The 98,015-nt window shown below is 71.2% G+C and carries 87 protein-coding genes and 2 pseudogenes (1 of these 89 only partly in view); 38 read left to right on the forward strand and 51 right to left on the reverse strand.

The annotated features are described in order from the left end of the window. Positions 1-190, reverse strand: the 5' end (the start) of a protein-coding gene (gene sufB, locus ACZ5SK_RS00815) for a Fe-S cluster assembly protein SufB (protein WP_079663079.1). Its footprint begins 1,232 nt before the window's first position; 190 of the gene's 1,422 nt are visible here — the first part of the coding sequence; its start codon is at positions 188-190; the stop codon falls past the left edge of the window. Further along, positions 187-930 carry a helix-turn-helix transcriptional regulator gene (locus ACZ5SK_RS00820; protein ID WP_334583685.1) on the reverse strand — a complete coding sequence of 248 codons (744 nt, stop codon included), beginning with the start codon at positions 928-930 and terminating at the stop codon, positions 187-189. Before ACZ5SK_RS00820 ends, sufB begins: the two co-directional genes overlap by 4 nt. Positions 931-1,113: 183 nt before the next feature. Here ACZ5SK_RS00820 and ACZ5SK_RS00825 point away from each other — a divergent pair, with 183 nt between their 5' ends. The 4 genes from ACZ5SK_RS00825 to ACZ5SK_RS00840 all read left to right on the forward strand — a co-directional run bounded on the left by ACZ5SK_RS00825 (position 1,114) and on the right by ACZ5SK_RS00840 (position 4,759). Continuing rightward, positions 1,114-1,911, forward strand: a complete 798-nt coding sequence (locus tag ACZ5SK_RS00825; protein ID WP_334583686.1) for an AAC(3) family N-acetyltransferase — start codon at positions 1,114-1,116, stop codon at positions 1,909-1,911. A gap of 88 nt (positions 1,912-1,999) precedes the next feature. Further along, positions 2,000-2,923 carry an ABC transporter ATP-binding protein gene (locus ACZ5SK_RS00830; RefSeq protein ID WP_334583687.1) on the forward strand — a complete coding sequence of 308 codons (924 nt, stop codon included), beginning with the start codon at positions 2,000-2,002 and terminating at the stop codon, positions 2,921-2,923. A 50-nt stretch (positions 2,924-2,973) separates the two neighbouring features. After that, positions 2,974-3,690: an ABC transporter permease gene (locus tag ACZ5SK_RS00835; RefSeq protein ID WP_334583854.1), complete on the forward strand. Its 717-nt coding sequence runs from the start codon at positions 2,974-2,976 to the stop codon at positions 3,688-3,690. A 55-nt stretch (positions 3,691-3,745) separates the two neighbouring features. Then, positions 3,746-4,759: a COX15/CtaA family protein gene (locus ACZ5SK_RS00840; RefSeq protein ID WP_334583688.1), complete on the forward strand. Its 1,014-nt coding sequence runs from the start codon at positions 3,746-3,748 to the stop codon at positions 4,757-4,759. A gap of 29 nt (positions 4,760-4,788) precedes the next feature. On the opposite strand, the gene ACZ5SK_RS00845 is transcribed toward ACZ5SK_RS00840, so the two are convergent. The 3 genes from ACZ5SK_RS00845 to ACZ5SK_RS00855 form a co-directional block, all read right to left on the reverse strand. Continuing rightward, positions 4,789-5,895, reverse strand: coding sequence for an amidohydrolase family protein (locus ACZ5SK_RS00845; protein ID WP_334583689.1), 1,107 nt, complete (start codon positions 5,893-5,895; stop codon positions 4,789-4,791). Positions 5,896-5,975: 80 nt separating this feature from the next. After that, the gene (locus ACZ5SK_RS00850) at positions 5,976-6,308 is read right to left on the reverse strand and encodes a hypothetical protein (RefSeq protein ID WP_334583690.1); all 333 of its coding nucleotides are present in this window, start codon (positions 6,306-6,308) and stop codon (positions 5,976-5,978) included. Between the two features lie 54 nt (positions 6,309-6,362). Further along, positions 6,363-7,316 carry a heme o synthase gene (locus ACZ5SK_RS00855; protein WP_334583691.1) on the reverse strand — a complete coding sequence of 318 codons (954 nt, stop codon included), beginning with the start codon at positions 7,314-7,316 and terminating at the stop codon, positions 6,363-6,365. Between the two features lie 355 nt (positions 7,317-7,671). On the opposite strand from ACZ5SK_RS00855, the gene tkt reads away from it, so the two are divergent. From tkt to pgl, 5 genes are read left to right on the forward strand one after another with little or no spacing between them, the layout of a single operon-like run. Then, positions 7,672-9,759: a transketolase gene (gene tkt, locus ACZ5SK_RS00860; protein WP_334583692.1), complete on the forward strand. Its 2,088-nt coding sequence runs from the start codon at positions 7,672-7,674 to the stop codon at positions 9,757-9,759. A gap of 33 nt (positions 9,760-9,792) precedes the next feature. Beyond that, on the forward strand, positions 9,793-10,911 hold the full coding sequence (gene tal / locus ACZ5SK_RS00865) for a transaldolase (RefSeq protein WP_334583693.1): 1,119 nt from the start codon (positions 9,793-9,795) through the stop codon (positions 10,909-10,911). Positions 10,912-10,915: 4 nt separating this feature from the next. Next, positions 10,916-12,454 carry a glucose-6-phosphate dehydrogenase gene (zwf, locus tag ACZ5SK_RS00870; RefSeq protein ID WP_334583694.1) on the forward strand — a complete coding sequence of 513 codons (1,539 nt, stop codon included), beginning with the start codon at positions 10,916-10,918 and terminating at the stop codon, positions 12,452-12,454. After that, positions 12,451-13,641 (forward strand): glucose-6-phosphate dehydrogenase assembly protein OpcA, encoded by a 1,191-nt coding sequence (gene opcA, locus ACZ5SK_RS00875; protein WP_468415165.1) that lies wholly within the window; start codon positions 12,451-12,453, stop codon positions 13,639-13,641. The genes zwf and opcA overlap by 4 nt, the downstream gene beginning before the upstream one ends. Next, positions 13,638-14,420: a 6-phosphogluconolactonase gene (pgl, locus tag ACZ5SK_RS00880; protein ID WP_334583696.1), complete on the forward strand. Its 783-nt coding sequence runs from the start codon at positions 13,638-13,640 to the stop codon at positions 14,418-14,420. Before opcA ends, pgl begins: the two co-directional genes overlap by 4 nt. Positions 14,421-14,450: 30 nt before the next feature. Here the strand turns inward: pgl and ACZ5SK_RS00885 are convergent, their stop codons facing one another. From ACZ5SK_RS00885 to uvrC, 13 genes are all read right to left on the reverse strand, one after another. Next, positions 14,451-15,329, reverse strand: coding sequence for a hypothetical protein (locus tag ACZ5SK_RS00885; protein WP_334583697.1), 879 nt, complete (start codon positions 15,327-15,329; stop codon positions 14,451-14,453). Between the two features lie 119 nt (positions 15,330-15,448). Continuing rightward, complete coding sequence (gene pgi, locus ACZ5SK_RS00890; protein ID WP_468575034.1) at positions 15,449-17,101, reverse strand: glucose-6-phosphate isomerase; 1,653 nt, start codon at positions 17,099-17,101, stop codon at positions 15,449-15,451. A 238-nt stretch (positions 17,102-17,339) separates the two neighbouring features. After that, on the reverse strand, positions 17,340-18,608 hold the full coding sequence (locus tag ACZ5SK_RS00895) for an MFS transporter (RefSeq protein ID WP_443041394.1): 1,269 nt from the start codon (positions 18,606-18,608) through the stop codon (positions 17,340-17,342). Positions 18,609-18,765: 157 nt separating this feature from the next. Further along, a complete protein-coding gene (locus tag ACZ5SK_RS00900; RefSeq protein WP_078615979.1) occupies positions 18,766-19,101 on the reverse strand; it encodes an RNA polymerase-binding protein RbpA in 336 nt (111 codons plus the stop codon). A gap of 211 nt (positions 19,102-19,312) precedes the next feature. Then, positions 19,313-19,543: a preprotein translocase subunit SecG gene (gene secG, locus ACZ5SK_RS00905; RefSeq protein WP_099937594.1), complete on the reverse strand. Its 231-nt coding sequence runs from the start codon at positions 19,541-19,543 to the stop codon at positions 19,313-19,315. Between the two features lie 143 nt (positions 19,544-19,686). After that, entirely contained in the window at positions 19,687-20,463 is a 777-nt protein-coding gene (tpiA, locus tag ACZ5SK_RS00910) for a triose-phosphate isomerase (RefSeq protein ID WP_361700256.1), read from the reverse strand. A 6-nt stretch (positions 20,464-20,469) separates the two neighbouring features. Further along, on the reverse strand, positions 20,470-21,681 hold the full coding sequence (locus tag ACZ5SK_RS00915; protein ID WP_361700253.1) for a phosphoglycerate kinase: 1,212 nt from the start codon (positions 21,679-21,681) through the stop codon (positions 20,470-20,472). Positions 21,682-21,791: 110 nt separating this feature from the next. Further along, positions 21,792-22,802, reverse strand: a complete 1,011-nt coding sequence (gene gap, locus ACZ5SK_RS00920; protein WP_334583700.1) for a type I glyceraldehyde-3-phosphate dehydrogenase — start codon at positions 22,800-22,802, stop codon at positions 21,792-21,794. Between the two features lie 229 nt (positions 22,803-23,031). Then, entirely contained in the window at positions 23,032-25,986 is a 2,955-nt protein-coding gene (locus ACZ5SK_RS00925) for a M14 family metallopeptidase (protein ID WP_468575038.1), read from the reverse strand. Positions 25,987-26,152: 166 nt separating this feature from the next. Further along, complete coding sequence (gene whiA, locus ACZ5SK_RS00930; RefSeq protein WP_334583702.1) at positions 26,153-27,142, reverse strand: DNA-binding protein WhiA; 990 nt, start codon at positions 27,140-27,142, stop codon at positions 26,153-26,155. Next, a complete protein-coding gene (locus ACZ5SK_RS00935; RefSeq protein WP_079663057.1) occupies positions 27,133-28,200 on the reverse strand; it encodes a gluconeogenesis factor YvcK family protein in 1,068 nt (355 codons plus the stop codon). The genes whiA and ACZ5SK_RS00935 overlap by 10 nt, the downstream gene beginning before the upstream one ends. Then, positions 28,197-29,195, reverse strand: coding sequence for an RNase adapter RapZ (gene rapZ / locus ACZ5SK_RS00940; RefSeq protein ID WP_334583703.1), 999 nt, complete (start codon positions 29,193-29,195; stop codon positions 28,197-28,199). Before rapZ ends, ACZ5SK_RS00935 begins: the two co-directional genes overlap by 4 nt. Continuing rightward, positions 29,192-31,246 (reverse strand): excinuclease ABC subunit UvrC, encoded by a 2,055-nt coding sequence (uvrC, locus tag ACZ5SK_RS00945; RefSeq protein WP_334583704.1) that lies wholly within the window; start codon positions 31,244-31,246, stop codon positions 29,192-29,194. Before uvrC ends, rapZ begins: the two co-directional genes overlap by 4 nt. A gap of 310 nt (positions 31,247-31,556) precedes the next feature. Between uvrC and ACZ5SK_RS00950 the strand changes: the two genes are divergently transcribed. Together ACZ5SK_RS00950 and ACZ5SK_RS00955 are read left to right on the forward strand one after the other, a co-directional pair. Continuing rightward, positions 31,557-32,525, forward strand: coding sequence for a hypothetical protein (locus ACZ5SK_RS00950; RefSeq protein ID WP_334583705.1), 969 nt, complete (start codon positions 31,557-31,559; stop codon positions 32,523-32,525). Positions 32,526-32,906: 381 nt separating this feature from the next. Next, positions 32,907-33,818 (forward strand): carbohydrate kinase family protein, encoded by a 912-nt coding sequence (locus ACZ5SK_RS00955; protein ID WP_334583706.1) that lies wholly within the window; start codon positions 32,907-32,909, stop codon positions 33,816-33,818. 119 nt (positions 33,819-33,937) lie between these two features. Here ACZ5SK_RS00955 and uvrA read toward each other — a convergent pair whose 3' ends face one another. Next, positions 33,938-36,973: an excinuclease ABC subunit UvrA gene (gene uvrA, locus ACZ5SK_RS00960; protein ID WP_334583707.1), complete on the reverse strand. Its 3,036-nt coding sequence runs from the start codon at positions 36,971-36,973 to the stop codon at positions 33,938-33,940. 223 nt (positions 36,974-37,196) lie between these two features. On the opposite strand from uvrA, the gene ACZ5SK_RS00965 reads away from it, so the two are divergent. From ACZ5SK_RS00965 to ACZ5SK_RS00985, 5 genes are all read left to right on the forward strand, one after another. Further along, positions 37,197-37,883: a maleylpyruvate isomerase family mycothiol-dependent enzyme gene (locus ACZ5SK_RS00965; RefSeq protein ID WP_334583708.1), complete on the forward strand. Its 687-nt coding sequence runs from the start codon at positions 37,197-37,199 to the stop codon at positions 37,881-37,883. Positions 37,884-37,892: 9 nt separating this feature from the next. Further along, a complete protein-coding gene (locus ACZ5SK_RS00970; protein WP_334583709.1) occupies positions 37,893-38,549 on the forward strand; it encodes an MBL fold metallo-hydrolase in 657 nt (218 codons plus the stop codon). 296 nt (positions 38,550-38,845) lie between these two features. Continuing rightward, positions 38,846-39,730 (forward strand): ABC transporter substrate-binding protein, encoded by an 885-nt coding sequence (locus ACZ5SK_RS00975; RefSeq protein ID WP_334583710.1) that lies wholly within the window; start codon positions 38,846-38,848, stop codon positions 39,728-39,730. Next, on the forward strand, positions 39,727-40,650 hold the full coding sequence (locus ACZ5SK_RS00980) for an amino acid ABC transporter permease (protein ID WP_334583711.1): 924 nt from the start codon (positions 39,727-39,729) through the stop codon (positions 40,648-40,650). Before ACZ5SK_RS00975 ends, ACZ5SK_RS00980 begins: the two co-directional genes overlap by 4 nt. Beyond that, positions 40,647-41,444, forward strand: coding sequence for an amino acid ABC transporter ATP-binding protein (locus ACZ5SK_RS00985; protein WP_443041395.1), 798 nt, complete (start codon positions 40,647-40,649; stop codon positions 41,442-41,444). Before ACZ5SK_RS00980 ends, ACZ5SK_RS00985 begins: the two co-directional genes overlap by 4 nt. A 25-nt stretch (positions 41,445-41,469) precedes the next feature. On the opposite strand, the gene aroQ is transcribed toward ACZ5SK_RS00985, so the two are convergent. Next, positions 41,470-41,943, reverse strand: a complete 474-nt coding sequence (gene aroQ / locus ACZ5SK_RS00990; protein ID WP_334583712.1) for a type II 3-dehydroquinate dehydratase — start codon at positions 41,941-41,943, stop codon at positions 41,470-41,472. 97 nt (positions 41,944-42,040) lie between these two features. Between aroQ and ACZ5SK_RS00995 the strand changes: the two genes are divergently transcribed. Continuing rightward, positions 42,041-43,087, forward strand: a complete 1,047-nt coding sequence (locus tag ACZ5SK_RS00995; RefSeq protein WP_334583857.1) for a S66 family peptidase — start codon at positions 42,041-42,043, stop codon at positions 43,085-43,087. 95 nt (positions 43,088-43,182) lie between these two features. Further along, positions 43,183-44,454, forward strand: coding sequence for an MFS transporter (locus ACZ5SK_RS01000; RefSeq protein WP_334583858.1), 1,272 nt, complete (start codon positions 43,183-43,185; stop codon positions 44,452-44,454). On the opposite strand, the gene ACZ5SK_RS01005 is transcribed toward ACZ5SK_RS01000, so the two are convergent. The 7 genes from ACZ5SK_RS01005 to ACZ5SK_RS01035 all read right to left on the reverse strand — a co-directional run bounded on the left by ACZ5SK_RS01005 (position 44,444) and on the right by ACZ5SK_RS01035 (position 53,205). After that, a complete protein-coding gene (locus ACZ5SK_RS01005) occupies positions 44,444-45,544 on the reverse strand; it encodes a calcium:cation antiporter (protein ID WP_468575044.1) in 1,101 nt (366 codons plus the stop codon). The genes ACZ5SK_RS01000 and ACZ5SK_RS01005 overlap by 11 nt on opposite strands. A gap of 73 nt (positions 45,545-45,617) precedes the next feature. Beyond that, the gene (locus ACZ5SK_RS01010; RefSeq protein ID WP_334583714.1) at positions 45,618-45,932 is read right to left on the reverse strand and encodes a hypothetical protein; all 315 of its coding nucleotides are present in this window, start codon (positions 45,930-45,932) and stop codon (positions 45,618-45,620) included. A 126-nt stretch (positions 45,933-46,058) separates the two neighbouring features. Continuing rightward, complete coding sequence (locus ACZ5SK_RS01015) at positions 46,059-47,060, reverse strand: TerC/Alx family metal homeostasis membrane protein (protein ID WP_334583715.1); 1,002 nt, start codon at positions 47,058-47,060, stop codon at positions 46,059-46,061. A 223-nt stretch (positions 47,061-47,283) separates the two neighbouring features. Beyond that, positions 47,284-49,311 (reverse strand): TerD family protein, encoded by a 2,028-nt coding sequence (locus ACZ5SK_RS01020; protein ID WP_468415173.1) that lies wholly within the window; start codon positions 49,309-49,311, stop codon positions 47,284-47,286. 58 nt (positions 49,312-49,369) lie between these two features. Beyond that, positions 49,370-49,948 carry a TerD family protein gene (locus ACZ5SK_RS01025; RefSeq protein WP_079663041.1) on the reverse strand — a complete coding sequence of 193 codons (579 nt, stop codon included), beginning with the start codon at positions 49,946-49,948 and terminating at the stop codon, positions 49,370-49,372. A 161-nt stretch (positions 49,949-50,109) separates the two neighbouring features. Continuing rightward, positions 50,110-52,254 (reverse strand): excinuclease ABC subunit UvrB, encoded by a 2,145-nt coding sequence (uvrB, locus tag ACZ5SK_RS01030; RefSeq protein WP_334583717.1) that lies wholly within the window; start codon positions 52,252-52,254, stop codon positions 50,110-50,112. A gap of 84 nt (positions 52,255-52,338) precedes the next feature. Beyond that, positions 52,339-53,205 carry an MHYT domain-containing protein gene (locus tag ACZ5SK_RS01035; protein WP_361700238.1) on the reverse strand — a complete coding sequence of 289 codons (867 nt, stop codon included), beginning with the start codon at positions 53,203-53,205 and terminating at the stop codon, positions 52,339-52,341. 204 nt (positions 53,206-53,409) lie between these two features. Between ACZ5SK_RS01035 and ACZ5SK_RS01040 the strand changes: the two are divergent. The 3 genes and pseudogenes from ACZ5SK_RS01040 to ACZ5SK_RS01050 all read left to right on the forward strand — a co-directional run. Then, positions 53,410-53,902, forward strand: a pseudogene (locus ACZ5SK_RS01040) (glycerophosphodiester phosphodiesterase); the annotation flags it as partial. A gap of 92 nt (positions 53,903-53,994) precedes the next feature. Continuing rightward, positions 53,995-54,549 carry a methylated-DNA--[protein]-cysteine S-methyltransferase gene (locus ACZ5SK_RS01045; protein WP_334583719.1) on the forward strand — a complete coding sequence of 185 codons (555 nt, stop codon included), beginning with the start codon at positions 53,995-53,997 and terminating at the stop codon, positions 54,547-54,549. 165 nt (positions 54,550-54,714) lie between these two features. After that, positions 54,715-55,989, forward strand: coding sequence for an MFS transporter (locus tag ACZ5SK_RS01050; RefSeq protein WP_334583720.1), 1,275 nt, complete (start codon positions 54,715-54,717; stop codon positions 55,987-55,989). Between the two features lie 16 nt (positions 55,990-56,005). On the opposite strand, the gene ACZ5SK_RS01055 is transcribed toward ACZ5SK_RS01050, so the two are convergent. Next, positions 56,006-56,434, reverse strand: coding sequence for a VOC family protein (locus ACZ5SK_RS01055; protein ID WP_334583721.1), 429 nt, complete (start codon positions 56,432-56,434; stop codon positions 56,006-56,008). A gap of 104 nt (positions 56,435-56,538) precedes the next feature. Here ACZ5SK_RS01055 and ACZ5SK_RS01060 point away from each other — a divergent pair, with 104 nt between their 5' ends. Both ACZ5SK_RS01060 and ACZ5SK_RS01065 read left to right on the forward strand, forming a co-directional pair. After that, positions 56,539-57,447, forward strand: coding sequence for a pseudouridine-5'-phosphate glycosidase (locus ACZ5SK_RS01060; RefSeq protein WP_079663035.1), 909 nt, complete (start codon positions 56,539-56,541; stop codon positions 57,445-57,447). Then, positions 57,444-58,508 (forward strand): carbohydrate kinase family protein, encoded by a 1,065-nt coding sequence (locus ACZ5SK_RS01065; protein WP_334583722.1) that lies wholly within the window; start codon positions 57,444-57,446, stop codon positions 58,506-58,508. Before ACZ5SK_RS01060 ends, ACZ5SK_RS01065 begins: the two co-directional genes overlap by 4 nt. 640 nt (positions 58,509-59,148) lie before the next feature. Here the strand turns inward: ACZ5SK_RS01065 and ACZ5SK_RS01070 are convergent. Continuing rightward, positions 59,149-59,943 (reverse strand): methyltransferase, encoded by a 795-nt coding sequence (locus tag ACZ5SK_RS01070; protein ID WP_334583723.1) that lies wholly within the window; start codon positions 59,941-59,943, stop codon positions 59,149-59,151. A 256-nt stretch (positions 59,944-60,199) separates the two neighbouring features. Between ACZ5SK_RS01070 and ACZ5SK_RS01075 the strand changes: the two genes are divergently transcribed. Beyond that, positions 60,200-61,327 carry a magnesium and cobalt transport protein CorA gene (locus ACZ5SK_RS01075; protein WP_334583724.1) on the forward strand — a complete coding sequence of 376 codons (1,128 nt, stop codon included), beginning with the start codon at positions 60,200-60,202 and terminating at the stop codon, positions 61,325-61,327. 37 nt (positions 61,328-61,364) lie between these two features. Here ACZ5SK_RS01075 and ACZ5SK_RS01080 read toward each other — a convergent pair whose 3' ends face one another. From ACZ5SK_RS01080 to ACZ5SK_RS01090, 3 genes are all read right to left on the reverse strand, one after another. After that, entirely contained in the window at positions 61,365-61,799 is a 435-nt protein-coding gene (locus ACZ5SK_RS01080; protein ID WP_334583725.1) for a CBS domain-containing protein, read from the reverse strand. A 104-nt stretch (positions 61,800-61,903) separates the two neighbouring features. Further along, a complete protein-coding gene (locus ACZ5SK_RS01085; RefSeq protein ID WP_334583726.1) occupies positions 61,904-62,407 on the reverse strand; it encodes a PPOX class F420-dependent oxidoreductase in 504 nt (167 codons plus the stop codon). Positions 62,408-62,462: 55 nt separating this feature from the next. Continuing rightward, the gene (locus tag ACZ5SK_RS01090; RefSeq protein WP_361700227.1) at positions 62,463-63,104 is read right to left on the reverse strand and encodes a nucleoside/nucleotide kinase family protein; all 642 of its coding nucleotides are present in this window, start codon (positions 63,102-63,104) and stop codon (positions 62,463-62,465) included. Between the two features lie 145 nt (positions 63,105-63,249). Here ACZ5SK_RS01090 and ACZ5SK_RS01095 point away from each other — a divergent pair, with 145 nt between their 5' ends. The 3 genes from ACZ5SK_RS01095 (at position 63,250) to ACZ5SK_RS01105 (ending at position 66,270) form a co-directional block, all read left to right on the forward strand. Beyond that, positions 63,250-64,008: a DUF2293 domain-containing protein gene (locus ACZ5SK_RS01095; RefSeq protein WP_457493603.1), complete on the forward strand. Its 759-nt coding sequence runs from the start codon at positions 63,250-63,252 to the stop codon at positions 64,006-64,008. Between the two features lie 112 nt (positions 64,009-64,120). Beyond that, positions 64,121-64,600 (forward strand): anthrone oxygenase family protein, encoded by a 480-nt coding sequence (locus ACZ5SK_RS01100; protein WP_334583729.1) that lies wholly within the window; start codon positions 64,121-64,123, stop codon positions 64,598-64,600. A 182-nt stretch (positions 64,601-64,782) separates the two neighbouring features. Continuing rightward, positions 64,783-66,270, forward strand: coding sequence for a glutamate synthase subunit beta (locus ACZ5SK_RS01105; RefSeq protein WP_334583730.1), 1,488 nt, complete (start codon positions 64,783-64,785; stop codon positions 66,268-66,270). A gap of 39 nt (positions 66,271-66,309) precedes the next feature. On the opposite strand, the gene ACZ5SK_RS01110 is transcribed toward ACZ5SK_RS01105, so the two are convergent. Next, positions 66,310-66,855 carry a carboxymuconolactone decarboxylase family protein gene (locus ACZ5SK_RS01110; protein WP_334583731.1) on the reverse strand — a complete coding sequence of 182 codons (546 nt, stop codon included), beginning with the start codon at positions 66,853-66,855 and terminating at the stop codon, positions 66,310-66,312. A gap of 47 nt (positions 66,856-66,902) precedes the next feature. On the opposite strand from ACZ5SK_RS01110, the gene pdxR reads away from it, so the two are divergent. Then, entirely contained in the window at positions 66,903-68,351 is a 1,449-nt protein-coding gene (gene pdxR / locus ACZ5SK_RS01115) for a MocR-like pyridoxine biosynthesis transcription factor PdxR (protein WP_334581407.1), read from the forward strand. A gap of 264 nt (positions 68,352-68,615) precedes the next feature. Here the strand turns inward: pdxR and ACZ5SK_RS01120 are convergent, their stop codons facing one another. Both ACZ5SK_RS01120 and ACZ5SK_RS01125 read right to left on the reverse strand, forming a co-directional pair. Next, positions 68,616-68,891, reverse strand: a complete 276-nt coding sequence (locus ACZ5SK_RS01120; RefSeq protein WP_079663027.1) for a DUF397 domain-containing protein — start codon at positions 68,889-68,891, stop codon at positions 68,616-68,618. Next, a complete protein-coding gene (locus tag ACZ5SK_RS01125; protein WP_079663026.1) occupies positions 68,892-69,752 on the reverse strand; it encodes a helix-turn-helix domain-containing protein in 861 nt (286 codons plus the stop codon). A 239-nt stretch (positions 69,753-69,991) separates the two neighbouring features. Here ACZ5SK_RS01125 and ACZ5SK_RS01130 point away from each other — a divergent pair. From ACZ5SK_RS01130 to ACZ5SK_RS01140, 3 genes and pseudogenes are all read left to right on the forward strand, one after another. Further along, a pseudogene (locus ACZ5SK_RS01130) lies at positions 69,992-70,720 on the forward strand (ATP-binding protein); the annotation flags it as partial. Between the two features lie 380 nt (positions 70,721-71,100). Continuing rightward, complete coding sequence (locus tag ACZ5SK_RS01135; protein ID WP_334581019.1) at positions 71,101-71,553, forward strand: hypothetical protein; 453 nt, start codon at positions 71,101-71,103, stop codon at positions 71,551-71,553. A gap of 286 nt (positions 71,554-71,839) precedes the next feature. Beyond that, entirely contained in the window at positions 71,840-73,711 is a 1,872-nt protein-coding gene (locus tag ACZ5SK_RS01140) for an ABC transporter ATP-binding protein (RefSeq protein ID WP_334581406.1), read from the forward strand. A gap of 4 nt (positions 73,712-73,715) precedes the next feature. Here the strand turns inward: ACZ5SK_RS01140 and ACZ5SK_RS01145 are convergent, their stop codons facing one another. The 3 genes from ACZ5SK_RS01145 to ACZ5SK_RS01155 form a co-directional block, all read right to left on the reverse strand. Continuing rightward, positions 73,716-73,892: a hypothetical protein gene (locus ACZ5SK_RS01145; protein WP_319676352.1), complete on the reverse strand. Its 177-nt coding sequence runs from the start codon at positions 73,890-73,892 to the stop codon at positions 73,716-73,718. Positions 73,893-74,101: 209 nt separating this feature from the next. After that, positions 74,102-75,988, reverse strand: a complete 1,887-nt coding sequence (locus tag ACZ5SK_RS01150) for an FUSC family protein (protein ID WP_334581017.1) — start codon at positions 75,986-75,988, stop codon at positions 74,102-74,104. A 382-nt stretch (positions 75,989-76,370) separates the two neighbouring features. After that, a complete protein-coding gene (locus tag ACZ5SK_RS01155) occupies positions 76,371-76,748 on the reverse strand; it encodes a hypothetical protein (protein WP_468575049.1) in 378 nt (125 codons plus the stop codon). 221 nt (positions 76,749-76,969) lie between these two features. On the opposite strand from ACZ5SK_RS01155, the gene ACZ5SK_RS01160 reads away from it, so the two are divergent. Continuing rightward, positions 76,970-77,215 (forward strand): hypothetical protein, encoded by a 246-nt coding sequence (locus ACZ5SK_RS01160; RefSeq protein WP_457493604.1) that lies wholly within the window; start codon positions 76,970-76,972, stop codon positions 77,213-77,215. A gap of 414 nt (positions 77,216-77,629) precedes the next feature. Here the strand turns inward: ACZ5SK_RS01160 and ACZ5SK_RS01165 are convergent, their stop codons facing one another. Both ACZ5SK_RS01165 and ACZ5SK_RS01170 read right to left on the reverse strand, forming a co-directional pair. Further along, complete coding sequence (locus ACZ5SK_RS01165; RefSeq protein WP_361700474.1) at positions 77,630-78,343, reverse strand: aspartate/glutamate racemase family protein; 714 nt, start codon at positions 78,341-78,343, stop codon at positions 77,630-77,632. A 14-nt stretch (positions 78,344-78,357) separates the two neighbouring features. Then, positions 78,358-79,839 (reverse strand): NCS1 family nucleobase:cation symporter-1, encoded by a 1,482-nt coding sequence (locus ACZ5SK_RS01170; RefSeq protein ID WP_334581014.1) that lies wholly within the window; start codon positions 79,837-79,839, stop codon positions 78,358-78,360. Positions 79,840-79,991: 152 nt separating this feature from the next. Here ACZ5SK_RS01170 and ACZ5SK_RS01175 point away from each other — a divergent pair, with 152 nt between their 5' ends. Both ACZ5SK_RS01175 and ACZ5SK_RS01180 read left to right on the forward strand, forming a co-directional pair. Continuing rightward, positions 79,992-80,714 carry a GntR family transcriptional regulator gene (locus ACZ5SK_RS01175; RefSeq protein WP_334581012.1) on the forward strand — a complete coding sequence of 241 codons (723 nt, stop codon included), beginning with the start codon at positions 79,992-79,994 and terminating at the stop codon, positions 80,712-80,714. Positions 80,715-80,780: 66 nt separating this feature from the next. Beyond that, positions 80,781-82,238: a LamG domain-containing protein gene (locus tag ACZ5SK_RS01180; RefSeq protein WP_468575052.1), complete on the forward strand. Its 1,458-nt coding sequence runs from the start codon at positions 80,781-80,783 to the stop codon at positions 82,236-82,238. A gap of 11 nt (positions 82,239-82,249) precedes the next feature. Here the strand turns inward: ACZ5SK_RS01180 and pip are convergent, their stop codons facing one another. The 3 genes from pip to ACZ5SK_RS01195 all read right to left on the reverse strand — a co-directional run bounded on the left by pip (position 82,250) and on the right by ACZ5SK_RS01195 (position 84,817). Further along, positions 82,250-83,206, reverse strand: a complete 957-nt coding sequence (gene pip / locus ACZ5SK_RS01185; RefSeq protein ID WP_468415183.1) for a prolyl aminopeptidase — start codon at positions 83,204-83,206, stop codon at positions 82,250-82,252. Positions 83,207-83,233: 27 nt separating this feature from the next. After that, entirely contained in the window at positions 83,234-84,043 is an 810-nt protein-coding gene (locus ACZ5SK_RS01190; RefSeq protein ID WP_334581009.1) for a uracil-DNA glycosylase, read from the reverse strand. 90 nt (positions 84,044-84,133) lie between these two features. After that, positions 84,134-84,817 carry a class I SAM-dependent methyltransferase gene (locus ACZ5SK_RS01195; RefSeq protein WP_334581007.1) on the reverse strand — a complete coding sequence of 228 codons (684 nt, stop codon included), beginning with the start codon at positions 84,815-84,817 and terminating at the stop codon, positions 84,134-84,136. A 208-nt stretch (positions 84,818-85,025) separates the two neighbouring features. On the opposite strand from ACZ5SK_RS01195, the gene ACZ5SK_RS01200 reads away from it, so the two are divergent. Then, complete coding sequence (locus tag ACZ5SK_RS01200) at positions 85,026-85,292, forward strand: DUF6343 family protein (RefSeq protein ID WP_334581404.1); 267 nt, start codon at positions 85,026-85,028, stop codon at positions 85,290-85,292. A gap of 72 nt (positions 85,293-85,364) precedes the next feature. Here ACZ5SK_RS01200 and ACZ5SK_RS01205 read toward each other — a convergent pair whose 3' ends face one another. The 4 genes from ACZ5SK_RS01205 to rpsA form a co-directional block, all read right to left on the reverse strand. Continuing rightward, positions 85,365-85,745, reverse strand: coding sequence for a tetratricopeptide repeat protein (locus tag ACZ5SK_RS01205; protein WP_334581006.1), 381 nt, complete (start codon positions 85,743-85,745; stop codon positions 85,365-85,367). 50 nt (positions 85,746-85,795) lie between these two features. Continuing rightward, the gene (gene coaE / locus ACZ5SK_RS01210) at positions 85,796-86,416 is read right to left on the reverse strand and encodes a dephospho-CoA kinase (RefSeq protein WP_334581005.1); all 621 of its coding nucleotides are present in this window, start codon (positions 86,414-86,416) and stop codon (positions 85,796-85,798) included. Between the two features lie 65 nt (positions 86,417-86,481). Next, on the reverse strand, positions 86,482-87,420 hold the full coding sequence (locus ACZ5SK_RS01215; RefSeq protein ID WP_079663014.1) for a PAC2 family protein: 939 nt from the start codon (positions 87,418-87,420) through the stop codon (positions 86,482-86,484). Positions 87,421-87,614: 194 nt separating this feature from the next. Continuing rightward, positions 87,615-89,114 (reverse strand): 30S ribosomal protein S1, encoded by a 1,500-nt coding sequence (rpsA, locus tag ACZ5SK_RS01220; RefSeq protein ID WP_079663013.1) that lies wholly within the window; start codon positions 89,112-89,114, stop codon positions 87,615-87,617. Between the two features lie 319 nt (positions 89,115-89,433). Between rpsA and ACZ5SK_RS01225 the strand changes: the two genes are divergently transcribed. Then, complete coding sequence (locus ACZ5SK_RS01225) at positions 89,434-90,315, forward strand: class I SAM-dependent methyltransferase (RefSeq protein WP_334581004.1); 882 nt, start codon at positions 89,434-89,436, stop codon at positions 90,313-90,315. Between the two features lie 273 nt (positions 90,316-90,588). Beyond that, complete coding sequence (gene hrpB / locus ACZ5SK_RS01230; RefSeq protein WP_457493684.1) at positions 90,589-93,150, forward strand: ATP-dependent helicase HrpB; 2,562 nt, start codon at positions 90,589-90,591, stop codon at positions 93,148-93,150. Here hrpB and pgfA read toward each other — a convergent pair. The 3 genes from pgfA to ACZ5SK_RS01245 form a co-directional block, all read right to left on the reverse strand. Then, positions 93,140-94,132 (reverse strand): cell envelope lipid trafficking protein PgfA, encoded by a 993-nt coding sequence (gene pgfA / locus ACZ5SK_RS01235; RefSeq protein WP_334581003.1) that lies wholly within the window; start codon positions 94,130-94,132, stop codon positions 93,140-93,142. The two genes, hrpB and pgfA, sit on opposite strands and share 11 nt — an antisense overlap. Before the next feature lie 21 nt (positions 94,133-94,153). Continuing rightward, a complete protein-coding gene (locus ACZ5SK_RS01240; RefSeq protein WP_107472664.1) occupies positions 94,154-94,288 on the reverse strand; it encodes an SPW_0924 family protein in 135 nt (44 codons plus the stop codon). A 147-nt stretch (positions 94,289-94,435) separates the two neighbouring features. Beyond that, positions 94,436-96,172, reverse strand: a complete 1,737-nt coding sequence (locus ACZ5SK_RS01245; protein ID WP_334581002.1) for a lytic transglycosylase domain-containing protein — start codon at positions 96,170-96,172, stop codon at positions 94,436-94,438. A gap of 365 nt (positions 96,173-96,537) precedes the next feature. Here ACZ5SK_RS01245 and ACZ5SK_RS01250 point away from each other — a divergent pair, with 365 nt between their 5' ends. Then, a complete protein-coding gene (locus tag ACZ5SK_RS01250) occupies positions 96,538-97,419 on the forward strand; it encodes a DUF4184 family protein (protein WP_468575056.1) in 882 nt (293 codons plus the stop codon). Here ACZ5SK_RS01250 and ACZ5SK_RS01255 read toward each other — a convergent pair. Then, positions 97,385-97,867 (reverse strand): hypothetical protein, encoded by a 483-nt coding sequence (locus tag ACZ5SK_RS01255; RefSeq protein WP_334581000.1) that lies wholly within the window; start codon positions 97,865-97,867, stop codon positions 97,385-97,387. The genes ACZ5SK_RS01250 and ACZ5SK_RS01255 overlap by 35 nt on opposite strands. Between the last annotated feature and the right edge of the window lie 148 nt (positions 97,868-98,015).

A 98,015-nucleotide genomic window follows, 5' to 3' on the forward strand; every position in this document is an offset into this window, starting at 1 on the left:
GCTTCAGGCCCTTGAGGCGCAGCTTCGTCATCCACTCCGGCTCGGACTTCTTGTCGGAGATGTCCTTGACGACGTCCTCGTTGATGCCGCGCTTGGCAGAGGCGCCGGCCGTGTCGGAGTCGGCCCAGCCGTATTCGTACTTGCCCAGGCCCTCGAGTTCGGGGTGAGCAGTCTCCGTGGGGAGAGTCATGCGGGGTTCCTCCCGGCCGTGCTTGCAGATGCGTTGTGGGTGGCTGTGGAAACTTTGGGGATGAACGTCGTGCACACGCCGTCGCCGTGGGCGATGGTCGCCAGTCGCTGGACGTGCGTGCCGAGCAGCTGGGAGAAGATCTCGGTCTCCGCCTCGCAGAGCTGCGGGAACTTTTCCGCGACGTGGGCGACGGGGCAGTGGTGCTGGCACAGCTGCTCGCCGACCGGTGCGCTACGCGCCGTAGCAGCGTACCCGTCCGCACTCAGGGCCTTGGCCAGGGCTTCGGTCCGCTCCTCGGGGGCGGCGGCCTCGATGGCCTTGCGGTACGCGGCGGCCTGCTCGGCGATCCTGGCGCGGGCGAAGGCGACGACCGCCTCGTCCCCGCCGAATCGCTCCTGGATCCAGCGCAGGGCGTCCGCGGCGAGCTTGTCGTAGGACTGGTCGAAGGCGTCCCGGCCGCAGTCGGTGAGGACGAAGACCTTGGCGGGGCGTCCGCGGGTCCGCGCTCCGTACACCCGCTGCTCGCGGGCCTCAACGACGTCGTCGGCGACCAGCGCGTCGAGGTGGCGGCGCACGGCGGCGGGGGTGAGCCCCAGCCGTCCGGCCAGCTCGGTCACGGTCGACGGCCCGTGGTCCAGGATGGATCGCGCGACCCGGTTGCGTGTGGAACGCTCCCCGGTCGCGAGCTCCTCCTGGGGGGTCCCCGTGGGGGTCTCCCGAGCCTCGCCGACGTTTTTCACAACGCCATTGTTGCGTAATTCCTCAGAGGCAGGCAAGCCGTGCCCGGACGGCCGGGCGGTGCCCTGCGTCACTTAGGCATACCTAATCTGACCTGGGGAAACGATCTTTGATCGATCACGGCGAGGCGGCCGGCCGATTAAACCACTGGCTCCCCAGGGCCCCGTCGGGGACACTGCCGGACCATGCCCACACCCCCTCCCACCGGCCCACTTGTCACCCGGGACACCCTCACCGCGGGCCTTCGCGCGCTTGGTGTCGAACCCGGAGAAATCCTCCTCGTCCATTCCTCGCTCAGTTCCCTCGGCTGGGTCTGCGGAGGCGCCGTCACGGTCGTGCGCGCACTGCTGGACGCGCTCGGCCCGGACGGCACCGTGGTGGTCCCGACCCAGACCGGGGACCTGTCCGATCCGGCGGTGTGGCGCAATCCGCCGGTGCCCGAGGAGTGGTGGGAGACGATCCGGGCCACCATGCCCGCCTACGACCCCCTCGTCACCCCCAGCCTCGGCGTCGGAGTGATCCCGGAGACGGTCCGCACCTGGCCCGGCGCGCGACGCAGCGCGCACCCGCAGACGTCCTTCGCGGCCCTGGGAGCCCGGGCGGCGGAGGTCGTGGACGGACACGCGCCGGACTGCCGGCTCGGGGAGCACAGCCCGCTGGCCCGGCTGGAGAAACTGGGCGCGCGGGTGCTGCTCCTCGGCGCCGGATACGACACCTGCACCAGCTTCCACCTCGCCGAATACCGGATACCCGCCCCGCTCGTGGACGTCGGCCGGCCCGGCGCCGACGGCTGGGAGCGAGTGAGCGAGGTATCGATCGACTCCGACCGGTTCGACGAGCTCGGCCATGACTTCGAACGCGACCGTGCCGTCGTACGGGGCACGGTGGGCGCGGCCGACGTGCGGCTGTTTCCGGTCGCGGACGCCGTGGCGTACGCGCAGCGGTGGCTGCCGCTGCACCGGCCCCGCGAGGAGGAGTTCTGAACGCGCCCGCCCGGGCCGCCCGGCGTGCACGACCACTTCCCGTACCCGCCGGTCTGAGCTCCCGCCACCGAACCTAGACTCTTGAGCCATGCGAACTGAGCCTGTCGTCCGGGTCCAGGCCCTGGTGAAGCGGTACGGGACGAAGACGGCGGTGGACGGCCTCGACCTGAGCGCCCGGCCGGGCGTCACCGCCGTCCTCGGACCCAACGGCGCCGGCAAGACGACCACGATCGAGATCTGCGAGGGGTACCGCAAGCCGGACTCCGGCACGGTGCACATCCTCGGCCTCGACCCGGTGAGACAGGCCTCGGACCTGCGCCCCAGGATCGGCGTGATGCTCCAGTCGGGCGGGGTGTACTCCGGTGCCCGGGCCGACGAGATGCTCCGGCACGTGGCGAAGCTGCACGCGCATCCGCTGGACGTCGACGCCCTCGTCGAGCGTCTGGGCCTCGGCTCCTGCGGCCGGACGACCTACCGGCGCCTGTCCGGCGGCCAGCAGCAGCGGCTCGCGCTGGCGATGGCCGTCGTCGGCCGCCCGGAACTGGTGTTCCTGGACGAGCCGACGGCCGGCCTCGACCCGCAGGCCCGCCGCGCCACCTGGGACCTCGTACGGGACCTGCGCGCGGACGGCGTCTCGGTCATCCTCACCACGCACTACATGGACGAGGCCGAGCAGCTCGCCGACGACGTCGCGATCATCGACGCGGGCCGCGTCATCGCCCAGGGCTCCCCGGAGGAGCTGTGCCGCGGCGGCGCCGAGAACACCCTGCGCTTCACCGGCCGCCCCGGCCTCGACGTACAGTCCCTGCTCAAGGCCCTGCCCGCCGACAGCTCGGCCGCCGAGCTGACCCCGGGCTCCTACCGGGTCATGGGCAAGGTCGACCCGCAACTGCTGGCGACGGTCACGTCCTGGTGCGCACAGCACGGGGTGATGCCGGACCGCATCTCGGTGGAACGGCACACCCTCGAAGACGTCTTTCTGGAGCTGACCGGCAAGGAGTTGCGTTCGTGACCGTCACCGGCACCTATACGCCGAACCCCGGGGCCGCGCCCCTGCCCCGCATGATCGGGACCCAGGCGGCGCTGGAGACGAAGATGCTCCTGCGCAACGGCGAGCAACTGCTGCTCACCGTCGTGATCCCGACGCTTCTGCTCGTCCTGTTCAGCAGCGTGGACATCGTCGACACCGGCACGGGCGAGGCGGTGGACTTCCTCACCCCCGGCATCCTCGCGCTCGCCGTGATGTCGACGGCCTTCACCGGTCAGGCCATCGCGACCGGCTTCGAACGCCGCTACGGCGTCCTGAAGCGGCTCGCCTCCTCGCCGCTGCCCCGCTGGGGCCTGATGGCGGCGAAGACGCTGTCGGTCCTGGTCACCGAGGTCCTCCAGGTGATCCTCCTGACGGTGATCGCGTTCGCGCTGGGCTGGAACCCGCACGGGAACCCCGTGGCCGTCCTGCTGCTCCTGGTCCTCGGCACGGCCGCCTTCTCGGGTCTCGGTCTGCTGATGGCGGGCACCCTGAAGGCGGAGGCGACGCTGGCCGCGGCCAACCTGGTCTTTCTGCTGCTGTTGGTGGGCGGCGGGGTGATCGTCCCGCTCGACAGGTTCCCGCCCGCCGCCCAGGACGTGCTCGGTCTGCTGCCCATCTCGGCCCTCTCGGACGGCCTGCGGGACGTCCTCCAGCACGGCGCGGGCATGCCCTGGGCCGACCTGGGGATCCTCGCGGTCTGGGCGGTCGTCGCTCTCGCGGCGGCCGGCCGGTTCTTCCGCTGGGAGTAAGGACACACGGCGGCCGGGACCCCCTCGTGAAAGCGTGCACAAGCGGCCGCCTACGATGGGAGGCGTGCCAAACGTGACCCGTGCCGACGCCGTAGCCGCCGTGCGCAACCCCCTCGCCTTCATCGCCGACCGCTGGACCCCCACCCCCCGGACGGTGCAGCGGGCGGCTCTGTTCGCGCTCGTGATGTCGGTGGTCATTGTGGTCACCGGCGGCGCCGTACGCCTCACGGGCTCCGGCCTGGGCTGCCCGACCTGGCCCAAGTGCACCGCCGACTCGCTCACCGCGACCAGCGAGATGGGCTTCCACGGCGCCATCGAGTTCGGCAACCGCATGCTGACGTACGTGCTGTGCGCGGCCGTCGGCTGGGCGATCATCGCCGCGCGCTCGGAGAAGCCGTACCGCAGGAGTCTGACCCGGCTGGGCTGGGCGCAGTTCTGGCTCGTGATGGGCAACGCGATCCTCGGCGGCATCGTGGTGCTCGTCGGCCTCAACCCGTACACGGTCGCGGCGCACTTCCTGCTGGCCTCGGCGCTCACCGCCGTCGCCACGCTGATGTGGCAGCGCACCCGGGAGGGCGACGGGGCGCCCGAGCCGGTGGTCGGCACGTCCGTGCGGCAGCTGGTGTGGTTCCTGGTCGGCGCCTCGGCGCTGCTGATCGCCGTCGGCACGGTGGTCACCGGCTCCGGCCCGCACGCGGGCGACTCCAGCGAGGTCGAGCGGATGCCGCTGGACTGGGAGACGGTGAGCAAGCTGCACGCCGTGCTCGCGTGGATCGTCGTGACGCTGACGTTCGCCCTGTGGTTCGTCCTGAAGGCGGTCGACTCCCCCAAGGGTCCGCTGGACCGCGTCCGGGATCTGTTCCTGGTGCTCCTCGCCCAGGGCGTCATCGGCTACGTCCAGTACTTCACGGATCTCCCCGAGGCCCTCGTCGGGGTGCACATGTTCGGCTCCTGCCTGGTGTGGATCGCGGTACTGCGGGTGCTGCTGGCGCTGCGCGAACGCCCCGTCGACGGCGTGGACCTCCAGCTGCCCCGGCCCGCCGGCCGCGTCGAGGCGACCTCCCGCTGACGCGGGCGCCGGCACGCGGCCGGTACTCCTCAGCCCAGGCCGTACACCCTGCGCGCGTTGCCCGCCGCGATCAGTCCCGCCACCCGCTGCGCGTCCGTCAGCGACCACGCCCCCTCCGCGACCCAGGTGCCCAGCACCCGTGCCAGTGCCTCGCGGAACAGCCGCGCCCCGACCACGTGCAGCTCGGGCAGCCCCTGCGCGCCGCTGGAGAACAGGATCTTGCCGAAGGGGGCCAGTTCCAGGATCTCCGCGAGGATCGTCGCGGCGCGGGCGCCGGTCCGTACCAGGGCCGCGCCGGAGTCGGCGTACACATGCGGGAAGACGCCGGCGAGATGGGCGGCGTGGCGGTGGTAGGGGTAGCCGTGCAGCAGGACGAGGTCGGTGCCCAGGCCGGCCGTCGCGCGGACGAAGTCGGTGAGCAGCACGGGGTCGGTGCGGTCGATGCGCGCCCCGGGCGCCCCGAGGCCCGCGTGCAGTTGCAGGGGCAGTCCGGAGGCGACGGCGATCCACAGCAGATGCCGTAGCAGCACCGGGTCGCTCAGCTCGCCGCCGACCCGCCGGGCGGCCAGCCAGCGGCCCGCCGCGCCCCGCACCTCCCCCGGCCCGGGCGGTTCGGGTGCGAGGGCGAGGCCGTGCCGGACGCCCGCGACGGAGGTGAAGGCCACGGCGTTCGCGGCGGCCGCGTGGACCGCCTCGGCGAGGTTGGCGAGGAACGACTCGACGGTGCCCGAGGTGTCCGCGACCTGTTCGGCGAGGAGTTCCAGGCGCACGATCTCGCGGGCCTCGGCCGCACCCGCGCCGGCCAGCTCGCCCGGTCCTGTGAGGTCGCCGGGCAGGCCCGTGTCGACCAGGTAGGTGGTGATGCCGCTGCCGCGCAGCAGCCGGCGGCCCGATTCCAGTACGCCGAGTTCACGACGCCGGGCCAGATACCGGGCGGGCGGGGCGTGCGGTTCCAGGCCGAGCAGCGGGGGGCACCAACGGCGTACCGCGAACCCGGTCTGGGTGTCGAAGAGCGTCGTACCCGGGGCGGGCGGGCCCTCGGTACGCGCCAGCTGGGCCTCGAAGGTGCCGAGACCCAGCTCCGTTCTCAGGACGCCGTGGCAGTACTGGTCCACCAAGGACGGCGTTTCGATCATCCGGACTCCCCTGGACTGGACCTCGTGCTCCTGAGGTCCTAACGGGTGAACCGGGTGTCAGGTAGTGCCGAAGGAGTCCTTCAGCTGTTCTTCGGTCCGCCGACCTGGATCCCCGCCATGCGGCTCCACTCGTACGGTCCCGTCTTCACCTTGGCCGCGAACTCGCCGTCGAAGGTCTCGTGGAGTGTGAGGCCGGCCTTCTCGACGGCCTGGCGGGCGATCTCCACCGAGGGGGCCACGAGGTCGCCCCAGCCGCCGTCGTCGCCGACGAGGACGATGCGGGCGCCGCGCTCGCCGATGTACGCGACCTGCGCCTCGGCGCCGCCGTGCTCCTTGGAGAAAGCGTTGATCTGCTTGCTGAGGCGGGCGGTGCTGCGCTCGGCCTTCGCGTCAACCTGCTGCGTGTCTGCCATGGGCAGGATGCTACCGACGGGTAGATCGAACGGCGACGCCGCAGGGCGTGACGCTCACCTCAGGAAGGGGTCCACCGCGACCGCCACGAACAGCAGCGACACATAGGTGATGGACCAGTGGAACAGCCGCATCTCCTTCAGCTTCCCGCCCGTCGCCTCGGCCTTCGCGCGGGTCTGCAGCGCGTGCGCCTCCCACAGCCACCAGCCGCCGGCCACCAGCGCGACCGAGGTGTAGAACCAGCCGGTGTAGCCGAGCGGGGTCAGCAGCAGCGAGACGACGACCATCACCCAGCTGTAGAGGACGATCTGCCTGGCGACGACCTTGTTGGAGGCGACGACCGGCAGCATCGGCACGCCCACGCGCGCGTAGTCGTCCTTCACCTTCATGGACAGCGGCCAGTAGTGCGGCGGCGTCCAGAAGAACATGACGAGGAAGAGGATGACCGGCGCCCAGGACACGGAGTCGGTGACGGCCGACCAGCCGATCAGCACCGGCATGCAGCCCGCGATGCCGCCCCACACGATGTTCTGCGAGGTACGGCGCTTGAGGATCATCGTGTAGACGACGACGTAGAAGAGGAGGGCGCCGAGGGCGAGCCAGGCCGACAGCCAGTTGACGGTCAGGCCGAACAGGAGCGTCGAGACCACCGCGAGGGTGATGCCGAAGGCGAGACATTCACGCGGGCTGACCATCCCGGTGACCAGCGGGCGCTGCGAGGTGCGGTCCATCAGCGCGTCGATGTCGCGGTCGATGTACATGTTCAGCGCGTTGGCGCCGCCCGCGGAGAGGTAGCCGCCGAGGCAGGTCAGCAGCACCAGACCGAGGTCCGGGACGCCCTGCTGCGCCAGGAACATCACCGGGACGGTGGTGATCAGCAGCAGCTCGATGATCCGCGGCTTGGTCAGCGCCACGAACGCCTTGACCCGGGCCCCGAGCGGCCGCCGGTTCGGGCTCTGGCTCGTCCCGATAATCCCCAGTGGACGGGATTCAACGGCCGTCACGCACACCCCTGACAGAGACTCCCAGCGAGCCCGCCCGTGTGAATACGGGGTAAAGGCTCGCGCGTACCACGCCACTGTAGACGTTGCCCATACCCCGTTATTCGCGGGGGTGGGGTCGTGTTGGACGGCGGCGGCGGAAGAGCCGGGGACCACTCTGTTGAGCACTCGTACGAGCGGCTCCGTATTCACTTGCCGAACAGGAAACACACCGGTCGGGAGGCGGATCCCGAAGAGTCCCGGCAGTCTGGAATGACTCGAAAAAATGCACGTTCTGTCGGGGGTAGGCTCGACAACGGCCGGTGGGCGCCGCGTGCACCGGCATTCGACATGCGTGACATGTGGAGAGGAGCCCTGACCCAGGGTGAGCACCAAGCCGACCACCACAGACCTCGAGTGGACCGAGTTGGACCAGCGGGCCGTCGACACCGCCCGCGTCCTGGCCGCCGATGCCGTACAGAAGGTCGGCAACGGCCATCCCGGTACGGCCATGAGCCTCGCGCCTGCCGCGTACACCCTCTTCCAGAAGGTGATGCGGCACGACCCGGCGGACGCCGACTGGGTGGGCCGCGACCGGTTCGTGCTGTCCGCGGGCCACTCGTCCCTGACCCTCTACACCCAGCTGTACCTGGCCGGCTTCGGCCTGGAGCTGGACGACCTGAAGTCGTTCCGCACGTGGGGCTCGAAGACGCCGGGTCACCCGGAGTACGGCCACACCACGGGCGTGGAGACGACGACCGGCCCGCTGGGCCAGGGTGTCGCCAACGCCGTCGGCATGGCGATGGCCGCCCGCTACGAGCGCGGTCTGTTCGACCCGGACGCCCCGGTCGGCGAGTCGCCGTTCGACCACTTCGTCTACGCGATCGCCGGTGACGGCTGCCTCCAGGAGGGCATCTCCGCCGAGGCGTCCTCGCTGGCCGGCCACCAGAAGCTCGGCAACCTGATCCTGCTGTGGGACGACAACCACATCTCGATCGAGGGCGACACCGAGACGGCCGTGTCCGAGGACACCGCAAAGCGGTACGAGGCCTACGGCTGGCATGTGCAGCGCGTCGCCCCGAAGCCGGACGGCGACCTCGACCCGCACGCCCTCTACGACGCGATCGAGGCCGCGAAGCAGGTGACGGACAAGCCGTCCTTCATCGCGATGCGCTCGATCATCGCCTGGCCCGCGCCGAACGCGCAGAACACCGAGGCGGCGCACGGCTCGGCGCTCGGCGACGACGAGGTCGCGGCCACCAAGCGCGTCCTGGGCTTCGACCCGGAGCAGAGCTTCGAGGTCGCCGACGAGGTCATCGGCCACACCCGGGGCGCCCTGGAGCGCGGCCAGGCGGCCCGCGCGGTGTGGGAGAAGTCCTTCCAGCAGTGGCGGGACAACAACCCCGAGCGCGCCGCCGAGTTCGACCGTGTCGCCGCGGGCGAGCTGCCCACCGGCTGGGAGGAGAAGCTCCCGGTCTTCGAGCCCGGCAAGGGCGTCGCCACGCGTGCCGCCTCGGGCAAGGTGCTGCAGGCGCTCGGCGCGATCATCCCCGAGCTGTGGGGCGGTTCCGCCGACCTCGCCGGCTCCAACAACACGACGATCGACAAGACGTCGTCGTTCCTCCCGGCGGACAACCCGCTGCCGGAGGCGAACCCGTACGGCCGCACGATCCACTTCGGCATCCGCGAGCACTCCATGGCCGCGGAGATGAACGGCATCGCGCTGCACGGCAACACCCGTATCTACGGCGGCACGTTCCTCGTGTTCTCCGACTACATGCGCAACGCCGTACGCCTGTCCGCGCTCATGCACCTGCCGGTGACGTACGTGTGGACGCACGACTCCATCGGTCTCGGCGAGGACGGCCCCACCCACCAGCCGGTCGAGCACCTCGCGTCGCTGCGCGCCATCCCGGGCCTGAACGTCGTCCGCCCCGCCGACGCCAACGAGACCACGATCGCGTGGCGCGAGATCCTCAGGCGCTGGACGAAGGTCTTCGGCAAGGGCGCCCCGCACGGTCTGGCCCTCACCCGCCAGGGTGTGCCGACGTACGAGCCCAACGAGGACGCGGCCAAGGGCGGTTACGTCCTGTTCGAGGCCTCCACGGGGACGCCCGAGGTGATCCTCGTCGCGACCGGTTCCGAGGTGCACGTGGCCGTCGAGGCACGCGAGCAGCTGGAGGCCGACGGCGTGCCCACCCGCGTCGTGTCCATGCCGTGCGTGGAGTGGTTCGAGGAGCAGGACCAGGGGTACCGGGACAGCGTCCTGCCCCCGTCCGTCAAGGCCCGGGTCTCGGTCGAGGCGGGCATCGGTCTCACCTGGCACAAGTACGTCGGGGACGCCGGTCGCATCGTTTCCCTGGAGCACTTCGGTGCTTCCGCCGACGGCAAGGTCCTCTTCCAGGAGTACGGCTTCACTGCGCAGAACGTGGCCGCGCAGGCCCGGGAATCCCTCACCGCCGCCCAGCGCTGACGCTCACATACGACACGTAGGAGATGTAATTCCATGACAGACGCACTCAAGCGCCTCTCCGAGGAGGGCGTCGCGATCTGGCTGGACGACCTGTCGCGCAAGCGGATCACGTCCGGCAACCTCGCGGAACTGATCGACCAGCAGCACGTCGTGGGCGTCACCACCAACCCGTCGATCTTCCAGAAGGCGATCAGCAGCGGCGACGGTTACGAGCAGCAGCTCTCCGACCTCGCCGCCCGCAAGGTCACCGTCGAAGAGGCGATCCGCATGATCACGACGGCGGACGTCCGGGACGCCGCCGACATCCTGCGCCCGGTCTTCGACGCCACCGGCGGCCAGGACGGCCGGGTGTCCATCGAGGTCGACCCGCGCCTGGCGCACCACACCAGGCCGACGGTCGCCGAGGCCAAGCAGCTGGCCTGGCTGGTGGACCGGCCCAACACGCTGATCAAGATCCCGGCCACCAGGGCGGGCCTGCCGGCGATCACCGAGGTCATCGGCAACGGCATCAGCGTCAACGTCACGCTGATCTTCTCGCTGGAGCGCTACCGCGAGGTCATGGACGCCTACCTGGCGGGTCTGGAGAAGGCGCAGGCCAAGGGCCTGGACCTGTCCCTGATCCACTCCGTGGCGTCCTTCTTCGTGTCCCGCGTGGACACCGAGATCGACAAGCGGCTCGACGCGCTCGGCACCGACGAGGCCAAGGCCGCCCGCGGCAAGGCCGGCGTCGCCAACGCCCGCCTCGCCTACCAGGCGTACGAGGAGGTCTTCGCGGGCGAGCGCTGGAGCGCGCTGGAGAAGGCGGGCGCGAACAAGCAGCGTCCGCTGTGGGCCTCCACCGGCGTGAAGGACCCCGCGTACAAGGACACCCTGTACGTGGACGACCTGGTGGCGCCGAACACGGTCAACACCATGCCGGAGGCGACCCTGTTCGCCACCGAGGACCACGGGCAGATCACCGGCAACGCCGTCGCCGGCACCTATGAGCAGGCCCGCGCCGAGCTCGACGCCGTCGAGAAGCTCGGGATCTCCTACGCCGACGTGGTGCAGCTGCTGGAGGACGAGGGCGTCGAGAAGTTCGAGGCGTCCTGGAACGACCTGCTCAAGTCGACCGAGGCGGAGCTGGAACGCCTCGCCCCCTCGGAGGGCTGAAATCTTGTCGCCTCATTCCGGTTCCGGAGCGAATCCGCTCCGTGATCCCGCAGACCGACGGCTCCCGCGCATCGCGGGGCCGTCGGGCCTGGTCATCTTCGGCGTCACGGGCGATTTGTCCCGGAAGAAGCTCATGCCCGCCGTGTACGACCTCGCCAACCGGGGTCTGCTGCCGCCGGGCTTCTCCCTGGTCGGGTTCGCCCGCCGCGAGTGGGCGCACGAGGACTTCGCTCAGGAAGTCCACGACGCCGTCAAGGAGCACGCCCGCACGCCCTTCCGCGAGGAGGTCTGGCAGCAGCTCGTCCAGGGCATGCGCTTCGTGCAGGGCACCTTCGACGACGACGAGGCGTTCGAGCGGCTGCGCTCGACGATCGAAGAGCTCGACAAGGCACAGGGCACGGGCGGCAACTTCGCCTTCTACCTGTCCGTGCCGCCGCGGTCCTTCCCCGTGGTCATCCAGCAGCTGAAGAAGCACGGGCTGGCCGACCAGAAGGGCGGCTCCTGGCGGCGTGCGGTCATCGAGAAGCCCTTCGGCCACGACCTCGCCTCGGCCGTGGAGCTCAACCAGGTCGTCCACGAGGTCTTCGCCCCGGACCAGGTCTTCCGCATCGACCACTACCTGGGCAAGGAGACCGTCCAGAACATCCTGGCGCTGCGGTTCGCGAACACGATGTTCGAGCCGATCTGGAACCGGTCCTTCGTGGACCATGTGCAGATCACGATGGCCGAGGACATCGGCATCGGCGGCCGGGCCGGCTACTACGACGGCATCGGCGCCGCCCGTGACGTCATCCAGAACCACCTGCTCCAGCTGATGGCGCTGACCGCGATGGAGGAGCCCTCCTCCTTCGACGCGGACGCGCTGGCCGCCGAGAAGACCAAGGTGCTCGGCGCCGTACGGCTGCCGAAGGACCTGGGCCGCGACAGCGTGCGCGGCCAGTACGCGGCCGGCTGGCAGGGCGGCGAGAAGGCCGTCGGCTACCTCGAAGAGGACGGCATCGACCCCAAGTCGAAGACCGACACCTACGCCGCCATCAAGGTGGAGGTCGACAACCGCCGCTGGGCGGGCGTGCCGTTCTACCTGCGCACCGGCAAGCGCCTCGGCCGCCGGGTCACCGAGATCGCGGTGGTCTTCCAGCGGGCCCCGCACTCCCCGTTCGACTCCACGGCCACCGAGGAGCTCGGCGCGAACGCGATCGTCATCCGCGTCCAGCCCGACGAGGGCATCACCGTCCGCTTCGGCTCCAAGGTCCCCGGCACCTCCATGGAGATCCGGGACGTGTCGATGGACTTCGCCTACGGCGAGTCCTTCACGGAGTCCTCGCCCGAGGCGTACGAGCGGCTCATCCTCGACGTGCTGCTGGGCGACTCCAACCTCTTCCCCCGCACGGAAGAGGTGGAGCTGTCCTGGAAGATCCTCGACCCGATCGAGCAGTACTGGGACAGGAACGGCAGGCCCGCGCAGTACCCGTCGGGCACGTGGGGGCCCGTCGAGGCCGACGAGATGCTCGAGCGAGACGGACGGAGCTGGCGCCGGCCATGAAGATAGACCTCACGGACACCACGGCCAGCAAGATCAACAAGGCGCTGGTGCAGGGCCGCCGCGCCATCGGCACGCCCGCCGTCGGCATGGTGCTCACCCTCGTCGTCGTGACGGACGAGGAGAACGCCTACGACGCCCTGAAGGCCGCGAACGACGCGTCGCACGAGCACCCCTCGCGCACGCTCGTGGTCATCAAGCGTGTCTCGCGCTCCCCCCGGGGCCGCACCCAGTCCCGCCTCGACGCCGAGGTACGGGTGGGTGCGGACGCGGGCACCGGTGAGACGGTCGTTCTGCGGCTGTACGGCGAGGTCGCCGACCACGCCCAGTCGGTCGTCCTGCCGCTGCTGCTGCCGGACGCGCCGGTGGTGGTCTGGTGGTCGGTGGACGCCCCGCGCGATCCGGCGGGCGACCCGCTGGGCGCCCTGGGCCAGCGCCGGGTCACCGACAGCTACGCGGCGGAGAAGCCCGTGGGCGAACTGCGGGCCCGCGCCGAGAGCTACGAGCCGGGCGACACCGACCTGGCATGGGCCAGGATCACCCCGTGGCGCTCGATGCTGGCCGCCGCCCTCGACCAGGTCAGCGCCGAGATCGTGTCCGCCGAGGTGGCGGGCGAGGAGTCCAACCCGAGCGTCGAACTGCTCGCCATGTGGCTCGCCGACCGGCTCCATGTGCATGTCCGGCGCGCGATCTCCGCCGGTCCCGGGCTGACCCAGGTACGGATGGAGACGACCGGCGGCCCCATCACGCTGCACCGCTCGGACGGCGCGATGGCCACGCTGGCGCTGCCGGGGCAGCCGGACCGCGCGGTGGCGCTCAAGCGCCGCGAGACGTCCGAGCTGCTCGCGGAGGAGCTGCGCAGGCTCGACCCGGACGACACGTACGCGTCCGCGCTGCGGTTCGGCGTGGACCGGCTGGGCGGGATCCAGTCGGCGGCGGAGCGGGTCGAGGCGGCAGCCTCCCAGCCCGTGCCGTCCCTCCCGGTCCGTGCGGTGCCGGACACGGCGGCCGCGAGCCGGGCGTCCACACCGGCTCGGCCCTCCGCCGCCCCGGCTGGCGCCCCGGCGGGCCGGGGCGAAGGCAAGGGCGAGGTACAGGGCCAGAACCCGGGCCAGGGCCAGAGCCAGGGCGAGGGCGAGCGGCCCACTCCGGCGCAGATGCCCCCGGTCAGGAAAGCGGACTCGCCGTGAGCACCCCCCAGCTGGTCGTGCACCACGACAAGGAGCTGATGGCGCAGGCCGCCGCGGCCCGCCTCATCACGAAGATCGTGGACGCGCAGGCCTCCCGGGGCCACGCGTCCGTGGTCCTCACGGGCGGCCGCAACGGCAACGGCCTGCTCGCCGCGCTGGCCGCCGCGCCCGCCCGCGACGCCGTCGACTGGGCCCGGCTCGACCTGTGGTGGGGCGACGAACGCTTCCTCCCCGAGGGCGACCCGGAGCGCAACGTCACGCAGGCCCGTGAGGCCCTGCTGGACTCCGTCCCCGTGGACCCCGAGCGCGTGCACGCCATGCCCGCGTCCGGCGGTCCCTACGGCGCCGACGTCGAGGCGGCCGCGGACGCCTACGCCGAGGAGCTGGCCCGCGCGGCCGGCCCCGAGAACCACGGCGCCGTGCCCACCTTCGACGTCCTGATGCTGGGCGTCGGCCCGGACACCCATGTGGCCTCGCTCTTCCCGGAGCTGCCGGCCGTGCGGGAGACCGAGCGCACGGTGGTCGGGGTGCGCGGTGCGCCCAAGCCGCCACCGACCCGGGTCACCCTCACCCTCCCGGCGATCCGGGCGGCCCGTGAGGTGTGGCTGCTCGCGGCCGGCGAGGACAAGGCGCAGGCCGCGGCGATCGCCCTGTCCGGCGCGGGCGAGATCCAGGCCCCGGCGGCCGGCGCCCAGGGCCGCGCCCGCACCCTGTGGCTCCTGGACACCGCGGCGGCCTCCCGGCTCCCGAGGTCGCTGTACCCGCCGGCGTCTCCCTGACCCGGACAGCTCTCCATGGAACCCGTACGGTCAACGGCCGTACGGGTTCTGTCCGTTGTAGGGCTGGTAGGGGCCGCCGCCGTACGGGTTCTGCGGCGGCGGGGCGTACGGCGCCCCGTAAGGATGGCCGTAGGGGTGGCCGTACGGGTTTCCCTGCGGCGCGAACCGGGGCGGCGCCGCGGCCTGCGTCGGGGGCAGGGTGGCCGGGTGGGCGGAAAGGCGGATGCCGTAGCGCCGCTTGAGCCGACCGGTCTCCAGCAGCGCGATGCCCGTCACGGTCAGCGGCGCGCCCAGGATGAAGACGATGCCCATGGTGAGGCTCAGCCCGTGCAGATCGCCCGTGACGAGGTCGGGGACCGCCATCAGCCAGGTCGTCACCGTGGCGAGCAGCGGCGGCAGGGACCGGTGCACGGCGGCCGTGCCGAAGAAGTTCCCGGAGACCTGCACCGCTCCGTAGATCACCATGCCGGTCAGCCAGAGCGCCGTGAAGCCGAGCGGCACCAGCCAGAAGCCGCCGAGCGCCATCGTCCCCTGCCACAGGAACACCAACCCGACGACCGAGCCGATGAAGAACAGCAGCAGCTTGAGCGAGTTGACGAGCGGCACCCGCATCTGGCGGATCGTCCCGGTCCGCCGCCACACGAAGAGCATCACGCCGACCGTCAGCGGCGTGATGAGGAGCACGACGACGGACGCCGTCAGCATGTTCTCCAGCACTTCCTCGAAGGCGAACTTGCGCTGTACGAAGGTGTACACGCCGAAAGCGGCGACGGCTCCGGCGATGATGCGTGCCTTCTTGAGCCGGTCCACGGACGGATCGACCGACGGCGGGATCCACGCCGGGTGGTACAGCGCCTGCGCCACCTGTTTCGGCTGCAGGACCGACCGCATCGACAGCCTGTCGCTCATCCAGTTCCCGCGCGTGCCGGCCAACTTCCACTCCCCCGAGTCGTCGCTGCGTGATCCTCGCGGATCCTACGCGAAGCGGACCGGCTCCCGCCGCCCGCTTCCCGTCCCTTCCACCTCGCCTAACGGCCGCGCAGTTCCCGGTACTTGGCGACGAGCGCCGTCGTCGACCCGTCGAGACCCGGTACGTCCGCGCCTTCCGTCAACGCCGGCTCGACGCGCTTGGCGAGGACCTTGCCGAGCTCCACGCCCCACTGGTCGAAGGAGTCGATGTTCCACACCGCGCCCTGCACGAACACCTTGTGCTCGTACAGCGCGACGAGCTGACCGAGGACCGAGGGGGTCAGCTCACGGGCGAGGATCGTGGTCGTGGGGTGGTCGCCCTTGAACGTCTTGTGGGCCACCAGCTCCTCCGGGACGCCCTCCGCGCGCACCTCCGCGGGCGTCTTGCCGAAGGCCAGCGCCTGCGTCTGCGCGAAGAAGTTCGCCATCAGCAGATCGTGCTGGGCCTTGAGTCCGTCGCTCAGCTCGGCGACCGGCTCGGCGAAGCCGATGAAGTCGGCCGGGATGAGCTTCGTGCCCTGGTGGATCAACTGGTAGTAGGCGTGCTGCCCGTTGGTGCCCGGCGTGCCCCAGACGATCGGGCCGGTCTGCCAGTCCACCTCCTTGCCGTCACGCCCGACGTACTTGCCGTTGGACTCCATGTCCAACTGCTGGAGGTAGGCGGCGAACTTGGACAGGTAGTGGCTGTAGGGCAGTACCGCGTGCGACTGGGCGTCGTGGAAGTTGCCGTACCAGATGCCCAGCAGGCCCAGCAGCAACGGCACGTTGGACTCGGCGGGCGCGGTGCGGAAGTGCTCGTCGACGAGGTGGAAGCCGTCGAGCATCTCGCGGAAGCGGTCGGGCCCGATGGCGATCATCAGCGACAGGCCGATCGCCGAGTCGAAGGAGTAGCGGCCGCCGACCCAGTCCCAGAACTCGAACATGTTGGCCGTGTCGATGCCGAAGCCGGCGAGCTTCTCGGCGTTCGTCGACAGGGCGACGAAGTGCTTGGCGACGGCCGGCTCTCCCCCGCCGAGCGCGTCCAGCAGCCAGGTGCGGGCCGAGGTCGCGTTGGTGATCGTCTCGATGGTGGTGAACGTCTTGGACGCGATGATGAACAGCGTCTCGGCCGGATCCAGGTCGCGGGTGGCCTCGTGCAGGTCGGCGCCGTCCACGTTCGACACGAAGCGGACCGTGAGGTCGCGGTCGGTGTAGCTGCGCAGCACCTCGTAGGCCATGGCCGGGCCCAGGTCGGAGCCGCCGATGCCGATGTTGATCACGTTCTTGATGCGCCGGCCGGTGTGGCCCGTCCAGGCCCCGGAGCGGACGCGTCCGGCGAAGTCGGCCATCTTGTCCAGGACGGCGTGCACCGCCGGGACGACGTTCTCCCCGTCGACCTCGATCACCGCGTCGCGCGGGGCGCGCAGCGCGGTGTGCAGCACTGCGCGGTCCTCGGTGGTGTTGATCTTCTCGCCGCGGAACATGGCGTCCCTGAGGCCGAACACGTCGCCGGCGGCGGCCAGCTCACGCAACAGCCGCAGCGTCTCCTCGGTGACAAGGTGCTTGGAGTAGTCGATGTGCAGGTCCCCGACCTGCACCGTGTATCCGGCGCCGCGCTCGGGGTCGGCGGCGAACAGCTCCCGCAGCCGCACCTCGCCGAGTTCCTCGCGATGTTTGGCCAGAGCGGTCCACTCGGGCGTCTGGTTGAGCCTCGTACGGCCGTCTGCGTTCATGTCGGACTTCAGCCCTTCCTCAGAGCCTGTGTCATATCCCCGCTCGGGCGCGCGACGCCTGGCACGCACGCTCGCCGCGTTGCCGAAACGCCCACGTGACTCCGCCACGAGGGCGCTCCGGCGCCTTGCGATCGCACGCACCAGACGCCGCGCGCTGATCCGAGCGGGGATATGACACAGGCTCTCACCTGTCCGTGCTGCCTCGCACGGCTTGCCCCGCCGCTCCCAACCTAGTTGATCAGGAGGTGACGTGAGCGGACGTGCCACGGTCCTGCGGGGCAACAACAGGTACGTCCGCCTTGCCCGCCGGTATCAACGCGGCGACGGCGAGTGCGAAGAGCAGGGCCGCCAGCAGTGCGGGCGCGTTGAGGCCGAAGGCCCCGGCCGCCGCTCCGCCGAGCAGGGCGCCCACGGGGGCGCCGGAGGTGGAGGCCGTGCGGAAGGCGGAGGCGATGCGGCCCACCATGGGCGCCGGGCTGCGCTGCTGCATCAGCGTGACCTGGTTGACGTTCCACACCATGTTCATGAGGCCGAGCAGCAGCATGCCCGCGAGCAGGGCGCCGAGGTGCCGCACGGTTCCCATGACCAGCAGTGAGGCCGTCTGGACGGCTCCGCCGAGCAGCAGGGCGCGGGCCCTGCCGACGCGGCGCGCGAGGCGCTGGGCGAGGAGACCGCCGACGAGGCTGCCGAGCGCGTAGAAGGTCATCGCGGCGGCGAATCCGGTGTCGCCGGCGTGCAGCCAGCGCGTCACGTGCAGGACCAGGGTGGCGATCAGGGCGCCCATGCCGATGTTGCACAGCAGGGTGGCCAGGCAGATCGGCCGCAGGACGCGGTCGCCCCACAGATGGCGCAGGCCCTCGCCGATCTCCGCGCGCAGGGTGCTGCCGGCGGGGCGCGGCTCCCGCTCGGCCGGCCGTATCCGCAGGGAGGCCACCAGGGCGGCGGCCAGCAGATACGTGCCCGCGTCGGCGGCGAACGGCATACAGGCGCCCACGCCGAGCAGCAGCGGCACGAACGGGCCCGCCGGCAGGCCGCCCGCGAGCTGCTGGCCGGTCATCAGGCGGGCGTTGGCCGCGCCGAGGGCCTCGGCGTCCACCAGGGAGGGCAGCAGGGCCGTGGAGGCGTTGTCGAAAAGCGTCTGAAGGGTGGTCAGCAGGAAGGCGAGGGCGAGCAGCAGAGGGATGGAGGCGTGGCCGAGTCCCACGGCGAGGGCGAAGGCGGCGACGAGCAGGCCGCGCACGGTGTCCACGGCCCACATCGCGCGCCGCTGGTCCACCCGGTCGGCGACGGCCCCGCCGAGCAGCCCGAACAGCAGCCAGGGGAGGTAGGCGCAGGCGGTCACGGAGGCGATGACCAGCGGCTCGTCCGTGAGCTGCACGGCGAGCAGGGGCAGCGCGGTCGTCCGCAGCGCATCCCCGAAGCGCGAGATCACGGCGGCGCTCCACAGCCGCCCGAACCCCCCGCGCCACGCGGGCGCGCGACCGCCCACCACACCGACCGTCGCCACACGTCCCCCTCATGGTCCGCCGGTTCGCCGCACACACGAGAACCGCTACGAAAACCGTAGAGGGCACCACTGACAATCGGTGGGCACACGGACCTTGCCGGCCCGCGAAACAACTCCGGCCAGGCGCCCGTAGGCACCCGGCCGGTCTCGTCAACTTCTAGATCTCGCCCCGCAGTTTGGCGAGCGCCTCGGCGAGGATCGCTTCGCCGTCCGCGTCGCTGCGCCGCTCCCGCACATAGGCGAGATGCGTCTTGTAGGGCTCGGTACGGGGTGGGTCCGGGGGGTTGTCCCGGTCCTGTCCGGCGGGAAAGCCGCAGCGCGGGCAGTCCCAGGTCTCGGGAACCTGCGCGTCGCTGGCGAAGCTGGGCACCGTCTCGTGTCCGTTGGAGCACCAGAAGGAGATGCGCAGACGCGGCGCGGACTCGCCCCGCTCGGCCTCGCCCATCGGCCCCGCCCCGACCCGGCTTCCTCGGATCGCGTTGCCACTTGCCACGGTCGTAACTCCCTGCGTGATGGTGCCGCAAAGCGAGTCGGCGTTTCGCTTCGCTGCGAGCGCCTCAGTCTACGTAAGGCCCAACGCGCGTCCAGTGATTGGAGTTACAGCTCCCACACCTAGACGCAAGCCCCATGATAGGCCGCGCTCAGCTGCGCGTACCGAACATGGGGCCTTACGTACCGGAATGTGCGTACCTGAGAGAGGCTGATCAGCTCTTCATCACGATGCCGAGGACGATGATGCAGGCGAACCACAGGAAACCGATGACGACGGTGATGCGGTCGAGGTTGCGCTCGGCGACCGAGGAGCCGCCGACGGAAGACTGCATGCCGCCACCGAACATGTCGGAGAGGCCGCCGCCCTTCCCCTTGTGCATCAGCACCAGCAGCATCAGCAGCAGGCTGAAGACGATCAGGGCGATCGAGAACCCCAAAACCACGGCTGGACCAACTTCCTCGGATTCGGATAACGACTCGGATGAACAGCGGGGGCACAGCGTCATCCGCCATGCCCCCGCAAGAGTACGACGGATCGCCGCTACCGCATACTCACAGCTCGGATCACCGTCGGATCACCGTGGGATCACTGGTCGCGGAAGCGCACGATCTTGACGAACTCGTCGACGTCCAGCGAGGCGCCGCCGATCAGCGCGCCGTCGATGTCGGCCTTCGCCATGATCTCGGCGACGTTGCCGGACTTCACGGAACCGCCGTACTGGATGCGGACCCGGTCGGCCAGCTCCTGGGTGTAGAGCTCGGCGATCTTGGCGCGGATGGCGGCGCAGACCTCCTGCGCGTCCTCGGCGCCGCAGACCTTGCCGGTGCCGATGGCCCACACGGGCTCGTAGGCGATCACGACGGACTCGGCCTGCTCGGCCGGGAGGTCCTTCAGACCGCCCTCGACCTGGGCGAGGGTGTGCGAGACGTGGTTGCCCGCCTCGCGGACCTCCAGCTCCTCGCCCACGCACAGGATCGGGGTCAGGCCGTGCTTGTAGGCGGCCTTGACCTTGGCGTTCACGAGCTCGTCGGTCTCGTTGTGGTACTGACGGCGCTCGGAGTGACCGATGGCCACGAACGTGCACTTCAGCTTGGCGAGCATGGGTCCGGAGATCTCGCCGGTGTAGGCGCCGGAGTCGTGCGCCGAGATGTCCTGGGCGCCGTACTTGATCTTGAGTTTGTCGCCGTCCACCAGGGTCTGCACGGAGCGCAGGTCGGTGAAGGGCGGCAGGACGGCGACCTCGACGGCGTCGTAGTCCTTGTCGGCGAGGGCGAAGGCGAGCTTCTGGACGTGGGCGATGGCCTCGAGGTGGTTGAGGTTCATCTTCCAGTTGCCCGCCATCAGCGGCGTGCGAGTGGTCATGCGGGGTCAGTCCTCCAGTGCGGCGAGGCCGGGGAGCGTCTTGCCCTCGAGGTATTCGAGGGAGGCGCCGCCGCCGGTCGAGATGTGGCCGAATGCGTTCTCGTCGAAGCCCAGGAGGCGGACGGCCGCGGCGGAGTCGCCGCCGCCGACGACCGTGAACGCCGGGGAGTCGACGAGGGCCTGGGCGACCGCCTTGGTGCCCTCGGCGTAGTCGGGGTGCTCGAAGACGCCCATGGGCCCGTTCCAGAAGACGGTGGCGGCGTCGGCGAGCTTCGAGGCGTACAGCTTGCGGGTCTCGGGACCGATGTCCAGACCCTCCTGGTCGGCGGGGATCGCGTCCGCGGCGACGGTGGTGGGGTTCGCGGGGGCCTTCGTCTTCAGGTCCGGGAACTCGGGGGCGACGAGGACGTCGACCGGCAGGACCAGCTCGACGCCGGTCTTCTGCGCGCGCTCGATGTACTCCTGCACCGCGGGGACCTGGTCCTCCTGGAGGAGGGAGATGCCGACCTCGTGGCCCTGGGCCTTGAGGAACGTGTAGGCCATGCCGCCGCCGATGAGGATGCGGTCGGCCTTGCCGAGCAGCTGGTCGATGACGGCGAGCTTGTCGGAGACCTTGGCGCCGCCGAGCGCGACGACGTAGGGCCGCTTGACGTCCTCAGTGAGCTTCTTCAGGACGCCGACCTCGGTGGCGATCAGGAAGCCGGCGGCGTGCGGCAGCCGTGCCGGGAGGTCGTAGACGGACGCGTGCTTGCGGTGCACCGCGCCGAAGCCGTCGCCGACGTAGACGTCCGCCAGGGCGGCGAGCCGGTCGGCGAAGGCGCCGCGCTCGGTGTCGTCCTTGGCGGTCTCGCCGGCGTTGAACCGCAGGTTCTCGATGACGGCGACCCGGCCGTCGCCCAGGCCGGCGACCGTCGACTGCGCGGACTCGCCGACCGTGTCGGTCGCGAAGGCCACGGCGGAGCCCAGGAGCTCGCCCAGCCGGGCGGCGGCGGGAGCGAGGGAGAAGGCCGGGTCCGGCTCGCCCTTGGGCCGGCCCAGGTGCGAGGCGACGACGACCTTGGCGCCCGCCTCCGCGAGGGCCTTGACGGTGGGCAGCACGGCGCGGATGCGGCCGTCGTCGGTGATGGTCGTGCCGTCGAGCGGCACGTTGAGGTCGGCGCGGACGAAGACCCGCTTGCCTACGACGCCTTCGGCGAGAAGTTCGTCGATCGTCTTCATTACGGGGACTCCTGGCGTGAGAGGGCTGTCGGTACGTGACGCAGGGCTCGGGCGGCGCGTCCCTGCGCCGCCCGAGCCCTGCACTCACATCGAGGTGCCTGATCTGTCGATCAGAGCTGGCCGCCGACGAAGACCGTCAGGTCGACGAGGCGGTTGGAGTAGCCCCACTCGTTGTCGTACCAGCCGAGGATCTTCACCGAGTTGCCCTCCTGGACCATGGTCAGGGAGGAGTCGAAGGTGCAGGAGGCCGGGTCGCCGACGATGTCCGAGGAGACGATCGGGTCCTCGGTGTAGGACAGGTAGCCCTTGAGGTCGCCGTCCTCGGAGGCCTTCTTGAACGCGGCGTTGACCTCGTCCTTGGTGACCTCGCGCTGCAGCGTCACGACCAGGTCGGTGGCCGAGCCGGTGGGGACCGGGACGCGCATCGCGATGCCGTCGAGCTTGCCCTTGAGCTGCGGGAGGACCAGCGCGGTGGCCTTCGCGGCGCCCGTGGTGGTCGGGATGATGTTCTCGGCGGCGGCGCGGGCGCGGCGCAGGTCCGAGTGCGGGAAGTCCAGGATCCGCTGGTCGTTGGTGTACGCGTGGACCGTCGTCATCAGGCCCTTGACGATGCCGAAGTTCTCGTCGAGGACCTTGGCCATCGGCGCCACACAGTTGGTGGTGCAGGAGGCGTTGGAGATGACGTGGTGGTTGGCCGCGTCGTACTTGTCCTGGTTGACGCCCATCACGATGGTGATGTCCTCGTCCTTGGCCGGAGCCGAGATGAGGACCTTCTTGGCGCCGCCCGCGATGTGCTTCTCGGCGTCGGCCTTCTTGGTGAAGATGCCGGTCGACTCGATGACGATGTCGACGCCGAGCTCGCCCCACGGGATGTCGGCGGGGTTGCGCTCGGAGAGCACCTTGATGGTGTGGCCGTCGACCGTGATCGTGTCGGCGGTGTGCGACACCTCGGCCTTGAGGCGGCCCAGGATGGTGTCGTACTTCAGGAGGTGTGCGGTTGTCGCGGTGTCACCCAGGTCGTTGACAGCCACGATCTCGATGTCAGCACCCTGCTCCAGCAGCGCGCGGAAGTAGTTACGACCGATGCGGCCAAAGCCGTTGATGCCTACGCGGATCGTCACGAACCGATCTCCTCGTTGGTACGCCGGCCATGCGGTGCCGGCGAGCTGTATTTGGGATGTCCCCGACCACCCCCGACCCTACCTCTCCGAGGCCGCCGCGGTGACATCGAGTCCGCCCATACACGGCAGGGCGTCCCGTACCCGCCAGTAGGGGTACGGACCGCCCGGGCCGGAAGGCCCCATCACTCGATTCGGTTACGAACGATGATGCGGGGTTGACTTCGGCGTGTCAGCTCTCAAGTGAGTCGAGCGCCTTTCCGATGAGCGCCTTGCGGTCGGCCGCCGAGGTGACGTGTTCCAGGCCGAAGCCCAGCAGCACGGTGTCGTCGGTGGTGACCGCTCCGTACGTCTGGAACAGGGCGCCGGTGCGCGTCCAGTCCTTCAGGACGGCCGGGCTGCCCGCGGGCGGACCGGCGGCCCGCCAGGCGCCGAGCGAGGTCTCGAAGCCCTCCGCCTGGGTGACGGCGCCCCCCACGACCAGCGAGGCGTCGTCCGCGAGGACGCCGTGGCCGCCGGTGCCGGGGTCGGTGACGTAGGAGATCGACACCTCGACGTTCTTGCCCGCGTAGGCGCTCAGGTCGAAGTTCACCTGCTGCCAGCCGCTGGAGGCGCCGGTGAGGGCGTTCCAGGAACCGGTGGTGCCGGTCGCGGTGCAGGCGCCCGAGCCGAGGGTGAGGTAGTGCCGCAGCCACGGGTGCTCGGTGATGTAGAAGCCGGCGTCGCAGTCCGCGGGCACGGCGGCGGTGGTGGCGCCGCCCGCCTCGGGGAGCGTGGTCCAGTCGTCGGCGCCGACCGTGTGGATCTCGACGATCGCGTTGTCGTAGCCGGGCTCGGTGTCCCACAGGAGCTGGGTACGCAGGGTGGGCCTGCTCGCCGCACCGACACCGCTGAGGTCGATGGTGCGGGTGAGGCGCTTGTAGGCGTCGTCGGTGTGCACCGCGGCGGCCATGTACGAGCCCGTGTACGGCCCGTACGGGTTGACCGTCCCGGCGAACCGGCCCGCGCCCGCGCTCTTGAACTGCGGGTAGGAGGCGGCCGGCAGCTCGTCCGAGGTGACCCCGTAGGTGCCCGCCTTGTCGAGCGGGTTGCCGGGCGCGGCGCCGAGGGCCCCGCTGAGGCCGCCGAGCTTTCCGGAGCCGGTGAAGCCGGTGGCGCCGGGGGTCGAGGTACGGGAGTAGGCGCCCAGGTAGTACTGGCTGAAGTCGTTGGACGGGGTGCCGTCGCCGAGGTCGACGCTGCCGCCGGCCAGCTCGCCCGCCTCGATCAGCTTGCCGCCCTCGTTGAGGAAGGCGCGCAGTTCGAGCTGGGTCGGATTGCCGGGGACGCTCGCGCCCGTGTAGTGGACGACCGTGTCGAAGTGGCTCAGCACGCCGAGCGCGTCGGGCGCGCCCTGGGCGGCGACGTCCCAGACGACCGCCTTGCGGCCGTTGGCCTTCAGCGCGTCGACGTAGGTCTGCGCCTGTGTGGCGGCCGCGCCCTCCTCGGCGACGACGAGCGTGTCGGCCTGGGGGCGTGCGGCGATCGTGTACGTGAAGTGCGAGCTGGAGACCTTCTTGCCGGCCTTGGTCGCACCGGTGAACCACACCTCGACCTTGTCGCCCGGTCCCCCGCCTCGCACCTTGGCCCGGTACTCGTCGAAGAAGAGGTTGTCGTCCCCGCCGTAGGTCTCGCCGCCCTTCCAGGCCTTGAGCGCCCGCTCGTGCGTACGGCCGCCGTTGACGCGGTACTTGACCTCCTTGTCCCGGATCGCCTTGCGTACGACGACGGAGACCTCCTGGTCGGCGCCGCGCGAGTACGACGTGGTGAACGGCGCCGGGGTGAAGTCGGCGGCCGTCAGACCGACCGAGGACTTCGGCTGGTCGGGCTGGGCGACGGACTCGGCGACGGAGAGCGCGAACGGGACGTTCTTGGCGAACTCGCCCTGGATCAGCTTCTCGTCGTCCGGGAAGTTGAAGCCCGACTGGCAGTCGGAGGCGTTCCACTGGTCGTTCGGGTCGATGTTCGACGCGGTCTGGCAGGTCGACATCTCCGGGGTGAACATGGCGAGGCCGTTGACGTTCGACGCATGGCCGTCCGCCTCGCCGTTCGTCGTGTACAGCTCCGAGGAGACCTGCGGGTGGTAGCCCGGCACCGCGCTGTTGTCGGGGGTGCCGGCGAGCGCCTTGTAGGCGACATCGTCCGGGGTGTCGGTGGCGACCTGCCAGCCGACGCCGTAGAGGAGCAGTTCGGCGGCGGAGTGGTAGTTGATGCCGTACGTGAACCCGATCCGCTTCTCGAAGGCGTCGAGCGCCTTGGTCTCGGGCTCGGAGCCGGGGCTCGCGCCGCGGTAGGTCTCGCTGGTGGGGTTGGGGGACGAACCCTCGTCGTCGTAGCCCCACTTGTAGGCGAAGTTGCGGTTGAGGTCGACGCCGTCACCGGTGGAGATCACGCCGTCGCCGTTGACGTCCCGCAAGTTCTTCCGCCACAGCCGGGTGTCGGAGTCCTTGAAGGTGTAGTCGTAGCCGTCGGGGTTGGCCGAGATCACGAACCACAGTTCGCTGGAGTCGACGATCTTCCTGACACGTTTGTCGGTCTTGTAGTTGTCCAGGTAGTAGTGCATCAGCCGGCGGGTCATCTCCGGGGTGATCCACTCGCGCGCGTGCTGGTTGGACATGTACAGGACCGACGGCTTGGAGCCGTCCTTGGACTTCTTGGCGCCCTTGGTCAGTTTGAGAGCGAGGATGTCCTGGCCGTTGACGGTCTTGCCGATGGAGACGACCTTGGTGAGCCCGGGATTCTCCTGGCCGGTGCGGAGGATCTCCTCCTTCAGGCCGCCGCTGCCGCTGTACGGGCGGAACACGCCCTCGGCGGCGGCCTCGACGCGGTTTTCCGCCTTGGCCGAAAGCGTGTGCTCGGTGAGCTCGACACCCTGCTTCTGAAGCTTCTTCGCCTGCTTGTCGGTGAGGTAGACCTCAACCGTGGCGGTGCCCTTCGCGGGCGCCTGCTCGCCGAGTTCGTGGCCGTCCTGGCCGGCCGCCAGCAGCAGGGGTACCTGCTTCTTGGTGACCTCGGCCCGGAAGACCTTGACCTCGTCCGGGTCGGGTTTCGGCGAGTTTGCGGACTGTGCCTGGGCGATGGGTGCGAGCGCCGCTCCGCCGAGCAGCAGGGCGCCGACAGCGAGGATCGATCTCGCTCTACGTCTCATGAACCCCCCTAGCGTGAGTTCGCCACAGCAGCGAACTCTGCCAGGCTCATGACAGATCATGATCCAGTCAAGGGCGCCTCAAAGCCATGCACCTGCCGGTGGTGTCCTCGCGGTGTCACCCCATCGGATGACAGCACGAGGACACCACCGGCGTTCTGACGGGTTCTCAGCCGACCAGGTTGTCGGCGAGCTCCTCGCCGAGGTTGGCGTCCGTGCCCGGGATGCCGAGGTCGGAGGCGCGCTTGTCGGCCATCGCCAGCAGCCGGCGGATCCGGCCGGCGACCGCGTCCTTCGTCAGCGGCGGGTCGGCGAGCGCGCCCAGCTCCTCCAGGGAGGCCTGCTTGTGGTCCATGCGCAGCCGGCCGGCCGCCGCGAGATGCTCGGGCACCTCGTCCCCGAGGATCTCCAGGGCGCGCTGGACCCGGGCCCCGGCGGCGACGGCGGCTCGGGCGGAGCGGCGCAGGTTGGCGTCGTCGAAGTTGGCGAGCCGGTTCGCCGTGGCCCGCACCTCGCGGCGCATCCGGCGCTCCTCCCAGGCCAGCACCGACTCGTGTGCGCCGAGCCGGGTGAGCAGCGCCCCGATCGCGTCGCCGTCGCGGACGACGACCCGGTCGACCCCGCGCACCTCGCGGGCCTTCGCCGCGATGGAGAGCCGGCGGGCGGCGCCGACCAGCGCGAGCGCGGCCTCCGGGCCGGGGCAGGTCACCTCCAGGGAGGAGGAGCGGCCGGGCTCGGTGAGCGAGCCGTGCGCCAGGAAGGCCCCGCGCCAGGCCGCCTCCGCGTCACAGGTCGCGCCGGAGACCACCTGCGGGGGCAGACCCCGGATCGGACGGCCGCGGCCGTCGACGAGCCCCGTCTGCCGGGCCAGCTGGTCGCCGCCCGCGACCACGCGCACGACATAGCGCGAGCCGCGGCGCAGACCGCCGGGAGCCATCACGATCAGCTCCGAGCTGTGGCCGAAGATCTCCATGATGTCCCGCTTGAGCCGCCGGGCCGCCATCGCGGTGTCCAGCTCCGCCTCGATCACGATGCGCCCGCTCACCAGGTGGAGGCCGCCGGCGAACCGCAGAATGGCGGAGACCTCCGCCTTTCTGCAGCAGGTCCGGGTGACGGGGAGCCGGGAGATCTCGTCCTTCACCGCTGCCGTCATCGCCATGGGCCGATCCTTCCATGCATCCGAAAAATACGGTCGTACGCGGCGGCCAACAGCTCCGGGTCATGCCTCGGGGTTCCGTCGGGCCGGGCCACCGGCGCCAGCTCGACCGCGGCCCCGAAGCGTTTGGCGGCGTCGGTCAGCGAGTCGCGGTCGGGCGCGGCTGCCTCGTCGGCCAGCACCACGTCCAGGGCGAGTTTAGGGGCGTGTCGTCCCAAAACCTCCAAATGACGCTGCGGGGAGAAGCCGTCGGTTTCTCCCGGTTGCGGGGCCAGGTTCAAGGAGAGCACCCGGCGCGCCTTGGTCTCCATGAGGGCGTCCAGCAGCTCGGGCACCAGCAGGTGCGGCATGACCGAGGAGAACCAGGAGCCGGGCCCGAGCACCACCCAGTCCGCGTCCAGGACGGCGGCGACGGCCTCGGGGACGGCCGGCGGGTCGTTCGGCACCAGGTGCACGGACTGCACCTCGCCGCGCGTCAGCGCCACGGTCGCCTGTCCCCGGACGGTGTCGATGTCGTCCGGCCGGTCCGGGTCGTGCCCCTTGACCAGCGCCTGGAGCTCCAGCGGCACGGCGGACATGGGCAGCACCCGCCCCTGCGCGCCGAGCAGCTTGCCGACCAGATCCAGCGCCTGGACGTGGTCGCCGAGCTGTTCCCACAGGGCGACGATCAGCAGGTTGCCGACCGCGTGGCCGTTGATCTCGCCCTGCGACTGGAAGCGGTGCTGGATGACCCGGGCCCAGGTCTGGCCCCAGTCGTCGTCGCCGCACAGGGCGGCCAGCGCCTTGCGCAGGTCGCCGGGCGGCAGCACGCCCAGCTCGTCGCGCAGGCGTCCGCTGGAGCCGCCGTCGTCGGCCACCGTGACGACGCCGGTGAGGTCACCGGTGATCCGGCGCAGTGCGGTGAGCGAGGCGGACAGGCCCATGCCGCCGCCGAGGGCGACGACCTTGGGCTGGGTGCCGCGGCGGCGCGGTTTGCCGCCGCGGGCCTCGACCGGCCGGCCCGCGCGCCCCTCGGGGGCGACCCTGCGCAGCCGGCCGAGCCGCGGAGTACGTCCTGTCATTCCCGTCCCATGTCCCGGTGCACGACCACCGTCTCCACGCCCTCGGCCGCGAGGCGCGCGGCGAGCTTCTCCGACATGGCCACCGAGCGGTGCTTGCCGCCCGTGCAGCCGACCGCGATGGTCACATAACGCTTGCCCTCCCGACGGTAGCCCGCAGCAACCAGCTGGAGGAGTTCGGCGTACCGGTCGAGGAACTCCTTCGCGCCGGGCTGGTTGAGGACGTACGTGGAGACCTCCTCGTTGAGGCCGGTGTAGGGGCGCAGCTCCGGCACCCAGTGCGGGTTGGGCAGGAACCGCATGTCCACGACCAGGTCGGCGTCGACCGGCAGGCCGTACTTGAAGCCGAAGGACATGACGGTGGCCCGCAGTTCGGGCTCCTCCTCGCCCGCGAACTGGGCGTCCATCTTGGCGCGCAGCTCGTGCACGTTGAGGCTGGAGGTGTCGATCACCAGGTCGGCGTCACCGCGCAGCTCGCGCAGCAGCTCGCGCTCGGCGTCGATGCCGTCGACGATGCGGCCGTCGCCCTGCAGGGGGTGCGGGCGGCGCACGGACTCGAAGCGGCGCACCAGGGCGTCGTCGGAGGACTCCAGGAAGACGATCCGCCGTGTGACGTTCCTCGACGCCAGGTCGGCGAGGGACTCGCGGAGGTTGTCGAAGAAGCGCCGGCCTCGGACGTCGACGACGACCGCGATCCGCGCCACGTTGCCCTGGGAGCGGGCGCCCAGCTCCACCATGGTGGGGATCAGCGCGGGCGGGAGGTTGTCGACGACGAACCAGCCGAGGTCCTCCAGACACTTGGCCGCCGTCGAGCGGCCGGCCCCGGACATGCCGGAGATGATCACCAGCTCGGGGATGGCCGCCTCGGGGATCCCGGGTGGGGTGACGTCCGTACTCACCTGTGCTCCGTCTTCCTGGCGTGCTTCTTGCTGGGGGCTGTCGGGCCCCGCTGGGGTCTGTTCTCGCTGGTCTGTGGGGTGTGTCTCGTGCTCGGTCATGTCTCCTGCCCCCGTCGTTCTTCCGGGGCGCCCGCCGTCACGGGGTCTCCGGGGGAACCCGTCGTGGTGTCGGGTTCCTCATCATCAATGATCTCTCCGGTCGCCGTGTTCACGGCGGGGGCGGGCGGTGCCGCCTGCGCGAGGGCCACGGCGATGGTCTCGGCCGTCTTGCGGCCTATGCCGGGGACCTCGCAGATCTGCTCGATCGTCGCGGCGCGCAGCTTCTTCACCGACCCGAAGTGCTTGATCAGCGCCTGCTTGCGCGCCTCGCCGAGCCCCGGCACCTCGTCCAGCGGACCGGCGCGGAAGCGTTTGGCCCGCTTGGTGCGCTGGTAGGTGATCGCGAAGCGGTGTGCCTCGTCACGGACGCGTTGGAGCAGGTAGAGGCCCTCGCTGCTGCGGGGCAGGACGACCGGGTCGTCGTCGTCCGGCAGCCAGACCTCCTCCAGCCGCTTGGCGAGGCCGCAGACGGCGATGTCGTCGACACCGAGCTCGTCCAGCGCCCGCTTGGCGGCCGCGACCTGGGGCTGTCCGCCGTCGACGACGACGAGCTGGGGCGGGTAGGCGAAGCGCTTGGGGCGGCCCTCCTCGTCCTTCAGGCCCTGGCCGAGATCGCCGTCCGGCTCCTCGTCGACCCACTCACCCGTCCGCTCCTTCTCCGCGAGGTAGCGCCGGAAGCGGCGGGTGATCACCTCGTGCATGGAGCGGACGTCGTCCTGACCCTCGAAGCCCTTGATCTGGAAGCGGCGGTACTCGCTCTTGCGCTGCAGACCGTCCTCGAAGACGACCATGGAGGCCACGACGTCGTCCCCCTGGAGGTGGGAGATGTCGTAGCACTCGATGCGCAGCGGGGCGCTGTCCAGGTCGAGGGCCTCGGCGATCTCCTCCAGGGCACGCGAGCGCGTGGTCAGGTCGGAGGCCCGCTTCGTCTTGTGCAGGACGAGCGCCTGCTGTGCGTTGCGTTCGACGGTCTCCATCAGGGCCTTCTTGTCGCCCCGCTGCGGGATGCGCAGCGACACGTGGGACCCGCGCCGCCCGGTGAGCCACTCCTGCACGGGTTCGACCGGGTCGGGCAGGGCGGGGACCAGGACCTCCTTGGGGACGGAGTCGCCCGTCTCCTCGCCGTACAACTGCTGGAGGGCATGCTCGACGAGGGCGCCGGTCGTGACGTCCTCGACCTTGTCGGTGACCCAGCCGCGCTGGCCGCGCACGCGTCCGCCGCGGACGTGGAAGATCTGGACGGCCGCCTCCAGCTCGTCCTCGGCGACCGCGATCAGGTCGGCGTCGGTCGCGTCCGCGAGCACGACCGCGTTCTTCTCCATGGCCTTCTTCAGCGCCTCGATGTCGTCGCGCAAGCGGGCGGCCCGCTCGTACTCCATCTCCTCGGCCGCCTCCATCATCTGCTTCTCCAGACGGCGGAGGTAGGTGCCGGTGCGGCCGGTCATGAAGTCGCAGAACTCGTCGGCGAGTTCGAAGTGGTCGTCGGGGGAGATCCGGCCCACGCAGGGAGCGGAACACTTGCCGATGTAGCCGAGCAGACAGGGCCGGCCGGTGCGGGCGGCGTTCTTGAACACGCCGGCGGAGCAGGTGCGCACGGGGAAGACGCGCAGCAGCAGGTCGACGGTGTCCCGGATCGCCCACGCGTGCGCGTACGGCCCGAAGTACCTGACGCCCTTCTTCTTGTGGCCGCGCATCACCTGCACGCGCGGGTAATCCTCGTTCATCGTGACCGCGAGGTACGGGTAGCTCTTGTCGTCGCGGTACTTGACGTTGAACCGGGGGTCGTACTCCTTGATCCAGGAGTACTCCAGCTGCAGCGCCTCGACCTCCGTGGACACCACCGTCCACTCCACCGACGCGGCCGTGGTGACCATCGTGCGGGTGCGCGGGTGCAGGCCCGCCAGGTCCTGGAAGTAGTTCGCAAGGCGCTGACGCAGGCTCTTCGCCTTTCCGACGTAGATCACCCGGCGGTGCTCGTCGCGGAATCGGTACACCCCCGGAGAGTCCGGGATCTGTCCCGGCTTGGGGCGGTAGCTGGAGGGGTCGGCCATGTCTCACACCCTACTGGCGCGGGGTGACACTCCGGTGGGGCTGTGGACAACGGTCGGGGTGTCCGACGGGGCTGTGGACGTGCGGGGCTCAGGAGGCGCGGCCCCTGGGGCACCGACTCGGCCACGTGCACGTGCCACTCGGGCAACAGGTGTTGTCGGGACTTGGTCAACACGCTTCAATGCGGGGGAACTCGGGGCCCTGAAGGCCGCCCTACGGATGTGAAGGAGTTCCGGCGACGCAGGCAAGGCCCCGACCCTCCACGCGCACGGTCCGACCAGCCGTCGTGAGTATTCACAGAAAGGCCCCTGCATGCCGCACGCCACACAGCACGCGGACGCCGCCGTCGACACCGCCGCCGCGGCGGAACTTCAGACGGCACTGCGGGGCGGCCCCTTCCATGTGGCGCTGCGCGCCGCGATAGCCGCCCGTGGACTGCCGCTGCAGCGCGTCCAGCACCATCTGTCGCGTTACGGGGTCAAGGTGGGCGTGACGAGCCTGAGCTACTGGCAGCAGGGCGCCCGGCGGCCGCAGCGCCCCGAGTCGCTGCGGGCCGTGCGCGCGCTGGAGGAGATCCTGCACCTGCCGGAGGAGTCCCTGATCCGGCTGCTCGCGGAGCCCGACGGGGGCGGCACTGCGGCGGCCGGACAGCCAGCGGGCCGCACCTACCGTTCGCTCCAGGAGGCCTCCGGCATCCTCGAACAGCTGCTCGGCGAACTGGAGTGCCCCGTCGACGGCGGGCTGCACACCCTGGGCCATCACGAACGGGTCCGCATCGGGGCGCGTCGCGAGCTCCTGGGGCGCGAGTCGCAGCACATCGTGCGCGCCCACCGTGACGGCGTCGACCGCTTCGTGGCCGTCCACCACGGCGACCCCGGATGCACCCCGGAGCGGATGGCGGTGCACGCCCTGGAGAACTGCCGGGCCGGCCGCGTCCGCCGCCACCACGACACCGGCGTGCTCGTGGCCGAACTCCTCTTCGACACCCGCCTAAGGGCCGGCGACACCTTCCTCTTCCGCTACGGCGTCGAGGACGGCACCGCCGGCGCGTCCCGCGAGTACGTCCGCGGCTTCGGCTCGGCGGGCGGCCAGTACGCCCTGCAGATCCGCTTCGACGAGCACGCCCTGCCGGTGCGCTGCCACCGGTTCACCCAGCACTCGGCGGCGGCGCCGCGCGGCGGCCGCCAGGAACTGCCGTTCAGCGGCCGGCACCGCTCGGTGCACCTCGTCGAGCCGCGGGTGCGGTCGGGCATGGTGGGCATCGGCTGGGACTGGGAGTGAACGGCCGTTTCGCTGCCCGTTCAGGCGTTCGCGAAGGTGTGGGCCCGCGTTTACGCGCGCCTTCGAATGGGATAGCTTCCCGGCCGGAAGGTCAGTGAGAGGCCGCGAGGTCCGAGGGGCGGGAAGGGCGCGATGCCGACCATGGCCGACGTCGCGCGGCACGCGGGTGTCCGCCCGGCGGCCGTCTCGTACGCCCTGAACGGCACGCGATGAGCGCCGGCCCTCCGAGCACCCCACACGCCCTGCGCGAGCGCGGCCTGCCCAGGCCTGAGGACACCGTGCCGTGCCGTTGTCCGGCGACCGGCCGACGCGCACTCGTGGCGCTCGCCCGCACCGTCGTCCCTCGCATGTGCAGCCGGAGAACCCGAAAGGAACCGTCCAGTGATCGTCGTCGCCGGTGAGGCCCTGATCGACCTGGTACCGCAGGGCACGGGCGCCCTCGCGGGTCTGCAGCCGGCGCTCGGCGGCGGCCCCTACAACACGGCCGTCGCGCTGGGCCGCCTCGGCTCCCCCACGGCCTTCTGCTCCCGCACCTCGCGGGACGCCTTCGGCGAGGCGCTGCTGGGCAGACTGCGGGAATCCGGCGTGGACCTGTCGTCGGTGCAACGCGGTCCGGAGCCGACCACGCTCGCCGTCGCCACGATCGACGGGAACGGTTCGGCCGCCTACTCCTTCTACGTCGAGGGCACCGCCGACCGGCTGTTCTCGATGCCGGCCACGCTGCCCGAGGGGACGCGCGCGGTCTCCTTCGGCACCTGCTCGCTCGTCCTGGAGCCGGGTGCGAGCGCGTACGAGGAGCTGCTGCGGGCCGCCGCGGCGCAGGGCCTGTTCACCGTGCTCGACCCGAACATCCGCCCCGGGCTGATCCCCGACGCCGACGGCTACCGGGCCCGCTTCAAGAGCTGGCTGCCCTCGGTGTCCCTGCTCAAGCTCTCCAAGGAGGACGCCGAGTGGCTGGGCGGCACCCCGCGCGAGTGGCTGTCCGCCGGTCCCTCGGCCGTCGTGATCACCCAGGGCGGGGACGGACTGACCGCTTTCACCCGGAGCGGCGCCGTGTACGCGGTGCCGGGTGAGGAGGTGGACGTGGTGGACACCATCGGCGCGGGGGACACGGTGAACGCGGCCCTGCTGCACGGACTTTCGGCGCGGGACGCCCTGTCTCCGGCGGCCCTCGAGGCGCTGGGCGCCGACGGCTGGGGGCAGTTGCTGCGGTTCGCCGCCCGCGCGGCGGCGATCACCTGCTCCCGGGCCGGAGCGGAACCGCCGTACGCCTCCGAACTGGGCGAGTTCTAGAGGTTGTCGGCACTGCCGGGGGGGGACGGCACCGGGGGGTGGCGTCGGCCCGGGAAAGGGGCAACGGGCGGCGCCCCGCGGGGAGTTCCCGCGGGGCGCCGTGTGTCTCGCGCGGTTCGTCAGGCCTTGCGGGCCCGCGTCGTCTTCTTCGCGGGGGTCGCCTTCGTCGTCGCCCCGGCGGCCTTCTTGGTCGCCGTGTCGTTCGCCGTCGACGTCTTGGCAGTCGCCGTCTTGCGCGCCGTGGTCCGGGCCGCGACCGTCTTCTTCGCCGCCGTCCTGCGCGGGGTCCTCACCTGGGCGGCGTCGCTGATCCGGTCGGCGCCGAGGACCTCCCGCAGGAACTTGCCGGTGTGGCTGGTCGGCACCCCGGCGATCTCCTCGGGCGTGCCCTCGGCGACCACCAGACCACCGCCGGCGCCGCCCTCGGGACCCATGTCGACGACCCAGTCGGCGGTCTTGATCACGTCGAGGTTGTGCTCGATGACGATGACCGTGTTGCCCTTGTCGACGAGGCCGGCGAGGACCTTCAGGAGCTTGCTGATGTCCTCGAAGTGCAGACCCGTCGTCGGCTCGTCCAGGACGTAGACCGTGCGGCCGGTGGAACGGCGCTGGAGCTCGCTGGCGAGCTTCACACGCTGGGCCTCACCGCCGGACAGCGTCGTCGCGGACTGGCCGAGCCGGACGTAGCCGAGGCCGACGTCCTTCAGGGTGTTGAGGTGGCGGGCGATCGCGGGGACCGCCTCGAAGAAGTCCGTCGCCTCCTCGATCGGCATGTTCAGGACGTCTGCGATGGACTTGCCCTTGTAGTGGACCTCCAGCGTCTCCCGGTTGTAGCGGGCGCCGTGGCAGACCTCGCACGGGACGTAGACGTCCGGGAGGAAGTTCATCTCGATCTTGATCGTGCCGTCGCCCGCGCAGTTCTCGCAGCGGCCGCCCTTGACGTTGAAGGAGAAGCGGCCGGGCAGATAGCCGCGGACCTTCGCCTCGGTGGTCTCCGCGAACAGCTTGCGGACGTGGTCGAAGACGCCCGTGTAGGTGGCCGGGTTGGAGCGCGGGGTGCGGCCGATGGGCGACTGGTCGACGTGCACGACCTTGTCGACGAGGTCGTCGCCGTCCACGCGCGTGTGCCGCCCTGGAACGTTCCTCGCGCCGTTCAGCTCGCGGGCCAGGTGCGTGTACAGGATGTCGTTGACCAGCGTGGACTTGCCGGAGCCGGAGACGCCGGTGACCGCGGTGAACACGCCCAGCGGGAAGGACACGTCGATGTCCTGCAGGTTGTTCTCGCGGGCGCCGTGCACGGTGAGCCGGCGGGAGGGGTCCTGCGGGCGCCGGATGTCGGGCACCGGGATCGCCTTCTTGCCGGACAGGTACTGCCCGGTCTGCGACTCGGCGTTGGCGAGCAGCTCCTTCAAGGAGCCGCTGTGTACGACCTTGCCGCCGTGCTCGCCGGCCCCGGGGCCGATGTCGACGATCCAGTCGGCGACCTTGATGGTGTCCTCGTCGTGCTCGACGACGATGAGCGTGTTGCCCATGTCGCGCAGCCGGACGAGGGTCTCGATCAGCCGGTGGTTGTCGCGCTGGTGCAGACCGATGGACGGCTCGTCGAGGACGTAGAGGACGCCGACGAGGCCGGAGCCGATCTGGGTGGCCAGGCGGATGCGCTGGGCCTCACCGCCGGAGAGCGTGCCGGCCGCGCGGTTGAGGGAGAGATAGTCCAGGCCGACGTCGACCAGGAACCGCAGCCGCTCGTTGACCTCCTTCAGGACCCGCTCGGCGATCTTCTTGTCGCGGGCGTTGAGCTTCAGCTCGCCCAGGAAGTCCGCGCAGTCGCTGATGGACATCCCGGAGACCTCGGCGATGGACTTGTCCATGACCGTGACCGCGAGGACCAGCGGCTTGAGGCGCGTGCCCTCGCAGGTGGGGCAGGGCACCTCACGCATGTAGCCCTCGAAGCGCTCACGGCTGGCGTCGCTCTCGGCCTCGCTGTGCCGGCGCTTCACGAACGGGACGGCGCCCTCGAAGGGCGTGGTGTACACCCGCTCGCGGCCGTACCTGTTGCGGTACCGGACCTCGATCTGCGTCTTGTGGCCGTACAGCAGGGCCTTCTTGGCGCGCTGCGGCAGACCCGCGAAGGGGATGTCCGTACGGAAGCCGAGCGCGTCCGCGAGGGCGCCGATCAGGCGGCCGAAGTAGTCCTTGGTGTGGCCGTGCGACCAGGGGTGGATGGCGCCCTCGTCGAGGGACTTGTCCTCGTCCGGGACGATCAGCTCGGCGTCGACCTCCATGCGCGTGCCGATGCCGGTGCACTCGGGACAGGCGCCGAAGGGCGAGTTGAAGGAGAAGGAGCGGGGCTCGAGCTCCTCGAAGGACAGGTCGTCGTACGGGCAGTACAGGTGCTCCGAGTACATGCGCTCGCGCTCGGGGTCGCCCTCGGGGAGGTCGACGAAGTCGAGCACGACCATCCCGCCGGAGAGGCCGAGCGCGGTCTCCACCGAGTCGGTGAGGCGGCGCTTGGCCGTGTCCTTCACCGTGAGACGGTCGATGACCACCTCGATGGTGTGCTTCTCCTGCTTCTTCAGGGTGGGCGGTTCGGAGAGCTGGATGGTCGTGCCGTCGACCCGCGCGCGGGAGTAACCCTTGGTCTGGAGGTCGGCGAACAGGTCGACGAACTCGCCCTTGCGCTCGCGCACCAGCGGCGACAGCACCTGGAAGCGGCTGCCCTCCGGCAGCTCCAGCACCTTGTCGACGATGGCCTGCGGCGACTGGCGCGTGATCGGCCGGCTGCACTCGGGGCAGTGCGGCTTGCCGATGCGCGCGAAGAGCAGGCGCAGGTAGTCGTAGACCTCGGTGATGGTGCCGACCGTGGAGCGCGGGTTGCGCGAGGTCGACTTCTGGTCGATGGAGACGGCCGGGGAGAGGCCCTCGATGAAGTCGACGTCCGGCTTGTCCATCTGGCCGAGGAACTGACGGGCGTACGAGGAGAGGGACTCGACGTAGCGCCGCTGGCCCTCGGCGAAGATGGTGTCGAAGGCCAGCGAGGACTTGCCCGACCCCGACAGGCCCGTGAAGACGATGAGCGAGTCGCGTGGCAGGTCGAGCGAGACATTCTTGAGGTTGTGCTCGCGCGCGCCACGGACGATGAGACGGTCGGCCACGCCGGTCCGCACCTTTCTTGAGAGAAGTGACAGGGGCGGGGCCCCCGTCTTTCTCAGACTAGGGGGAGCCACTGACAACGCCGGTCGGGGTTCACCGGTTCACAACAATCCCCGGTCTTCCAGCATGCCCGACGCCGCCACCGACCATATAGCACGTGCATTCGATTTTGGGTCGCAGTCCGCCGCCTTCACCCGAAGGGGTGGCGGGGCTAGGGTCGGCACCATGATTGATCACGCTCATGACCTGGAGTCTGTACGTGACGCGACCGAGCGGCTGCTCACCGCAGTCGCGAAACTGGACAACGCGTCGGTGACCGAGTCGTCACGCCTGCCCGGCTGGAGCCGCGGCCATGTCCTCGCCCACCTCGCCCGCAACGCGGACGCCCTCGTGAACGTCCTCGAGGGCCGCCCTATGTACGCCGACGCGCACGTCCGCGACGCCGACATCGAGCGGGACGCCCCGCGACCCCTGGACGTCCAGCTCACGGACGTACGCGAGAGCGCGGCCCGGTTCCAGGCGACAGGCGCCGCGCCCGCGGACTGGTCGCGCACCGTGGAGCTTCGCAACGGGGTCGTCGACTTGGCGACCCGGGTGCCCTTCCGGCGGTGGGCGGAGGTCGAGCTGCACCATGTGGACCTCGGCGTCGGCTACGAGCTGGAGGACCTGCCGGAGGAGTTCACCGGGCGGGAGACCGAGTTCCTCGCGGAGCGGTTCGCCGGACATCCCGACGTCCCGCCGACGCGCCTGACGGACGGCACGCGCGCGTGGCGCACGGGCCGCGAGGCCGAGGAACCCGAGGTGACCGTCAGCGGCTCCCCCGCGGACCTCCTGGGCTGGCTGGCCGGGCGACGTGACGGATCCGCGCTGACCGTGGACGGCGGACCCCTGCCGGCCCTTCCCCCGCTATAGGCTGCCGCCATGACGTACAGCGGAGAGGTGACGGTCGGCGGCCCGGCCGACGTGCACGAGCTCAAGGACCTGATGATCACCAAGATCGCGGTCGGCCCGATGAACAACAACGCCTACCTGCTGCGCTGCCGGGCCACGGACGAGCAGTTGCTGATCGACGCGGCCAACGACGCCCACGCCCTGCTCGGCATGATCGGTGACGACGGCATCGCGTCCGTCGTCACCACCCATCAGCACGGCGACCACTGGCAGGCGCTCGCCGAGGTCGTGGCGGCCACGCACGCGCGTACCCACGCCGGCCGGGAGGACGCCGACGGCATCCCCGTGCCGACCGACGTCCTGGTGGACGACGGCGACGTCATCCGGGTGGGACACGTGGAGCTCACCGCACGCCATCTGGTCGGTCACACGCCCGGCTCGATCGCCCTGGTCTACGACGACCCGCACGGCCATCCCCATGTGTTCACCGGCGACTGCCTCTTCCCCGGCGGCGTGGGCAACACCCGCAAGGACCCGAAGGCGTTCGCGAGCCTGATCCACGACGTCGAGACGAAGATCTTCGACGTGCTGCCGGACGAGACCTGGGTCTATCCGGGCCACGGCGACGACACCACGCTGGGCGCGGAGCGGCCGCACCTTCCGGAGTGGCACGCGCGCGGGTGGTGAATTCTCCCTTGCACGGGGCGCGCGTTTTGGGACGCGCGCCCCGTGTGAATCGTGTGCACGCGCCGGTGCCTCGCGCGCGCTCCCCGCACACGTGGTTGCACGGTCAACTGGTGCCAGCCCCGCGCGGGATGACGGCTCCGGCGCGGATGGGCCGCCGGTCCGCTATCCCCGCCCTCGGCCGGCGGCCCAGGCGCACTGCGCGACCCTGTTCACAAGAACGCAACACCCGTTCCCACCATGCGGACAATTGATGGCGTGACCTGGACAAACAGGGATTTCGCTGCCACTCTCCCGCCATGCATCTCGCCCCACGTGTTCTGCGCCGCGCCGTAGCCGGCGCCACCGTAGCCCTCCTCGCGACCGCTGTCGGCTGCGCTCCGCAGCCGGAGGAGAAGGCGGCTTCCACGCCGTCCGGTTCGAGCGCGAACACCTGCGCCAAGGGCAAGCTCGCCACCGAGACCTCCGGCAAGCTGACCATCGCCACCGACTCGCCCGCGTACGAGCCGTGGTTCAAGGACGACAAGCCGTCCAACGGCAAGGGCTTCGAGTCGGCCGTGGCCTACGCCGTCGCGCAGCAGCTCGGCTACGACAAGAGCGCCGTGGTCTGGCAGAGCGTGCCGTTCAACAAGGCTTTCGCGCCGGGCGAGAAGACCTTCGACTTCGACGTCAACCAGGTGTCGATCAGCGACGAGCGCAAGAAGGCCGTGGACTTCTCCTCCGGCTACTACGACGTACGCCAGGCCGTCATCGCCCTGAAGGGCTCGAAGGCCGCCAAGGCGACGACCGTCGCGGGCCTCAAGGGCCTCAAGCTGGGCGCGCAGGTCGGCACGACCAGCCTGGACTACATCGACGACGTGGTGAAGCCGACGCAGCAGGCCGCCGTCTACGCAAAGAACGACCAGGCCAAGTCCGCGCTGAAGAACGGCCAGGTCGACGCCATCGTGGTCGACCTGCCCACCGCGTTCTACATCACCGCCGCCGAGGTGACGGACGCCGAGATCGTCGGCCAGTTCGAGAACCAGGGCGCCGCGCCCGAGCAGTTCGGCCTCGTGCTCGACAAGGGCAGCGCGCTCACCTCCTGCGTCACCGCCGCCGTGGACACCCTCCGCAAGGACGGCACCCTGGCGAAGCTCGAACAGCAGTGGCTCTCCGACGCCGTCGACGCCCCGGTGCTCAAGTGACGGTCACGAAGGAGGAGTCCGGCCAGGACGGCTCGGACGACAAGGGCGACATGTCCGGGGGCGGCGCCGGCGACGCGTACGTCCCCTCGCAGCGGCGGCTGGAGCGCGAGCGCTACAAGCGCGCGCGTGCCCGCCGCGCGACGGCGATCGCCGCGCTGTCGACCCTGCTCACGGCGGCCGTCCTCTACCTGGTCGTCATCGGCGCACCCGGCTGGCCGCGCACCAAGGAGACCTTCTTCAACGGGCAGTACGCGCGCGAGGCGCTGCCCAAGGTCCTCGAAGGGCTGTGGCTGAACGTCCGGCTGCTGCTGATCTGCGGCGCCGCCGTGCTGGTGCTCGGCATGCTCATCGCCGTGGCCCGCACCCTGCGCGGCCCGGTGTTCTTCCCGCTGCGGGTGCTGGCGGCGGCGTACACGGACTTCTTCCGCGGGCTGCCGCTGATCATCAACCTGATGATCGTGGTGCTGGGCGTCCCCGCGCTGCGCCTTCAGGGTGTGACCGTCGACCCGGTGTGGCTCGGCGGTACGGCGCTGACCCTGACGTACTCGGCGTACGTCGCCGAGGTGTTCCGCGCCGGCATCGAGTCCGTGCACCCCTCGCAGCGTGCCGCGGCCCGCTCGCTGGGCCTGAACAACCGGCAGACGCTGCGCCACGTGGTGCTCCCCCAGGCCGTGCGCCGCCAGGTGCCGCCGCTGCTGAACGACCTGGTGTCGCTGCAGAAGGACACCGGCCTGGTGTCGATCGGCGGCGCGATCGACGCCGTACGCGCGGCGGACATCATCGTGGGCCGCAGCCTGAACTACACGCCGTACATCGTCGCGGGACTGGTCTTCGTGGCCCTGACCATCCCGATGACCCGCTTCACGGACTGGGTGACGGCCCGGATGGACCGTCAGCGGGCCCAGGGAGGAACGACATGAGCGACGCTCCGACGCCTCGGACTCCGGTACCGCGGACTCCGATACCGCGGACTCCGGTGCTGCGGATGGAGTCCGTCCGCAAGACCTTCGGCGGCTCCGTCGTCCTGCGGGACGTCGACCTGGAGGTCGCCCCGAGCACGGTGACGGCCCTGATCGGCGCCTCCGGCTCCGGCAAGTCCACGCTGCTGCGCTGCGCCAACCTGCTGGAGGACATCGACGACGGCGCGATCTGGCTGGACGGCGAGGAGATCACCGATCCGCGCGTCGACCAGGACGCGGTGCGGCGCCGGATCGGCGTGGTCTTCCAGGCGTACAACCTGTTCCCGCACATGACGGTGCTGGAGAACATCACGCTCGCCCCGCGCCGCGTGCACGGCGTCGCCCGCGCGCAGGCCGAGGAACACGCCAGGGGGCTCCTGGAGCGGCTCGGGCTGGCCGGGAAGGCGGGCGAGTACCCCGACCGGCTCAGCGGCGGTCAGCAGCAGCGTGTGGCGATCGTGCGCGCCCTGGCCGTGCGTCCCCGCCTGCTGCTGCTCGACGAGATCACCGCGGCCCTCGACCCGGAGCTGGTCGGCGAGGTCCTCAACGTCGTCCGCGACCTGAAGGGCGACGGCATGACGATGGTGCTGGCCACGCACGAGATGGGCTTCGCCCGCGAGGTCGCCGACCAGGTCTGTTTTCTGGACGGAGGCGTCGTGCTGGAGCGGGGCGCCGCCGAGCAGATCTTCGGCGACCCGCAGCAGGAGCGTACGCAGCGCTTCCTGCGGCGGATCGTGGAGGCGGGGCGCCTGTAAGGACCGTGCGCCAGGCCGTCGGGGCTTACGCCTCGGCCCGAGCCGCCCCCACCAGCGCTGCCACCCGCTCCACCCCGAACACATACCCCTGCACACCGCACCCCGCGATGACGCCGTCGGCCCGCAGCGAGACGTACGAGTGGTGCCGGAAGGCCTCGCGCCGGTGGATGTTGGAGATGTGGACCTCCAGCACGGGCAGGCCGTCGCAGGTGTTGAGTGCGTCCAGAATCGCAACCGACGTGTGCGAGTAGGCGCCCGGGTTGATCACGATGCCGCAGTGGTCGAGCCGGGCCTCGTGGATCCAGTCGACCAGCTCGCCCTCGTGGTTGGACTGACGGAAGTCGATCGTGCCGCCGTGCGCGGCCGCCGCCTTCACGCACATCGCCTCGACGTCGGCGAGCGTGTCCGACCCGTAGATCTCCGGCTGCCGCTGTCCCAGGAGGTTCAGGTTGGGGCCGTTCAGGATCATGATCGGGGCGTTGGCCAGGGTGCGGGGCACGGTTCCTCCGGTCGTTCGGCGGTGGGGCGGCCGTGGGCGACCGCTGCTCAGGCCCGGTTTATCACGATGCGTGGACCGGGCCACGGCTCCTATTCTCCTGGCCATGATCTCGTATCCGCCCAAGCCCTCCCCCGGCGACCGCATAGCCGTCGTCTCGCCCGGCGCCGGCCTGCCCGGCCTCTTCCCGCGCCCCTTCGAACTGGGCCTGGCGCGGCTGCGCAAGGACTACGAGCTCGAACCGGTCGAGTACCCGGCCACCCGCACCATGGGCTCGACACCGCAGGAGCGTGCCGAGGACATCCACGCCGCGTTCGCCGATCCGGACATCAAGGCGGTCATGGCGTCGATCGGCGGCGACGACCAGATCACCGTGCTGCCGCTCCTCGACCGGGAGTTGATCCGCGCGAATCCGAAGCCGTTCTTCGGGATGAGCGACAACACCAACCTGCTCGCCTTCCTGCGCAACACCGGAATCGTCGGCTACCACGGCGCGACCGTGATGTGCGAGCTGGGCCGCCCCGGTGCCATGCACCCGCAGACCGCCGACTCCTTGCGGGCCGCGCTGTTCACCTCGGGCGCGTACGAACTCGGGCCCGCCGAGCGCTGGAACGACGTCAACGGCGACTGGGCCGACCCGGCCACCTTCGACGCGGAGCCTGCGACCCGGCCCGGCAATGGATGGACCTGGGAGAACACCGACCGGGTGGTGGAGGGCCGCAGTTGGGGCGGCTGTCTGGAGATCGTCGGCTGGCTGCTGATGGCCGACCGGGAGATCGCACGCGACCTCTCCGAGTACGACGGCGGGGTGCTGCTCCTGGAGACCTCCGAGGACATGCCGAGCGCGGCGGAGGTCTTCTACACCCTGCGGAACATGGGCGAGCGCGGGCTGCTGCAGCGCTTCTCCGCGCTGCTGATGGGCCGGGCGAAGACCTGGTCCTTCCAGCAGCCCAACGGCCCGCAGGAGGCCGGTCGTTACGCAGCCGAGCAGCGCGAGGCCGTCCTGCGCGCGATGCGGGCCTACGCTCCCGACACCACGATCGTCTTCGACGTGGACTTCGGGCACACCGATCCGCAGCTCGTCATCCCCTACGGAGGCCTCGTACGCGTCGACGGACCCGCCCGGCGCATCACCGTCACGTACTGACCAGAGCCGACCACTCCCGTACGCCCCCGTAACCGGCGGTCACCGTGGGTAGTTGACGCGGCATGCACGACGTACGCACCGTGAAGACGCCCTCCATGCGGCGGCTCGCGGCCGCCTCGCTCGCCGGGACGGCCATCGAGTTCTACGACTTCTTCGTCTACGGGACCGCGGCCGCGCTGGTCCTGGGGCCGCTGTTCTTCCCCACGTTCTCGCCGCCGGCGGGGACGCTGGCCGCGTTCGCGACGTTCGGCGTGGGGTTCGTGGCCCGGCCCCTGGGATCGGTGCTGTTCGGGCATGTCGGGGACCGGCACGGACGCCGGCCGGTCCTCGTCGTCTCCCTGCTGCTGACCGGCGCCTCGACGGTCGCGGTGGGCTGTGTGCCGACGTACGACACGGTCGGGGTGGCCGCTCCCCTGCTGCTGCTCGTGCTGCGCTTCCTGCAGGGGCTGGGGCTCGGCGGGGAGTGGGGCGGCGCGGTGCTGCTGGCCGTGGAGCACGCGCCCGCCGAGCGGCGCGCGCTGTGGTCGAGCTTCCCGCAGGTCGGGCCCGCGGTGGGCTTCGTGCTCGCCAACGGAGTGGTGCTGGCCCTGTCGGCGACGCTGTCCGAGGCACAGTTCGCGCAGTGGGGGTGGCGGGTGCCGTTCTGGGCGGCCGGGGCGCCGGCCGTGCTCGGGCTGTGGCTCAGGTCGTCGCTGCCCGAGAGCCCGCGGTTCCTGGAGCTCGACGACCACGCGCGCGTGCCGCTCGTCGAGGTCGTGCGCGACCACTGGCGGCTCGTGCTGCTGACCGCCGGCGCGCTCGCCGCCGGGTACGCGATCTTCTACGCCGTGACGACCTGGTCGCTGGCGTACGCGACGGAGCGGCTCGGGGTGAGCCGTACCGTCATGCTGACCTGCATCATGGCCGCCGTGGTGGTGAAGGGCGCGCTGACGCCGGTGATGGCGATGCTCGGTGACCGCCTGGGCCGACGGCCGTTGTGCCTCGCCGGATGCGCGGCGGCCGCGCTGTGGATGTTCCCGATGGTCGCGCTCCTCGCGACCGGCGAGCCGTTGCCGATGTTCCTCGGTTTCCTGGGGGCGCTGGTCGCGTTCGTGACGATGTTCGCGGTGATCGCGGCGTATCTGCCGGAGCTGTTCGCGCCGCGTGTGCGCTGCACCGGTGCGGCGGTCGGCTACAACCTCGGCGGGGTCCTCGGGGGCGCGCTCACCCCGATCGTGGCGACGGCTCTCGCGGAGCACTCGGGGCGTGTCCCGTGGGGTGTGGGCGCGTATCTGACGGGGATCGCCCTGCTCAGCCTGGGCTGTTTCGCCCTGCTGCCGGAGACGCGGCCGGTGCCGGCGGCCGTGGCAGCGCCGGTCACGGATTGATCGCCAGTTCCAGGTACGCCGCGAACAGCACGAGGTGGACGCCGCCCTGCAGCGGCATGGCCCGCCCCGGGGCCACCGTCAGCGAGCTGACCAGGACGGTCAGCGCGAGCAGCACCATGTGGGTGGAGCCGAGGCCGAGGACGAGCGGGCCGGAGAGCCAGACCGAGGCCAGGGCGACCGCGGGCACGGTGAGGCCGATGCTGGCCATCGCGGAGCCGAGCGCGAGGTTGAGGCTGGTCTGCACCCGGTCACGGCGGGCGGAGCGCAGGGCCGCGATGGTCTCGGGGAGCAGCACGAGCAGGGCGATGATCACACCGACGACGGCTTGGTGGAGGCCGGCGGCTTCCACTCCGGACTCGATGGTGGGCGAGACGCCTTTGGCGAGGCCCACCACGCCGATCAGGGCGAGGCCGAGGAGGCCGAGGCTGGTCAGGGTGGCCTTGGAGGTCGGGGCGCCGGCGTGGTCGTCTGCGGTGATCACGTCTCCCTGCCGGGTGACCGGCAGGAAGTAGTCGCGGTGCCGGACGGTCTGCGTCGCCACGAACAGGCCGTAAAGGATCAGCGAGGACAGTGCGGCGAAGGTGAGCTGGACGCCGGAGAACTCCGGGCCCGGTCTGCTGGTGGTGAACGTCGGCAGGACGAGGCTGAGCGTGGCCAGGGTCGCCACGGTCGCCAGAGCGGCGCCCGTGCCCTCCGGGTTGAAGATCGCCGTGCCGTGGCGCAGGGAGGCGACCAGGAGGCACAGGCCGACGATGCCGTTGCAGGTGATCATCACGGCCGCGAAGACGGTGTCCCTGGCCAGCGTGGAGCTCTTGTCGCCGCCGTCCACCATCAGCGTGACGATCAGGGCGACCTCGATGATCGTCACGGCGACCGCGAGGACGAGGGAGCCGAAGGGTTCGCCGACCCGGTGGGCGACGACCTCCGCGTGGTGCACGGCGGCCAGGACGGCTCCGGCGAGGACCAGCGTCACCAGTGCGACGACCGCGCCGGGCAGGTCGCGCCCCCAGGTCAGGGCAAGCAGGACGACCGCCAGCGCCGGCACCAGGGACGTCCACCGGGTCGTGACCGACCTGAGCCGAGCGATCATGCAGCGATCGTCGCAGAGCCGTACGGGCTGCGCATTCCGGCCCGTACGGCCCCTGCGATCCGTGCGGCGGCCGTTACTCGAACTCGGTGGTGTCCTGGACGTCGCAGTCGGTGAAGGACGGGGGCCGGGTGCACAGCGCGGCCATCTGCTCCGCGAACTTGCCCGTCGCCGGGTCGTCGCTGTTGCGCATGGCCTCCTCGTAGGAGTCGAACTCGATCAGCACGAGGTAGCGGTTGGGCCGGCTCCTGTCCTTGAGGGCGAGGCGGCGGGTCGGGCCGTCGGGCCGGCCCGTGAGGCGTTGTTCCCCTTCCTCGGCCAGTGCCCGCATCTCGTCGATGCGGTCGGTCTCGAAGTCGATGATCTGGACGAACCGCTGCGGTGCGCTCATGGTGCCTCCACCCGGATCGGGCGGCCCCCGTTGGAAACGCCCAGCTCCCAAGGAAGCACCGGGGGCGGTGGTCGGCAATGCGCCGCGCACCGCTCCCGGGGGTGGTTGTTCCTACGTCGTGCGTGGTCAGGCGCCGATGCTGTCCTTCGGAGCGCCTTCGCTCGCCGTCTGCGCCGCCTCGGCCGCCGCCTGCTTCTTCGAGGCGCGCAGGCTGGTGATCGTGGTGATGATCAGGACGGAGCAGATGACGCCGAGCGAGACCGGGATGCTGATCTCGGGGACGTGGACCCCGGACTCGTGCAGCGCGTGCAGTACCAGCTTCACGCCGATGAAGCCCAGGATGACCGACAGGCCGTAGCTGAGGTGGACCAGCTTCCTCAGCAGGCCGCCGATGAGGAAGTACAGCTGCCTCAGGCCCATCAGCGCGAACGCGTTGGCGGTGAACACGATGTACGGGTCCTGCGTCAGGCCGAAGATCGCCGGTATCGAGTCGAGCGCGAAGAGCACGTCGGTCGTACCGATGGCGAGCATCACGACCAGCATCGGGGTCATGACCCGCTTGCCGTTCTGCTCGATCCACAGCTTGGTGCCGTGGTAGCGGTCGGCGACGCCGAAGCGGCGCTCGGCGGCCTTGAGCAGCTTGTTCTCCTCGAACTCCTCGTCCTCCTCGTCGGTCCGGGCCTCCTGGATGAGCTTCCAGGCGGTCCAGATGAGGAAGGCGCCGAAGATGTAGAACACCCACGCGAAGCTGGCGAGGATGGCCGCGCCCGCGGCGATGAAGATCGCCCGCAGCACCAGGGCTATGAGGACGCCGACGAGCAGGACCCGCTGCTGGTACTGCGACGGGACCGCGAACTTCGCCATGATCAGGACGAAGACGAAGAGGTTGTCGACGCTGAGCGACTTCTCGGTGATGAAGCCCGCGAAGAACTCGCCGGCGGGCTCGCCGCCGCCGAAGACCAGCAGCCCGAGCCCGAAGAGCCCGGCCAGGGCGATCCAGACGACCGTCCAGATCCCCGCTTCCTTGATCGACACGTCGTGCGGTTTGCGGCCGATGAAGAAGTCGACCGCGATGAGGGCCGCCAGGCCCACGATGGTCAGGACCCACAGGGTCAGGGAAACATCCACTGCGCCTCCGACAGTACGTAACGGCAGGTGATCAGCGTCGTCGCGCTGCCGGAGGTCTCTTCCACCCGAGGACGGGCCGACGCCCCGGGATCAGGCCTGATCCGTATTGACGGGTACGCCGCAGCAGGGAGTACTCCCCTCCGTAGGGAAAACAGTACCCCAACCACCAAGAAAAGGTAAAGCGATTGGCAAAAGAAATCCCAAGTCCCCAGGTGAGGGCTCTTTACGAGTACTTGGTACGAGCCGTCGCCACCTGGCCGAGAACCTGCTGGAGCACCTGGCTGCCGGGCGGCACGAGAGCCGGTTCATACGTCCAGGCATGCCCCACCCAGGGGTCGGCGAGGTGGTCGTCGGGCACGGGCGTCAGCCGCAGCAGCCCACGCCACAGCGGGTCCAGCAACGGACCGTAACCGTCGGCGTCCTCCCGGTCGGCGACCATCATCAGGTGGACGCCGACGGCGGGCCCCTCGTCCGCGAGGTAGCGCAGCTGGTTCACGGCGCGGTCGTCGAAGCCGTGCGGGAAGTCGTTGACGACCAGGAGCTGCTGGGCGGTGTCGAACCCGGGCGGAAGCGAGTCGGCCGCACCGGCGCGCACCGCCATCTGCACCAGGTCGACGCGCTCGGTGAGCCGGCCCAGGACCGCCGCGACGCCTGCCGCGCCCGCCGCGGGCGGCTCCGCGAGCACCCCGCTGTGCACCAGCGGCGCCAGTTCCCGGGCGCCCGAACCGGCCGGGTCGATCACGTGCACGCTGAACTCGCCCGCCGGGTGCACCGCCAGCAGCCGGGCGGTGTGCGCCACGGCCGACTCCATGGCGAGCCGCCGCAGTTCGTGGGAGTCGGCGAACTCCCCGTCGGACGAGGCCGACGCCCCGCTGTCGATCCACAGGCCGCGCTCCAGCGGGAGCCGCACCAGCATGGGAATGCGCAGCGGGTCGCTCTCGGGCAGCTGGAGGTCGCCCAGGCGCAGTGCCATGGGCATCTCCATGGGCACCCGGTAGGCCTGCCAGACGGGGTTGTCCCAGCGCGCGTACGCGGCGGGCAGCGCCGGTTCGACGACGTCCGCCTCGGCGCCGAGCTGGACGAGATCCCGCTCCAGGGCCTCCCGGGCCTGTCCGACGAGCTGGGCGTACCTGGCCTGCGCCGCCTCGCGGGCGGCGTCGCCCTGGCCGCCGATCCTGCTGCGCGGGTCGGACAGGACCTGGTCGAGCTCCTTCTCCATCCGCGCGTCGGCGAAGTCGACGGCGCTGCGGTACGCGGCCATCGTGCGGGCCAGGTCCTCGAACATGCCCCAGACCTGGTTGTAGAGCCGCTCCTCCATGGACCAGCCGGTCGCGTCACCCGCGACGGGCCGGGCGGCCTGCCCCGGCTGTGCCGGGGGCGCGGGGGGCGGAGGCGGGGGCGGCGCCGCGTTCTGCCGGCGCGGGTGGCTGTAGTCGATCGGACCGCCGCCGGCCGGCGCCACCGACGGCGTCGGCTGAGTGGCCGCGGGGTCCGTCGGCGGGGTCCCCGCCGGGTGGCCCGGGCCCGAGAGGCCCTGCGGGTCCTGGGCCGGACCGTACGGCCCGGGGGCGCCCTGGGTGCTCTGGGCGCCCTGAGCGCCATACGGCGAGCCGCTCTGGTCGGGGCCGAGCGCGGAGGCAGCGGCCTGCCGGGAGCGGTCGCCGTCGGCCGTGCGCGGCGGGGCCGATACCGAGCGGGCCAGGCCCTGGGCGATGGCGTCGTTGATACCGGCCGCGAGCCGGTGCGCCTGTGGCAGGCCCTGGTCGGTGAGGAGTTCGGCGAGGCCGCCCGCGTAGCCCTGGCCGACGGCGCGCACCTTCCAGGCGCCCTGCCGCCGGTACAGCTCCAGCGCGACGACCGCCGACTCCGCGTCCAGTCCGGTGAGGGTGAAGGTGGCGACCTCCGTGCCGTCGAGGCCGGTGACCGCGACGAAGGGTGCCGCGACGGAGCCGAAGCTGACCGGCCCGCCGACGCCCGTCGGCAGCGCGAGCAGGACGGCGACGCGGTGCACGGCCGTCGGCATGGCGTCCAGGTCCACCGCGAGGCGGTGGTCGGCGGCCGCCTGCCGGGAGACCTCCAGGCCGGGCAGCGTGGGTACGCCCGGGTGGGCCACCCATTCGACGCCGTGCACCCTGCCGTTCTCGTCACCGAGCGTGGCAGCCGCCACGACCGGCCGGCCGGCCGAGACCCGGATCTCGAGCCGGACCTGGGAGAGCGGGTGGTTCTGCCCCCGCACCAGCTCGGCCGTCATCGCCTGTCGTCCCCCTGCGTCGCGTGTGATGTTGTCGTGTGCCGCTCGCCCGGGCTTCCTACAGCGCCGGCAGGATCGCGGGCATCAGGTCCTGGAAGGTGCGGCCGTTGGCCGGCGTGCCCAGGGCCGTCATGTTCCAGCCACCGCCCACGCGGTGCACCTTCGCCATGATCTGGGCGGTGTAGGCGCCGCCGCCGGCGAGCGTGTAGCGGGCGAGTTCCTGGCCGTTGGTCTCGTCGACCAGACGGCAGAAGGCGTTCTGCACTTCCTGGAACGTCTGCCCGGTGAAGGAGTTGACGGTGAAGATGATCTGGTCGATGTGGACCGGCACGCGCGCGAGGTCGACGAGGATCGCCTCGTCGTCGCCGCCCTGGCCGACACCGCCGACGAGGTTGTCACCGGTGTGACGGACAGAGCCGTCGTCACTCACCAGGTGACGGAAGAAGACGACGTCGACCGGCTGCTTGTCCGCGAACAGAACCGCGGAGGCGTCGAGGTCGATCTCCCTGGTCCGGGAGCCGAACAGGCCGCGACGCGGGGCCGCCTGCCAGCCGAGACCCATGCGCACCGCGGTCAGGCTGCCCCCGTCGTTCTTCTGCAGACTGATGGCCTGACCCTTGGTCATGTTGACGGTCACGCGCTGATTCCCCTCTCGGACTGTCCCCTGTTGCCGCGGACCCCGCGGTTGTCGGAAACCCTACGCACAGGCACTGACAGTGCCGTACCCAGGCCCGCACTTTGTGTCGGTCTTGCAACACAGCGCGTTGGCGGCCCGGGCACAGCGGCCGCACGGGTCCGTCAGGCCAGACCCGCCTCCCTCATCTGGCGCAGTTCCTTCTTCATCTCGGAGACCTCGTCGCGGATCCGGGCGGCGACCTCGAACTGCAGGTCCGCGGCAGCGGCCCGCATCCGTTCCGTCATCTCCTCGATCTGCCCGGCGAGTTCGGCGGCGGGACGGTCGGTCGGTACCGTCTCCTTCGCCTTGCCCTTGGCCGCCTTGGACTTCGCGCCCCTGGCCGCCTTGTCGCCGAGGGACGGCACCGGAGCCTTGGTGCCCCGGCCGTCCTTCTTCGCGCGATAGCCCGAGCCGAGCAGCTGCTCGGTGTCGACCTCCTCGCGGGAGATCTGGGCGACGATGTCGTTGATCTTCTTGCGGAGCGGCTGCGGGTCGATGCCGTTCGCCGTGTTGTAGGCGACCTGCTTCTCCCGGCGGCGGTTGGTCTCCTCGATGGCCCGCTCCATGCCCGGGGTGATCTTGTCGGCGTACATATGGACCTGACCGGAGACATTGCGCGCCGCTCGGCCGATGGTCTGGATCAGCGAGGTGCCGGAGCGCAGGAAGCCCTCCTTGTCGGCGTCGAGGATCGCCACCAGGGACACCTCGGGCAGGTCGAGGCCCTCACGCAGCAGGTTGATGCCGACCAGCACGTCGAACTCGCCGGCGCGCAGCTCGCGCAGCAGCTCGATACGGCGCAGCGTGTCGACGTCGCTGTGCAGGTAGCGCACCTGGATGCCGAGTTCCAGGAAGTAGTCGGTGAGGTCCTCGGCCATCTTCTTGGTGAGCGTGGTGACCAGGACGCGCTCGTCCTTCTCGACTCGCCCGCGGATCTCGTGCACCAGGTCGTCGATCTGGCCCTCGGTGGGCTTGACGACGACCTCCGGGTCGATGAGGCCGGTGGGGCGGATGATCTGCTCCACGACCCCGTCCCCGCGCGAGAGCTCGTACTTGCCGGGCGTCGCCGACAGATAGACCGTCTGCCCGATGCGCTCCTGGAACTCCTCCCACTTCAGGGGACGGTTGTCGAGCGCCGAGGGCAGCCGGAAGCCGTGGTCGACAAGGGTGCGCTTACGGGAGGCGTCGCCCTCGTACATGGCGCCGATCTGCGGGACGGTGACATGGGACTCGTCGATGACGAGCAGGAAGTCGTCCGGGAAGTAGTCGAGCAGGGTGTTCGGCGGGGAGCCGGGCGAACGGCCGTCGAAGTGCATCGAGTAGTTCTCCACGCCGGAGCAGGAGCCGATCTGGCGGAGCATCTCCAGGTCGTACGTGGTGCGCATCCGCAGCCGCTGGGCCTCCAGGAGCTTGCCCTGCTTCTCCAGCTCGGCCAGGCGCTCGCCGAGCTCCTTCTCGATGTCGTTGGCCGCCCGCTCCAGGCGCTCGGGTCCCGCGACGTAGTGGGAGGCCGGGAAGACGTACAGCTGCTGGTCGTCGCTGATGATCTCGCCGGTGAGCGGGTGCAGCGTGGACAGGGCCTCGATCTCGTCGCCGAACATCTCGATGCGGACGGCGAGCTCCTCGTAGACCGGGAAGATCTCGATGGTGTCGCCGCGCACCCGGAAGGTGCCGCGGGTGAAGGCCAGGTCGTTGCGCGTGTACTGGATGTCGACGAAGCGGCGCAGCAGCTCGTCCCGGTCGAGTTCGTCGCCGACCCGGAGAGGGACCATCCGGTCCACGTACTCCTGCGGGGTGCCGAGGCCGTAGATGCAGGAGACCGAGGCGACCACGACGACGTCACGACGGGTGAGCAGCGAGTTGGTCGCGGAGTGGCGCAGACGCTCGACCTCCTCGTTGATCGAGGAGTCCTTCTCGATGTAGGTGTCCGACTGCGGGACATACGCCTCGGGCTGGTAATAGTCGTAGTACGAGACGAAGTATTCGACCGCGTTGTTCGGCAGCAGTTCGCGGAACTCGTTCGCCAGCTGGGCGGCCAGGGTCTTGTTCGGTGCCATCACCAGAGTGGGGCGCTGGAGCTTCTCGATCATCCACGCGGTGGTCGCGGACTTTCCGGTGCCGGTCGCGCCGAGCAGGACGACGTCCCTCTCACCTGCCTCGATGCGCTTGGCCAGCTCGGCGATGGCCGTCGGCTGGTCGCCGCTGGGCTGGTAGGAGCTGACGACCTCGAAAGGCGCCACCGTGCGTTCGATGTGGGAAACGGGCCGCATGACATCCACCGTACGACCCCCCACTGACAACGGGGTCCGATCAGGCGCTTCGCGGGGGCGAGCGGCGCAGTCGCGCGGCGGGCCTCAGCGGTTCTGCGGGGTCCGGGACTCGCGGTGCTCCACCTTCCGGCGGCCGCGGAACTGGGGGCGGCGCGACGAGTACGAGGCCGACGGATGCGCCGGGACGCCGGGTTTGTGCTCGGCGCGGGTCCAGTCGGGCTTGCCCATGACCATCAGCGGGTCGAACATCACGACAATGCCCGCGAGACAGAGGAAGGCCAGGGGCCCGATCAGCATCGGCGCGAGGAGGGCGGCGGCCGAGTCTCCCGAGGCCGGGGCCTCGGTGGTGTGCAGATGGACACTCAGGGCGGCCATGCCGGTGTAATGCATGCCGGTGACGGCCAGGCCCATGACGAGGCTGGCGCCCACGCTCCACAGAAACCCCCTGACCTGCCCCGCGGCCCACAGGGCGGCGGTTGCGGCGGCCATGGCTATGGCGACGGAGGCCGCCACGGTGAGCGTGTTGTATTCGAAGGTGCCGTTGAAGCGCATCCCGGCCATGCCCAGGTAGTGCATCGACGCGATGCCCAGGCCGGTGATGGTGCCCCCCGTGAACAGCGCGGTTCCCGTCGCGCCCTTGTAGCCGACGATGAAGATCCCGACGCCCACCATGAGGACGGCGACGCCCAGACTGGCGTAGGTCATCGGTTTGTCGTAGTGGATCGGGGCGCCTTCGACCGTGAAGCCGATCATCGCGATGAAGTGCATGGTCCAGATGCCCGAGCCGATCGCCGCCGAGCCGAGGGCGAGCCAGCCGGGGCGCCAGGAGTGGGCGACGAGCAGGGCTCTGGTGGTGCAGCGCAGACCGAGAGCACCACCGAGGCAGGCCATGAGGAAGGCCACCAGCGGTGTGACGAGTCCGTAGCTGAAACCGTCGACCGAGCCTTGCATGCGCGGTTGCCCTTCGCCCTGTTGGTGGATTTCCCTGAACGCCCCTCTCAGGACCGCTGAGCGCGGTCAAGGCTGAGAGAGAGTATGACTGCCACCGGAATGGTCGAACGATTTTCCGGCAAAGAAACACGCCACTGCCCCACATGTGCGGCACCAGTGAGCGGCCCCGGGCGTCTCCTTTCATTCTGTGGTCATCCTGCACCTCTGACGCCCCCGGCCACTGAGCGCCGTCGCCCTCCTGCTGCCGGTTCACGACGCCCGGGCGGGCATCGTCTCCGGCCCTCGGCGATCGCCCACCGGGCGCCTGCGCCCAGGCCCCCGAGAACACCCTGGACGCCGTCGACGACGCCGTCTCGCTGGGCATCGGCTGGGTGGAGAACGACGTCCAGCGCACCAGGGACGGCGAGCTCGTGGTGATCCACGACGACAGTCTCCGCCGTACGAACGACGCCGAGGAGGTGTTTCCCGGCCGTGCTCCCTGGAAGGTGCAGGACTTCACCGCGGCCGAGATCGCACGGCTCGACACGGGCGGCTGGTCGTAGCCGAGGGGGTAGGTCTCGGGATCGGGCAGATCCTCAAGCCGCCGAGCAACGAGGGCCGGCTCGACCGGCGGCATCTCGCCAACCGGCTGATCGTGCAGAGCTTCAGCGCCGGCAGCCTGCGCGCCGTCCACGTCCTCTCGAACAAGCCGAATGTGGTGCGGCGGGCACTGTACGGGTACTGACGTGGACGGGTGCCGGCGTTCGGCGGTCTCGGGGCGTTGTCAGTGGCAGGCCTTACCGTGGGCGCATGGACAGCCTTGGGCAGTACGAGCAACAGGTCGTGTGGACCGTCGTCGGCACCGACATCGGTCCGCTGATGCTGGCCGCGACCCGCGAGGGTCTGCTCAACGTCGTGTTCCACGCCACCGACGCGGTGCGCGACAAGGCCCTCGACCGGCTGGCGGGCCGGCTGGGCACGGACCCCGTCGAGGCGCCCGACTCCCCACTGCTGGCCGAGGCGATACGGCAGGTCGAGGCCTACTTCGCGGGTGACCGGCGCGACTTCGACCTGCCCTTGGACTGGTCCCTGATCTCGGGTTTCAACCGGCAGGTGCTGCGCGAACTCGCCTCCGGCGTCCCGCACGGCGCGGTCGTAGGCTACGGCGATCTGGCCAAGCGGGTGGGACAGCCGAGGGCCGCGCAGGCGGTGGGGGTGGCGATGGGGGCCAACCCCCTGCCGGTCGTGGTGCCCTGCCACCGGGTCGTGGAGAGCGACGGCGGCATCGGCGGGTTCGGCGGCGGTCTGGAGACCAAACGGAAACTGCTCGCTCTGGAAGGGGTCCTGCCAGAACCGCTGTTCTGAGGGACGTACCGAGGCGAGGCCGAGGGGGGCCGAGGCGGGGCTGAGCGGGGCCGAGGCGGGGCTGAGCGGGGCCGAGGCATTCCGAGATCTGGGCGGGGCGGACGGCAGGGGGGAGACTGCGCCGGTGACCACACTTCTCACTGATCACCACGGCCATGCGGCGATATGGCGCGCACCGTGACGGCCGTCGAGCGCGCCGCCGCCGCGCCCGTCGACGCCGATCTGCTGCCCGCCCTGCGACGCCGTACGACGGCGGTGCTGGTCACGAGCCAGATCCTCGGCGGGCTCGGCGTCGCCACCGGCATCGCGCTGGCCGCCGTACTGGCCCGGCAGGTCAGTGACCGCGAGGCGCTGTCCGGGCTCGCGCCCACCGCGACCGTCGCCGGCACCGCCGTGCTGTCGATACCGATGGCCGCCCTGATGACCGCGCGCGGGCGCCGGCCGGGGCTGGTGCTGGCCTATCTGGTGGGCGCCCTGGGCGCCGGCGTCGTCGTGGCGGCAGCGCGGATCGGAAGTTTCCCGCTGCTGCTGTGCGGCATGGCCGCCTTCGGCGCGGCCTCATCGGCGAACCTTCAGGCCCGGTTCGCCGCCGCCGACCTGGCCGAGCCGCATCGGCGTGCCCGCGCCATCTCGAACGTGGTGTGGGCGACCACCGTCGGTGCCGTCGTCGGCCCGAACATCGCCGCGCCGGCCGGCCGGAGCGTTGCCGGGCTCGGGATACCCGCGGCGGCGGGCCCCTTCCTGTGGGCGGCTGGAATCTTCGTTTTGGCGGCGGCCGTGGTGGCCGCGCTGCTGCGCCCCGACCCGCTGCTGACGGCCCGCGCGCTCGCGCCGGAGGAGGAGCGCTCCCCCGCAGCCCGTTCCCTGCGGGCCGGTCTGGCGGCCGTCGCCGCCTCACCGCGCGCCCGGCTCGCGCTCGTGACGGTGGCCGTGTCGCACACGGCGATGGTCTCCGTCATGTCGATGACCCCCGTCGACCTCACCCGCCACGGGGCGGGCATCGATCTGATCGGGCTGGTCATGAGCGGACACATCGCGGGCATGTACGCGTTCGCGCCGCTGATGGGGCGACTGGCGGACCGGGTGGGGCGCCTCTCGGTGACAGGGCTCGCGGCCGGGCTGATCGCCCTCGCCGTGTTCCTGGCGGGGACGGCCGGCGACAGCCACGGCCAGACCGCCGTCGGTCTCTTCGTCCTCGGTGTGGGCTGGTCGGCCGGGCTCGTGTCCGGTTCCGCGCTGCTCACGGACGCGGTGCCGTCGTCCGCGCGGGCCGCCGCCCAGGGGTTCTCCGACCTCACCATGAACACCTCGGCGGGGGTCGGCGGAGCGATCGCCGGGCTCGTGGTCGCACAGGCGAGCTACGCGTGGCTCAACGCCGCCGCGGCCGGTCTGCTGCTCCCGCTGACCGCCCTGCTGCTGTTCACCCGGAGCCGGAAGTAGCTCCGCCGGGTGCACCTCAGTCGTAGTGCCGTGCCTCGATGACGTTGCCGTCCGGGTCGCGGAAGTAGAAGCTGCGCGCGGCCTCGCCGCGGGCGCCGAAGGAGCCGTGCGAGACGTCCGAGACGGGAACGGCGCGCTCCTCCAGGCGGGCGCGGAGGGCGTCGAAGTGGCCCTGGGGCAGGGCGAGGCAGACGTGGTTCACGGGGTGCCCCGCGCTGTCAGCGGCGCCGGGGAGCATTTTCATGCGCTCCGCCATCGACACAGGCATGAGATCGAGGAGGGCCTCCTCGTTGACGCGTACGGAGGGAAACGGTTCCTTGCCGGCGGCGAACTCGGGGAGCCGGACGGGCTCCAGGCCGACGGTCTTCTCGTAGAAGCCGGCGGCGGCGATGGGGTCACGCACCCACAGGACGACGTGGTCCAGACGTGTCGTGTTGTCCGTCATGCTTCCCAGGCTGGTGTCCTCCCCCACAGGCCGCAAGGGTTTGACCCGACGTGCCGCCCGCCAGAGATGAGGGGAGAGTCGACGGACGGACAGGAGGCGGGCGCGTGGTGCTGGTGGTGTCGGAAGAGGTGCGGGACGCGGTCGACGCGCGTCGACCCGTGGTGGCCCTGGAGTCCACGATCATCTCGCACGGGCTGCCCCGCCCGCGCAACCTGCAGGTGGCGCTGGAGCTGGAGGCGGTCGTACGCGCGCAGGGCGGCGTGCCGGCGACGATCGCCGTGTTGGACGGGCGGCCCCATGTGGGCCTGGACAAGGAGCAGCTGGAGCGGGTCGCCAACGAGGACGGGTTCCGCAAGCTGGGCCATCGCGACCTGCCGCTCGCGGTGGCCTCCGGGGCGAGCGGGGCGACCACGGTGTCGGCGACGGCGCTCCTGGCGACGCTGGCGGGCGTACGGGTGTTCGCGACGGGCGGGCTGGGCGGGGTGCACCGGGAGTGGACGGTCACCCAGGACGAGTCGGCCGACCTGGGGCTGCTGGCGAGTACACGGATCACGGTCGTGTGCGCAGGGGTGAAGTCGATCCTGGACGTGCCGGCGACCCTGCAGCGGCTGGAGACGCTGGGCGTCGCCGTCGCCGGGTACGGCACCGACCGCTTCCCGGGGTTCTACTTGTCGGACTCGGGTCAACCCGTGGACTGGACGCTGGAGACTCCGCAGCAGGTGGCCGAGGTGATGCGGGCTCAGGACGCGCTCGGAGCACCGCAGTCGGCGCTGATCGTCGCCAACCCGGTTCCCGAGGAGGAGCAGCTGGATCCCGAGCTGCACACGCGTGTGCTCGCCGACGCGCTGCACGCGTGCGAGGAGGCGGGCGTCACCGGCCAGGGCGTCACTCCGTTCCTGCTCGACTACCTGGTCCGGCACACCGACGGGGCGTCTCTGAGCGCCAATCTGGCGGCGGTGCGCGGCAACGTGCGGCTGGCGGCGCGGATCGCGGCGGCGTGGGCCGAGGCATGACCGGACAACCGGACGGCGCGGACCACCATCGCGGCCACGGTCGCGGTGGCGGTGGGCGGGTTCGGGTGCCAGGGCCCGGCGCGGACCCGCCGTCCGGCTCCGACGCGCCTGCGGATCCGGGGCGTGGGGCACTGCTGGTCGTCGGGGACGTCGTGACGGACGTCGTCGCCCGGCATCGGGGACCGCTGGCCTCGGGGACCGACACCGCCTCCGTGATCCGGACCCTGCCCGGCGGCGCGGGTGCCAACGTGGCGTGCTGGGCGGCGCACTGGGGGTGTGCGGACGTACGGCTCCTCGGCCGGGTGGGCGCGGAGTCGGCGGCCTGGCACGAACGGGAACTGACCGCCTGTGGAGTACGGCCCCGGCTCGTCGTCGATCCGCAGGCGGCCACGGGGACGGTGATCTGCCTGGTCGACACGGACGCCGCGGCCGAGCGGACGTTCCTCACCGACAGCGGCGCGGCCCTGCGGCTCGACCCCGACGACTGGTCGGAAGCCCTCCTGGACGGGGTCGGCCGACTGCACCTGTCGGGATACCTGCTGTTCTCGGAATCCGGGCGCGCCCTGGTGCGTACGGCGTTGGCGTCGGCACGCGCGCGTGGGATGCCGGTGAGCCTCGATCCGGCGTCGGCGGGCTTCCTGGTGGAACTGGGCGCCGACCGTTTCCTGTCCCTCGTCGAGGGCGTGGACGTGCTGCTGCCCAGCCGTGACGAGGCCCGTCTGCTCACCGGGCTGCCCGATGCGGCGGCCGCGGCGGCAGAGCTGAGCCGTCATGTCCCGCTGGTGGTGTCCAAGCAGGGGGCGGATGGTGCGCTGGTGGCCAGGAACGGCGACGTGCTCGCCCGCGTACCCGCCGCTCCGGCGACCCCGCGGGACACGACGGGCGCCGGCGACGCCTTCACGGGAGCGTTCCTCGCCGCGCTGTTGGCCGGCGCCGACACCGAGGCCGCGGCGGCACAGGGCTGCCGAGCGGGGGCCCGGGCGGTGCAACACGTGGGCGGCAGACCACCCGCCCCGCACGGCGGAACGACGTCGCCGACGGCCCCGGCCCACACCGGCTGAGACCCACCCGAACGCGGAAGTTCCGACCCACAGACCCGACGGGCCGCGCGGCAGCAGCCCAGCACGGGCCCCGGCCCGGGCCCCGGCACTGGGTACGGCCCGGGGTACGGAGGAGATTCCCGGCGGGGGACGGTGCCAGGTCCGACGGAGGGGCGGGTAAGGGGACCGGACGGGGTTCAACGGGGGTTCCGGGCAGGTCAGCCACGAAGGGATGCCGGGACCGAGATTGGGAGGGACGCCGGAACCGGAGTTCGCCGGGGCTGCCGGGGCTGCCGGGGCTGCCGGGGCTGCCGGGGCAAGGTTCGGCGGAGGCCGGAGGCCGCAGTGCTGGGGGTGCCGGGGCAAGGTGGCCGCAGTGCCGGGGGTGCCGGGGCAAGGTTCGCCGGAGGCCGGGCCGGAATGCGGCGGGGGCCGGGGCTGGGCCCGGAGAGGTCCCAGGGCCAGGGATCGGCGGGACGTCGGCACGGAGTTCGCCGGGAAAGGGTGCCAGGACAAGGTTCGCCGGGGGCCGGGCCGGAGTTTGCCGGGGGCCGGGATGGCGTTCGCCGGGGTGACCGGGATGCGTTCGGCGGGGGCCGGAGTCCGGCGAGGGGACGGGACGGGGTGGTGTTCGGCGTCTCGGTGTTCGGCGGGTGGGTTGCTAGGCCTTTCGGCCCCATGCGGAGATCATCGGTGCGGTGGCCAGGTCCATGCCGCCGACGGCGACGTTCGCCAGGTGCCGGTCAATGTCCTCGTCGGTCGCGAGGCCCGCCCGGACGAGCTCGTCGCGGATCTGTCGGACCGTCGCGGACTCCAGCGCGGCACAGGCGGGTGAGGTGACGGGGAAGTAGGCGTCGGCCTCGACGCGGCGCAACCCGGCCTCGCGGAGCAGACGCGGGAGCTTGCGACCGTAGGAGAGGTCGGCGCCCCGGCCGGCGAGGAGCTGGCGGAAGCCATGTCGCAGACGGTTCGCGAGCTGCTGTTCGGGGCCGTGCTCATCGGGGCAGAGCAGGGGCTGCAGGGCAGGGTCGGCGTCCTCGATCAGGAGTCGTCCGCCGGGGCGCAGGGCCTTGACCATCGAGCGCATCGCCCGGTCCCTGTCCGGTACATGGACCAGGACGAGCCTGGCGTGCACCAGGTCGAAGCCCTCCATCGGCGGCTCCTCGGCGCCGAGGTCGTGGACGCGTACCTCGACCGGCGGGCGGGCGACCGACGCGAGCCGGGAGGTGTCGATGTCGGTCGCGAGGACCTTGCCCGTCGGGCCGACCTTCTTCGCCAGCCAGGACACCACGGAGGAGCCGCCGGCACCGGCCTCCCAGCACCGCCAGCCGGGTCCGATCCCCAGTGCTTCGAGATGGCGCAACGTCGTGGCGTCGAAGAGCGCGGCGAAGGCGTCGAAGCGTTCCCCCGCCTCGGGCTGCCGGTTGTCGAGGAGGTACCCGTCGGATCGCGTCATGCGGCGATCATCCCAGTTGTCCGGCGTGCCGGAGGTGGTCGACGCGGCCGGTATCAGGAGCGCGGAAGTCGGGAACCCGTAGCGGGAAAGGACGGCCGTCACTCTCGTGAGCAGTGGGAAGTCCCGTTGTCCACAGGCGGGAACAAAGCGGAACCTGCCCTTTCCACAGGCTTACCCACGGCATACGCGGGCCTGGCAGACTGGCTCGCCAGGGCGCATGAATGCGGCGCGAGGAGATCCACGCAAGGAGTCCCAGATGACCATGGCAGGGAATCTGCGGAAGGTCACCGGCCTCGGAAGGGTCGGCGGTCTGCGCAGGGTGGCGCGGTTGGCCCGGCGGCGCCCGCGGGTCGACCTGAGTCACCCCGCGCGATCCCCGCTGGGTTCCTCGGTGGTGAACTGCGTGACGTACCGGGACGGCGTCCGGGCCCCGCGCGGCGGTGATCTGGTCGACACCGTGGAGCGGGTGCGCAAGAGCGGTCACGGTTTCGTGTGGCTGGGCCTGCACGAGCCGACGAACGAGGAGTTCGCGGGCATCGCCGAGCTCTTCGACCTGCATCCACTGGCGGTCGAGGACGCGGTCGAGGCACATCAGCGGCCGAAGGTCGAGCGGTACGGCGAGACGCTGTTCGCGGTGTTCAAGACGGTCTGCTACGTCGAGCACGAGGAGCTCACGGCGACCAGCGAGGTGGTCAACACCGGCGAGATCATGGTGTTCGTCGGCCCGGACTTCGTGATCACGGTGCGGCACGGACGGCATGGTTCGCTCGGCCCGCTGCGCGAGGAGCTGGAGGCCGATCCGGGGCAGCTCGGCAAGGGGCCGTCGGCGGTGCTGCACGCGATCGCCGACCACGTCGTCGACGACTACCTGAACGTCATCGACGCCGTGCAGGCCGACATCGACCAGGTCGAGACGGACGTGTTCGCGGAGGACGGCGCGCGGACCGACCCGGGGCGCATCTACCAGCTCAAGCGTGAACTCCTGGAGCTGAAGCGGGCGGTGGTGCCGCTGGCCCGTCCGCTGCTGGACCTCGCGGACCGGCCGGTCCGGGTGATCGATCCGGAGATACAGGCCTACTTCCGGGACGTCTCCGACCACTTGCTGCGGGCCACGGAGCAGATCGCCGCCTTCGACGAGCTGCTCAACTCGATCCTGCAGGCGCATCTGGCACAGGTCACGGTGGCGCAGAACGAGGACATGCGGAAAATCACGGCCTGGGCCGCGGTGATCGCCGTGCCGACGATGGTCTGCGGGGTGTACGGCATGAACTTCGACAACATGCCGGAGCTGCGCTGGAGGTTCGGCTACCCGCTGGTCATCGGCGTGATATCCGTCGCCTGCTGGGTCCTGTACCGCGGCTTCCGGCGCAACGGCTGGCTGTGAGCAGCCGGTTCCGTACGGGCGACGGCGGGTGCAGCGGTCAGTGCCGGTCGGGGCCGGTCCTGGCGTAGACGCTCTCGGCCCAGGTGGCGAGTTGGTCCTCGGTGAGGTGCCGGGTGAGGTCGGCCTCGCTGATCATGCCCACGAGGCGCTTGTTCTCGATGACGGGCAACCGGCGGATCTGGTGGCCCTTCATCTCCTGGAGCACCTCGCCGACGTCGGCTCCCGCGTCGATCCAGCGCGGTGTGCCCTGGGCCATCTCCCCTGCGGTGACCCGTGCGGGGTCGTGTCCCATGGCCACGCAGCCGACGACGATGTCCCGGTCGGTGAGGATGCCGCAGAGCCGCTCGTTCTCGTCGCTGATGGGCAGCGCCCCCACGTTCAGTTCGCGCATCAGTTGGGCGGCGCGGTCGAGGGTCTCGCCGGCGGGGATCCACTGGGCGCCCCGGTGCATGATGTCTCCGGCGGTGGTCATGAGGTACCTCCCGGTGCCGGACGGCCGGCGCGGCGCGGGCGGCACCGCTAGTCCCGGCACCCCATATTCTCGCCGCGCCGCCATGGGCCCGCACCTGGAACTCCTCAGGCCGAGAAGCCAAGGACCCGCTGCGGGACGACGCGGATGATCAGGCGTACTTCGTCGTCCTTCTCGGCGGGCGGGTCGACGCCGAGGTACTTGTGCGAGAGCTCGTGCGGGAGCCGCTTGTCGGGGTCCGGGAGGATCTCGGCGGTGCCCCGGATCTCGACCGAGGTGTACGGGTTCGCGAGGTCGAAGACCGAGAGGCTGATACGGGCGTCACGACGGAGGTTGCGCACCTTCTGGCGTCCGTCGGTGGAGGAGAAGAGAACGGTGTCGCCCTCGCGTTTGATCCAGACCACCGAGTTCTGTGGGGAGCCGTCCGGGCCGAGGGTGGCCACGGCGGCGAAGTTCCTGCCGTCGAGGAGATCGCGAACGGAGTCATTGAGGGAGACCGAAGGGACGGTGGGGACGGACGGGACGGTGCCGCCGGAGGGGACGGAGGCGGCGGAGGCGGAGGCGGAATGAGAGGCGGCGGAGGCCGCGGCAGTGCTTACGGAGATCGTCATGACGTCAGACTACTTACATGCACGTGCATTTAAAAGCAGTTCGTCGATCCGCGATTCAGCCACCCCACGCCGGATGACGAGGATCGTCCGCGCGGACGAGGACATCGGCCGTGGCGGCCGGATCGGTCTCCTGCGCGTAGCGCTCGAAGGCGGGCAGCATCCATTGGCCGGCTTCGGCGGTACGGCGACGCAGGGCCGCCGGGGAGAGGAGGACGTGCACGGACAGGTCGAAGGGGAACCAGTGGCGCAACAGGAGAGGACCATGCAGCAACAGGAAGCCACCGGGCGGGAGTTGGACGTAGGAACTGCGGGTCGCCCGGTCCGTGACAGGATCCCGGAGATCGGGCAGGATCCGTCCGTCGCCGTCGGGTTCGAGGGGATTGAACACCTCGCGCCACAGAGCGCCGGTGTCGAACCAGCCGTCGTAATAGGCCTCCACGTCGTGATGGCCGTACTCCAGACGGAGAGACGCGGGGCGCAGGAAGCCGTGCGTGTCCACGACACGGGAGGGACGTCCGCGGGTGCGCAGGGCCTCGGCGACGCGCTCGGCGAGATCTCCGGGGCGGGCCGCCGGCGCGCCGTCGAAGGCGACGCGCCGCCATGGACTGCCGTCGTCCGGCTTCAAATCGAGCAGCCGCTCGGCAAGGAGGTCGCCGAGCCGTTCCCAGGTGATCGCTTCGAGTCGCACACGGCCCATGATGCGTCAGCCGCCGGCCTGGACGCCTCGGCCTCGCGGGCCCCACGGGCTGCGGGCAGCTCGACGAGGGGAGGGTTCCCGTCGTAAGGAGGACATGCCTCGTTGACCAGGTGCCGCCGCGCCCACCAGGGGGAATGAAGCCCCCATGGCAAGCGCATCCCTCACGACTCCCGCACCCCGTACCGGGCTTCTCGTCATCCAGCCGCTACGGCGGAAGCACTGCGCCGGGTGTCGTCGCGGGCCGCAGCCGATGCTGGTCCTGGAGGACGCCGCGCCGCGCTGCCTCGACTGTGCCGATCTGGGGCATCTGGTGTTCCTGCCGCGCGGGGACACGGCGCTGACGCGCAGGTCGCGGGAGGAGAGCGGGCTCTCGGCGGTGGTCGTCCGGTTCAACCGGCGCAAGGGACGGTACGAGCGGCAGGGCGTCCTCGTCGAGGAGGCGGCGCTAGCGCGGGCCGAGGAACGATGCCTGGTGGACGCCGAGGCCCGGCGGCGGCGCCGGGTGCGGGACGCGCGGCGGCGCGCGGCGCGGGACGAGCAGTTCGCGGAGACGTTCGCGGCGGAGATCCTGCGGCTGTTTCCGCGCTGCCCGGGAGAGCGGGCGCATGGGATCGCGGCGCACGCCTCGCTGCGGGGCAGCGGCCGGGTGGGGCGCAGCGCCGCCGGGCGGGCGTTGTCCGAGGGCGCGGTCGTCTCCGCGGTCGTGGCGTCCGTACGGCATCTGGACACGCCGTACGACCGGCTGCTGATGAGCGGCGTGCCCCGACACGAGGCCCGCCGGCGGATTGCGGGCGAGGTGGAGGGGCGACTGCGGGAGTGGGGCGGGGCGGGTGGGGAGGGGGAGGGCGGGGAGGGGGAGGGGGCCCACCCCCCCAGGTCACACCCCCTAGGTCACACCCAGTAAGCCGCGTCACCGGGAGTTTCGACCATGGTCACGATCATGAACAAGGTTTCACTTGAGGTGATGAACGGTACCGGGCAAGATCTCCGCTCGACGGGTGGGAGTTGACGTTGTCATGATCGATGGGCCGTATCTGGTGCTCGCGATGCTTGGCGCTCTGGTGACGGGGCTGATGGCCGGGGTTTTCTGTGCGTTCTCGGTCCTGGTGATGCGGGGGCTCGCCGCGCTGCCGCCCGCGCAGGGCGTCGCCGCGATGAACGCGATCAACGCCTCGGCGCTGACGCCGGTGTTCATGGTGCTGTTCCTCGGCTCCGCGGCGCTGTGCGCGGTGATCGCCGTGGTGACGTTCGTGCTGTTGCCGGACGACGGAACGGTTCATCTGCTGCTGGGCAGCGGGCTGTACCTGTGCGGTGTGTTCGGGGTGACCGTGATGGCGAACGTGCCCCGCAATGAGGCGCTGATGAAGCTGGAGCCGGGCACGCCGGAGGCCGTCACGTACTGGCCGACCTATGTGCGTGAGTGGACGAGGTGGAACCATGTGCGTGCCGTCGCGTCCGCGGCGTCGGCGGTCGTGTACGTCCTGGCCCTGGTCTGAGGAAGAACAAGAAGGAACGCGGGAGAACACGGGAGAACACGGGGAACACGGAGGAACGCTGAAGAACACCGCAGAAAGCGCTGTCCGCCACTCTGCGCGGGTGCCCGACGGGACGTATCGTGGCCGAAAGAGTGCCGCCCGATGACGCTCGGCCTGCTGTACGCGTACGCGAGGAAGACGCCATGGCCGATCCCAAGGGATTCATGACCACACCCCGCCAGGACTGGCCGCGCCGGCCGGTCGAGGAGCGGGTCCGGGACTGGGACGAGGTGTATGTCCCCGGGGCGCTGCTGCCCCTGATCAGCAAGCAGGCCGATCGCTGCATGGACTGCGGCATACCGTTCTGCCACGAGGCCTGTCCGCTCGGCAATCTGATCCCCGAGTGGAACGATCTGGTGTCGCGGGAGGACTGGCGGGCGGCGAGCGACCGGCTGCACGCGACGAACAACTTCCCCGAGTTCACGGGCCGGTTGTGTCCGGCGCCGTGCGAGGCCGGGTGCGTCCTCGCCATCAACCAGCCGGCCGTCACCATCAAGAACGTCGAGGCCGCCATCGCCGACCGGGCCTGGGCGGACGGTTTCACGCCGCCGAGGCCGCCGGACCGGCTGTCGGGGAAGACGGTGGCGGTGATCGGTTCCGGGCCCACCGGGCTGGCCGCGGCACAGCAGTTGACCCGGGCCGGGCACACGGTCGCCGTCTACGAGAAGGATGATCGGATCGGCGGGCTGATGCGGTACGGCATCCCCGCGTTCAAGATGGAGAAGCACCACCTCGAGCGGCGGATCGAGCAGATGCGGGCGGAGGGCACCAAGTTCCGTACGTCGACGACGATCGGGCGCGACGTCATGGCGGCCGACCTGCGGGCGCGCTACGACGCCGTGGTGATCGCCACCGGGGCGACCGAGTGGCGGGAACTGCACGTTCCGGGGCGGGAGTTGACCGGCATCCAGCAGGCGATGGAGTACCTGCCGCTGGCCAACCGGGTGTGCGAGGGCGATCTGGAGGCGTCCCCGATGTCCGCCGCCGGAAAGCACGTCGTCATCGTCGGCGGAGGCGACACGGGGGCCGACTGTCTGGGCACGGCGGTGCGCGAGGGCGCCGCGTCCGTGACCCAGTTGGACATCTACGCCCAGCCCGGCGCGGATCGCGACGAGGACGTCGACCCCTGGCCGACGTATCCGAAGATCTATCGGCTCTCGGCGGCGCACGAGGAGGCGCGCGACCTGGAGTCCGCGCCGGCGGCGGACGCGGACGCGCGACTGTTCGCGGCGTCCACGCTCCGTTTCACCGGCGATGAGAGCGGGCATGTGCGGTCGCTGCACCTCGTCGAGGTCGATGCGCGGCGCAGGCCGGTGGAGGGCACCGCTCGGGCGCTCCCCGCCGACCTCGTGCTGCTCGCCCTCGGCTTCTCCGGGCCCGACCGGGAGGACGGGCTCGTCGAGCAGCTGGGGCTGACGCTGGAGCCGCGCGGCACGATCGCGCGGGACGGCGGCTTCGCGACGAACGTTCCCGGTGTGTTCGCCGCGGGGGACGCGGCGCGCGGCCAGTCGCTGATCGTGTGGGCCATCGCGGAGGGACGGGCGGTGGCGGCGGCCGTCGACCGCCATCTGACGGGGAGCTCCCGGTTGCCGACGCCCATCGGGCCGTACGACCGGCCGATGAACGTCTAGCACCGCCGCATCGGGAGAGCGCGCCGCGGGGAATGCCGTTCAGCGGCGCTCGTCCGTCCCCGCCACCTTCGCCGTCGCCAGGGCCACCCGGTTCCAGGTGTTGATCGTGCAGATGAGGGCGAGTACCTGGGCGAGCTCCCGCTCGTCGAAACGGGCGGCGGCCGCGGTGTAGACGTCGTCGGGGACGCCGCCGTCGGCCACCAGCGTGACCGCTTCCGTCAGGGCCAGGGCCGCCTGTTCCTTCTCCGTGAAGAAGTGACGGGCCTCGCGCCAGACCGCGACCATGTGCAGGCGGTCCTCGCTCTCGCCGGCCTTGCGGGCGTCGTTCGTGTGCATGTGGAGGCAGTACGCGCAGTGGTTGAGGTGCGAGGAGCGGATCTGGATCAGTTCGACGAGGGCGGGGTCTAGGCCCTCGCGGGCTGCGGCGTCGAAGCCGATGAGGGCGCGGAACGCCTTGGGGGCGCTCTTCCCGAAGTCGAGGCGAGTCGGGTTCGCCGGCGTGTCGGTCGCGCTGTTCGTCGCCGTGTTCGTGCTCGTGCTCGCGTTCGTGGTCGTGCTCGTGTTGGTCGCCGTGTTCGTCGTCATGTCCTTCAACCTACGGGCCGGAAAGACCCACTGTAGGGTGCATTTCCATGGCGGATTCGTGGGTCAATTCGGCGGAGCGGATCGGGGCCGACCTGCACCTGGAGTTGGCCGGGCCGGGTGGGCGACGGGCGGCTGTCATCGGGGCGCTGCGCGAGGCCGTGCGCAGCGGGCGGCTCGCTCCGGGAACCCGGCTGCCGCCGTACCGTTCGCTCGCCGCCGACCTCGGCGTCGCCCGCAACACGGTGGCCGACGCGTACGCGGAACTCGTCGCCGAGGGCTGGCTGACCGCCCGGCAGGGGTCCGGCACCAGGGTCGCCGAGCGGGCCGAGCCCCTGCGGCGCGCCGAGCGGGTGCCGGTCGAGACGCCTGCACGCGCGCGTGGCCCGCGGCACGACCTGCGGCAGGGCACGCCGGAGGCGTCGTCGTTCCCGCGCGCGGCCTGGCTCGTCTCCTACCGGCGGGCCCTTCAGCAGGCGCCCAACGAGGTGTTCGGGCCCGGCGATCCCGCCGGCCGCCGGGAACTGCGCGAGGCCCTGACGGAGTACCTGGCACGCGCGCGTGGCGTGCGCACCGAGCCGGAGCGCATCGTGATCTGCTCGGGCTTCGCCCATGCGCTGCGCCTGCTGTTCGGCCCGTTCGGCACCGGCAGTGGGGTGCTGCGCGGCCCGCTGGCCGTGGAGGCGTACGGGCTGGACTTCCACCGGGGGCTGCTCGCCGCGGCGGGCGTGCGGACGACTCCACTGCCGCTGGACGCGGACGGGGCGCGTGTCGACCTTCTGGGGCGCGAGCGGGCCGTCCTCCTCACGCCCGCACACCAGTTCCCGACGGGCGGTCCGCTGCACGCGAGCCGCCGGACCGCGGTGATCGACTGGGCACGCGCGCGTGGCGGGGTGCTCGTCGAGGACGATTACGACGGGGAGTTCCGCTACGACCGCAAGCCCGTCGGCGCGGTCCAGGGGCTCGACCCGGAGCGGGTGATCTACATCGGCTCGGTCAGCAAGAGCCTGTCGCCGGCGTTGCGCCTCGGGTGGATGGTGCTGCCGGAGCGGTACGTCGCCGGTGTTCTGACCGCCAAGGGCGACCGGGAGGCCTGGGCGAGCGTCCCGGATCAGCTGGGCCTGGCCGATCTGATCGTGTCCGGTGCCTACGACCGTCATGTACGGCGGATGCGGCAGCGCTATCGCGGGCGTCGGGACCGGCTGGTCGGGGCGCTTGCCGCGCAGGCGCCGCATATCGAGGTCACCGGGGTCGCGGCCGGGCTCCACGCGGTGCTGCGGCTGCCGCCGGGCACCGAGCGGTCCACGGTGAAAGCGGCCGCCTGGCAGGGCGTGGCCCTGGACGGCCTGGCCGCGTTCCGGCATCCGGCGACGGACATGGCTCCGTCGGACGGGCTCGTCGTCGGGTACGCGACTCCGTCGGAGCATGCCTACGGGGCGGCGTTGGACGCGCTGTGCCGCGTGCTGCCGCCGCCGAACGCACAGCAGGGTCCCGCCTGACCCTGCCGGCCCTGGCTGTGCCCCCTTGGGCGGGTCTCAGCGTTTGCGGCCTGAGGCCGATGGGTTCGGCGGGGTCGGCGGTGTCGTCCTCCCGGTCATGAGGCGCTGCGTAAGCATGTGGCGCGAACAGTCATCAAGTCAGTACCAGAACAAGGAAGTTGAAGGATGAGGTTGAACGAGGAGGTTGAACGAGGAAGTTGAAGGAGGAAGTTGAAGGATGAGGCTGAAGGAGGGCAAGAGCAGAAAAAGCAGCAGGCGGGTCGGTCAGGACAGCAGGAAGTCCGCCTCCCCCGCCTTGGCGCCCTCGATGAAGGCCGTCATCTCGTCGGAGGTGTAGATCAGCGCCGGTCCGTCGGGGTCGGTGGACTGCCGGACGGCGATCCGGCCGTCGGCGAGCTTCATGGCCTCCAGGCAGTTGCCTCCGTTGCCGCCGCTCCACGGCTTGTGCCAGCCCTCGCTGCCCAGTTCCCGGGCGGGCATGCCGTTGTAGATCCGCTGAGCGCGGACCCGCGGCCTGGACTGGGTCTTGATGCGATCCATTCACAACTCCTTGCGGAGATCCCGGAGGATCTCCTTCGTGCGATGTGCTGTAGCGGCCTGCGCCGCCATGCGGTCCATGACCTCGAGGTGGGTCGCCACCTCGGTGCGCGCGTCGAGGTAGACGGCGCCGGTCAGGTACTCGCTGTAGACCATGTCCGGAAGCTCCGGCATGGCGAATCGGAACAGCACGAAGGGCCCGTACGTGCCTGGATGCGGCCCGCTGGCGAACGGGGCGACCTGCAGCGTGACGTTGGGCAGCTTCGTGGCCTCGAGCAGTTTGTCGATCTGCGCGCGCATCACCTCCGGGCCGCCGGCCGGGCGGCGCAACGCGGTCTCGTCCATCACCACCCACAGCCGGGGCGCGTCCTGCCGGGTGAGCAGATCCTGGCGTTGTATGCGCAGGTCGACGAGGCGCTCGATGTCCTCCGGCCGGGTCTGGCCGATGGCGCCGGACAGCAGGACACCACGCGCGTAGTCCTCCGTCTGGAGCAGGCCGGGGACGAAGTGGGGTTCGTACTGGCGGATCAGGGCGGCGGCGCCCTCCAGGCTGACGTGCATCGAGAACCAGCCCGGCAGGACGTCGTGGAACCGCTGCCACCAGCCCGGTTTGTTGGCCTCCTCGGCCAGTTGGACGAAGCCCTCGGCCTCGTCGTCGGTGACGCCGTAGGCCTTCAAGAGCAGTTGGAGGTACGGGATCTTGAGGCCGACCTCGGCCATCTCCATACGGCGGACGGTGGCGGGCGCGACGCGCAGGATGCGGGCGGCTTCCTCGCGCTTGAGCCCGGCGCGTTCCCGCAGGTCCAGCAGGCGCCGGCCGAGGACGACCTGTCCGACCGTCGGCGCGGACCGCGGTTCGCTCACGCTCCACCTCCACGAAGAGCCGACCGGCCCGCGCAGGGCTCACGCGGGCCCCGACCCGACCGGTCACGAAAAGAATCCCGACAGCCCTACGGCGCCACTCGAAGCCCCACTCGAAGTTCTGTACGGATGCGTACGAGTCTCCGTTGATCCCCATGGGCGCCGTTCGCCGTGCTGTCGCGAGCAGTGTGCCACGGCCCTTCACCGCGTCACACAGCACTCTGCATTTTTCAGAGTGACACTTGCCAAGTGTTCACGACGGGGCGATAGTGGCAAGCGTGATTCCGTCCGCGCCCTTAGGAACAGACGCCGCCGCAGGCCACCCCCAGGGTCTCGGTGCCAGCGCGGGAGCAGGCCCTGACCAGGCCGCTGCCGAGCGCCGGTTCCGATTCGAACTGGCCGCCCATCCGGGTTCCCCCGCCCAGGCCAGACGCCTGGCAAGGGCCCGGCTGACCGGCTGGTCGGTGTGCGAGGACACCTGCGACTCCGCCGCCCTGGTCATATCCGAGCTGGTCACCAACGCGATCGTGCACACCGCGAGCGACATCGTCGTCTGCGAGCTGCACGACGGCGCCGACCTGGTCCGCATAGCCGTGCGGGACGAGGGATGCGCGCCGGGCGAGCCCCACCCCTCCCCGCAGCGTCCCGAGGAGGAGCATGGGAGGGGGCTGCTGCTCGTCGAGGCCCTGTGTCACGCCTGGGGCGCGCAGGAGCACGGGCCCGGCCTGCTGGTCTGGGCCGACCTGCCCCGCCAGGCCGACGCGTCCAGCGATCCCGCCGAACCCCGCGACAGTCTGCGTCTCGGTCCCGCCGAGCCGCACCACGCCGGCCTCGGCGAACTCCTCGACATCCTGGACGAGTTCGACGACATCCCGGGCGAGCCGCACACCGCCCCCGTCGGGCCCCGCAACGACCTCGGCTGGAGCACCCGCCCGAAGCCGGGACCGGCCGACGACCCGGGTGACGAGGACGAGCCCGCGGAGCAGCACCACCGTCAAGCGACCCTCCCGGCCGCAAGACGACCACAGCCCGCACCCGCCGGGCCGGCCATACCCGCACCGCCGGCTACACCCGCTGCGTCGGCCGCGTCCGACGTGCCGATCGCGTCCGACGGTCCGGCCCCCCGCGTGATGCCGCAGTGGCACCGCACCCCCGAGCACGCAGAACACGCCGGGCCCACTGGGCACGACGCTCGCGAGCACGACGGCGGCGACGGCCGCGACGGGTGGACCCGGACATCCGGCCACGCCGCCGACGCCCTCCCGCTGCTCCTCCAACTCCCGCTCCAACTCCCGCTGCAGCTCCCCCTCCAGTCCGTCCGCGAGCAGTCCGTCCGCGAGCGGGGACGGACATGAGCACCGTGCCCGGTCGGGCTCCGGTGCTGACCCTCGACACGCTCGTACGCCTGCAGCGCGGACCGGCCGGCGCCCCCGTCGCCGCTCCCGAACCCGTGCACCGGCTGGCCGTGCCGGACGGTATGACGGCTCCCCTGGGCTGTGACGCGGTCTCCGTGCCGGCCCATCTCGGCCCGCTGCTCATGCCGCGTCTGCCGCGCATGGGCTGTGTCTACGCCGACGACGCGCACTGGTGGTGGCTGGTCCCCTCCGACTCCGACTACGCCCTGGAGTGGCCCGCCCCCGCGCGCTACGCCACGGGCGCGATCCTCCCGGACTCCCCACGCCGCCCCGACCTCATCCACCGACCCGACGGCACCCTTCCGTACACCCCGCCGATCCCTCTCTACCTGGCCCTGTGCCGCCTCACGGGCACGACGCCCATCTGGTCGCGGCCGATCAGCGCATAGTCCCTGCCTGCCCGTGGGGCAGTCCGGCGCGCCGTCCCCGGCGCACGCCCGCGCGTCCCGGGTTCCCCGTCCCACGCCCTGCCCTCACGCGGCTCGTCCCGCGATAGTGGCCGTCGTCCACGACCACTTGGGGAGGCCGACGGTGGGACAGGCGCGGAAGGCGGAGAAGGAAGACACGGCGGAGGAGGCGGAGAAGGCGGAGGAGGCTCGGAAGTCGCAGGGGTGCGACGAGCGTGAGGTGTCCGAGTCCGAGCGGCTGCTGTTCGGCGGCCCGCTCCGCTACGACATGGGGTGGAACCAGCACCGGGACGCCTTCCTGGAGCTGAACTTCCGCGCCATGATCATCCGACTTCCCTCCCTGCTCTCCACCAGTCTCCGGCTGGCCCGCCAGGCCGACCCGCGGGCCGCCCGGATCGTGCTGGCCGCGGAGGCGGGACGGGGAGTGACGCAGGCGGTGAGCCTGCTCGCGGTGAACTCCGTGCTGGGCCGGCTGGTCACCGGCGGCTCGATCGAGGACCGGCTGCGCGGCGCCGCTCCCGCATTGGTCGCGATGGCCGTCGTACTCCTCTTCGGGGCGCTGTTGCGGGCCGCGTCGACGTATGCCACCGGGCGGCTGGAGCCCAAGGTGGAACGGGTGGCGACCGAGCTGTACCTGGAACGGGCGGCCGGGGTGGAACTGGCCGCGATCGAGGACCACGCCTTCCACAAGCTGCTGGACACCGCGCAGTACGGCGCCCGGTCCGCCTGCCGGATGATCACCTACGGCACGCGTGTGGTGAACGCGCTGATCTCGCTGGCCGCGGCGGCCGGCGTGCTCACGGTGCTGCATCCGCTGCTGCTGCCGCTGCTGGTCACGATGACGTTGCCCAGCGCCTGGAGCGCGCTCACGAACGCCCGGCGACGCTACGAGTCGTTCCACACCTGGGTGCAGCACGCGCGCGCGGGTCATCTCATCGCGAGTCTGCTCACCGAGCCCGCCGCGGCGCCCGAGATCCGTGTGCACGGCGTCGGCCCGTTCCTGCTGCGGCACTTCCGCTCGATGTCGGAGACCGCGGAGGCCGAACAGGCCCGGCTGGCCCGGCTCGCCGCCCGCACCGGCCTGATCGCGGCCGCCTGGACGGGTCTCGCGACCGTGGCGACCTACGCCACCCTCGGTGCTCTGCTGCTCACCGGGACGATGGCCCTGGCGGTCGCGGGCACCGCGGTGATCGCGATCCGCAGCGGTTCCGCGAGCCTGAACACCCTCGTCGTGGAGGTCAATCAGCTGCACGAGGAGGCCCTGTTCGTGGGCGACCTGCAACGCCTGTACGTCGAAGCGGCCGAACAGGCGATCCCGGAGGGCGGCGCGGCCCTGCCGGAGGAGCCGCGCGAAATCCGCTTCGAGAACGTCACGTTCGGCTACCCGGGTGAGTCGGCGCGCCCCGCCCTCGACGACGTGACCCTGACACTCCCCCTCGGCCGGATCATCGCGCTCGTCGGCGAGAACGGCTCCGGCAAGACGACCCTGGTGAAGCTGCTCGCCGGGCTGTACAAGCCGGACCGGGGGCGGATCCTGTGGGACGGCGTGGACGCGGCGGGCGCGGACCGGCACCAGTTGGCCGAGCGGGTCGCGATGGTGGCGCAGGACTTCAAGCGGTGGCCGTTCACGGCCCGGGTCAACGTGGCCATCGGGCGCAGTGCCGCGCCGCTCACCGAGGAGCGGCTGGCCGCGTCGGTCGCCGAGGCGGGCGCGCAGGAGGTGGTCGAGGATCTGCCGCGAGGTCTGGACACCCTGCTGGCCCGGCACTTCAGCGGCGGGCATGAGCTGTCCGGCGGTCAGTGGCAGCGTCTCGGCATCGCGCGGGCGGCCTACCGGCGCGGGCGCATCCTGATCGTGGACGAGCCGACGGCGGCGCTGGACGCCCGGGCCGAGCTGGAGGTGTTCGAGAAGATCCGTGCACTGGCCGGCAGCGGCCAGACGGTGGTCCTGATCACCCATCGGCTGGCGTCGGTCCGGCATGCGGACCTGGTGCACGTCCTGGACCAGGGCAAGCTGGTGGAGTCGGGGACCCCGGACGAGTTGCTGGCGGGCGGGGGCGTCTACGCCGAGCTGTACGCGCTGCAGGCCGAGCAGTTCACGGCTCGGGTGCCCGTGCCCGCCCCGTCGCAGGCGGGCTGAGGGGTCACCGCGCGGCGTCGCCGCCCCGGACGACCACCAGGAAGGTGTCCGTGGCGAGGTCCATGACGACCTCGGCGGGCAGCCCCTCCATGCGTCGGGCGTGCGCGAACTCCTCCGCAGGCCACGACCCGCGCGGCCCTCCCGCGGGAAAGCGTTCGAGCACGGTTCGCCCGTTCACCATCTCGCACCTCCGATAAGCGTCAAAGCATCGTGACTTGTAGGAGTTAACGCTCATCGGACCGCGAACGCCTCGCTCAGTTGCGGTACTGAGACGTAGTTGACACGGGTCCGGCACGGACCGTGAGGATCCGGTCACGTTCCGAACGCACCGGACACTGTACGTGGCTGCGAGGTCGCGCGCAGGGCTCGGACGGCGGTGCAGGCTCGGGGCTATACGGCCATCGGCAGGACCGGCGGGGTCGCCGGCAGGCCCACCCGCTGCGTTCGGGCGGCGAGTTCGGCGAGGAGCTCGGCGAGTCGTTCGCGGTGGCGGGGGGTGAGTCGTCCGGTGTCGTCGAGGTGGACGGCGCAGGCGGTGGTGGTGTCGACGAGACGTTCGAGGAGGGCGGCGACCTCGTCCGTGCCCTCGGTGTGCCGGGCGAGGGCGGGCAGTTCGTGCGCGGCGAGGGCGATGGCGGTGCGGGCCTCGGCGAGGGTGCGGTAGGCCTCGCGGCGCAGGGTCCAGCGGGCTGCGCGGTCGTCGGAGCCGTCGAGGACGTGGGTGAGGTAGGCGTGTGCGGCGCCGGCGGCCGTGGCGAGCCGGGCGCGCACCTGGCCGCCCCGCTCCCCCGGCATCGGCAGGTGGCCGACGATCAGGACGATCGCGCAGGCCAGGAGGGTTTCCGCGATCCGGCTGAGGGAGGCCTGGGGCTCTCCGCCGACCATCACCAGGGACAGTACGAGCACGGTGACGACGGCCGTCTGGGCCGCGAAGTGCCGGGTGGACACGGGTATCAGCGCACCGCAGAGGGCGACCAGCGCCACGAGCCCCTCGGGGCGGGGCAGCACGGCGGCGAACCCGGCGAAGAGCAGCGCCCCGAGCACGGTTCCCGCGGCCCGGCACAACACCCGGGACACCAGGGGCCCGAGGTCGGGCTTGACCAGGAAGACGGCGGTGGCGGGCAGCCAGTACCAGTGCGTGTGCTGCCCGTACCAGTGGGAGTGGTGCAGTCCTTGCGCGATGGCGGCGCTGGCCCCGAAGGACAGGCCGACCCGCAGCCCGTACTCGCGCCCGCCCGGCCCAAACGCGGTGCGCAGCAGGTCGCGGGCGCCGCGCCGACGGGTGTGCAGGTCGCCGCCGTTCCCCTGGTCGAAGGCGTCGGCGGCGTGCAGCAGGGCGTCGTCGAGGGCGCGCAGCGCGGGCGCGGACCGGGAGGGCGCGGGCAGCGGCCCGGTGTGCGAGTTCTCCCGTACGGCGGCGGCGAGCCGTCGGGGCCCGGCCGAGGCCCGGCCGGCGACGGGCTCCCCGCTCCAGGCGAGCGCGGTCGCGGCTTCGGCCAGGGGCAGCGCGGCGGCGTACTGGGCGTGCAGCCGCCGCTCGGCCGCGGAGCTGGCGTAGCGCCGCAGCCGGGGTCCGGCGAGGGCGTCCTGGGCGTGGTCGAGGGCGGCGGTGAGCGCGGCGCGGCGGTCGGTGGCGTGCTCGGTGCCGACGGCGTCGAGGAGTTCCGCGACGGCGTCGTAGACACGGGCCACCGCGTCCCGTTCCCCGTCGAACCGGAAGTCGCCGGTCATGGCACCCGGCGTGGGCAGCGCGAGCCGCAGGGCGAGCAGCCAGCCGGCCCCGGCGAGGAAGGCGAGGGCGAGCAGCGGTCCTGGCTCCGGCACCGGCATCCCGGCCCCGATCGCCGCCGCGACCAGCAACTGCGTGCCCGCCCCGGAGGCGACGGGCCCGATGGCGCTCATCCCGCCGGCGACGAGGCCGAGGCCGGTGAGGACGACCGTCAGTTCGACGGCTCCGACGTGAGCCCCGACGTACGTCCCGACGAGCAGCCCTCCCGCTCCCGCGAGCGCGGGAGCCCCGAGCCGCCGGACGGCGGCCCGCCGGCTGCCGGGCCGGTCGTTGATCCCGGCGAGCATGGCGGCGATGGCGGCGACGACCCCCAGGGACGTCCGCCCGGCGAGAACGGCGACCAGCAGAAGGGGCCCCGCGGCCAACGCTCCCCGCGTGACCGCGCTCCAGGGCACGGGCCCGCGCTGGGCACGCAGGGCGTGGGCGAGCCAGGGCGGGAGAGCGGTGTATACGCGGGAGCGAAGGGATGCGGACGAGCGCGGGGACACGAAGCTCCTGTCGTGACGAGGGCGGGGGTGTGCCTTCGGGCGACGGTGGCCGGGGCGGTCGGGTCAGCGACGAGCTGTGAGCTGCGTCGAGCTGTTGTGAACTGTCGTGAGCTGTTGTGAGCTGTGGTGTCCACGGTAGAGGGCGGTCTTGGAGAGGTTGGGACGGTTGCGTTTCGGCGAGGTGACGTCCGACCCGAAACCCGCTTTCTTTATGAACGCAACGCCGGCGGAGGAGGTGTCATGCCCAGGCACCCATCAGCTGGTCCACCGCGGCGCGATCCGTCTCCGTGGCCGAATCGCCTGTCGCCCCTGGTCACAGGGTGATTGGGCATTCTTGGTAACGAAAGAGCGCATTTCCGGCCAGAAACGAACGAAGGCCCTGTTACCACAGATCCCGGTGGCGGTGACGGGTCGGCGGGTGGTCCAGTTCCTCGGCCGCGGAGAGGAGAGCACCTGGCGAGGCCGCCCGGAGGCGGTTGCGGACGGTCGAGCGGAACACGGCCAGAGCGGCGCGCGCACGGGACTCGTACGGGCCGTCGACCTGCGCGTTCAGGGACCGGGGGAAGGTGTAGGCACAGAAGGTGTGCACCAGTTGGACGGGCACCGGGCGACGCCGCTCGCGCCGCGCACGGGTCAGTTCCTGCGCGCTGTAGCGGAGTGCGACGAGGCGGTGGCCGGTGTCCAGGTTCAGACTCTCGGCCGGCCAGTGAGCGGGGTTGACGCGGTGTCGGGGGCGGACGTGATGGACGGTTCGGGACATGGCAGACCTCCGGGGCCCGCCGGGACTTCCGGCATGGCCCATAAGAAGTCCGCCGCCGTGAAACGGCCGAGACGCTTGCTCCGCACGGGAGGAAGCCTGGCGAGGGAGGGGCGGAGTTGTCCAACGGTTATCCGTCGCGAGGCGATTGTCAGTGGGGCGCGCTTCAATGGGAGACGTCGTCACAGTGCGTCACGACGGAAGTGCGGCGGGGGGAGCGGGTCGTGGAGAGGTATGTGGAGGACGGACGGCGGTACGTGTCGCTGGCCGGACTGCGGATGCGGGGATGGACGGGCGCGCTGGTGCACCGGCTGCTGGGGCCGCCGGACCGGCTCAGCGTCGACCCACGCGCGCGGGCTGCACCGCAGGTGCGCCTCTACCGCGTCGAGCGGGTCGAGGCGGCCGAGCGTGACGAGGAGTTCCGAAGGGGCCGCGCCCCACGGGCACCCGACCCCAAGGAGTCCCCGTGAACCGCCCCGCCACCGCCCCGGCGGCCGCTCCCATGCGTCCCCGTCCGCTCGACCCGGCGATCGCGCGCCCGGCCCGGCAACCGTGCGGGTCTGCGCCCCTGTGGGCTACGGCCCTGCGGTGCTGCGGTGCTGCGGTGCATAGGACTCCCCGGCTCCACGGCCCTACCGCCCTGCGGCTCCACAGCCCTGCGGCTCCACCGCCATACCGTCCCTGCGGCTCCCAGCCCTACTGCCCTGCGGCTCCACCGCCATACCGTCCCTGCGGCTCCATGGCCCTGCGGCTCCCAGCCCTACTGCCCAGCGGCTCCGCAGCCCCGCCGCTCCACAGCCCCTGCTGCCCCCGCTCTTCCGCTGGCCCGCGGACGCTTCGCCGCTCGTCCGGCCTGCCCGTTCCCGCCGCTTCTCGGCCCTTCGCTACTCGGCGCGCCACGCGCGCCGTTTCGGTACCGGCTTTGCGTAGCTTCCCGCGCGGCTGGTCGTCAGGCCCAGTCCCACCAGTGCCTCGGCCAGTTTCACTGCCGCCCCGACGCCGTCGACGACCGGCAGGCCGAGTTTGTCTCCCACCGCCTGCTGCAGCCCCGTCATGCCGGCGCAGCCGAGCACCAGCACTTCAGCGCCGGCTTGACGGGCCCGCTCGGCGGCCGCGAGGAAGGCCGCCTCCGTGCGGTCGGCGTCGCCCAGGTCGAGAACGCCGAGACCGGTGCCGACGACGGCGGCGCAGTTGCGGCCCACCCCGGCCAGTTCCAGGCTGTCCTCGATCTGACCGCAGGACCGTTCCAGGGTGGTGACGACGCCGTAGCGGCGGCCCAGCAGACAGGCCAGATGGGCCGCGGCCTCGGTGATGTCGACGACGGGCACGTCGACCAGCTCCCGTACGCCCTCGCGGCCGTGCTCGCCGAAGCCGGCCATGACGACGGCGTCGTAGGGCGGGCCGTCGTAGGTGCGCAGGCGATCGATGACGGCCGCGGCCGAGAGATAGCTGTCGAGCCAGCCCTCCGCCGACTCGGGTCCCCAGTCGGGGGTCAGGCCGATCACGGCGGTGCCCGGACCTGCCGCGGCCCGGGCACCTCGCACGATCTCCTCGGTCATCTCCTGCGTGGTGTTGCAGTTGGTGACGACGATCCGCACGTTCCGCACGCTTCTCAGACCTCCACGGGCTTGTCGGGAGCGATCACCAAGGACCCTGCCGTCCGCTCACTGCGGCACAGCAGCAGGTACAGGCCGGCCCCGAGGGCCGTCCCGATGAACCAGGAGTACGGGGCCACGTCGCTGAACGTCTTCACCAGCGCGAGCACCGCCGCGACCGCCGCGGAGGGCAGGAACGCCCACAGGGCCTTGGGGTTGACGCCCTTGCGGTAGTAGTAGCGGGAGCCGGGGGTGGCGTCGAACAATTCGTTGACGTCGACGCGGCCGCGCTTGACCCAGTAGTAGTCGACCATGATCACGCCGAACAGGGGGCCGAGGAACGCGCCGAGGCCGCCGAGGAAGTAGTTGACGACGGTCGGGTTGGAGAAGAGGTTCCAGGGGGTGACGACCAGTGCGGCGACCGTGCTGATCATGCCGCCGACCTTGAAGCTGATCTTCTGCGGCCAGACATTGGCGAGGTCGTACGCCGGTGAGACGAAGTTGGCGACGATGTTGACGCCCATGGTGGCGATGGCGAAGGTGAGCGCGCCCAGGACCAGCACCCAGGTGTTGCCGACCTTGGCGACCAGCTCCGCCGGGTCGGTGATGGCCTCGCCGAACACCTCCAGCGAGCCGGCGGTGACGATCACGGAGACGACCACGAACGCCGTCGAGTTGAGCGGCAGCCCCCAGAAGTTGCCCCGGCGGACCGTCTTGTAGTCGGGTGCGAAGCGGGAGAAGTCGCAGAAGTTCAGCATCAGCGTGCCGTACGTGGCGAGGATCAGTCCGATCGCGCCGAACCACTGCCGCCACTGCTCGCCCACGGAGACGGGGTGCGGGGTGGAGGTGAGCGAGATGGTCCAGCCGGCCTTGGACAGGACCCAGATCGCCAGCGCGATCATCACCAGCCAGATCGCCGGACCGCAGAAGTCCTGGAACTTGCGCACCGACTCCATGCCCTGGCTGATGATCAGCGCCTGGATCAGCCAGAGGGACAGGAAGGACACCCAGCCGAGGGCGTCCAGGCCCAGGAAGGAGCTGTGCGTCCAGGACTCCAGGCCCGGCCAGGCCGCCAGCAGCATCACGTTGACGGCGACGGAGGCGAGATAGGTCTGGATGCCGTACCACATGATGGCGATCACGGCGCGGATGAGGGCCGGGATGTTGGCGCCCCAGACGCCGAAGCTGATGCGGCTGACCACCGGGAAGGGCACACCGTGACGCTGGCCGATCTTCCCCATCCAGTTCATGCCGATGTAGATGAGCACGAAGCCGACGAGGAGGGATGTGAAGATCTGCCACACGTTCATGCCGAGGACCAGCAGGCCGGCGGCGAAGGTGTAGTTGCCGAGGTTGTGGACGTCCGACATCCACATGGCGAAGAGGTCGAAGACCTTCCAGTTGCGCTGCTCGGCGGGCGCGAGGTCTTCGTTGGTGAGCCGGGGGTCGGGGACGAACGCTGGTGCGCCGGTGGCTTCGGCGCTGTCGGCGAGGGACACGGTGCCTCCATGGGCAAGGGGACGAAGGAGGACTGCTGGCCAAGCGTTTGGTATACCAAACTGCCGACATGGTCCCGCCGTCAAGCGTTCTGACCGATGTCCTTCCTGTTACGGCTCCGTAAAAGCCCCCTCGCATCGGAGAGGATGGGCCCATGACGAAGATCGAACCGGTCGAACCGATCGGAGCGGTGCGCGAGCGCGTCCTGGTCACCCTGCGGCAGGAGATCATCGCCGGTCGGCTGCGCCCCGGCGACCGGCTCGTCGAACGGGAGCTGGCCGACCGGTTCGGCGTCTCCAGGGTCCCCGTCCGGGAGGCCATCCGGGCACTGGTCGCCGAGGGCTTCGTCCTGTTCGAAACCCCCCGCCGCACGGTCGTACGGCGACTGAGCCCCACCGACGTGAAGGAACTCTTCGAACTGCGCGAGGCGTTGGAGGTGTACGCGGCCGGACTGGCCGCCGCCCGCGCCACCCCGGAGGACCTCGCCGACCTACGGGAACTGCTGGCGAGCGCGGCACACGCCACCGAGACCGGGGACGCCGAAGCGATCACCGACATCAACACCCGTTTCCACGACCGGCTCCTCGCCATGGCCGGCAACACCCTGCTGATCTCCGTCATGGAACCGGTCGGCGGCCGCCTGCAATGGCTCACCCGACGCAACGAGGAATGGCCCCAACTCCTCACCGAACACCAGGAGCTCTACGACGCCATCGCCTCCGGCGACCCCGAGCGCGCCCGCGCCCACGCCCTGAACCACGTCCAGGCCAACTACCGCTCCACCGTGCGACACCTCTTCGGGACACCGGCCGACACCACGTCCTCAGAACCGTCCGCGCAGCCGTCCGCACAGCCTTCCACCCGGTCTTCCGCCTAGACTCTGCCGACCCTTCGGACAGGTGTCCGACAGGGGATTCGCAGAAACGGGACGGAGAACATCAACATGGTCAGCAGACGTGGGCTGTTGAGCGGGGCCGCACTCGTGGGGGCGGGCGCGGTGACGGGCGTGATCGGCGGCGCCGGGAGCGCGGCCGCCGCCGCCCCACTGGACACCCCGTTCACACCCGTCGGCGTACCGCATCTCGCCGAGGCCGAGCGCATGGTCCAGTACCAGCGACTCCTGGCGGCCGGTCACCTGCCCACCGGCCTGAGCGGACACTGGCCCCTCGACGGATCCGGCGCCGACCTCTCCGGCCGCGACCACCCCGTCTCCCTCGGCCCGGGCGCGAGCTGGACGACCCTGCGGGCAGGCGGCGAACTCACCCTGAACGAGGCGTACGCAGCCACCGCCTCCGTACTCGACACCACGACCGCGTTCACGGTCTCCGCCTGGGTACGCCTCGCGGACGACGCCGTCCTGACGAAGATGTACACGGCGGTCAGCCAGGACGGCAGCGGCTGCAGCCGCTTCCTGCTCCAGTACGACGACGCGGCCGGCGCCTGGGCGTTCAAGGTGCGCTCCGAGGACCAGAGCGTCAAGATCTCCGCCCTCGGCACCACCGCCCCCGCGCTCGGCAAGTGGACCCACCTGACCGGAGTGTGGGACGGCGCCCGCGTCCGCCTGTATGTGAACGGCGTACTCGAAGGCACCGCCGACGCCACCCTGTCCTGGGCGGCGCCCCAGGGCTTCAACATAGGCCGGGCCCGCTGGAACGGCGCATACGTCAACCAGTTCAAGGGCGCCGTAGACGACGTCCGCGCCTACGGCCGCGCCCTCGGCGCCGACGAAGTCTCCCTGATCAGCGGCCGCACGGCCCGACTCAACAACGTCTACTTCCTCGGCTCCCCGTCCAGCCTCACCTGGGGCACCCCCGACGACCTGTCCAGCTGGATCGCGCTGGCCCGCTGCTCGTCCTTCGTCACCCGGGTGCTGAACCACACCTACGGATGGGCCACCGACGCCTACTTCACCCAGTACTTCCAGGACCGCATCCCCGAAGCCGCCGACTACCGCCAGGCCTTCGCGAGCGGCGCCGCCGGCCCCCGTTTCCAGCAGATCCGCAAGGTCACGGACCTCCGGCCCGGCGACCTCATCGCCGTGGACTACAGCGGCCAGGTCGAGGGCAACACCGGCCACATCGTCATGGTCCGCGAAGTCAAGGGCGTCTTCAGCGGAGTCGGCGACTTCACCGGAGAGACCCAGTACGCCGTCGAAGTGGTCGACTGCACGGCCGAACCGCACGGCGTGTACGCGCTGACCAACTACCCCAAGTACCCCGACACCCGCATGGTCAGCCTCGTGAAGGAAGAACAGTTCCAGGGCGTCGGCATCGGCCACATGATGTTCTACGCCTCCAATGCCACCGGGGAGTTCTCCCGCTACCGGTGGAGCGTCAACACCGACCGGGACGGCGCCCACCCCGTCTCGTCACGGCCGCTCGCCGCGGCCCGCATCGTCTGACCCGAGCGGCGTCAGCGCCGGGCGTACCCGTCGGTGGCCGCGACCAGCGCCTCCGCCACGCCCGGTGCCCCCGCGTCGTGCCCCGCCTCGTCCACGACCACCAACTCGCACCCCGGCCAGGCGTGATGGAGCCGCCACACGGTGCCGAGCAGGTTGCCGAAGTCGAGGCTGCCCTGCACGAGGGTGCCAGGGACGCCCTTGAGGAGGTGGGCGTCCCGCAGCACGGCGCCCTCGCCGTCCAGGAAGTGACCGTTGCCCCAGTAGTGGGTGACGGTGCGGGCGAAGCCCATCCGGAACACCGGGTCCTCGAACCGCTCGACGGACCGCGGCGGCGCCGGAATCGTCGCCGTCTCCCAGTCCGTCCACGCCCGCGCCGCCCGCTCCCGGACCTCGGGATCGGGCGATTCGAGGAGCCTGTTGTATGCGGCCGCCAGGTTGCCGGCCCGTGCCTCGCCCTCCGGCAGCCCCGCCAGAAACCCCTCGAACGCCTCCGGGAACACCTTCCCCAACCCCCTGGTCAACAGGTCCACCTCGGCATCGGACCCCGTCGCGACCCCCGTCAGCACCAGCTCGCTCACCACCCCGGGATGCGTCTGCGCATACCGCAGCCCCAGCACCGACCCCCACGACACGCCCCACACCAGCCACCGCCCGATCCCCAACGACCGCCGCAGCGACTCCAGATCGGCGAGGAGGTGAGCCGTCGTGTTGACGCTCATGTCGGTGCCGTACGCACTCGCGTGCGGGGTGGACCGCCCGCACCCGCGCTGGTCCAGCAGCACGATCCGGTACGCGGCGGGGTCGAAGAGCCGCCGGAAGTACGGCGCACTCCCGGAACCCGGCCCCCCGTGCAGTACCAGCGCGGGTTTGCCCCGCGGGTTCCCACAGGTCTCCCAGTACACGCGGTTGCCGTCCCCGACATCGTGCATGCCGTGGTCGTACGGTTCGATCTCCGGATACAGGCCCATCGAGGCACCGTACGATCCGACACGGGCCTACGTCGCCCCGATATCGCCCGCCGTCCCGGCCAGCCCCGCCGCCCGTGCGGCCGAGTGCAGCACGTCCCGCAGCATCCCGGGGGTGAGCCGGCCGGTGAAGGTGTTGCGCTGGCTGACATGGAAGCAGCCGAAAAGGTCGAGACCGGGGCCGTCGTCCGGGCCGGCGAGCGGCACCCGGGTCCCGTGCGCGAAGGCAGGTCGAGGCCGGGGCACCGTCCAGCCCGCCTCCGCGAACGCGGGCAGCGCGGCCTGCCAGCCGAACGCGCCGAGCACGACGACCGCGCGCAGCGTCGGCCGCAGCAGCCGCAGCTCCTGCACCAGCCAGGGCCGGCAGGTGTCCCGCTCCCCGGGGGTGGGCTTGTTGGCGGGCGGCGCGCAGTGCACGGGCGAGGTGACGCGCACGCCGCACAGCTCCAGCCCGTCGCCGGCGGAGACGGAGGTGGGCTGCGAGGCGAGTCCCACGTCGTACAGCGCCTGGTAGAGCACGTCCCCGGAACGGTCACCGGTGAACATACGGCCCGTACGGTTCCCGCCGTGCGCGGCCGGAGCGAGCCCGACGATCAGCAGCCGGGCATCGGACGGCCCGAACCCGGGCACGGGCCGCCCCCAGTACGTCCAGTCGGCGAAGGCCGCCCGTTTGGTACGAGCCACCTCCTCACGCCACTCCACCAACCGAGGACACGCCCCACAGCCCACGACCCGACGGTCCAGCTCGGCGAGGGCGGCGGGAGCGGTGCGGGCGGCGAGTGCGGCGCGGGCCGAATCGGAGGTGACGTCGGGGCCGGAGGGAGCGTCGGGGGCGGCCATGTCCCCACGGTACGACTGCACGGGACAAATCCTGGAGAGGGGCCCCCTCCCCCTCCCCTCCCGCCTCCTGCCTCCTGCCTCCTGCCCCGCCTACTCCTCCACCGGCACCGCCCTCACCCAGATCCGGTCCTCTGTCAGGTATCGGTCCACCCTCAGGCCTGCCTCCGCCAAGGCCTGCTCGAACTGGTCCTTGGTGAGTGCGCGGGTCCGGAAGGTCTGTGTCCATACCGCGTCGGGGAACTCGTACTCCGCGCGCACGGAGCGGACGCCGTTCTCGAGGGGCCCGGCCGAGGACATCCGTACGGTGAAGCCGCTCGGGTCGACGCGTTCACGCGGCAGGTGGGTGTGGTAGTCCTCTCCTTCTCGTTGGATCAGCAGGCATCCGCCCTTGGCAATGTGGCGTGCGCAGGCGCGCAGCATCCTTCTGCGCACGTCGACGTCTCCGTTGTGCACGAGGAACGAGGCGAGCATCACGACGTCGAATGTCTCGCCGAGGTCGAGGTCTTCGATCGGGCTGCATATGGTGCGCGCCCCGCGGACTCGCTCCAGCATTTCGGCGGACTCGTCCACCGCTGTGACGGTGAAGCCCCGCTCCACCAGGGCGTGGGTCACTCGCCCGACTCCGCTGCCCAGCTCCAGGAGGTGCGCGCCCGGGGGGACCGCCGCGGAGATGATGTCCGGTTCGTCCTTCACGGGGAGGCGCGAGTAGAACTCGACCGCGCAGCCGTCCGGCGTGATCGCGCCGGGGCCTGTTCCTTCGTATCCCTGTCGCATGTGTCGTCGCATGCCCGTCCAACGGGCGGGCTGTGTCGGAGCGTTCCGCATCCTGGTGGGTTCACTCGTTCGAGGGAGAGGTGTCTGTTCGAGCAACCTTCGGGGCGGCTGGACCGGCTTTTCCGCCGAGCGCTTCTCGGCGGCGTCGGGGCTCCTGTGGAGAACGTGGGTGCCGAAGAGTACGTTGCAAGGAGGAGCGGTGATCGGGATGCGTACGGGCAGTGAGCCGACGACGGCGCGCAGTGCACTGAGGATGCGGCTGTGGCTGTCTCTGTGGGGGCTGGCCTGGGCGATCTTCGGGACGGCCGCGTTCACCCTGGCGGGGCGCCCGGGGTGGGCGGCGGCGTGTGGGGTGCTGTGGCTGGTGATCACCGTGGATCTGGTGATGATCGTCCGGCACATCCGGCAGGGCCCGCACTATCAGCCGGGGCGGAACATTCCTCCGTACCGGCCGCCCGAGCACCGTCACCCCTGACGGGCTCACCGTTGACATGCTCCCCCTGACGGGCCGGCGCTGACGAGGGCCGTTGTCCCGTCGGGGTCGCCCTCAGGTCTCGAAGCGGGCTGCTTTCAGGTACTGCGGGTTGGGGTCGAGCGCGGCGGCCAGCCGGAAGTGGCGCTTGGCCTGGTCGCCGCGGCCCTGCCGCTCGTAGGTGCGGGCGAGCGCGAAGTGCGCGAACGCGTTGTCCGGCTCGCGCTCCAGGACCACGGTGAACTCCAGCTCTGCGGGGCGCAGTTGCGCGGCGGCGAAGAAGGCACGCGCGCGTAGCAGCCGGGCGGCGGTGTTCTCGGGGTGCGCGGCGATGACTTGGTCGAGCAGCTTCACCGCGCCCCGCGGGTCCCGTGCGGCGAGGAGTCGCTCCGCGGCACGGAAGTCGATGACGTGAGTCTCCGGAGTACGTCCGGTCGAACCTGCGGTATCGGGCACGGAAAAATCCTTCCCTTGCTCGGAGGGTTCAACGCGCGGAGCGCGGACCGCTATTCCGGGGCGGTCTCGTGTGGCGGGTGCGCTCGGCGTACGAGGTCGGCCCACACGTCCTGCACGCGCCGTCGCAGATCCGGGAGCGGTACGTCGTTGTCGATCACGATGTCCGCGATCTCGCGGCGTTTGTCGCGTGTCGCCTGGGCGGCCATGCGTGCGCGGGCGTCGTCCTCGGTCATGCCGCGCAGCCGGACGAGCCGGTCGAGTTGGGTGTCGGGGTCGGCGTCGACGACGACCACGATGTCGTACAGGGGGGCGAGGCCGTTCTCGGTGAGGAGGGGGACGTCGTGGACGACGACTGCGTCTTCGGGGGCGGTCGCCTCCAGTTCGCGGGAGCGGGCGCCGACGAGGGGGTGCACGATCGAGTTGAGGCGTGCGAGTTTCTCGGGGTCTGCGAAGACGATCGAGCCGAGCCGGGGGCGGTCGAGGCTGCCGTCCGGGGCGAGGACGGCGTCGCCGAAGGCGTCGACGACCGCCGCGAGGCCGGGGGTGTGGGGTGCGACGACTTCGCGCGCGATGCGGTCCGCGTCGATGAGTACGGCCCCGCATTCGACGAGCAGCCGGGACACCTCGCTCTTGCCGGCGCCGATCCCGCCGGTCAGGCCCACCTTCAGCATGAGCGGAAGCTTAGGGCCTGCCGGTGACATTGCACCCGGCAGGCCCTTGTGGGCTGTGGGGGTGGTCAGCCTTCGCCTTCGCGCTCTGCGAGGAATCGTTCGAACTCGAGGCCGATCTCGTCGGCGGAGGGGATGTCGACGGGCTCGGCGAGCATGTTGCCGCGGGTTTCGGCGCCGGCGGCGGCGTCGTACTGGTGTTCCAGGCCCTGGACGAGGGAGGTGAGCTCGTCGTCGCCCTCCTGGATCTGGCGCTCGATCTCGGTCTGCGTGCGGTGGGCGTCGGTGCGCAGCGCGTGCGCGATGCCCGGCAGGACCAGGCCGGTCGCGGCCGTGACGGCCTCCAGGACGGTCAGGGCGGCGTCCGGGTAGGTCGAGCGGGCGATGTAGTGGGGGACGTGCGCGGCGACGCCCAGGATGTCGTGGCCGGCTTCCATGAGGCGGTACTCGATGAGCGCTTCGGCGCTGCCGGGGACCTGTGCCTCGTCGAAGGGGCTGCGGTGGCCGGGCATGAGGTCCGTGCGGTTGCCGTGGGGGGTGAGGCCCACGGGGCGCGTGTGCGGGACGCCCATGGGGATGCCGTGGAAGTTCACCGAGAGGCGGACGCCGAGGCGCTCCACGATCTGTTTGACGGCGACGGCGAAGCGTTCCCACTCCACGTCCGGTTCGGGGCCGGACAGCAGCAGGAAGGGTGCTCCGGTGGTGTCCTGCACGAGTCGCACTTCGATGGCCGGCTCCTCGTACTCGGTCCACCGGTCGCGCTTGAAGGTCAGCAGCGGGCGGCGGGCGCGATAGTCCACGAGCCGGTCGTGGTCGAAGCGGGCGACGAGTTGGTGGGGCAGCGAGTCGAGCAGCCGGTCGACGATCTGGTCGCCGGTCTCGCCCGCGTCGATGTATCCGTCGAAGTGGTAGAGCATGACAAGTCCGGCCGACTCCTGTGCCAGCGCCATGTCGACGACTGCCAGGCCTTTCGGCTCCCATGCGTACAAACCCTGCGGATCAAGCACTTGGACCGCTCCTCCTCGTGTTCCTACTGCACAACGCCCGCGGGGGCGTGGGCATTCCCGCTGGAGGTCCTTGATCAGCTGACTGTTGCGCAGTGCCGTACGGCAACGCTGAGGGCCCGCACCTCGAAAGGTGCGGGCCCTCAGTCAGGATGAGCTAAGAGCTACTGCGAAGCAGAGCTACTGCTCGGTGGGCGTCAGCTCTGCCCACCGGCCAGCTTCTCCCGCAGCGCGGCAAGCGCCTCGTCCGAGGCCAGCGCGCCGGAGGTGTCGGCGCCCTCGGAGGAGTAGGAGCCGCCGCCGGTCGCGGCCGGAGCCGCACCCGCGGTGTCGCCGCCCTCGGCAGCGGCCTTCTCGTCCGCTTCGCGGGACTTGATGACCTGCGCCTGGTGCTGCTCGAAGCGCTGCTGCGCCTCGGCGTACTGGTGCTCCCACGCCTCGCGCTGGGTCTCGTAGCCCTCGAGCCAGTCGTTGGTCTCGGGGTCGAAGCCCTCGGGGTAGATGTAGTTGCCCTGGTCGTCGTAGGACGCGGCCATGCCGTACAGGGTCGGGTCGAACTCGACCGAGGCCGGGTCGGCACCGAAGGACTCGTTGGCCTGCTTCAGCGAGAGGCTGATGCGACGACGCTCGAGGTCGATGTCGATGACCTTGACGAAGATCTCGTCGTTGACCTGGACGACCTGCTCCGGGATCTCCACGTGGCGCTCGGCCAGCTCGGAGATGTGGACCAGACCCTCGATGCCCTCGTCCACGCGGACGAACGCACCGAACGGAACCAGCTTCGTGACCTTGCCGGGCACGACCTGGCCGATCTGGTGGGTGCGGGCGAACTGCTGCCACGGGTCTTCCTGGGTCGCCTTCAGCGACAGGGAGACGCGCTCGCGGTCCATGTCGACGTCGAGGACCTCGACCGTGACCTCCTGGCCGACCTCGACGACCTCGGAGGGGTGGTCGATGTGCTTCCAGGACAGCTCGGAGACGTGGACCAGACCGTCGACGCCACCCAGGTCCACGAAGGCACCGAAGTTGACGATCGAGGAGACCACACCGGAGCGGACCTGACCCTTCTGGAGGGTCGTGAGGAACGTCTGGCGGACCTCGGACTGGGTCTGCTCCAGCCAGGCACGGCGGGACAGGACCACGTTGTTGCGGTTCTTGTCCAGCTCGATGATCTTCGCCTCGAGCTCCTTGCCCACGTAGGGCTGGAGGTCGCGGACGCGGCGCATCTCGACGAGGGAGGCCGGGAGGAAGCCACGGAGGCCGATGTCGAGGATGAGGCCACCCTTGACGACCTCGATGACGGTACCGGTGACGATGCCGTCCTCTTCCTTGATCTTCTCGATCGTGCCCCAGGCACGCTCGTACTGAGCGCGCTTCTTGGACAGGATGAGGCGGCCTTCCTTGTCCTCCTTCTGGAGGACGAGGGCCTCGATCTCATCGCCCACGGCGACGACCTCGTTGGGGTCGACGTCGTGCTTGATGGAGAGCTCACGGCTCGGGATAACGCCTTCGGTCTTGTAACCGATGTCGAGCAGGACCTCGTCCCGGTCGACCTTCACGATGACGCCGTCGACGATGTCGCCGTCGTTGAAGTACTTGATCGTTTCGTCGATCGCGGCGAGGAAAGCTTCCTCGTTACCGATGTCGTTGACCGCAACCTGCGGGGTGGTGGCGGTGGTCTCGGTGCTGCTCGTCATGTGGGAAAGGGCTCCGGTTACGGACAGAAAGTCGTAGGTACTGCTACGCCGGGAGCCCGTGATCGCTCTGAAGAAGCCGGACAGCTTAGGAAGCGCCACACCAGAAACTGGTGATGGCACCTCGAGAACCGAGGGGACATACAACAGATGCGAGCGCAGCCTGCTACGTCTGAGGTGCGCAGGCCCGCAGCGCAACTTGTAGCATACGGGGGCAGCCGGGCAGGGTCAATGCGCGAAGGCGCACACCCGGGGCGGATCGCCGCATAACCGGCACACAACCTTTCTCCCGAGGCCACGCAGGCCGCAGGAAGCCCCTTCGGTGACACCAGGTGACACCGTCGGGCGGGTTGCACGGAAGAGTACGACGAGGGAGCCGATCATCCAAGAGCCCGCATCGTCCGAGACGGCCTTCGAGCCGGAAGCCACCCGACGTGATGCCGACGTCGCCGAGAGTTCCCGGGCCAACCGGGGCTGGTGGGACCGCAACGCGGACGAATACCAGATCGAGCACGGCACCTTCCTCGGCGACGACCGCTTCGTGTGGGGTCCCGAGGGCCTGGACGAGGTGGAGGCCGAGCTGCTCGGCCCGCCGGAGGAGCTGAAGGGGAAGGCCGTCCTGGAGATCGGCGCCGGCGCGGCCCAGTGCGCGCGCTGGCTGGCCGCGCAGGGCGCGCATCCGGTGGCCCTGGACATCTCCCACCGCCAGCTCCAGCACGCGCTGCGCATCGGTGGCGCGTTTCCGCTGGTGTGCGCCGACGCGGGCGCGCTGCCCTTCGCGGACGGCTCCTTCGACGTGGCCTGCTCGGCGTACGGGGCGCTGCCCTTCGTGGCCGATCCGGTGCTGGTCCTGCGGGAGGTGCGGCGGGTGCTGCGTCCGGGCGGCCGTTTCGTGTTCTCGGTGACCCATCCGATCCGCTGGGCGTTCCCGGACGAGCCGGGTCCCGAGGGCCTGTCGGTGTCGTCCTCGTACTTCGACCGCACTCCGTACGTCGAGCAGGACGACGAGGGCCGCGCGGTGTACGTGGAGCACCACCGGACGCTCGGTGACCGGGTCCGTGACGTCGTGGCGGGGGGTTTCCGGCTGGTGGACCTGGTCGAGCCGGAGTGGCCGGCCTGGAACTCGTCGGAGTGGGGCGGCTGGTCCCCGCTGCGCGGGAACCTGATCCCGGGGACGGCGATCTTCGTCTGCGAGCGGGACTAGGACGGAACCAGGACGACTGTCCCGGGGCCTGTCCCGCGCCAGGCGTCCTGGGGCAGGCGTCCTGGGGCAGGCGTCCTGGGCCAGGCGTCCTGGGCCAGGCGTCCTGGGCCAGGCGTCCTGGGCCAGGCGTCCTGGGCCAGGCGTCCTGGGGCAGGCGTCCTGGGTGGCGTTGCGTGGCGTTCTCCCAGCCCCTACCTCCTAACCTCCTACGCACGCGCGCACGCATGCGCGCGTGCGTAGGTGTTTTCGGTGGCGTATGACACTAGGGGCGTGATCCCCCGTGACGACGCTCTCGACGCGCTGCCCGTGCGGGCCGCGCTGCCCGCTCTGAACGACGCTCTGGACGGGCACGGCGCCGCGGTCCTGGCCGCGCCGCCCGGTACCGGCAAGACGACGCTGGTGCCGCTCGCGCTGGCCGGGCTGCTGGGTGGGGGCCCTGTGCGGCGGGTGGTGGTGGCCGAGCCGCGGCGGATCGCGGCGCGGGCGGCGGCCCGGCGGATGGCGTGGCTGCTGGGCGAGAAGGTCGGGGAGAGCGTCGGGTACACCGTGCGCGGGGAGCGGGTCGTGGGGCCACGCGCGCGCGTGGAGGTCGTCACGACCGGTGTGCTGTTGCAGCGTCTTCAGCGCGACCAGGAGTTGACGGGCGTCGACGTGGTGGTGCTGGACGAGTGTCATGAGCGGCATCTCGACGCGGACACCTCGGCCGCCTTCCTGTGGGATGTGCGTGAGACGCTGCGGCCCGAGCTGCGGCTGGTGGCGGCGTCGGCGACGACGGACACGGCGGGGTGGGCGCGGCTGCTGGGCGGGGCGCCGGTGGTGGAGGCCCACGGGACGTCGTACGACGTCGAGGTGGTCTGGGCGCCGCCGCCGCGGCCGGTGCGGCCGCCGCACGGGATGCGGGTGGATCCGGTGCTGCTGGCTCATGTGGCGTCGGTGGTGCGGCGGGCGTTGGCGGAGCGGTCGGGGGACGTGTTGTGTTTCCTGCCGGGTGTAGGGGAGATCGTGCGGGTCGCGGGGCAGCTCGGGGAGCTGGGCGGGGTGGATGTGCTCCAGGTGCACGGGCGGGCGCCGGCGGCTGTGCAGGACGCGGTGCTGGCGCCGGCCGCGCGGCGCAGGGTGGTGCTGGCGACGTCGGTGACGGAGTCCTCGCTGACGGTTCCCGGGGTGCGGGTGGTCGTCGACTCGGGGCTGGCGCGGGAGCCGCGGGTGGATCACGCGCGCGGGTTGAGCGCGCTGACGACCGTGCGGGCGTCGCAGGCGGCGGGGCGGCAGCGGGCGGGGCGGGCCGGTCGGGAGGCGCCGGGTGCGGTGTACCGGTGCTGGGCGCAGGCGGAGGACGCCCGTCTGTCGCCGTTCCCGGCCCCTGAGATCAAGGTGGCCGATCTGGCCGCCTTCGCTCTTCAGGCGGCCTGCTGGGGCGATCCGGACGCGTCGGGGCTGGCGTTGCTGGATCCGCCGCCGGGCGGCGCGATGGCGGCGGCGAGGTCCCTGCTGACGGCGATCGGCGCGGTGGACTCCGCCGGTCGGGCCACCGGGCGGGGGGTGCGGTTGGCGCGGTTGGGGCTGCACCCCCGGCTGGGGCGGGCGTTGCTGGACGGGGCCGCGGCGGTGGGAGTGGAGCGGGCCGCGGAGGTGGTCGCGCTGCTCAGCGAGGAGGCTCCTCGGGAGTACGGGGATGATCTGGTGGCCGCTCTGCGGGCCGCGCGGCGCGGGGGTGACGCCTACTCCGGGCGGTGGCGGGCCGAGGTGCGGCGGCTGCGGTCCGTCGTCGCCGGCGTTTCCGGGCCGCCCGCCGGATTTTCTCGCCCGTCCGCCGGTGATCGCCCGTCCGCCGGTGACCGTCGTCCGGTGGACGGGAACGTGGACGGGAACGTCGAGGGTCTCGTCGTCGCTCTCGCCTTCCCCGAGCGGGTCGCCAGGCTGGACGGTGGTTCCTACCTCATGGTGTCCGGGACGCGGGCCGAGGTCGGTGAGGGGACCGGGCTGCGGGGTGCGGCCTGGCTCGCTGTCGCCGTCGCCGACCGGCCCGTGGGGAGGGGGCACGCGCGTGTGCAGCTCGCGGCGGCGGTGGACGAGGAGGTCGCCCGGCTCGCTGCCGGGGTACTGCTCGACGAGCGCGACGAGGTGCGCTGGACCGACGGGGACGTCGTGGCGCGGCGGGTGGAGCGGCTGGGGGCGGTGGAGCTGGCGGTGCGGCCGCTGCGGGACGCCGACGCCGGGCTCGTCCGCGGTGCGCTGCTCGAGGGGCTGGAGCGGGACGGGCTGGGGTTGCTGCGGTGGTCGCCCGATGCGCACGTGCTGCGGCAGCGGCTGGCGTTTTTGCGGCTGCGGCTCGGGGAGCCGTGGCCCGACGTCTCGGACGCGTCGCTGTACGCGCGTGTGGACGAATGGCTGGAGCCCGAGCTGGGGCGGGCTCGGCGGCGGGGCGATCTGGGGCGGATCGACGCCGGAGTGGCGCTGGGCCGGCTGTTGCCCTGGGCCTGCGGTGAGGCGGGCCGGCTGGACGAGTTGGCGCCGGAGCGGATCACCGTGCCCAGTGGGTCCAGGATCCGGGTCGACTACGCCGACCCGGAGCGGCCGGTGCTCGCGGTGAAGTTGCAGGAGATGTTCGGGCTTCAGGAGTCGCCGCGGGTGGCGGGGGTGCCGTTGGTCGTGCATCTGCTGTCGCCCGCCGGGCGGCCGGCGGCCGTCACCGCCGACCTGGCCTCGTTCTGGAGGGACGGCTACCCGGGGGTGCGGGCGGAGTTGCGCGGCCGGTATCCGAAACATCCGTGGCCAGAGGATCCGGCGGGCGCCGAGCCGACGCGGTACACCAGCGCGCGGCTCAGGCGGTGACCGGCTGCGGCTGGGCGGGTTCGGCGGGGGCCGGCCGGGCGGGGCGGCGGAAGCGGGCCTCCAGGTAGAGGGAGAGGGACAGCAGCAGGGCGCCGAGCAGGAGGAAGGTCCAGGGCAGATAGGACGTCAGCATGAGGACCAGGGTGCGGTTGGACTTGACGACGGACAGCGTGTGGTCGACGAAGTCCTCGCGCATCTTCACGTGGCCGGCGAATGCGGTGACCTTGGCGCGGCCGCCGAGGAGGGAGCCGCCGCGCAGTTCCTCCTGGTGGTTCTCCTCGGCGTAGACGGGTGCTCCGGTGACCGGTTCGACCCAGAACTTGCGGACGGTGGTGTACCAGCGGGTGGTGCCGGTCTTGGCGACGGTCTCGGGGGTGATGCCGGCGACGGGCATCGTCCTGGGCAGGGCGACCTTGGTCCAGGGGACGGTCTGTTCGAAGTAGTAGACCTTCAGGCCGCGGAAGGTCCGGGTGCCCTTGTAGTGGATGGGGGCGCTGGTGCGGGTCTGTGCGTCGAAGTACTCGTAATCGCGTTTCTGTGTCAGGAAGGGCCACTTGAACTCGATGCCCTGGCGGCGGACGGGGTCGCCGTCGACGCTCTCGCCGGTGGCGTGGACGGGTTCCTGGGTGTGGGCGTCGAAGATGTAGCGCTCGGGGACCTTGGAGACCATTTTGCCGTCGGGGCCCTGGACGTAGGAGAGGCCGTCCCAGACGACGACGTCGCGGCCGGCGGTCTTCTCGATCTTCTCGGAGGCCTCCACGTCGCCCTTGAGGGTCTGCACGATGGTGACCTTGGGGACGGTGCGGGCGGTCATGGTGCCGTAGTCGAGGAGGGTGGCGTTCTTCGCCTCCACGACCATGGTCTGGTATTCGTTCGCGGGGATCTTGGCCAGGCGCGGGAAGGCGTACCAGCGCAGCAGTGGGGACAGTGCCGCGCAGAACACGGCGAGGGCGAGCAGGATCAGGCTGGCCTTGCGGCGCATCTCGGCCTCCCTCCGGGGTGGTCAGGGGTGTGCGGGCACTGTCGTCAGCAGGGGTTTCGGGGAGGTCTTGCCGGTCGGTGTGCCCAGTGCGGTGAGGGTGAGGACCAGGGCGAGCGCGACGGCGAGACCGGTCGCGGCGGCGATCAGGGCACGCATACGGACCTCCCGGAGCTGACAGGTCGTCAGGTGCGGCACCGTAGCAACGGACGGGCGAGAAGAGAACACGTCGCACACGACGACGGCGGCGCCCCTTCGGGAGAAAGGGGCGCCGCCGTTGTCGCGGAAGGTGCTGCGGAGAGGGTGTTACGGGGTGGGCGTCGTCGACTCCGACCCGCTGGGCGTGGGGCTCGGGGTCGGGGTCGGGGTCTCGGACGGCGCGGCCGTGACGGTCAGTTCGACCGTGAGAGTCGCTCCGCCGGTGGTGGTGATGCGCAGCAGGTATGTGCCGGCGTTGTCGTCCGCGTACAGCTTGGGCAGTTGCAGCAGGCCGTTGGCGTCCGTCTGCAGGTCCCAGGTGCGCACGGGGTTGCCGGCGGCGTCCTTGAAGTAGGGACCCTTGTCGTTCGTGGTCGGGTCGCCGGCCGACTTGATCAGGGTGGCGGTGGCCGCGACCTTGTCCGCGGCGGCGCCCTTGTAGGTGGCCTTCACCTCGACCTGGTCGGCGAACTCGCCGCCGGCGGTACAGGTCAGCGCCGTCTGGCTGGTGCGGGCGAGGGCGTCGGCGGCGCGGGCGGTGACGGTGGCCTTGTAGTCGAGGGCGGAGAGGGCGCGGCCGAGGACCGTGGCGCGGACGGTGAAGTCGCCGGTCTTCTCGCCCGCCTTGAGGGCGGGGGCGAGGGCGATGCCCTTGCTGTCGGTGGCGATCGTGGCGACGTCCTCGCCGCCGGTGAAGGTGGCGTCGGTGTCGCCGACGATGGTGAAGCGGACCCTGACCTTGGCGACGGCCTTGCCGGTGGCCGTCTCCGCGCGCGTGCTGATCCGGTCGGTGTAGGTGTCGCCCGCCATGGCGGTGAGGCTCGCCGTGCCCGCGTCCTCGATGTGGTCGACCGTGTCGGTCGGTGTGGGCGTCGGCGTCGGGGTGCTCGGCTTGGAGGGCGTGCTGGGCTTGCCCGGGGTGGACGGCTTGCCGGGCTTCGTCGGCGTGCCGGGCGTCGACGGGGTGGACGGCGAGGTGGGTGTGGTGCTCGTGCCGTCGTCGCTGCGGCCGCTCGGCAGGGTGCCGGTGCCGTTGGGGACCTCGTGCGTGCCCTTGCGGTAGTACTCCAGCCACGACAGGACGGTGTTGAGGTAGTCCGTCGAGTTGTTGTAGCTGAGGATCGCGCTGCGCATCCCGGACGAGGTGGACATGTCCCAGTCGTAGCGGCACAGGTAGTGGCCGGCGGCGAGCGCGGCGTCGTAGACGTTGTTGGGGTCCTTCTTGCCGTCGCCGTTGCCGTCGCGGCCCGCCCACTCCCAGGTGGAGGGGATGAACTGCATGGGGCCTACGGCGCGGTCGTAGGTGCTGTCGCCGTCGTAGGCGCCGTTGTCGGTGTCGCTGATGTTGGCGAAGCCGACGCCGTTGAGGACCGGGCCGAGGATCGGTGTGACGGTTGTGCCGTCGGCGGTGACGTTGCCGCCGCGGGCCTGGCCCGACTCGACCTTGCCGATGGCGGCGAGGAGCTGCCAGGGCAGGTTGCAGCCCGGCTTGGACTGCGCCAGTTCCGTCTCGGCCTTCTTGTAGGCGTCCAGGACGGTCGCGGGTATGCCCGCCTCGGTGCTGCCGGTGGCGACGGGGGTGGTGGGCGAGGTCACGGTCGGGGCGGGGCTGGGGCTGTTCAGCGGCGGCAGGTCCGTGTAGTACGGCGAGTTGCCGGTGGCGCTGTCACCCGTGGCGGCGCCCGTGCTCGGGTCGGCGGACGGGGCGTCGGCGGCGGTCTGTCTGCCGTGCCCGTCGGCGGTGACGTCCGGTGCCTGGGACGCGGCCAGAGCCGCGACCGCCAGTGCGGCCACGGTCGTGTTGACCGCTCCCTTGCGCAGTCTCGTGCCGATATGCGCCGACATGAAGTGAAACCCTCCCGTGGACGCCGAACGCCCGTCTCTACGTCTGTCCTGCCGTGACGGCTGGTGCCGTGGTGGCCACCGGCATCGTTGTCGCTGGTGTCACCGGTGCCACTGGTGTGACGGTCAACCCGCCCCGAGGGTTGCACTCGTGGGCGGTTTGCCCTGCTCTGTTCTCTTGTTCGACGCGCCTTCCGGGCGCGGCGACCCAGGCGACCCTACGACAACTTCTTTTGCACCGGCACCCGTTCGGGCGTCGTTTTCACCGGGCGGTCATGTGCCGTTCGGCCGGGAACCGTGCCGCGCATACTGGACGTCGTCGATCGCGGGGCCGGCCGGCCCGCCAAGGTCCGCCCCCGGGAGCTCCGTTGCCGTTCACCCTGAGTCATGCGGCGGCCGTGCTGCCCGCCGTGCGCGGCGACGGCACCGGCCGTGGACGGCTGGTGCCGGCGGTCCTGGTGGCGGGTTCCTTCGCTCCCGACATGACCTATTACGCGGCGAGTGTCCTGTCCGGGGCCATGGAGTTCGGTGACGTCACGCACTCCTTCGCCGGTGTGTTCACGGTCGACGTGCTCATCGCGTGGGCGTTGGTGGGGCTGTGGCTGCTGGTACGCGAACCGCTGGTGGCGCTGCTGCCGCGCGACCGGCAGGGCCGGACGGCGGCCCTGACCCGCTGCGGGGCGCCACGCGCGCGTGTGGGGCCCTCCGTCGTCCTGTGGTGGTACGTCTCGGCGGTGCTCGGCGCGCTGACGCACGTGGTGTGGGACGCGTTCACGCACTTCGACCGCTGGGGCATGCGGCTGTTCCCCGTCCTCGGCGAGAAGTTCGCCGGGTCGCCGCTGTACTGGTACCTGCAGTACGGGGGTTCGGCCGTGGCCGCGGTCGTGATCGCCGTGTTCCTGACGTACGCGTTGCGCCGGGCGCCCGCCGGTGAGCCGGTCGGGGTGGCGGTGTTGTCGGTGCGGGACCGGTGGTGGGCCGCTGCCGTGATCGGGGGCTGTGCGCTGGTCGCGGCGGTGCGGCGGGCGACGCGGTGGTGGCGGTACTGGGGGCCGCGGGAGGCGAAGCCGTGGGAGCTCATCCCGACGGTGTGCTTCGGGGCGGGCGCGGGGCTGGTGCTCGGGGTGCTGCTGTACGCCGTCGCGGTGCGGCTGTGGCGTCCGGCCGGTCCGGCCGTCCGGGATGTCCTGGCCGGGCGCACGGAGTCGGCGGGGGTCAGCGGGGAGCGGAGCCGTCCGGGCGTTCGGTGAGGGGTGTCGCGGTCGCGACGAAGACAGGGACGACGGGGACGACGGGAATACGGCGGGCCGTCCGGATTCTGCGGAGCCGGCCGAGGGCGCTGAGGGCGAGGGCCAGGCAGCCGCACACCGCCTCGGCGCACAGGCGCCAGGGGTCGCGGTCCGGACGCGCGTGCGGCGCCCTTCGGCGGCCGGCCGCGGGTGCTCGTCGCTCGCCGCTGGGCGCGAGCCGCAGCACCCTTTCGGGGACGACGCGGGCGACGCGGCGGCGGAGGCGGGCGGCGGCTGTGCGGAGGGCCGTGACGGGTGTCCTGGGGACGCGGGCAGTGGCGGCGCGGGGCGCGAGGGCGGGGCGCGGTCGTGTCCAGGCAGCCGTGCCGGGGGCGAGCTGCGCGTCCGAGGTTGCCGAGGCGTGCACGCGTGCGTGGGCCTTGCGGCGGTGAAGCAGGCGTATACCCATGGCCGCATCCTGGCGGGCCGGGGCGAGCAGAGGCTTGTTCTCGGGGGCCACGCGGGTGACAGGCCCTCCGGGCAACCGACCGGCCACTGACCAGGAGCCACCCCAACGGCTGGACCCGGATCGCGGCGGGCCGGGCGGGCCGCAGTCG

Source organism: Streptomyces sp. NPDC031474 (assembly GCF_055581185.1).

What these genes read in the sequence shown, in the direction of transcription:
- ACZ5SK_RS00825 (WP_334583686.1), top strand. Translation starts at nt 1,114, where the DNA reads ATGCCCACACCCCCTCCCACCGGCCCACTTGTCACCCGGGACACCCTC.
- ACZ5SK_RS00830 (WP_334583687.1), top strand. Translation starts at nt 2,000, where the DNA reads ATGCGAACTGAGCCTGTCGTCCGGGTCCAGGCCCTGGTGAAGCGGTAC.
- ACZ5SK_RS00835 (WP_334583854.1), top strand. Translation starts at nt 2,974, where the DNA reads ATGATCGGGACCCAGGCGGCGCTGGAGACGAAGATGCTCCTGCGCAAC.
- ACZ5SK_RS00840 (WP_334583688.1), top strand. Translation starts at nt 3,746, where the DNA reads ATGGGAGGCGTGCCAAACGTGACCCGTGCCGACGCCGTAGCCGCCGTG.
- ACZ5SK_RS00845 (WP_334583689.1), bottom strand. Translation starts at nt 5,895, where the DNA reads ATGATCGAAACGCCGTCCTTGGTGGACCAGTACTGCCACGGCGTCCTG.
- ACZ5SK_RS00850 (WP_334583690.1), bottom strand. Translation starts at nt 6,308, where the DNA reads ATGGCAGACACGCAGCAGGTTGACGCGAAGGCCGAGCGCAGCACCGCC.
- tal (WP_334583693.1), top strand. Translation starts at nt 9,793, where the DNA reads ATGACAGACGCACTCAAGCGCCTCTCCGAGGAGGGCGTCGCGATCTGG.
- opcA (WP_468415165.1), top strand. Translation starts at nt 12,451, where the DNA reads ATGAAGATAGACCTCACGGACACCACGGCCAGCAAGATCAACAAGGCG.
- ACZ5SK_RS00885 (WP_334583697.1), bottom strand. Translation starts at nt 15,329, where the DNA reads ATGAGCGACAGGCTGTCGATGCGGTCGGTCCTGCAGCCGAAACAGGTG.
- pgi (WP_468575034.1), bottom strand. Translation starts at nt 17,101, where the DNA reads ATGAACGCAGACGGCCGTACGAGGCTCAACCAGACGCCCGAGTGGACC.
- tpiA (WP_361700256.1), bottom strand. Translation starts at nt 20,463, where the DNA reads ATGACCACTCGCACGCCGCTGATGGCGGGCAACTGGAAGATGAACCTC.
- ACZ5SK_RS00915 (WP_361700253.1), bottom strand. Translation starts at nt 21,681, where the DNA reads ATGAAGACGATCGACGAACTTCTCGCCGAAGGCGTCGTAGGCAAGCGG.
- ACZ5SK_RS00925 (WP_468575038.1), bottom strand. Translation starts at nt 25,986, where the DNA reads ATGAGACGTAGAGCGAGATCGATCCTCGCTGTCGGCGCCCTGCTGCTC.
- whiA (WP_334583702.1), bottom strand. Translation starts at nt 27,142, where the DNA reads ATGGCGATGACGGCAGCGGTGAAGGACGAGATCTCCCGGCTCCCCGTC.
- ACZ5SK_RS00935 (WP_079663057.1), bottom strand. Translation starts at nt 28,200, where the DNA reads ATGACAGGACGTACTCCGCGGCTCGGCCGGCTGCGCAGGGTCGCCCCC.
- rapZ (WP_334583703.1), bottom strand. Translation starts at nt 29,195, where the DNA reads ATGACCGAGCACGAGACACACCCCACAGACCAGCGAGAACAGACCCCA.
- uvrC (WP_334583704.1), bottom strand. Translation starts at nt 31,246, where the DNA reads ATGGCCGACCCCTCCAGCTACCGCCCCAAGCCGGGACAGATCCCGGAC.
- ACZ5SK_RS00950 (WP_334583705.1), top strand. Translation starts at nt 31,557, where the DNA reads ATGCCGCACGCCACACAGCACGCGGACGCCGCCGTCGACACCGCCGCC.
- ACZ5SK_RS00965 (WP_334583708.1), top strand. Translation starts at nt 37,197, where the DNA reads ATGATTGATCACGCTCATGACCTGGAGTCTGTACGTGACGCGACCGAG.
- ACZ5SK_RS00970 (WP_334583709.1), top strand. Translation starts at nt 37,893, where the DNA reads ATGACGTACAGCGGAGAGGTGACGGTCGGCGGCCCGGCCGACGTGCAC.
- ACZ5SK_RS00975 (WP_334583710.1), top strand. Translation starts at nt 38,846, where the DNA reads ATGCATCTCGCCCCACGTGTTCTGCGCCGCGCCGTAGCCGGCGCCACC.
- ACZ5SK_RS00985 (WP_443041395.1), top strand. Translation starts at nt 40,647, where the DNA reads ATGAGCGACGCTCCGACGCCTCGGACTCCGGTACCGCGGACTCCGATA.
- ACZ5SK_RS01000 (WP_334583858.1), top strand. Translation starts at nt 43,183, where the DNA reads ATGCGGCGGCTCGCGGCCGCCTCGCTCGCCGGGACGGCCATCGAGTTC.
- ACZ5SK_RS01005 (WP_468575044.1), bottom strand. Translation starts at nt 45,544, where the DNA reads ATGATCGCTCGGCTCAGGTCGGTCACGACCCGGTGGACGTCCCTGGTG.
- ACZ5SK_RS01010 (WP_334583714.1), bottom strand. Translation starts at nt 45,932, where the DNA reads ATGAGCGCACCGCAGCGGTTCGTCCAGATCATCGACTTCGAGACCGAC.
- ACZ5SK_RS01020 (WP_468415173.1), bottom strand. Translation starts at nt 49,311, where the DNA reads ATGACGGCCGAGCTGGTGCGGGGGCAGAACCACCCGCTCTCCCAGGTC.
- uvrB (WP_334583717.1), bottom strand. Translation starts at nt 52,254, where the DNA reads ATGCGGCCCGTTTCCCACATCGAACGCACGGTGGCGCCTTTCGAGGTC.
- ACZ5SK_RS01035 (WP_361700238.1), bottom strand. Translation starts at nt 53,205, where the DNA reads ATGCAAGGCTCGGTCGACGGTTTCAGCTACGGACTCGTCACACCGCTG.
- ACZ5SK_RS01045 (WP_334583719.1), top strand. Translation starts at nt 53,995, where the DNA reads ATGGACAGCCTTGGGCAGTACGAGCAACAGGTCGTGTGGACCGTCGTC.
- ACZ5SK_RS01050 (WP_334583720.1), top strand. Translation starts at nt 54,715, where the DNA reads ATGGCGCGCACCGTGACGGCCGTCGAGCGCGCCGCCGCCGCGCCCGTC.
- ACZ5SK_RS01055 (WP_334583721.1), bottom strand. Translation starts at nt 56,434, where the DNA reads ATGACGGACAACACGACACGTCTGGACCACGTCGTCCTGTGGGTGCGT.
- ACZ5SK_RS01065 (WP_334583722.1), top strand. Translation starts at nt 57,444, where the DNA reads ATGACCGGACAACCGGACGGCGCGGACCACCATCGCGGCCACGGTCGC.
- ACZ5SK_RS01070 (WP_334583723.1), bottom strand. Translation starts at nt 59,943, where the DNA reads ATGACGCGATCCGACGGGTACCTCCTCGACAACCGGCAGCCCGAGGCG.
- ACZ5SK_RS01075 (WP_334583724.1), top strand. Translation starts at nt 60,200, where the DNA reads ATGACCATGGCAGGGAATCTGCGGAAGGTCACCGGCCTCGGAAGGGTC.
- ACZ5SK_RS01080 (WP_334583725.1), bottom strand. Translation starts at nt 61,799, where the DNA reads ATGACCACCGCCGGAGACATCATGCACCGGGGCGCCCAGTGGATCCCC.
- ACZ5SK_RS01085 (WP_334583726.1), bottom strand. Translation starts at nt 62,407, where the DNA reads ATGACGATCTCCGTAAGCACTGCCGCGGCCTCCGCCGCCTCTCATTCC.
- ACZ5SK_RS01090 (WP_361700227.1), bottom strand. Translation starts at nt 63,104, where the DNA reads ATGGGCCGTGTGCGACTCGAAGCGATCACCTGGGAACGGCTCGGCGAC.
- ACZ5SK_RS01095 (WP_457493603.1), top strand. Translation starts at nt 63,250, where the DNA reads ATGGCAAGCGCATCCCTCACGACTCCCGCACCCCGTACCGGGCTTCTC.
- ACZ5SK_RS01100 (WP_334583729.1), top strand. Translation starts at nt 64,121, where the DNA reads ATGATCGATGGGCCGTATCTGGTGCTCGCGATGCTTGGCGCTCTGGTG.
- ACZ5SK_RS01105 (WP_334583730.1), top strand. Translation starts at nt 64,783, where the DNA reads ATGGCCGATCCCAAGGGATTCATGACCACACCCCGCCAGGACTGGCCG.
- ACZ5SK_RS01110 (WP_334583731.1), bottom strand. Translation starts at nt 66,855, where the DNA reads ATGACGACGAACACGGCGACCAACACGAGCACGACCACGAACGCGAGC.
- pdxR (WP_334581407.1), top strand. Translation starts at nt 66,903, where the DNA reads ATGGCGGATTCGTGGGTCAATTCGGCGGAGCGGATCGGGGCCGACCTG.
- ACZ5SK_RS01120 (WP_079663027.1), bottom strand. Translation starts at nt 68,891, where the DNA reads ATGGATCGCATCAAGACCCAGTCCAGGCCGCGGGTCCGCGCTCAGCGG.
- ACZ5SK_RS01135 (WP_334581019.1), top strand. Translation starts at nt 71,101, where the DNA reads ATGAGCACCGTGCCCGGTCGGGCTCCGGTGCTGACCCTCGACACGCTC.
- ACZ5SK_RS01140 (WP_334581406.1), top strand. Translation starts at nt 71,840, where the DNA reads ATGGGGTGGAACCAGCACCGGGACGCCTTCCTGGAGCTGAACTTCCGC.
- ACZ5SK_RS01145 (WP_319676352.1), bottom strand. Translation starts at nt 73,892, where the DNA reads ATGGTGAACGGGCGAACCGTGCTCGAACGCTTTCCCGCGGGAGGGCCG.
- ACZ5SK_RS01155 (WP_468575049.1), bottom strand. Translation starts at nt 76,748, where the DNA reads ATGTCCCGAACCGTCCATCACGTCCGCCCCCGACACCGCGTCAACCCC.
- ACZ5SK_RS01175 (WP_334581012.1), top strand. Translation starts at nt 79,992, where the DNA reads ATGACGAAGATCGAACCGGTCGAACCGATCGGAGCGGTGCGCGAGCGC.
- ACZ5SK_RS01180 (WP_468575052.1), top strand. Translation starts at nt 80,781, where the DNA reads ATGGTCAGCAGACGTGGGCTGTTGAGCGGGGCCGCACTCGTGGGGGCG.
- pip (WP_468415183.1), bottom strand. Translation starts at nt 83,206, where the DNA reads ATGGGCCTGTATCCGGAGATCGAACCGTACGACCACGGCATGCACGAT.
- ACZ5SK_RS01190 (WP_334581009.1), bottom strand. Translation starts at nt 84,043, where the DNA reads ATGGCCGCCCCCGACGCTCCCTCCGGCCCCGACGTCACCTCCGATTCG.
- ACZ5SK_RS01195 (WP_334581007.1), bottom strand. Translation starts at nt 84,817, where the DNA reads ATGCGACAGGGATACGAAGGAACAGGCCCCGGCGCGATCACGCCGGAC.
- ACZ5SK_RS01200 (WP_334581404.1), top strand. Translation starts at nt 85,026, where the DNA reads ATGCGTACGGGCAGTGAGCCGACGACGGCGCGCAGTGCACTGAGGATG.
- coaE (WP_334581005.1), bottom strand. Translation starts at nt 86,416, where the DNA reads ATGCTGAAGGTGGGCCTGACCGGCGGGATCGGCGCCGGCAAGAGCGAG.
- rpsA (WP_079663013.1), bottom strand. Translation starts at nt 89,114, where the DNA reads ATGACGAGCAGCACCGAGACCACCGCCACCACCCCGCAGGTTGCGGTC.
- pgfA (WP_334581003.1), bottom strand. Translation starts at nt 94,132, where the DNA reads ATGCGCCGCAAGGCCAGCCTGATCCTGCTCGCCCTCGCCGTGTTCTGC.
- ACZ5SK_RS01240 (WP_107472664.1), bottom strand. Translation starts at nt 94,288, where the DNA reads ATGCGTGCCCTGATCGCCGCCGCGACCGGTCTCGCCGTCGCGCTCGCC.
- ACZ5SK_RS01245 (WP_334581002.1), bottom strand. Translation starts at nt 96,172, where the DNA reads ATGTCGGCGCATATCGGCACGAGACTGCGCAAGGGAGCGGTCAACACG.
- ACZ5SK_RS01255 (WP_334581000.1), bottom strand. Translation starts at nt 97,867, where the DNA reads ATGGGTATACGCCTGCTTCACCGCCGCAAGGCCCACGCACGCGTGCAC.